Origin of the sequence: Leptospira sanjuanensis (assembly GCF_022267375.1) — a bacterium.
GTDB classification, from domain to species: domain Bacteria; phylum Spirochaetota; class Leptospiria; order Leptospirales; family Leptospiraceae; genus Leptospira; species Leptospira sanjuanensis.
Window position 1 is genome coordinate 3,703,700 of sequence record NZ_JAIZBH010000001.1, and the last position, 115,343, is coordinate 3,819,042.

Annotated in this window: 110 protein-coding genes and 3 pseudogenes (2 of these 113 running past the window's edge); 50 read left to right on the top strand and 63 right to left on the bottom strand. The window is 44.5% G+C overall.

What is annotated here, in order from left to right:
* The 6 genes and pseudogenes from LFX17_RS16725 to LFX17_RS16750 form a co-directional block, all read left to right on the top strand.
* A protein-coding gene (locus LFX17_RS16725) for an NAD(P) transhydrogenase subunit alpha (protein ID WP_000434762.1) crosses the window boundary here: on the top strand, positions 1–200 show its 3' portion. 85 nt of this gene lie to the left of the window's left edge; only the last 200 of its 285 coding nucleotides appear in the window; its start codon lies beyond the left edge, outside the window; its stop codon occupies positions 198–200.
* Between the two features lie 4 nt (positions 201–204).
* Positions 205–1,605 carry an NAD(P)(+) transhydrogenase (Re/Si-specific) subunit beta gene (locus tag LFX17_RS16730; protein WP_238731250.1) on the top strand — a complete coding sequence of 467 codons (1,401 nt, stop codon included), beginning with the start codon at positions 205–207 and terminating at the stop codon, positions 1,603–1,605.
* A 471-nt stretch (positions 1,606–2,076) separates the two neighbouring features.
* The gene (locus LFX17_RS16735) at positions 2,077–3,114 is read left to right on the top strand and encodes a dienelactone hydrolase family protein (RefSeq protein ID WP_238747407.1); all 1,038 of its coding nucleotides are present in this window, start codon (positions 2,077–2,079) and stop codon (positions 3,112–3,114) included.
* Between the two features lie 96 nt (positions 3,115–3,210).
* A pseudogene (locus LFX17_RS21070) lies at positions 3,211–3,408 on the top strand (WGR domain-containing protein); the annotation flags it as partial.
* Positions 3,409–4,140: 732 nt separating this feature from the next.
* A complete protein-coding gene (locus LFX17_RS16745) occupies positions 4,141–4,749 on the top strand; it encodes a hypothetical protein (RefSeq protein WP_238747409.1) in 609 nt (202 codons plus the stop codon).
* A 113-nt stretch (positions 4,750–4,862) separates the two neighbouring features.
* Positions 4,863–5,285, top strand: a complete 423-nt coding sequence (locus tag LFX17_RS16750) for a YbaN family protein (protein ID WP_238747411.1) — start codon at positions 4,863–4,865, stop codon at positions 5,283–5,285.
* Positions 5,286–5,465: 180 nt separating this feature from the next.
* On the opposite strand, the gene LFX17_RS16755 is transcribed toward LFX17_RS16750, so the two are convergent.
* From LFX17_RS16755 to LFX17_RS16765, 3 genes are all read right to left on the bottom strand, one after another.
* On the bottom strand, positions 5,466–6,527 hold the full coding sequence (locus tag LFX17_RS16755; RefSeq protein ID WP_238747413.1) for a tetratricopeptide repeat protein: 1,062 nt from the start codon (positions 6,525–6,527) through the stop codon (positions 5,466–5,468).
* Positions 6,528–6,556: 29 nt separating this feature from the next.
* Positions 6,557–6,904: an LIC10301 family lipoprotein gene (locus LFX17_RS16760; RefSeq protein ID WP_238731636.1), complete on the bottom strand. Its 348-nt coding sequence runs from the start codon at positions 6,902–6,904 to the stop codon at positions 6,557–6,559.
* Positions 6,905–6,980: 76 nt separating this feature from the next.
* Positions 6,981–7,271, bottom strand: coding sequence for an STAS domain-containing protein (locus LFX17_RS16765; protein WP_118954775.1), 291 nt, complete (start codon positions 7,269–7,271; stop codon positions 6,981–6,983).
* A gap of 123 nt (positions 7,272–7,394) precedes the next feature.
* Between LFX17_RS16765 and flgB the strand changes: the two genes are divergently transcribed.
* The 3 genes from flgB to fliE all read left to right on the top strand — a co-directional run bounded on the left by flgB (position 7,395) and on the right by fliE (position 8,741).
* Complete coding sequence (gene flgB, locus LFX17_RS16770) at positions 7,395–7,826, top strand: flagellar basal body rod protein FlgB (RefSeq protein ID WP_118954774.1); 432 nt, start codon at positions 7,395–7,397, stop codon at positions 7,824–7,826.
* Between the two features lie 67 nt (positions 7,827–7,893).
* Positions 7,894–8,355 (top strand): flagellar basal body rod protein FlgC, encoded by a 462-nt coding sequence (gene flgC, locus LFX17_RS16775; protein WP_003001718.1) that lies wholly within the window; start codon positions 7,894–7,896, stop codon positions 8,353–8,355.
* 2 nt (positions 8,356–8,357) lie between these two features.
* A complete protein-coding gene (fliE, locus tag LFX17_RS16780; protein ID WP_238731256.1) occupies positions 8,358–8,741 on the top strand; it encodes a flagellar hook-basal body complex protein FliE in 384 nt (127 codons plus the stop codon).
* 281 nt (positions 8,742–9,022) lie between these two features.
* On the opposite strand, the gene LFX17_RS16785 is transcribed toward fliE, so the two are convergent.
* Together LFX17_RS16785 and LFX17_RS16790 are read right to left on the bottom strand one after the other, a co-directional pair.
* A complete protein-coding gene (locus tag LFX17_RS16785; RefSeq protein WP_238747414.1) occupies positions 9,023–10,108 on the bottom strand; it encodes a serine hydrolase domain-containing protein in 1,086 nt (361 codons plus the stop codon).
* A gap of 538 nt (positions 10,109–10,646) precedes the next feature.
* On the bottom strand, positions 10,647–12,320 hold the full coding sequence (locus LFX17_RS16790) for a P83/100 family protein (RefSeq protein WP_238731258.1): 1,674 nt from the start codon (positions 12,318–12,320) through the stop codon (positions 10,647–10,649).
* 125 nt (positions 12,321–12,445) lie between these two features.
* Here LFX17_RS16790 and serC point away from each other — a divergent pair.
* The 4 genes and pseudogenes from serC to LFX17_RS16810 all read left to right on the top strand — a co-directional run bounded on the left by serC (position 12,446) and on the right by LFX17_RS16810 (position 16,738).
* Positions 12,446–13,572, top strand: a pseudogene (serC, locus tag LFX17_RS16795) (3-phosphoserine/phosphohydroxythreonine transaminase).
* A gap of 74 nt (positions 13,573–13,646) precedes the next feature.
* Entirely contained in the window at positions 13,647–14,252 is a 606-nt protein-coding gene (locus LFX17_RS16800; protein ID WP_238731259.1) for a hypothetical protein, read from the top strand.
* Between the two features lie 148 nt (positions 14,253–14,400).
* On the top strand, positions 14,401–14,838 hold the full coding sequence (gene rpiB / locus LFX17_RS16805) for a ribose 5-phosphate isomerase B (protein ID WP_118954770.1): 438 nt from the start codon (positions 14,401–14,403) through the stop codon (positions 14,836–14,838).
* A gap of 10 nt (positions 14,839–14,848) precedes the next feature.
* Positions 14,849–16,738, top strand: a complete 1,890-nt coding sequence (locus LFX17_RS16810) for a glucanase (protein ID WP_240009058.1) — start codon at positions 14,849–14,851, stop codon at positions 16,736–16,738.
* Here the strand turns inward: LFX17_RS16810 and LFX17_RS16815 are convergent.
* From LFX17_RS16815 to LFX17_RS16835, 5 genes are read right to left on the bottom strand one after another with little or no spacing between them, the layout of a single operon-like run.
* On the bottom strand, positions 16,700–17,116 hold the full coding sequence (locus LFX17_RS16815; protein WP_238747415.1) for a hypothetical protein: 417 nt from the start codon (positions 17,114–17,116) through the stop codon (positions 16,700–16,702). The two genes, LFX17_RS16810 and LFX17_RS16815, sit on opposite strands and share 39 nt — an antisense overlap.
* Positions 17,113–17,307, bottom strand: coding sequence for a CopG family transcriptional regulator (locus LFX17_RS16820; RefSeq protein ID WP_238731261.1), 195 nt, complete (start codon positions 17,305–17,307; stop codon positions 17,113–17,115). Before LFX17_RS16820 ends, LFX17_RS16815 begins: the two co-directional genes overlap by 4 nt.
* Entirely contained in the window at positions 17,307–17,912 is a 606-nt protein-coding gene (locus LFX17_RS16825; protein ID WP_238747416.1) for a hypothetical protein, read from the bottom strand. Before LFX17_RS16825 ends, LFX17_RS16820 begins: the two co-directional genes overlap by 1 nt.
* Positions 17,913–17,926: 14 nt before the next feature.
* The gene (locus LFX17_RS16830) at positions 17,927–20,059 is read right to left on the bottom strand and encodes a hypothetical protein (protein WP_238747417.1); all 2,133 of its coding nucleotides are present in this window, start codon (positions 20,057–20,059) and stop codon (positions 17,927–17,929) included.
* A complete protein-coding gene (locus LFX17_RS16835) occupies positions 20,056–20,988 on the bottom strand; it encodes a hypothetical protein (protein WP_238731264.1) in 933 nt (310 codons plus the stop codon). Before LFX17_RS16835 ends, LFX17_RS16830 begins: the two co-directional genes overlap by 4 nt.
* Positions 20,989–21,051: 63 nt before the next feature.
* On the opposite strand from LFX17_RS16835, the gene LFX17_RS16840 reads away from it, so the two are divergent.
* Positions 21,052–22,020 carry a metalloenzyme gene (locus tag LFX17_RS16840; protein ID WP_238747418.1) on the top strand — a complete coding sequence of 323 codons (969 nt, stop codon included), beginning with the start codon at positions 21,052–21,054 and terminating at the stop codon, positions 22,018–22,020.
* Positions 22,021–22,245: 225 nt separating this feature from the next.
* On the top strand, positions 22,246–22,485 hold the full coding sequence (locus LFX17_RS21075; protein ID WP_406600712.1) for a YceK/YidQ family lipoprotein: 240 nt from the start codon (positions 22,246–22,248) through the stop codon (positions 22,483–22,485).
* 138 nt (positions 22,486–22,623) lie between these two features.
* On the opposite strand, the gene LFX17_RS16845 is transcribed toward LFX17_RS21075, so the two are convergent.
* Positions 22,624–23,760 (bottom strand): tetratricopeptide repeat protein, encoded by a 1,137-nt coding sequence (locus tag LFX17_RS16845; RefSeq protein ID WP_238731266.1) that lies wholly within the window; start codon positions 23,758–23,760, stop codon positions 22,624–22,626.
* Complete coding sequence (locus LFX17_RS16850) at positions 23,757–25,313, bottom strand: hypothetical protein (RefSeq protein ID WP_238731267.1); 1,557 nt, start codon at positions 25,311–25,313, stop codon at positions 23,757–23,759. The genes LFX17_RS16845 and LFX17_RS16850 overlap by 4 nt, the downstream gene beginning before the upstream one ends.
* A 109-nt stretch (positions 25,314–25,422) precedes the next feature.
* On the opposite strand from LFX17_RS16850, the gene LFX17_RS16855 reads away from it, so the two are divergent.
* Complete coding sequence (locus LFX17_RS16855) at positions 25,423–26,085, top strand: class I SAM-dependent methyltransferase (RefSeq protein WP_238747419.1); 663 nt, start codon at positions 25,423–25,425, stop codon at positions 26,083–26,085.
* Here the strand turns inward: LFX17_RS16855 and LFX17_RS16860 are convergent.
* A complete protein-coding gene (locus LFX17_RS16860; protein ID WP_406600687.1) occupies positions 26,080–27,384 on the bottom strand; it encodes a sugar transferase in 1,305 nt (434 codons plus the stop codon). The two genes, LFX17_RS16855 and LFX17_RS16860, sit on opposite strands and share 6 nt — an antisense overlap.
* A gap of 114 nt (positions 27,385–27,498) precedes the next feature.
* Here LFX17_RS16860 and LFX17_RS16865 point away from each other — a divergent pair, with 114 nt between their 5' ends.
* Positions 27,499–28,248 carry a response regulator transcription factor gene (locus tag LFX17_RS16865; RefSeq protein ID WP_238731270.1) on the top strand — a complete coding sequence of 250 codons (750 nt, stop codon included), beginning with the start codon at positions 27,499–27,501 and terminating at the stop codon, positions 28,246–28,248.
* A complete protein-coding gene (locus LFX17_RS16870; protein ID WP_238747829.1) occupies positions 28,245–30,347 on the top strand; it encodes an ATP-binding protein in 2,103 nt (700 codons plus the stop codon). Before LFX17_RS16865 ends, LFX17_RS16870 begins: the two co-directional genes overlap by 4 nt.
* A 106-nt stretch (positions 30,348–30,453) precedes the next feature.
* Here LFX17_RS16870 and mtaB read toward each other — a convergent pair whose 3' ends face one another.
* The 7 genes from mtaB to LFX17_RS16905 form a co-directional block, all read right to left on the bottom strand.
* Positions 30,454–31,767, bottom strand: a complete 1,314-nt coding sequence (gene mtaB / locus LFX17_RS16875) for a tRNA (N(6)-L-threonylcarbamoyladenosine(37)-C(2))-methylthiotransferase MtaB (RefSeq protein WP_238747421.1) — start codon at positions 31,765–31,767, stop codon at positions 30,454–30,456.
* Positions 31,748–32,533 (bottom strand): tetratricopeptide repeat protein, encoded by a 786-nt coding sequence (locus tag LFX17_RS16880; RefSeq protein WP_319937427.1) that lies wholly within the window; start codon positions 32,531–32,533, stop codon positions 31,748–31,750. Before LFX17_RS16880 ends, mtaB begins: the two co-directional genes overlap by 20 nt.
* A 32-nt stretch (positions 32,534–32,565) precedes the next feature.
* On the bottom strand, positions 32,566–32,991 hold the full coding sequence (locus LFX17_RS16885) for a hypothetical protein (protein ID WP_118954756.1): 426 nt from the start codon (positions 32,989–32,991) through the stop codon (positions 32,566–32,568).
* Positions 32,992–32,993: 2 nt separating this feature from the next.
* Positions 32,994–35,540 (bottom strand): ATP-dependent Clp protease ATP-binding subunit, encoded by a 2,547-nt coding sequence (locus tag LFX17_RS16890; protein WP_135570876.1) that lies wholly within the window; start codon positions 35,538–35,540, stop codon positions 32,994–32,996.
* A gap of 136 nt (positions 35,541–35,676) precedes the next feature.
* On the bottom strand, positions 35,677–36,516 hold the full coding sequence (locus tag LFX17_RS16895; protein WP_238731273.1) for an ATP--guanido phosphotransferase: 840 nt from the start codon (positions 36,514–36,516) through the stop codon (positions 35,677–35,679).
* 128 nt (positions 36,517–36,644) lie between these two features.
* Entirely contained in the window at positions 36,645–37,322 is a 678-nt protein-coding gene (locus LFX17_RS16900) for an ABC transporter ATP-binding protein (RefSeq protein WP_118954754.1), read from the bottom strand.
* 1 nt (position 37,323) lies between these two features.
* Entirely contained in the window at positions 37,324–38,697 is a 1,374-nt protein-coding gene (locus tag LFX17_RS16905) for an ABC transporter permease (RefSeq protein ID WP_238747422.1), read from the bottom strand.
* A 124-nt stretch (positions 38,698–38,821) separates the two neighbouring features.
* Between LFX17_RS16905 and LFX17_RS16910 the strand changes: the two genes are divergently transcribed.
* Together LFX17_RS16910 and LFX17_RS16915 are read left to right on the top strand one after the other, a co-directional pair.
* Positions 38,822–39,841, top strand: coding sequence for a hypothetical protein (locus LFX17_RS16910; protein WP_238747423.1), 1,020 nt, complete (start codon positions 38,822–38,824; stop codon positions 39,839–39,841).
* A gap of 7 nt (positions 39,842–39,848) precedes the next feature.
* Complete coding sequence (locus tag LFX17_RS16915; RefSeq protein ID WP_238731276.1) at positions 39,849–40,853, top strand: LIC_10230 family protein; 1,005 nt, start codon at positions 39,849–39,851, stop codon at positions 40,851–40,853.
* Positions 40,854–41,039: 186 nt separating this feature from the next.
* Here LFX17_RS16915 and LFX17_RS16920 read toward each other — a convergent pair whose 3' ends face one another.
* The 4 genes from LFX17_RS16920 to LFX17_RS16935 all read right to left on the bottom strand — a co-directional run bounded on the left by LFX17_RS16920 (position 41,040) and on the right by LFX17_RS16935 (position 43,840).
* Positions 41,040–41,273, bottom strand: coding sequence for a hypothetical protein (locus tag LFX17_RS16920; protein ID WP_238731277.1), 234 nt, complete (start codon positions 41,271–41,273; stop codon positions 41,040–41,042).
* A 4-nt stretch (positions 41,274–41,277) separates the two neighbouring features.
* Positions 41,278–42,144, bottom strand: a complete 867-nt coding sequence (locus LFX17_RS16925) for a toxin-antitoxin system YwqK family antitoxin (protein WP_238731278.1) — start codon at positions 42,142–42,144, stop codon at positions 41,278–41,280.
* Between the two features lie 66 nt (positions 42,145–42,210).
* Positions 42,211–43,071 carry a hypothetical protein gene (locus tag LFX17_RS16930; protein ID WP_238747426.1) on the bottom strand — a complete coding sequence of 287 codons (861 nt, stop codon included), beginning with the start codon at positions 43,069–43,071 and terminating at the stop codon, positions 42,211–42,213.
* Positions 43,064–43,840, bottom strand: coding sequence for a ParA family protein (locus LFX17_RS16935; protein WP_238747428.1), 777 nt, complete (start codon positions 43,838–43,840; stop codon positions 43,064–43,066). The genes LFX17_RS16930 and LFX17_RS16935 overlap by 8 nt, the downstream gene beginning before the upstream one ends.
* 119 nt (positions 43,841–43,959) lie before the next feature.
* On the opposite strand from LFX17_RS16935, the gene gatB reads away from it, so the two are divergent.
* Positions 43,960–45,420, top strand: a complete 1,461-nt coding sequence (gatB, locus tag LFX17_RS16940; RefSeq protein ID WP_238731281.1) for an Asp-tRNA(Asn)/Glu-tRNA(Gln) amidotransferase subunit GatB — start codon at positions 43,960–43,962, stop codon at positions 45,418–45,420.
* A 257-nt stretch (positions 45,421–45,677) separates the two neighbouring features.
* The gene (gene dnaE, locus LFX17_RS16945; RefSeq protein ID WP_255717869.1) at positions 45,678–49,196 is read left to right on the top strand and encodes a DNA polymerase III subunit alpha; all 3,519 of its coding nucleotides are present in this window, start codon (positions 45,678–45,680) and stop codon (positions 49,194–49,196) included.
* Positions 49,197–49,408: 212 nt separating this feature from the next.
* Here dnaE and LFX17_RS16950 read toward each other — a convergent pair whose 3' ends face one another.
* Complete coding sequence (locus tag LFX17_RS16950; protein ID WP_238731282.1) at positions 49,409–50,308, bottom strand: M23 family metallopeptidase; 900 nt, start codon at positions 50,306–50,308, stop codon at positions 49,409–49,411.
* Positions 50,309–50,345: 37 nt separating this feature from the next.
* On the opposite strand from LFX17_RS16950, the gene LFX17_RS16955 reads away from it, so the two are divergent.
* The 4 genes from LFX17_RS16955 to LFX17_RS16970 all read left to right on the top strand — a co-directional run bounded on the left by LFX17_RS16955 (position 50,346) and on the right by LFX17_RS16970 (position 54,680).
* Positions 50,346–51,251, top strand: coding sequence for an RNA polymerase sigma factor (locus LFX17_RS16955; protein ID WP_238731283.1), 906 nt, complete (start codon positions 50,346–50,348; stop codon positions 51,249–51,251).
* A gap of 35 nt (positions 51,252–51,286) precedes the next feature.
* Positions 51,287–52,015 carry a hypothetical protein gene (locus tag LFX17_RS16960; RefSeq protein ID WP_238731284.1) on the top strand — a complete coding sequence of 243 codons (729 nt, stop codon included), beginning with the start codon at positions 51,287–51,289 and terminating at the stop codon, positions 52,013–52,015.
* Between the two features lie 142 nt (positions 52,016–52,157).
* Complete coding sequence (locus LFX17_RS16965) at positions 52,158–53,987, top strand: CHAT domain-containing protein (RefSeq protein ID WP_238731285.1); 1,830 nt, start codon at positions 52,158–52,160, stop codon at positions 53,985–53,987.
* A 6-nt stretch (positions 53,988–53,993) separates the two neighbouring features.
* Positions 53,994–54,680 carry a hypothetical protein gene (locus LFX17_RS16970; protein ID WP_238747430.1) on the top strand — a complete coding sequence of 229 codons (687 nt, stop codon included), beginning with the start codon at positions 53,994–53,996 and terminating at the stop codon, positions 54,678–54,680.
* Between the two features lie 209 nt (positions 54,681–54,889).
* Here the strand turns inward: LFX17_RS16970 and LFX17_RS16975 are convergent, their stop codons facing one another.
* The 5 genes from LFX17_RS16975 to LFX17_RS16995 form a co-directional block, all read right to left on the bottom strand.
* Positions 54,890–55,210 carry a phasin-related domain-containing protein gene (locus LFX17_RS16975; protein WP_118954740.1) on the bottom strand — a complete coding sequence of 107 codons (321 nt, stop codon included), beginning with the start codon at positions 55,208–55,210 and terminating at the stop codon, positions 54,890–54,892.
* 333 nt (positions 55,211–55,543) lie between these two features.
* On the bottom strand, positions 55,544–57,136 hold the full coding sequence (gene pckA, locus LFX17_RS16980; protein ID WP_238731287.1) for a phosphoenolpyruvate carboxykinase (ATP): 1,593 nt from the start codon (positions 57,134–57,136) through the stop codon (positions 55,544–55,546).
* Positions 57,137–57,197: 61 nt separating this feature from the next.
* Positions 57,198–58,232, bottom strand: a complete 1,035-nt coding sequence (locus LFX17_RS16985) for a PIN/TRAM domain-containing protein (RefSeq protein WP_238731288.1) — start codon at positions 58,230–58,232, stop codon at positions 57,198–57,200.
* A 39-nt stretch (positions 58,233–58,271) separates the two neighbouring features.
* Positions 58,272–58,820, bottom strand: a complete 549-nt coding sequence (locus LFX17_RS16990; protein WP_010573325.1) for a CarD family transcriptional regulator — start codon at positions 58,818–58,820, stop codon at positions 58,272–58,274.
* An 85-nt stretch (positions 58,821–58,905) separates the two neighbouring features.
* The gene (locus LFX17_RS16995; RefSeq protein ID WP_238747432.1) at positions 58,906–59,589 is read right to left on the bottom strand and encodes a hypothetical protein; all 684 of its coding nucleotides are present in this window, start codon (positions 59,587–59,589) and stop codon (positions 58,906–58,908) included.
* Here LFX17_RS16995 and LFX17_RS17000 point away from each other — a divergent pair.
* Entirely contained in the window at positions 59,554–59,742 is a 189-nt protein-coding gene (locus tag LFX17_RS17000) for a hypothetical protein (protein ID WP_238747435.1), read from the top strand. The genes LFX17_RS16995 and LFX17_RS17000 overlap by 36 nt on opposite strands.
* On the opposite strand, the gene LFX17_RS17005 is transcribed toward LFX17_RS17000, so the two are convergent.
* The 6 genes from LFX17_RS17005 to LFX17_RS17030 all read right to left on the bottom strand — a co-directional run bounded on the left by LFX17_RS17005 (position 59,677) and on the right by LFX17_RS17030 (position 64,585).
* On the bottom strand, positions 59,677–59,985 hold the full coding sequence (locus tag LFX17_RS17005) for a hypothetical protein (protein ID WP_238731290.1): 309 nt from the start codon (positions 59,983–59,985) through the stop codon (positions 59,677–59,679). The genes LFX17_RS17000 and LFX17_RS17005 overlap by 66 nt on opposite strands.
* Positions 59,986–60,299: 314 nt before the next feature.
* Entirely contained in the window at positions 60,300–60,950 is a 651-nt protein-coding gene (locus LFX17_RS17010; protein WP_238731291.1) for a cytochrome c oxidase subunit 3 family protein, read from the bottom strand.
* Entirely contained in the window at positions 60,937–62,541 is a 1,605-nt protein-coding gene (gene ctaD, locus LFX17_RS17015; RefSeq protein WP_238731292.1) for a cytochrome c oxidase subunit I, read from the bottom strand. The genes LFX17_RS17010 and ctaD overlap by 14 nt, the downstream gene beginning before the upstream one ends.
* Before the next feature lie 9 nt (positions 62,542–62,550).
* Positions 62,551–63,552 carry a cytochrome c oxidase subunit II gene (gene coxB / locus LFX17_RS17020; protein WP_238747438.1) on the bottom strand — a complete coding sequence of 334 codons (1,002 nt, stop codon included), beginning with the start codon at positions 63,550–63,552 and terminating at the stop codon, positions 62,551–62,553.
* 10 nt (positions 63,553–63,562) lie between these two features.
* Positions 63,563–64,402, bottom strand: a complete 840-nt coding sequence (locus LFX17_RS17025) for an SCO family protein (protein WP_238747441.1) — start codon at positions 64,400–64,402, stop codon at positions 63,563–63,565.
* A 33-nt stretch (positions 64,403–64,435) separates the two neighbouring features.
* On the bottom strand, positions 64,436–64,585 hold the full coding sequence (locus LFX17_RS17030) for a hypothetical protein (RefSeq protein ID WP_118954732.1): 150 nt from the start codon (positions 64,583–64,585) through the stop codon (positions 64,436–64,438).
* 177 nt (positions 64,586–64,762) lie between these two features.
* On the opposite strand from LFX17_RS17030, the gene LFX17_RS17035 reads away from it, so the two are divergent.
* Together LFX17_RS17035 and cyoE are read left to right on the top strand one after the other, a co-directional pair.
* Positions 64,763–65,716 carry a COX15/CtaA family protein gene (locus LFX17_RS17035; RefSeq protein ID WP_238747442.1) on the top strand — a complete coding sequence of 318 codons (954 nt, stop codon included), beginning with the start codon at positions 64,763–64,765 and terminating at the stop codon, positions 65,714–65,716.
* Between the two features lie 14 nt (positions 65,717–65,730).
* Complete coding sequence (gene cyoE / locus LFX17_RS17040; RefSeq protein ID WP_238747444.1) at positions 65,731–66,597, top strand: heme o synthase; 867 nt, start codon at positions 65,731–65,733, stop codon at positions 66,595–66,597.
* A 102-nt stretch (positions 66,598–66,699) separates the two neighbouring features.
* Here cyoE and LFX17_RS17045 read toward each other — a convergent pair whose 3' ends face one another.
* The 3 genes from LFX17_RS17045 to LFX17_RS17055 all read right to left on the bottom strand — a co-directional run bounded on the left by LFX17_RS17045 (position 66,700) and on the right by LFX17_RS17055 (position 68,920).
* Entirely contained in the window at positions 66,700–67,833 is a 1,134-nt protein-coding gene (locus LFX17_RS17045; protein ID WP_238731297.1) for a sensor histidine kinase, read from the bottom strand.
* 164 nt (positions 67,834–67,997) lie between these two features.
* Positions 67,998–68,387, bottom strand: coding sequence for a hypothetical protein (locus LFX17_RS17050; RefSeq protein ID WP_238731298.1), 390 nt, complete (start codon positions 68,385–68,387; stop codon positions 67,998–68,000).
* Positions 68,384–68,920 carry an ankyrin repeat domain-containing protein gene (locus LFX17_RS17055; RefSeq protein WP_238731299.1) on the bottom strand — a complete coding sequence of 179 codons (537 nt, stop codon included), beginning with the start codon at positions 68,918–68,920 and terminating at the stop codon, positions 68,384–68,386. Before LFX17_RS17055 ends, LFX17_RS17050 begins: the two co-directional genes overlap by 4 nt.
* Before the next feature lie 260 nt (positions 68,921–69,180).
* Here LFX17_RS17055 and LFX17_RS17060 point away from each other — a divergent pair, with 260 nt between their 5' ends.
* From LFX17_RS17060 to LFX17_RS17070, 3 genes and pseudogenes are all read left to right on the top strand, one after another.
* The gene (locus LFX17_RS17060; protein WP_238731300.1) at positions 69,181–69,714 is read left to right on the top strand and encodes a helix-turn-helix transcriptional regulator; all 534 of its coding nucleotides are present in this window, start codon (positions 69,181–69,183) and stop codon (positions 69,712–69,714) included.
* A 45-nt stretch (positions 69,715–69,759) separates the two neighbouring features.
* Positions 69,760–70,062, top strand: a pseudogene (locus LFX17_RS17065) (DUF4269 domain-containing protein); the annotation flags it as partial.
* 216 nt (positions 70,063–70,278) lie between these two features.
* On the top strand, positions 70,279–72,261 hold the full coding sequence (locus LFX17_RS17070; RefSeq protein WP_238747446.1) for a M48 family metallopeptidase: 1,983 nt from the start codon (positions 70,279–70,281) through the stop codon (positions 72,259–72,261).
* Positions 72,262–72,405: 144 nt separating this feature from the next.
* Here LFX17_RS17070 and LFX17_RS17075 read toward each other — a convergent pair whose 3' ends face one another.
* Positions 72,406–72,945, bottom strand: a complete 540-nt coding sequence (locus LFX17_RS17075) for a DUF1564 domain-containing protein (RefSeq protein ID WP_238747448.1) — start codon at positions 72,943–72,945, stop codon at positions 72,406–72,408.
* 275 nt (positions 72,946–73,220) lie between these two features.
* On the opposite strand from LFX17_RS17075, the gene LFX17_RS17080 reads away from it, so the two are divergent.
* From LFX17_RS17080 to LFX17_RS17090, 3 genes are read left to right on the top strand one after another with little or no spacing between them, the layout of a single operon-like run.
* Entirely contained in the window at positions 73,221–74,531 is a 1,311-nt protein-coding gene (locus tag LFX17_RS17080) for a 3-hydroxyacyl-CoA dehydrogenase family protein (RefSeq protein ID WP_238731303.1), read from the top strand.
* Positions 74,532–74,552: 21 nt separating this feature from the next.
* Entirely contained in the window at positions 74,553–75,818 is a 1,266-nt protein-coding gene (locus LFX17_RS17085) for an acetyl-CoA acetyltransferase (RefSeq protein ID WP_135590091.1), read from the top strand.
* Between the two features lie 2 nt (positions 75,819–75,820).
* Positions 75,821–76,258, top strand: a complete 438-nt coding sequence (locus tag LFX17_RS17090; protein ID WP_238731304.1) for a hypothetical protein — start codon at positions 75,821–75,823, stop codon at positions 76,256–76,258.
* Here the strand turns inward: LFX17_RS17090 and LFX17_RS17095 are convergent.
* The gene (locus tag LFX17_RS17095; RefSeq protein WP_238747450.1) at positions 76,255–76,869 is read right to left on the bottom strand and encodes an MORN repeat-containing protein; all 615 of its coding nucleotides are present in this window, start codon (positions 76,867–76,869) and stop codon (positions 76,255–76,257) included. The genes LFX17_RS17090 and LFX17_RS17095 overlap by 4 nt on opposite strands.
* A gap of 255 nt (positions 76,870–77,124) precedes the next feature.
* On the opposite strand from LFX17_RS17095, the gene LFX17_RS17100 reads away from it, so the two are divergent.
* Positions 77,125–79,164 (top strand): gamma-glutamyltransferase family protein, encoded by a 2,040-nt coding sequence (locus LFX17_RS17100; RefSeq protein WP_238747832.1) that lies wholly within the window; start codon positions 77,125–77,127, stop codon positions 79,162–79,164.
* A gap of 216 nt (positions 79,165–79,380) precedes the next feature.
* Here the strand turns inward: LFX17_RS17100 and LFX17_RS17105 are convergent, their stop codons facing one another.
* The 10 genes from LFX17_RS17105 to LFX17_RS17150 all read right to left on the bottom strand — a co-directional run bounded on the left by LFX17_RS17105 (position 79,381) and on the right by LFX17_RS17150 (position 91,068).
* Positions 79,381–79,803: an acyl-CoA thioesterase gene (locus tag LFX17_RS17105; protein WP_238747452.1), complete on the bottom strand. Its 423-nt coding sequence runs from the start codon at positions 79,801–79,803 to the stop codon at positions 79,381–79,383.
* A gap of 1 nt (position 79,804) precedes the next feature.
* Positions 79,805–80,830 carry a phenylalanine--tRNA ligase subunit alpha gene (gene pheS, locus LFX17_RS17110; RefSeq protein WP_238731307.1) on the bottom strand — a complete coding sequence of 342 codons (1,026 nt, stop codon included), beginning with the start codon at positions 80,828–80,830 and terminating at the stop codon, positions 79,805–79,807.
* Positions 80,827–82,224 (bottom strand): UDP-N-acetylmuramate--L-alanine ligase, encoded by a 1,398-nt coding sequence (locus tag LFX17_RS17115; RefSeq protein ID WP_238747454.1) that lies wholly within the window; start codon positions 82,222–82,224, stop codon positions 80,827–80,829. The genes pheS and LFX17_RS17115 overlap by 4 nt, the downstream gene beginning before the upstream one ends.
* Complete coding sequence (locus LFX17_RS17120) at positions 82,221–82,838, bottom strand: hypothetical protein (RefSeq protein ID WP_238731309.1); 618 nt, start codon at positions 82,836–82,838, stop codon at positions 82,221–82,223. Before LFX17_RS17120 ends, LFX17_RS17115 begins: the two co-directional genes overlap by 4 nt.
* Positions 82,835–83,932, bottom strand: coding sequence for a DUF4340 domain-containing protein (locus LFX17_RS17125; RefSeq protein WP_238747456.1), 1,098 nt, complete (start codon positions 83,930–83,932; stop codon positions 82,835–82,837). Before LFX17_RS17125 ends, LFX17_RS17120 begins: the two co-directional genes overlap by 4 nt.
* On the bottom strand, positions 83,929–85,971 hold the full coding sequence (locus tag LFX17_RS17130) for a motility-associated ABC transporter substrate-binding family protein (protein ID WP_238747458.1): 2,043 nt from the start codon (positions 85,969–85,971) through the stop codon (positions 83,929–83,931). The genes LFX17_RS17125 and LFX17_RS17130 overlap by 4 nt, the downstream gene beginning before the upstream one ends.
* A complete protein-coding gene (locus tag LFX17_RS17135; protein ID WP_238731312.1) occupies positions 85,968–86,696 on the bottom strand; it encodes an ABC transporter permease in 729 nt (242 codons plus the stop codon). Before LFX17_RS17135 ends, LFX17_RS17130 begins: the two co-directional genes overlap by 4 nt.
* A 6-nt stretch (positions 86,697–86,702) precedes the next feature.
* Positions 86,703–87,632: an ABC transporter ATP-binding protein gene (locus LFX17_RS17140; protein WP_238731313.1), complete on the bottom strand. Its 930-nt coding sequence runs from the start codon at positions 87,630–87,632 to the stop codon at positions 86,703–86,705.
* A 259-nt stretch (positions 87,633–87,891) separates the two neighbouring features.
* Positions 87,892–89,796, bottom strand: coding sequence for an AMP-dependent synthetase/ligase (locus tag LFX17_RS17145; RefSeq protein WP_238747460.1), 1,905 nt, complete (start codon positions 89,794–89,796; stop codon positions 87,892–87,894).
* Positions 89,797–89,838: 42 nt separating this feature from the next.
* Positions 89,839–91,068: an AraC family transcriptional regulator gene (locus LFX17_RS17150; RefSeq protein WP_238731315.1), complete on the bottom strand. Its 1,230-nt coding sequence runs from the start codon at positions 91,066–91,068 to the stop codon at positions 89,839–89,841.
* Positions 91,069–91,169: 101 nt separating this feature from the next.
* Between LFX17_RS17150 and LFX17_RS17155 the strand changes: the two genes are divergently transcribed.
* The 9 genes from LFX17_RS17155 to LFX17_RS17195 all read left to right on the top strand — a co-directional run bounded on the left by LFX17_RS17155 (position 91,170) and on the right by LFX17_RS17195 (position 100,207).
* Complete coding sequence (locus tag LFX17_RS17155; protein ID WP_238731316.1) at positions 91,170–92,327, top strand: ACP S-malonyltransferase; 1,158 nt, start codon at positions 91,170–91,172, stop codon at positions 92,325–92,327.
* 158 nt (positions 92,328–92,485) lie between these two features.
* On the top strand, positions 92,486–93,889 hold the full coding sequence (locus LFX17_RS17160; RefSeq protein WP_238747834.1) for a DUF2779 domain-containing protein: 1,404 nt from the start codon (positions 92,486–92,488) through the stop codon (positions 93,887–93,889).
* Positions 93,890–93,905: 16 nt separating this feature from the next.
* The gene (locus LFX17_RS17165) at positions 93,906–94,529 is read left to right on the top strand and encodes a hypothetical protein (RefSeq protein ID WP_238747462.1); all 624 of its coding nucleotides are present in this window, start codon (positions 93,906–93,908) and stop codon (positions 94,527–94,529) included.
* Between the two features lie 85 nt (positions 94,530–94,614).
* The gene (locus tag LFX17_RS17170; RefSeq protein WP_238731317.1) at positions 94,615–95,826 is read left to right on the top strand and encodes an argininosuccinate synthase; all 1,212 of its coding nucleotides are present in this window, start codon (positions 94,615–94,617) and stop codon (positions 95,824–95,826) included.
* The gene (coaD, locus tag LFX17_RS17175; protein WP_238731318.1) at positions 95,823–96,305 is read left to right on the top strand and encodes a pantetheine-phosphate adenylyltransferase; all 483 of its coding nucleotides are present in this window, start codon (positions 95,823–95,825) and stop codon (positions 96,303–96,305) included. The genes LFX17_RS17170 and coaD overlap by 4 nt, the downstream gene beginning before the upstream one ends.
* A 9-nt stretch (positions 96,306–96,314) precedes the next feature.
* Positions 96,315–96,728 carry a nucleoside-diphosphate kinase gene (locus tag LFX17_RS17180; protein WP_238731319.1) on the top strand — a complete coding sequence of 138 codons (414 nt, stop codon included), beginning with the start codon at positions 96,315–96,317 and terminating at the stop codon, positions 96,726–96,728.
* 214 nt (positions 96,729–96,942) lie between these two features.
* Positions 96,943–97,125 (top strand): hypothetical protein, encoded by a 183-nt coding sequence (locus LFX17_RS17185; RefSeq protein WP_003005890.1) that lies wholly within the window; start codon positions 96,943–96,945, stop codon positions 97,123–97,125.
* A gap of 620 nt (positions 97,126–97,745) precedes the next feature.
* Positions 97,746–99,212 carry an NADP-dependent isocitrate dehydrogenase gene (locus LFX17_RS17190; protein ID WP_238747464.1) on the top strand — a complete coding sequence of 489 codons (1,467 nt, stop codon included), beginning with the start codon at positions 97,746–97,748 and terminating at the stop codon, positions 99,210–99,212.
* The gene (locus LFX17_RS17195) at positions 99,209–100,207 is read left to right on the top strand and encodes an NAD-dependent epimerase/dehydratase family protein (protein WP_238747466.1); all 999 of its coding nucleotides are present in this window, start codon (positions 99,209–99,211) and stop codon (positions 100,205–100,207) included. The genes LFX17_RS17190 and LFX17_RS17195 overlap by 4 nt, the downstream gene beginning before the upstream one ends.
* Here LFX17_RS17195 and LFX17_RS17200 read toward each other — a convergent pair.
* From LFX17_RS17200 to LFX17_RS17210, 3 genes are all read right to left on the bottom strand, one after another.
* Entirely contained in the window at positions 100,189–100,578 is a 390-nt protein-coding gene (locus LFX17_RS17200) for a response regulator (protein ID WP_118955159.1), read from the bottom strand. The two genes, LFX17_RS17195 and LFX17_RS17200, sit on opposite strands and share 19 nt — an antisense overlap.
* Position 100,579: 1 nt before the next feature.
* Positions 100,580–102,118, bottom strand: a complete 1,539-nt coding sequence (locus tag LFX17_RS17205; protein WP_238731322.1) for a PAS domain-containing sensor histidine kinase — start codon at positions 102,116–102,118, stop codon at positions 100,580–100,582.
* Positions 102,119–102,426: 308 nt separating this feature from the next.
* Positions 102,427–102,660 (bottom strand): ferredoxin, encoded by a 234-nt coding sequence (locus tag LFX17_RS17210; RefSeq protein ID WP_238731323.1) that lies wholly within the window; start codon positions 102,658–102,660, stop codon positions 102,427–102,429.
* Between the two features lie 87 nt (positions 102,661–102,747).
* Between LFX17_RS17210 and LFX17_RS17215 the strand changes: the two genes are divergently transcribed.
* The 5 genes from LFX17_RS17215 (at position 102,748) to LFX17_RS17235 (ending at position 107,241) form a co-directional block, all read left to right on the top strand.
* Positions 102,748–103,317, top strand: coding sequence for a hypothetical protein (locus tag LFX17_RS17215; RefSeq protein WP_238747468.1), 570 nt, complete (start codon positions 102,748–102,750; stop codon positions 103,315–103,317).
* Positions 103,314–104,864 carry an FAD-dependent oxidoreductase gene (locus LFX17_RS17220; RefSeq protein WP_238747470.1) on the top strand — a complete coding sequence of 517 codons (1,551 nt, stop codon included), beginning with the start codon at positions 103,314–103,316 and terminating at the stop codon, positions 104,862–104,864. The genes LFX17_RS17215 and LFX17_RS17220 overlap by 4 nt, the downstream gene beginning before the upstream one ends.
* A 98-nt stretch (positions 104,865–104,962) precedes the next feature.
* Entirely contained in the window at positions 104,963–105,688 is a 726-nt protein-coding gene (locus LFX17_RS17225) for a hypothetical protein (RefSeq protein WP_238747472.1), read from the top strand.
* Between the two features lie 87 nt (positions 105,689–105,775).
* Positions 105,776–106,015 carry a DUF2905 domain-containing protein gene (locus LFX17_RS17230; protein WP_238731327.1) on the top strand — a complete coding sequence of 80 codons (240 nt, stop codon included), beginning with the start codon at positions 105,776–105,778 and terminating at the stop codon, positions 106,013–106,015.
* Positions 106,012–107,241, top strand: a complete 1,230-nt coding sequence (locus LFX17_RS17235; protein ID WP_238747474.1) for a pyridoxal phosphate-dependent aminotransferase — start codon at positions 106,012–106,014, stop codon at positions 107,239–107,241. The genes LFX17_RS17230 and LFX17_RS17235 overlap by 4 nt, the downstream gene beginning before the upstream one ends.
* A 123-nt stretch (positions 107,242–107,364) precedes the next feature.
* On the opposite strand, the gene LFX17_RS17240 is transcribed toward LFX17_RS17235, so the two are convergent.
* The 9 genes from LFX17_RS17240 to LFX17_RS17280 all read right to left on the bottom strand — a co-directional run.
* The gene (locus tag LFX17_RS17240; RefSeq protein ID WP_238731329.1) at positions 107,365–108,357 is read right to left on the bottom strand and encodes a M14 family zinc carboxypeptidase; all 993 of its coding nucleotides are present in this window, start codon (positions 108,355–108,357) and stop codon (positions 107,365–107,367) included.
* Between the two features lie 2 nt (positions 108,358–108,359).
* Positions 108,360–108,788 carry an LA_2478/LA_2722/LA_4182 family protein gene (locus LFX17_RS17245; RefSeq protein WP_238731330.1) on the bottom strand — a complete coding sequence of 143 codons (429 nt, stop codon included), beginning with the start codon at positions 108,786–108,788 and terminating at the stop codon, positions 108,360–108,362.
* 10 nt (positions 108,789–108,798) lie between these two features.
* Positions 108,799–109,527, bottom strand: coding sequence for a flagellar motor protein MotB (locus tag LFX17_RS17250; protein ID WP_238731331.1), 729 nt, complete (start codon positions 109,525–109,527; stop codon positions 108,799–108,801).
* Positions 109,524–110,174: an FFLEELY motif protein gene (locus LFX17_RS17255; RefSeq protein ID WP_238731332.1), complete on the bottom strand. Its 651-nt coding sequence runs from the start codon at positions 110,172–110,174 to the stop codon at positions 109,524–109,526. The genes LFX17_RS17250 and LFX17_RS17255 overlap by 4 nt, the downstream gene beginning before the upstream one ends.
* A complete protein-coding gene (locus LFX17_RS17260; protein ID WP_238731333.1) occupies positions 110,171–111,313 on the bottom strand; it encodes an LIC13341 family surface-exposed protein in 1,143 nt (380 codons plus the stop codon). The genes LFX17_RS17255 and LFX17_RS17260 overlap by 4 nt, the downstream gene beginning before the upstream one ends.
* Positions 111,314–111,425: 112 nt before the next feature.
* A complete protein-coding gene (locus LFX17_RS17265) occupies positions 111,426–112,268 on the bottom strand; it encodes a DUF455 family protein (RefSeq protein WP_238731643.1) in 843 nt (280 codons plus the stop codon).
* A gap of 2 nt (positions 112,269–112,270) precedes the next feature.
* Complete coding sequence (locus LFX17_RS17270; RefSeq protein WP_238747476.1) at positions 112,271–112,858, bottom strand: ATP-binding protein; 588 nt, start codon at positions 112,856–112,858, stop codon at positions 112,271–112,273.
* A gap of 72 nt (positions 112,859–112,930) precedes the next feature.
* Positions 112,931–114,493, bottom strand: coding sequence for a glutamate--tRNA ligase (gltX, locus tag LFX17_RS17275; protein ID WP_238747478.1), 1,563 nt, complete (start codon positions 114,491–114,493; stop codon positions 112,931–112,933).
* A protein-coding gene (locus LFX17_RS17280) for an LIC_13346 family putative lipoprotein (protein ID WP_167882817.1) crosses the window boundary here: on the bottom strand, positions 114,490–115,343 show its 3' portion. Its footprint extends 76 nt past the window's final position; the window shows 854 of its 930 coding nt (coding positions 77–930); its start codon lies beyond the right edge, outside the window; the stop codon is at positions 114,490–114,492. The genes gltX and LFX17_RS17280 overlap by 4 nt, the downstream gene beginning before the upstream one ends.

The window sequence follows — 115,343 nt, forward strand, 5'->3', positions numbered from 1 at the left end:
TACATACTCCTCTTATGTCAGGTTCCAATGCTATTTCCGGAATCACGATCATCGGAGCGATTCTCTCTCTTCATTCCGTGAACGGTCCGTTGATCAACATAATCGGATTTATCGCGATGGTCGCTGCAACGATCAACGTTGTCGGAGGGTTCTTAGTAACCCACAGAATGTTAGGAATGTTCAAGAAGAAAGAAAAGTAAGAATATGGAAAAATCGATCATCAATTTAGTTTATCTTCTCTCCTCCGTTCTTTTTATCGTAGGATTGAAACTTCTTTCTCACCCTAAGACTGCGGTGCGAGGAAACTTCGTGGGCGCAGTCGGTATGTTCTTAGCGGTGGCGGCGGCGCTCGTTGAAAAGGGCCTCGCATACGAATATATCTTAGCCGGATTTATCGTCGGAACCGCGATCGGAATTTATCTTTCCGTAAAAGTAGAAATGACAGGGATGCCTCAGCTCGTTGCGGCATTGAACGGTTTCGGTGGTCTTGCTTCCTTCCTCGTCGCCGGTGCGGCGGTGATGGAAGTTCTTCACCAAAAAACCAATCTTGAAGTATTAAAATCGTATCAGTTTACGATTTCAACCGCTGCATCCGGAATTATCGGAGCGGTTACTTTAACCGGAAGTTTTGTGGCTTACGGAAAGCTTCAGGGTTTGCTTTCCGAAAAAGCGGTTCGTTATCCGGGCGATCAAATCGTAAAAGTTCTTTTCTTTATCGGCTCGATCGTTCTCAGCTATTACGTGGTCATCGAACCTGAAAAGATCGAATGGTATTGGTATGTCGTTGTAGTAGGTTCCGTTTTAGGAATTCTTCTCGTAATGCCGATCGGCGGCGCGGACATGCCGGTGGTAATCGCACTTCTGAACTCTTATTCGGGAATCGCGGCATCCGCAACCGGATTCGTTCTCGGAAACAACGTTTTGATCATTGCAGGATCTCTCGTGGGAGCTTCGGGAATCATTCTTACACAGATCATGTGTAAGGCGATGAACCGTTCTCTTCCGAACGTTCTCTTCGGCGGACTCGGTGCTGCGGTTGACAACTCCAAAGGCGGAGAAGACATCTACGCCGGAAAAACGAAAAGCACTTCCGCAGAAGAAGTGGCAATGCTTCTCGATATGGCTCAAAGAGTCGTAATCGTTCCGGGTTACGGTATGGCGGTCGCACAGGCTCAGCACGCAGTAAGAGATCTTTATAATATTCTAACGGATAGAGGAATCGACGTCGAGTTTGCGATTCACCCGGTTGCGGGAAGAATGCCGGGTCATATGAACGTTCTTCTTGCGGAAGCGGATATCCCTTACGACAAGATGAAGGAAATGGATGAAATCAATCCTTCTTTCGAACAAGTCGACGTTGTGATCATCAACGGTGCGAACGACGTGGTTAACCCGCTCGCTAAGACCGATCCAGGCAGTCCGATCGCGGGAATGCCGATCTTGGACGTGGACAAAGCGAAGACCGTTATCGTAATCAAACGAAGCTTGAGTCCCGGATTTGCGGGTGTTCCCAACCCGTTGTTCATCCAAGATAACGCTCTCATGTATTTCCAAGACGGAAAGAAAGCGACTCAAGAAATCGTTACCGCGCTCAAAGAAACCTAAACATTCCGTTTTGTTTTAAGAGCGCGCCGAAAGCCGGACTGATTAAAGTCCGGCTTTTTTATTTCCCGAACGAACCCGCAAAACCTTAGGTTCCGATCACGAATCTTGGCCGATTTTGAACAATTAGGTTTCCAGTCTAATCGCAAGGAGGATGGCTCACTCCGTCCCGATCGAGGTAAAAAACATCTACAAACCGAATCCGACGTGCGAACTATTGTTTCAAACAAAATCAAAAAGGTGATTTCGTTCAAAGAGAAGGTTCCCGATAAATCGAAGCGCTCTCGATAAGAAAGCCGAATCCATTCTATAACGTGATGAGAACGAAGGTCATCATTCTGATACGATATACCAAGGTTTTAAAAAGAAGAAATCGTTTCGAAAAACGATAAGGACGGAAACGATCACTTTCTCATGTTTACAAAGATCACGACTCCGGATAAATCCTACATCGCCAATAACGCAGAATAAGCCATGAAATTCTTTTCCATCGAAACTTTCCGCATCTACTTCCTAATTTCCCTTCTTTCCTTGGGCGTTTTCACACAGTGCCAGCTCGGAGAAAAATTGGAAACTTTGGAATTCTGGAAGAAAAACAAAAAAGACGATTCTTCTCTCATAAACGACTTAGCGCTCGCGGCCGCAGCCGCTCAAGCGCTGGAAATCATTCAGTTAACTTCGGGGCCGGTCATAATCGATCAAAGCGCGGAGCTTACCGATTACAAATTTCGAATCTACAACCCGACGCAAAAATTTATCTTAGAAGCCTATTTTTCCAAGCCGCAAGGAATGGGACCCTTTCCTTTGATCGTGATGATGCACGGGTGCGCGGGTGCGTACTCCAATAGCGATCCGAGCCGAGGAGTTTCTTCGCTTTATACGGAATGGGCCGGGCGCGGGAAAAACTTAGGGTATGCGACTCTTCTCATAGATAGTTTCACCACAAGATTCGCTCCGCAAAATCAATGCAGCAACGGAGCCGGTGTCGGAACATCGGAAGTAACCGACCGTCCGACCGACGCATATGCGGCCCTCGCTTACGTGAAACGTTCTACGGTCATAAACGGCAATCGAATCGTTTTATTGGGATGGTCTCACGGAGGAAGTAGCGTTCTTTCCACGGTCGATACGAATTCAACGATTCAATTTCGAACCGAAGATTCCAGACCGTTTAAAGCGGTGATTTCGTTTTATCCGGGATGCGGTTTAAACAACGCGTTCGGAGGAATTTCAGGAAGCCAATATCTTCCCTACACACATTTGAAAATTCTCGCGGCGGGAGCCGATCCACTTTACACGGGCGGTTATTGCGACACGAGAATCGCGAGAGCGCAGACTCTTGGTGCAAGCGCTGCAACGAATAACTCGATTGCGATGACGGTTTATCCGAACACACATCATAGTTTTGACGAAGCCAAAGCCGTGTCTTCTAAATTCGACGCAAACGATGTCGCGGCAAAGCCCAACGCGGATCAAGAAGCGATCAACTTTTTTCAATTGTATAATCCTTAAAATATTCAGAATTCATAATATTTAAACGAAAACGAATCAAGCGGCATACATACGGAATTTTAAAATCAACCGAACAAAATCAACAGGAATCAGAGCGTGAAACACCAACTCATCTTTCAAGACGAATCTTCGGATAAATTCTGGAATATAGAATCTTCCGGGAATTCGTTCACGGTAACGTACGGTAAATCGGGAACCGCGGGTCAAACCCAAACGAAAACCTTCGACTCGGAGGAAACCTGCCTAAAAGAAGCGGAGAAACTTCTCAAAGAAAAATTAAAGAAAGGGTATCGGGAGAATTCTTCCGCAAATTATCTCGATGTATGGAAAGAAGTTTGTGAAAGTAAAAACATCAAGGAAGGATTTTATAAACATTTTTCCTTTTTAGTCTCTACAAACGAAGACAAGGAAATTCTCGCAAAACTTGCGGCCCAGGTTTCCAAGATTTATATCGACCCCGAAAAAACGGCGCTCGTAACCGAATTGCACTACAGCGATCCGGATTTTAAGGATTCCACACCTGCTACGATCCGCTCTTATCCGCCGTTTACGGATTCTCCCGCGAAAGGTTTACCGAAGAGTTACGTAAAAACCGCGCAGGTTCACAATGGTATTTATTTTGAAGATCTCGGCGGAGGATCGATCGGCTTTTTCGGCTTGAGTAAAAACGGAACGATCAACGAAGGAGGCTGGGAATCGGAGGCTCTCGAAGAAGGAGACAACGAAGAATATCTCGAATCTCTGGAAAGCAAAGAACTTTCCATCGGCGACGTTCCTTGCATCCTCGAGTTCGGCCAAAACTGGATTTTAAGCGATCCCCTACGAAAAACGGACCATAAAGAACCGGCCTATCTGTTCATCTCGCACGAAGATTGCGAAGTCGTTAAAATTAAAGCGGCGGATCGGCTTTTATTCGGACAAATTTTGATCCGGATTTTCGCACAGAGAATTTTGGGTATCGATTTCTTCGAAGAAGTCTATTCCTAAATAAAACATTATAATATTATAAAATACAGGATTAACCAAATGAGACCGAAATTTGCAATTCAGACGGTGGAGATGGACAAAGAAGTCGGGTTTACCGGAAATCTCGTTCTAATTCCCGTGGAAAACCTTACTTCTGCAGCGCTTGTAAGAGCCGTAGATGCTTGGACAGAAATTCTCAAAAATGCTGAAAACTTGGTACTTTCGAATCCGATCTTCGAGGAATCCGATCCTTGGTTCGGCTTCGGAGTTTCGGTTGGGGGACGAGTTCTGAGCGAACAGGATCTTTTCTCCGAAATCGAATCCTTGGACCCGGTTTTCGAAACGTCTTTAGTGCGTTATATGGAGGCTCTAATTCGATACAATCAGGAAAAAACAAACGGAGAAGGTCTTCCCACCCACGAAGAACTCGAGACCGGAACGTTTACGATTCTTCGGCTGCTTCAAAAAAACCTCGGCTATCTTCCTTTGTATATGCGGTATTTGAGTTCTTTGGATTTGGATCACACCGTGTCGCAGTTGGACGTTCTTTTCAGTCTGGCAAAGCAGTATTCTTCTTCCCAACTCGAACCCCTCAGAAAATTCTCGGAAACGAACTATTTTCAGCAATTCAACGACTGGTTCGAAAACGATCGGGCCTGGGAAAATTGAACGGCGCGGATTCTCCAGCGCATCCTTAACGAATTGTCGACTTCGAATTCTTAGATAAGAAAAAACGACGAAAAGAATTGAATTGTCCTCGGGCGATTTCAATTCTATGTTATATGGAGAAAAAAGATTATAGCGACGAGGTTCGTCTGCATCGATCCAAGATCATTCGTTTCCTTCTTTTTGTCGCCGGTTCCGTTTCCTTGGCCTTGGGAATCATAGGAATCTTTACGCCTATTCTTCCAACCACGCCTTTTCTGCTTTTATCCGCTGCTTGTTACGCGAGGGCATCGCATCGATTTTACAATTGGCTGATGAACAACCGCTATTTCGGTTCCTATATTCGCGACTGGAGAATCCACAAAATGATTCCGTTCCGCGCAAAGATCATCGCGATTTCGATGATCTTTATCACGATCGGGACGACCGTGTTCTTTTTTATTCCGATCTTAGCCGTTAAGATCCTCGTTTCGCTGATCGGTGTTCTGGTCGTGATTTATTTGATTCGGATTCCTACGAAACCGAAAAAGCTAATTTAAGGGAGAATTGTGGGAGTTCCCACAGAAAAGTCGGAGTCATTTTTCGTTGCAGAAAATACGATTCCGTGATAGAGAAAAATTTCCTGATTCTTTCCCGCCTCCTCACCACCACCGCCCGATTTCAGGGTGGGGCCAATTTTCTTTTACGACAAAATCTGTAGGAACTACTACAACAAAAACCTAATACGGCGATCGGGAAGGAAACATGTGGAAGGTTTTCGGTTCGTTTTCCTTCAGAAGTTCTGCGATATCCAAAGCCTCTTGCACCTTTCTGCGCTTGTCCGGTTCATCCTGAAGCCAAGCGGTTACGAAAGATTCCAACCTTCTGTAATCCTTGATAAACGAAAGAGAACGGATGTATTCGATCTTATCCTCCTCGTCCGCGATTCTAAACTGAATCACTTGTTGATACGTAGCGGCCGCCGCTCGATAATTCGCGGTGTTGTAATACGCATGGGCTAAGAATCTTTTTTCCTGAAACGGGAGTTCCCCGTATTGATTGTAGATCTTAATCGCCTTCCGATAATTCTGATGAATGTCCATTACAAGTCTTGCATGGATCAACATATATTCGCGCGATATAAAACCTTCTTTCACGAAATCAACACACTGCGCGTAAGCGTCCGCTTTGTTACCCAGAAGAAAATTGGATTTTAACAACAATAGTTTCGCGGCGCGGAAGTTCGGTTTTAATTCGATTGCGCGTTCGGCTTCCGCTTTAGCGCGCAGATAATTCCCCGTTTCAAAATAAGCGAGCGCGAGATTGATTCTATAGAACGGATTGTAATTGGAAAGTTCGACGGCTTTTTGAAAGTATTCCAACGATCTTGCCCATTTGTTTCTTTGAACGAAAATCATTCCCAACTGATAATAGGAAGGGTCATGACCCGGATGAATCTGAATCGCCTTTAAAAGGGAAGTCTTGGCTTGCGGATATCTGCCTTGCGCGTAAAGATAAGAACCTTTCAGATAATGATATTCTACCGTATTCTCATCCAACTTTTTGATCTTGTCGATATTGACGATCGCTCTCGCCAAATTATTGGCTCGGATCAAATTCACCGTTTCCGTATTTAAAGCCGTGATCTGAACTCTTTTCCGGGCGGCGTCCGCGGGATTTCCGGAATCAAAATTCGGAGCGGGAGAAGAATTCCCCCGAAGATTCTCATCCTCATCGTCCGCGAAAATTCCTCCCGCAATGAGAAGAATCAAAATCGATAATAAAGAAAGCAAACGGCTCATAGGGAATTCTTTATCTTAAAAAGACCGAATTACTTCTTTTCAAAATATTCAATGCGATCTTCTTTCTTGTTGAGGAGCTGTAATTCCCTTTCGTCCACTTTCAGAATTCTGTATTCCAAATCGAACGCGAGATCCGCAAGATTGAAATGAATGTCGTCGTCCTTCATCTTATAAGTAAGATGGAACGTATCGTATTTCGCAAGACCTTCGGGAAGAATCAAAAGATGACTTCCTTTGTCCTTATCGGGATTCGGACATTCTCCTTTTGCCGGACAATTTTTGACTTTGACCCAATCTCCCAAAATCAGCTCTTCCTTTTTTTTACAAGCCGAGAAAAGAAGAAGAATCAAAGTAGAAATAAGAACGATTTTTTTCATAGATTCAAACATAGAGATTCGGCTTCCGGTGTCCAATGAAAATCGCCGGAACAGCAACGCCGAAAAACGGAAGAATCTATTGAGCGTCCAAGTATTCTTTTAAGTTCAGCACTTCGAACGTATTGAGAAGATCGGGATGGATCGCGCTGATCGTACAGGATATCCCCTCGGAACGGGCATTCTTTAAAAACCAAACGAGAGAACTGATCGAGATCGAATTCATAACGGGAATATCCCCGAGGTTCAAAACGATATTTTTCGGTTTTTTGGCGATCGCATCCATCAACATCGTGCGAAACGCATAATAATCGTTAAAGAGGATCGTAAGGTCCGGGGTGATCTCGATTGTTTCGGGGTTTTCTGACATGCTCATTCGCTTAGAAGGTATTCCGTATACTCTTGTAAGTTTCGGATAAAAAAAACCTCTACCCTAAAAAAATCTCTCCTGGAAATCGCAAATTCAACCGATTTTTTGGAGGGGAGAAAAATAATGTTTGAGAAAACCCATTTTATGAAAACCCAGGACCTCCTGGAAAGAGGAATGAATAATTCCGTTTTTAAAAGAAAAGTGATCTCCGACAATATCGCAAACGCGGACGTTCCGCATTTTAAACGTTCCGAAGTGATTTTCGAATCGATGATCAAACGGGCGATCAACTCCGAAAAAATCGAAGCGATGAAAGAAGTCCCGACTCAAATTTCGGACGACCGTCACATTCAATTTTTCAAACCCCTGGATTACCGCGAAGTTCAGCCGAAAGCGAATATCGATTACTTAACGACTATGAGAGCCGACGGGAACAACGTGGACGTGGAAAAGGAAGTGGTCGAAGCCTCCAATTCCCAAATGCAATACATGATGATGTCCGAAAGAATCAACCAGAACTACCGTGACTTGAAACAAGTCATGAGAATGGCTTAAAAATTCGGAATTTATTTACTTGAATTCATTATAATGAGACATAATTTTACGCTTTAGGAAGTTAGCCATGGGACTTTTTTCATCGATCAACATCTCCGCAACCGGCTTATCCGCACAACGTCTGAGAATGGATGTGATCTCGAACAACATCGCAAACTCGACAACGACTCGAAATACGAACGGGGACGGTCCTTTCCGAAGGGATCGAGTCGTGATGACTCCGATCAATCTGAGAACCAGATGGAATAGCCCGGTGTATCCGTTCGGAGTTTCTCCCGGAGAAGGAAAAGGCGTGAAGGTGATGAAAATCGAAAAGGATATGACTCCTCTTCGACTGGTCTATGACCCGACTCATCCCGATTCGATTCAGATCGGTCCCAAGAAAGGATACGTCGAGATGCCGAACGTAAATATCGTAACCGAGATGACGGATATGATTTCGGCTTCACGATCCTACGAGGCTAACGTACAGATGATCAACGGTTCCAAAGCGATGTTCAACAAAGCGTTGGAAATAGGTAGGGCTTAATCATGGAAATCAATTCCAATTCTTCTCTTTGGTATACGTACAATTCCGGTTATACGGGAAACAAACCGCACCCTCTCAGTCCGAAAGGGGACAACGTAAAAGTCTCGACTACGGAAGACAGACATTACAAAGACGTAAAACAACCCGTTTCCCCGGACTACGTCGCCGAAAGTTTTTCGGAAGCGATGAAGAATGCTCTGACTTCGGTGAACGACCTTCAAGTGGAAGCGGACGAAATGACTCAGAAGATGGTCTTTGATCCGAATTCGGTCGACGCGCACGAAGTGATGATCGCTTCCGAAAAAGCGAGAGTCGCTCTGACGTTCACAAAGACGATCGCAGACGGAGTCGTTCGCGCTTACAGAGAATTGACTTCTCTGAGATAACAAACTTTCTTCTTCTAATTTTAGAAGTTAGAGTTTTAAACGGACCGTTCCGAAAGGAACGGAGAATTTTTTTTAGATCTATTCCCTACTTCCATTTTCTTTTTTAATCCGGCTGTTAATCTTAAAAAAAGCAATCCTCTCTCGGGTAAGGACTGCTTTTCAATTCTTTATAACTTCCGGTCCATTACTCGGAAAGACCGAAGTTCATTCGTCGTATAATGTCGGTCCGGACGAAACTTTCGAAAACAGCCGGGCCTCGGCGTTTCCAAGAAGAATGAATTTCATTTCAAGAACGTGCCGTCCAATCTATTAAGCAAAGATTCGACGTCGAAGGCGCCGTTATTTACGATCATCACGGTTGCGATTTTTTCTTTTGGATAAATTCGTAACTCGCCGTGAAATCCCGCGCCACCCCCTTCCTTGAAATAAAAGATCCTTTCGTCTTTGAAACCGATGTGAAAACCCAAGGTCATTTCTATCGGCTCGTTTTTCGAGTTCAGCTGACGCTCGAACAGGAGTTTTACTTCCTTCTTTCCTAAAAGTTTGGAATTCTCTTTTAACAAATCCTGAAGGATTTTCGAAACCGCCTGCGCCGATGCGATCAAACCTCCGAAAGCAGGACCGTTCATATAATGATCGTTAATCGACAACCAACCGTTTTCATAACCTCCGAAGAATTTTTTATCAACCAAAAAGGTTTTCAGCAAATTGAATACGGACCATCGGGGAAGATAACCTTTCGCATGATGAAAAGAATCCGGTATGATAAAATCAGCTTCTTTTTTATCTATGTCCAATCTTTCGAAAATATTGGCCCGAACGTATTGATCAAAAGACCTTCCCGAAACTTTTGCTACGATTCTTCCCAAAAGCCAATAGGAAATATTAGAATAATGATATTTAACCCCTGGCTGAAAATTAAGTTTGGGATATTCGGATAAGATAGAACGAAGATGCGACTCTTCGTCAAAATGGTCGTTTTCTTCCCGAAGATGAACCCATTTCAGTGGAATGGGATTCGGAATTCCGGACGTCTGAGATAATAGATGACGTATCTTTACAGCTTTTGGGTAAGGAATTTCAGGCAAATATTTCATGACCGGGTCGTCGAGAAAAATCTTTTCTTGTCCGATCAATTGAAGAATGGAAATCGCCGTGATCACTTTTGTCATCGAGTAAATCATCATCGTCATCCGATTTGTGATCTTAGAATTTTTCGCGATATCGGTAAGCCCTTCGCTGAAGTTGAACAATTCCGATTCGGGACCGACGACCACGTATTGAATCGCAGGAAATTGATCTCTTTCGATCTGTGCCCGTAAGAATTCTTTTATAGGCTCGTTTCCATCGAACGGCTGTTCTTTCATATATCTTCCGCAATGACAAAATAAGAATATGATTAATGGATAAAAGAAGAATCGCATCTATTTACTGTTTACTTGATTCTATCAATTCTAAAAAAACAGTAGGAAAGCTGAGTTGAAAATTTTTTAATCGCAAAAGTTTTGCAAATCGACACCAAAAAGGTCCGGCCCTTAATCCAGAATATCATAATTTTCTTAATTAGACTCCTCCGAACTTTTCCAATATTGTCTTGCCCGAAAGCCGTCCGAATCTTCTGAAAAAGTCGTAGGAACAACGACAACTTTTTTTGAAACAAAAGCCCCGCCCAAATTTTGGGTGGAGGGGCGGGTGGTGGAAAAGCCTGGGAGATTTTGCTCTATCAGAAAATCATAATTTTGCAAGTAAAAAGTTTCGCATGTGGGAACTCCCACAAAACCTCTACTGAGATTTTGTGGATTTGAAATAACCTTCCAACTTCACGCGTAAGTCAGTCGATCAGTCACTTTTCCTGTATCATACAATATGAATCGCATTGAATGCGACGGTTCCTTTACATACTAACTAAGGCTTAATCTTCTTAATCAGCTTCAAATCCGATTTGTTGAAAACCGTGATCTGAATGCTTCCGGAGGATTCTTCCTTACCGGTCACATAAATCTTTTCTCCGTAGAAAGTGACGTTCGAATTCGGGCTGATCTCTTCGGAAGACTTCGCTTGTTTCTTCAAATCTTTGCCGAAACGGGAAAGATAATACTTCTCCTGAACTTCCTCGAACGCGTAAATCTCGTCTCCCTTTACGATCATAGGAGATCTCCAGAAAATATTATCTTCCGCGGAAAGAGTCGGTTTCAAAGTTTCCTGATCGATCAGGATCAACTTGTGACTGGAAGAGTGGCCGTCTTCAAAGCCGATTACAAGAGCCTTTCCGTCCACGATCTCAAACGTTCTACCGCAGATCTTATTAAAATCGCCGCGGAAAATCGTATCGTCTTTGGTAGGATCGAGAACTTGAAGTTCGTTGTTATAATGTCCTTTGTCCAAATACTTTAAGGTTTTTAAGAAAAGAATCTTACCGCCCACGACGTTCTTATCGAATTCTTCCTTCTTCTTTTCCTCTTCCTTTTTGGTTTCTAATTCTTTCTTGGTTTCGGCTAGTTCCTTTTTCAACTCGGCTTCGGTCTTTTTATCGTCCGAAGAAGACTTGCCGTCGCTTCCGGATTTGTTTCCCGAATCGCTCTTGGAATCGGATTTAGAAGAACTGGAAGAGCTGGATGAACTCGAAGAACTGCTGTTGGACTTTCGATCCTCGTCCTTTTTAACGACTTCCTTTTCCTTCTCTTTTAATTTCTGTTCCTCTTTTTTAACGGCTTCTTTCTCTTTTTGAATCTGTTCTTTTTCTTTTTTCTTTTCTGCGATTTGAGTTTTATTTTTTACGGGGTCTTTATTGAGATCCTGAAGTTCCTTATCGGTCCTCGTTTCCTTATCGGAAATTTCCTTTTGTTTGTTTTGATTCTCTTCTTTTCTGCGTTTGAGTTCCTCTAGATCCTTTTTATTCTTCTCGTTTTGGAGATCGGAAAATTTATCCTTTTCGGATTGTCCTTCCTTCTTCTTGTCGAACTCCTTGTTCACCTCGTCTTCCAATTCGTCCGTGTGAACGTCTTTTCCGAGAATATCCTCAACGAGAGGAATCACGATCTGCGTTTTTCCGGGCCATTCCGTATAACGTTTCGAAATCCCGATGTTGTTCGCGTTCAAGGACTTCATTACGGAATTGGAATATTTCTTTCCGATGTAGGCCTTATCCTTTCTATGAATCGCGTTGTAGAACAGAATGTATGTGGCGAGAATTTCGGAATTCTTATCGTCGTATCCGAATGTGGATTTTACGAATCCGGTAAGAATCCGTTGAATCGAGTTAATGTGTCCGTAATCCGCGTCTTCGGAAATGTAAAGAATGTCCGCTCCGAATTTCTTTTCTTCGGGAGCGATTCTGCTCGCACTGATTCCGCCTTGTGTGTGGGATTTGTCCGGTTCCTTCTTCAGAATTTCCGCAAGTCCCGATCCGACTTTCTCGTTCGTACCTCGAACTTCTTCACCGGCGCGGGCGGAAGATCTGTTGATAAACTGAACTCTTTGAGAGGAGCGGACTTCTTTCTCTCCGAGTTTGGAATTATCCTGAGAAAATAAAGAGAAGGAAAAACCGAAGCATATAATCGCTATCAAAATCCTGAACATTCTAAATTACTCCTTTTGATCTCCCGAAGAGAAAGCGGCCTTTTGACCAGGAAATATCCTATCCTCAAGCATTCTATTGAGACAAGGATTTTTCCCGATCGGGAGTCTTCTTTATTGTAAGAAAGTTGATCCCCAGCCTCCCCTCTGCAACCCTAGCCGTATGTATCAGTTCCAGGAAAGAATCTACAATTTCGGCGCCGGCCCCGCGATGCTCCCCAACGAAGTGATGGAAAAAGCAGCGGCGGAGTTCTTGAACTATAAGGGTTCCGGAATGTCGATCATGGAAGTCAGCCACCGGGAACCTCTTTTCGAAGACGTTCTCAAAGAGGCGGAAGTCTTACTACGCAAATTGCTGGACATCGGCAGCGACTACTCGATCGCATTCTTTTCGGGAGGAGCGACGCTGCACTTCTCCGCACTTCCTCTCAATCTTCTCAAGGAAGGGGAAAGTTTCGACATCGCTCACACGGGAATCTGGACGAAAAAAGCTTGGGAAGAAGGTCTCAAGTTCAACGGTGTCAACGTTATCTATGATGCCGCCGAAAATCATTTCACGGACACTCCCGTTTTAACCGACGCGAGTCTTTCCGGAAAAGGGAAGTATCTTCATATCACTTCCAACAATACGATCTATGGGTCTCAATATCCGGAAATCCCTAAGATCAAAAGCATTCCTCTTGTCGCGGACATGACCAGCGAACTTTTGTCCCGCAAAATCGACGTTAAGGATTTCGGAGTGATCTTTGCGGGCGCTCAGAAAAACATCGGACCTTCGGGTCTGAGTTTAATCATCATTCGAAACGATCTTCTCGGAATTTCGGGAAGAAAGATCCCGATCCTTTTGGATTACGCGACGATGGTAAAGAATCAGTCCCTTTACAATACTCCTTCCACGTATTCCATTTATATCGCCAAACTCGTGTTCGAATGGCTATTGAACCGGGGCGGAGTGGAAGCGATCGAAAAAGTCAACGAGCAAAAGGCGAAATCGATCTACGACTTTATCGATTCCTCTTCTCTTTATACTTGTCCGGTTCAAAAGAGGTCCCGCTCCAAGATGAACGCCGTGTTCCTTCTTAAGGATAAGAATCTCGACGCGAAGTTTTTGGACGAGGCGGAAAAGAACGGTCTGCACGGACTCGGAGGACATAGGCTGGTCGGCGGTTTCCGCGCTTCCATTTACAACTCGATGCCTCTTGCGGGAGTGGAAAAACTCGTCTCCTTTATGAAGGAATTCGAATCCAAGGCTTGATGAAACCTTTTTCGTTTCAAAAAATTCTTTTTACGGCGTGTCGAAAAATTCGTTTTCGCTTTCGCAAAAAAAATATGCCGCAAGGTTCCGGCCGGGTTTTAGGTCAGGTTCTTATTTTGACCTGGATCGGAATTTGCGTCTCCATTTCCGCCGGAAACCTTTCCGCATCCGGATTGAATTTTCACACGCAGGTCGGAGTTCAGGAATGTTTTACGAACGAGGCTTCGTCTTCCGAACTTTCCAATCTGTTCAAGTCCGCAATTCCTTTGGATGAAAAGAAAAGGATCGCGGAGACGATCGCATACAAGGAAGGAAAATCCAGATTCCAATCCGTCTCTTGTATCCAAGGAAAGAAATTGACCGAAGAGGATCTTTCCAAACTTCTTTTGGATTGGAGCAATCATCTTACCCTTTACGGGGAATTGAATTCTTATTATGAGAATTACGTTCTTTCGGACGATAAAACGAGGTCCTTGAACTCGATCGAATGGGAACTTCTCACGACACATCTCAAACAAAAGAAAGAACTTTTAATCCGTTTGAACGACGCAACCGGCTTTGCGCTGAAAGGAGAAAAAATCTCGGAAGAAAACTTTTCGATGATCTATCTCTCGCTATTTCTGCTTCAGATCGAATTCTGGGACGCGATGCCGAAAACGTATCGCGATTCTGTACTTTAAAAGCTCTTTCCTGTCCGTTTTAGGAACAACGTTATACGACGACTTTCACGAAATTCGTTTTCTCTCCTTGTTTCGGAATGTTTTAAATGTCGGGAGAATTATTTGCTTGAAACCTGAAGAAAGTCGGGACATAACCAAAATATAGATCATGAAAAAAATCGGAATCGCCTCGGACCACGGAGGCTTTGAGCTCAAGGAATTTCTCCGCAATTCGCTCGCGGGAGAATTAGAAATCGTAGATTACGGAACCAAAGACGAAACGTCCGTAGATTATCCGATCGTCATTTCGGACGCTTGTAAAAAAGTTCTTTCCAAAGACGTGGAAGGATTGATCGCCCTCTGCGGAACCGGAATCGGAGCGTCCATCGCCGCAAACCGTTTGCCCGGAATCAGAGCCGCACTCTGCCACGATCAGTTCACCGCCGAAATGTCCAAACGCCACAACAACGCAAACGTCCTCGTTTTGGGCGGAAGAATCATCGGTAAAGAACTGGCGCTCAACATCGTTCGCACTTGGGTAAACACTCAATTCGAAGGCGGACGCCACGAAAGAAGAGTCAACCAACTCGAAACCTTAAATTCTTAACACCAACCGGATGGGATCGATTTCAAATTCTAAAATCGGAAGCGCGTTCCCTCCGGCTTTTTCATCCCGCGTTCTCCTTCCGTTCTTTCGTTCAATTCGTTTAACAATTCTCGTTCCGCCAATATTCGTTCTACGTTCCTCTGCTTTACGTTTATCCCTCTTCGTATTTTTCGTTTTGTGTTTCACGGTATCCGTCTTTGCGGAAACCAGGATTCTTTCTTTGGCGGAATTGCAAAAGAACGGATTGGAACTTTCCGGAAAAGACGATCAAAGAAGTCTTAAACTCCAAACGCGAAATCGAAGCGCCGGGTCCGATTTGTATCTGAGTTTCGAATCGGGAGATCCGTCCAGTCTCAAAGATCTATCAGGAAATTATAAAGTTCTAACGTCTTCGTATTTGCCGGATTCCGAAAACGTGTTTCATTCAAAACGAAGCGCCCGGTTTTCCGGAAAACGGACCGGAATCAAAATCGCGCATTCCAACTCGGGTCTTCTGACATCCAAGGATCTCACGGAGGATTTTTATATCGGCTTTAATTTTCTTCCGGGAACCGTTGAGAAAGATGCGACCCTCCTTTCGAGACTCTATGAAACTTCCGGAAGCACGTACGGCTGGGATTTAAAAATTTCGGACGATCGTCTCAAAGCGGGATTCTATTCCTTTTTTGAAACGGAAGAAAAACGTTTTCTATCCCTGCAGCTTACATCGAACGCGACTTTAAAAAAGAATCAATGGAATCGTGTTCTTCTTTATTTCAATCCGTCCGATCGAGAAATCGTATTGTATCTCAACGGAAAAGAAACGGCGCGGGGAAACATTCCCGCAAACAAGAATTTGACTCGGATCGGATTTCATCCGGACGATACGACCTCCTTTCGGATCGCCGGTTCGTATTACGGATGGATGGAGAATTTCTCCGTGTTCAAAGGAAAACCCAATCCGAGTTCGGAAGATTCCTCCTTTCCGGGTCAGGATTTCGATCCCGAAACGCATACGACCGAATCCAAATTCGGAACCGGCATTTCTCCCGTTTACAAAAGCAAATTTTCCAGCTCCTTCTTGGAAGAAGTTCAGTTCAAGGCTGTGGTTCCCTCCTCCACCGCGATGGAACTTTATTTTCGTGTGTCTCCGACTCCGTTCACTCCAACTTCCGAATCCCTCGCATGGATCGCACTCGACTTAAGAAAATTAGAAACTTATAAAATAGATTCGATCGAACCCGATCTCTATAAGATTTCCTTTAAGAACCCGATCCGTAAATTTTTGGGAATTTCCGAAAACAAAGAAGACCTTCTTCCGTTTCGATATTACCAATGGAGAGTCAAATTCAAGGCCGATCCGAGCGGAGCGCAAACGCCGGAACTCAAAAACCTGGCCTTGACCTTCCGCGAAACCAATCCTCCCGTACGGCCGATCGGCTTGAAAGTCGCGGAAAATTCCGTGGATGACGGAGGTCCGAGCGTCTGTCTGACTTGGAAATCCAATCCTGAAAGGGACGTGATCAACGGCGGGGGATATTTTATCCATTACGGAATTCATCCGGATCGAATGGTGGGAATCATACGCGGAACCTTTTCCGAATCGGCGGAAACTCCGAATAGGAAGACGCGCCCGAAACATCCGGCGAGCGATTATTTGGACCCGATCACCGGACTTCCTCCCGGAAAAACTTCGGCGAATATACAAGAATATTATAATAAACTGTCGGCTTGCGTGGACAACAGAACGGTGTCCTTAAACTCGGAAATTCTTTTGGAAAAGAACCAGCTTTTTTTAAAAAAAGGAACGACGTATTTTTTCAGAATCAGCGCTTACAACAAGTTCTACCACTTTCAAACCGGAAAGGATCAGGTTTCTCCTTTAAGCGATCCGGTCGAAGTCTATTTCCTGAGCGAGTAAAATCTGAATCATCTTCTGATCGGGAAGTTTTTTATCCACGGTGATAAAACCGTCCAAATCCTTTTCCACCGCGATCGCGATCTCGTTCCAAATCCATGCGGCGTTTCCGAACTCCTTGGAAAGTTTTTGAGCGAGGGAAAGATTCTCCTGTCTAAAATCCAAAACGCCCAAACAAAGACGTTTGGTTTGGCTCCAGAGAATCTCCCGTTTGATCGGATCGTTCTCCTGTTCCAGCAAAGGAAGAATCGAAACCGTTCCCGTATAAAAAAGATGCTGCTGCTTGATCAGTTTTTCGATCGATTCGACGACGATCGTTTTTAAATCGGAAGGACCGCCGATCAGGGTTTCCAACAAGGACTTGGAGAGATAATATTTCATTCTTCTTTTAAGCGGGAAAGGACGTTCAAAGCTTCGAGTCTTTCGTAAGAATCGGATCGATAGACTTCGTTTCGTAAGGACAAACGAAGCATTTCTCCGGCGGATAGATTTCTTTTTTCGGCTTCGTTTTTCAGAAGTTCGAGTTCTTCTTCCGTCATTAAAAGCTGAAACCGTTTATCGACTCTCGCCATCAGTTCTCTTCTCTCATTTCCTTATCGTTTTTAAGATACAATCGAAAATAAATATCCGCGTCTTTCATCTGACCCAAGGCTTGGTAGATGCTCGCGATATTGTAGTTCGCTTCGTTGAGTCTGAAATCGTATTTGAACGCCTTTTTAAAAATCTGAATCGCTCTGTCTTCTCTTCCGGCATACCATTCGCACATGGCCCAAAGAAAATGCCACTTGCCGAGATCTGGATCTCTAGGAGTCGCCTGAGCGAGATATTCCAGAACTTCCTCGAACGTCTTTGCGGCAAGAAGATAGTTTTCCTTGATCTTCTTGAGCTTTTCCATTCTGGAAAAAATATCCTCGGAGTGTCCAGGGATTTCCAGATCTTTGCGATAGAATAATGCCCTCGCATACCAAAGTTTTACGGTGAGATCGGCGGGATTTTTTTCTACGAACTTTTCAAGATACGGAATCGACTCGGTCTCTTCCTGAGCCGCGTTCATCTTAAGAATTCTTTCTTTGACCGCACGGTTCCATTCTTTACGGTTTTCCTCGTTCGCGATCGAAGGAGAAATAAAGATCGAAAGGAAACTCCAAACGATCACAAGTCGAGTGAAAGGGTTCATAAAAAACCGAAAGCTCAGAGATAAGTGAAGAGATTCTTACCGTTCTCGGGATAAACGTCCACGACAAAATCGTAATCGTTTCCGGTTTGATCCATCAAAGAACGAACCTGCTCTTCCAAATCTTTTCTCGTATATAAACCGAACGCGCCGACTCCCGTTCCAAAACACATGTCTTCCGGTCCGATGATTTCCGAAATCTGAGTCATCACTTTTCTACGCAGCGATTCGAGTTTCTTAAAATCCTTTCCGTGAAATTCCACTCGGAACGATTTCGTGATTCCTCGTTCACCGTCGGTGGCGATTCTCATAAGATGAATCCGAGAGGAAACTACGTCCCTCTTGTCGCGGAATAGTTCTCCCAATATCTTACGATCGTATTCTTCAAACGCGGGAACAACCGGTTCCAAAGAATGAAAGATCAAGTTTTCGATTTCCTGCGCGTTCTCTTCCGTCGGCGGGTCTTTAAAAAACAAAAAGAATCGGAACGGAATTCCGAAGTTTGACAACGGTATCGTAAGAATGGTGATGCAGGATTCCAAATCGATCGGATCGAACTTCTTTCGAAAAAAACGATCCGTCTTTCGTTCCTCGGTGATTCCGATCATGGAATACGTTCCCGATTCTTTTCCGATATATTGATCGTCGTAAAGAAAGATCATGTTCTCGGAGGTGCGGGTCTTGAGTCCGTAGGTTACGAAGGGGCTGTAACTTCCGTTGCGGCGGTCGTAGTAATGGATCGCAAAACCGGAAAGTTTCAAGGATGAAAACACGGACATATAGTATTTTAGAATAAATGAATATTCGGATTCCAATCCGTAGCCGAGTTCGTCCAATACTTCGAGAATTTTTCTTCGATCCCGGATCGGAAGCGAAGCAAGCCATTTCATATAGCCAGGTCCGAGTTCAAGATAATGAGTTCCACGCGCTTCTTCTTCCGATTTGTGCGCGGCTTGTCCGCCGTGAACAACGGTTTCGGCCGAGACGGAAGTTTTCGGTATTTCCTGAATCGGTTCGTTGACCTTGGAAATCAGACTTTGCAACTCCGAGTTGAAAATCTCCGAACGTTTCTTTTCGATTTCCGGCGGAATTACGGGATTGGCTTTGAATTTATCGGGATCGCGTAAAAAGGCGGGAGAAATATATCCTTCTCCCTTTAACTCGAACGGTAGCACGAAGATGGACGGTTCGTTTTCGCGTTTTACTTCCTTCAGATGGATCGGCTGACTTTTTAAATCGAAGTCGACTTCCTCCGAAGTCAAGGTTCGAATTTCTTCCACCTTGTCCTTTTCCGCAAGTTCCAAAGCTTTTTGTTTGGCGAGCTGAAGTCCGTTGACTCCTTTGGAAATCTGTCCTACGATTTCCTGAATCTCCTTCCCCTCGTGATCGGAAAATAGATCCTTCTTGATTCTTAAAATTCGAATCATCAAATCGATGAGAAAGAAAAGAGCGAGAAAGCCGGATAGGAATAAGAACGAAATCCCGTCGCTTCCCGGTTTTAAGATAAGAATTCCTTTGAGGAATCCGTACGAGTTTTCCGGTGTCGCATAATAATATCCGATAAACGGAACCGATCCGATTTGAATCCGATTCACCGCGCTTTTGGATCGGTTGATTCCTCCGATCAACAAGGAGGAAATCTGATCGCCGCTCAAACCTTGCACTTGTTTTCCCGGTTCGACGTATCCTCCGAATTTTAAATCGGGGATCAGAATCGATTCGGTTCCCGAAAAGGAAACGCGCAGTAAATCCTCTCTAAGCTGGGCGAGAATCAAACGTTTGTTTTCCACATCGGGAAGACAAAACACGAGCGAAGGTTTCAAAAAGAATAAACGGCTCGCGCCTTCCTTTAATGTTTCCGCAAGTAATTTCCCTTCCGCGTCCTTGCGTGCGGACAATTCGGATTCGGTGACGAATTTTAAACCCGAAACGATCGGAAATTCCAACTGAAGACTTTCCAAATCCGCGGGCGAATTCGCGTTACTGAGTCCCGATTCAAGTCTGTGAAATTCTTCGTTTAAATTCAGGAAGACGGAGTTGATTCTATCTTTGTAATATACTCCTTCCGGAAAATAAGGAACGAGCATGTAATAAAAAAAGCTGAGAATCGAAAGAATCAAAATCGAGATTCTGAGTTTGAGTCCGGTCATGGGGCCTCCCGTTTCAGAAGCAGTAAAATTCTTAGAAATACGTCCCTGACTCTGAGAATCTTTTCTTTCTGATCGAATTCCTTTTCGACGACGATGGAATGAACTAATGTGGAAGCGATGATTCCCAGTCCGCAAGTTCCCAACAAAAAGCATAGAAAGACGAGAATCTGAAACAACTGTTTCATGCGCGAACCCTTATCGTATGACAGAAAGACTACGTGGTTGGCGATCTTATTCTTTTCCCAAAGAGGGCGATCCTTCCATTCGGAAGGACGTTTATTAAATTCCGCTAATATTTCTTCCAAGTTGTCCGGATAATTCAAGGAACGGAGATCGTTCGAGCCGATCAAGGAATCGTTTCCGATTCTTCCGGATTCGAAAATCCAATAAACCTGTTTATCCCTTATATTAAACGGAAGTGAAAGTTGTCTGCCCAACGCAAAACCTTTCATCCAAAGAAACCATTCTCCGTCCTTGCTTCTGTAAATCGGAACTCCCGAGCTGTCGAAATTGATTTCGGACGGAAGAATTTTCAAATCTCCCAGTCTAAGATCTCCGTTGAAGATCTCCTTCGTTTCTTCGCTCGCGTAAACGATATGAAAGGAAGAATCGTAGATTTTGATCGATTTCAGTTCTAAATTTTTTTGAAGACTTTCCGCGAGTTCCTTCGCTTGCGCGGGAAGACGAAAATTTCTGATTCCGTATTCTATCTTGGAACCGGCTTCGAACAAAGGCGCTTTTTTCGCTTCGGTCCAAACTTTGAGAAACCTTTCCCGTTTTAGAAAACCCTCATTGCCCGCCGGATTTAGAGGAAACGCCATGGAGGCCTCTTTCCATTCTTCTATGAAAAAAGGGATGGAAAGGGGAATCAGCCCTAATAGAATCAGTGTTAGGGCTAAGACGATTTTTCTGTAAAGGTTGGACGTCACTGTTCTTAGTATCGGCCCTTTTGGTCTAACCTGAAAGAAGAAAACCGCGCGGAATTTTCTGATATGATCTTTTATATGTTCATCGACGGAATCGGGTTCGGACCCAATGATCCGGCAACCAACCCCTTTGCTCGATATGCAAAATCCTTCTTTTTACCCCTGGCGGATAAACCGATTCCGGAAGAATCCTCCGAAATTCTTAAGAATACCGTTTTTCTCAAGACGGACGCTTCCTTAGGAATCAAAGGCCTTCCTCAAAGCGCCACCGGTCAGACTTCCCTCTGGACCGGCATTAACGCGTGCAAAGTGCTACAAAGACATTTGAGCGGCTTTCCGACATTCACTCTTAAGAAGATCATCAGCAAATATTCCATCATACGCGTTTTAGACGAACACGGATTTAAGGCCGATCTTCTCAACTGTTATTCTCCCGCATTTGCGGAGCATATCAAAAAGAATCCTCGCCACGTTTCGGCTTCGACGTTGATTCAAATGGCGAGCGATCGCCCTTTAAAAACCATGGAAGACCTTAGAAACGGCAAAGGCCTTTACATGGACATAACTCACGAATACTTAAGGGAATTCTCGCAAGGTTTTTTGGAAGAATCCGACGACCTCTTTCGTGTTCGAAATCCTTTTGAAACCGGAAAATCGATCGTTCAAAATTGTAAAGAAGAAGATTATACCCTTTGTATCTATGAATTTTTTCTGACCGATAAGGTCGGACATAAGATGAACTGGGAAGCGGCTGAAAAATACATCGGAGAATTGGAATCTTTTTTAAAAGGTGTTACGGAAGCGTTGGATCCGAAATCGGACCAATTGATCGTAACTTCGGATCACGGAAACTTAGAGGATCTCACGGTGGACGTTCATACCGTCAACCAAGTCCCCACCATACTTTACGGGAAATACACTTCGACCTTAAAGGAAAAAATCAAAGCGATCGTGGATATTCCGATGGCGATCTACGATATTCTCGGAATCAAAATCGAACTCAAGGACGAAGAGTTTATCAAGACGGAATCATAATTTAAAATACAGCAGTTTATAACAAAATTTGAAAAAACTTCTACGTCCTTTATAATTTTGCGAATTATGAAAGTAAACGTGACAGCCATTATCTGGATTTTTTTAAGTTTCTTCTTTTTTCAAAGCTGTGCGACAACGTGGGGCTTATTCAACTCTTCGCGAACAACATACTATTGCCCTAAGTCTTATGATACAAGCATAGCGCCGAGTGAACGTTTTAGTCCAATGTATGTCGGTGTAAAGATTATTTTTGATTCGATTTGGAATAGGAAGTACAGCAAAATTCTATTAGTAGATCTTCCGTTAAGTTTTGCCTTAGATACGTTGTTATTGCCGATCACGTTGCCGATTACCGTATTTTTTTACTGGATGGATATCGACGGATCTATTGATAAACGTAGAGAACGACTTTGGAATGAATATAGACTTTCAACTACAAGTCAAGGTTGCCAGAAGCCGTTTTAGCTCCTATCCTACTGATATCAAACCAAAATATTTAGTAGAACTTACAACGTACAAAGAAGACAACAGTAAACTTTTGGTTTGAGGCTAATATTCTACTTCGTTCGCATCGAAGAAAAAGATTAGAATTTACGAATATTTTCAGTCGAATCGTTCCTGTTCCAAATCCTCTTTGCTCTTCGTCTTATCCGATTCCTTGTAGTGAAGATTGTCCTCGACTTGATCGAGAGATTCTTTTTTCCAAGCGCTCGCTTTTCTTCCAACGGGAGAATCCGGATATTTATCCGTTGCTTCCTGAAACAACGCCGCTGCTTTTTCATACTTTCCGTTTTTAAAATAGATCGTCCCTTTACGGAAGAGCGCGGTTTGATCCAAGGAACCGTCCTGGTTTCCGAGAACTCGATTCAAGAATTGAAGAGAAGAATCGGATTTACCGATGGCCTCGTAACTTTCGGCGATATAAAACAAAGCTTGTTCTTCCGCTTTCGGACTGACTCCCATTTCGAGAGCCTTTTTGAACGCATCGATCGCGCCGTAATATTGTTTGCGGACGTAAAGTTGTCTGGCCTTTTCCAAAATACCGCTTCTAAACTCGGAACTGACCTTTTCTTTTTCAGGATCAAAGTAGAATCCGGCCTGCGCATAATCGTCATATACGTCGTAGGCGGACCAATCCTTGCCCATTCTACGCAATGATTTTCCCCAACGAACACGGGCCTTTACGTTTTCAGGATCTTCCTGTAACGCGAGAACGTAATTTTTCCGGGAAAGATCGTAATTTCCCTTCTTCATATAATAGTCGGCGATGGCGGATAACGCATTGGAACGAAGTTTAGCGTCCGCCGATATTCGGAGCACCTCTTCGAGATGTCCCTTTCCTTCCTCGTCTCTGTTGAGCTGCAATAAAAGATTTCCCATCGAATAAGCGACTTTTGAACGCTCGTCTCTTCCCAATCCTTCTTTCTGATTGAGTTCGCGATAAATTCCGAGTGCGAGAAGGCTGTCTTGGTTTCTTTCCAAGGCCCTTCCCATATCGTATTTCACGCGAAAGGAATGTTCTTCCGGAATTTCTCTCGCGGAAAGTTCGGAGAAAATATCCACCGCTTTTTCGGCCGCCTTCGCGTTCGTTTGTTTGAGATATTCCTCGCCTTCTTTGATTCTTTCGAGAACGTTCTTCCGTTTGGAGTCCTCGTCCTGAACCGTTGTTTGATAGACGCCCGTTAAAAGACCGGCGCAGATGAATAAGAATCCAGTAATTAATATGATGGAGCGGTTCATGGATTTCCTCCGGAGATCCGAGACAGACAACGTTTCGACCAGAATTCCGAACGTTCTGCATTGTAAAATTTACTATCTTTATTGATGAAATACTTCAGAGCTTCTTTATATTTCCCTTGTTTGTAATGGGAGAGTCCAGTGAAAAACTTCGCCTTTCCTCGTACGTCGGCGGAATTGCCGTTGCCCGTATACGGTTTCAATTCGTAAATCGCTTCCGAATATTCCTTTTTCCAGTAGGTTTTTCTTAAGATCTTATCCAGATCGTCGTCCGTACCGGAAAAGTCGTCCTCATCGTTTCGCTGATCACGCTGATGATCCTTGTTTTCATCCTGAACTTTTTGATCCTTATTGTTTTCGGAAGAATTATCGACGACCTCGTTCTTGTCTCCGTTGACCGCAACGAAGGATTCGTTTTCTACGAGATTGAATCCTTCCTTGTCCTGATGTTTAACGGTAACTCCGAAATAAATCTTGGAATCCAGTGATTTCATCTTAATCTGTGCGGCCGTGTCCGGGTGATTGACCTCGCCTAATTTCCGCACGTTACCGCCGAGAAAGGTCGCGGTTCCACCGCTCAAAGGTTTCAGCGCCTGATAAATCGTATAAACCGTGTTTTCATCCGCCTTTTCCGGGGCTTTCCATTCGAGTTTCACGTTGAGATCGTCCAAAGTCGCGGTCAGATCCGTGACGTGCATTTGATCTTCGGAATATTCAGGATTTGCAATATTCTCTCCGCTTCCGTTGTCCTTATTCGGACCGCCGATGTAAAAAAATCTCGTAAACGATTGTCCGTTCACTAAGGGAAGAATTTCCTTTGCGCCGGAGCGAACACTGACCCCATAGTAAATCGTCTTTGACTTGCTCAAGTCCTGATCCAGAAACGTGGATTCGGGATGACTCAACTCGGTCAGCTTCTCCGCTTTTCTCATCAAAGATAAGGAGGACATCGGTTCCGCGGAACGATAAACCGTATAAACAGTCGCGTTTGGAATCGCCTTCTCATACGGAGACCAATTCAAACGGAGATGTTTTCCCTCTTTTTTTACGGTAAGATCCGTGATTCTCGCGTCGTCCGGTAATTCGGGAGTTTTATTTTCCGTGCTCGGAGTTCCGGGAGTCAACGCGTGTTCGATGACGACGGGAATCGTAGTAAAGTTTCTTCCCGGAATCAGTTTGATCGTATTCTTTTTAACGTGATGCGCGAGAATCACCGCATAATAATACGTTCCCGGTTTGAGATTGTAATCGTAAATTTGCGTCACTCCGCCCGCGATCCCGCTCGGATATTTTCCGAGAGAATCGGCGACCATACATTTCTCCGCGGTATCGATCATGCTCGAAGAACGGGCCACGATGATTTCGCCGGTTTCGCGGGGAGCTTCCCAGGAAATGCGGATGGAATTCTCATCCTTCTTTAAAATCTCGGCGTTGATCAGATTTGCGACGCTGTAATTTTCCACCTGATTCTGATTCAGTACGTTGTCTTGAGCCCCTACAAAGGACGTCAACGCGATGAACGATAAAATGAATAGAATCCGGGTACGACTTTTCATAAAAGGAATGTCTTGGTTATACTATCGACAGTCGAAACCTCGTTATTTAACACCAATTCGGATTTGACATCTGTAAAACGATCGATTAGACATAATCCAAGTAGGAATTATGGGCGATCTGGATTATTACGAAAACTCCGAGTATCAGCACTTTCTGATCTCCAGCAAACGCCGCGAGTTAACTCCTCCCGAAACGGTCTTCAAACATTTTAGCTTCAAAGATGTGAATCACTTAGTAGATTTTGGGATGGGACTCGGTTATTTTACCTTGGAACTGAAAAAACAACTTCCCAAAGACGCTTGGATTTGGGGGGGAGAATGCCAACAGGATCTGATCGACGAAGTTCTACATTGGAAGAATCGAGAGGAGATTACGAATTTTACTCCGTTCTTTATCGAAAAATCCGATCATCCTTTGCTTCCGGAATGGATTCCTACTCCCGATGCGGTTTTCGCGTCCTTGGTTTTATCGACGTTCCCCGATCCGGGCCTTGCGATGGACGGATTGATCCGATCGATGCGCCGAGGCGGTAAACTGATCGTCTTGGATTGGGTGAAGAACGAATATTCGATCGGTCCGAAAATCAACGATAAGATCTCTTTGGACAAGATGAAATTTTTGGCGGAGTTGTATCATCTCGACATCGTTAAGAACGTAAGAATTTCCGAATATGTTTACGGACTCGAAGTCGTTGCGGGCAAGGACTTCGAATACGGCTTTTACGATCTTAGAGAAGAAGAAGATACTCCGGAAGAATTCATCCGTTCATAAAGAAACGACCTTAAATCGAAAACCGTGATTTAACTTCAAACTCAGACCTTCAAGAATACAATCCTCGGTGCTTCTTGCGATCTCTTGAAACCTCAGAAACGTTTTCCAATTCGAAATTCCCAATACACGAAACGTTTTTCTGTGATCCAAAATCACCGTGATACAAGCGGCAAACGAAATCGTTCTCCACAGCCATCGGAACACGAATTTCGTAAAAAAGTTTCTGACTCTGATTCGGAAAAAATCGCTGTGAAATTTAAGATGTTTCTCTTCGTCCTTCACGATGCCGAGTAAAGCGGATTTGACGAAACCGTTCGGAATCTTATCCGCAAGCTTGTGATAAAAACAGATTCCCACCACTTCCGCAGCGAGAAGAACCATCAGCTTCAAACGGACACCGAGAAGTCTTCTTCCGAAATAAAATAGTCTTTCCGTCCAATTGGATTCTATCAATTCCCCTTTTAATGCGCGGATACATTCGCCTAGGATTCTTGCGTGTCTGCCTTCTTCCTTTACGAAAAGTTTCAGAGCTTCTCTGTAAAAATCGTCGATTCCGAAAAGAATGGTTTTATCGATTTCCTTCGCGATTCTCCCTTCGCCCGCTTCGCCTAACTGAAATATGGCGAGCGAGTATGCGATCGACCTCATTTCATTCGGACGAAGGTCCAACGTTTCCGAGTCGATTTTCGGAAGAGGACGGACTTCGTTTCCTTTAAAATGTTCCCTCCATTGTTTCCAGCGAACTCCTATCTTTCTGTCTTTTAAAGAGATTTTGAGTTTATTACGGATTCTTTGTTTACCGAACACGTTCATCGCGAACGTTACGAAAACGATTTTCACGTCGAGACCCGGAGTATTCGAATTCAGATAAGAACGATCAAAACGAAAGGAGACGCGCGCGCCCATTCCGGAATACAATTGGGAAAGCCCCGTGATACCGGGACGCATCGACCATCGAATGTCATAAAACGGACGATTCCATCCGAGACGATTCACGTCGAACTTTGTCAAAGGTCTCGGACCAACCACGCTCATATCCCCGATCAAAACGTTCCAAATCTGCGGAAGTTCGTCGATACCGGTTCTTCTCAGCCAATAACCGAGGCTCGTAACTTCTCCGTCTTTCATCGTTCTGAATTTTAGAATTCGAAACGGTCTTTTCAAAAGGCCGAGTCTTTCCTGACAAAAGAAAATCGGACGACCGTCTGCGAGGAGGATCAACAAAGCGACTCCGACTATAACGGGAGAAAAGATCGCCAATGCGATCGCGGATAAAACTATTTCGATGATTCGTTTCATGGGAAAGAATCTAACAGAATTCCGTGCGTCATTCATCCTCTCGAGTGCGGATTCTTACGCACTCAAGTGCTTGACAGTGACGGTTGTAAGAACTTAAAATCGGGTCGTTCGTGTATGAAAGACAAACCTTTGAATCTGCTGATCGTGGAAGACAACGAAAAACTGAGAAAGTCCCTCGTAACGGGCCTGAACGAATCCGGTAAGTTCGCCGTTCTCCACGATTGCGGAACCGGAGAAGAAGCCATCGAATTTTCCCTAAAAAAAGAATACGATGTCTGTCTCATGGATGTCCGATTAGCGGGAACATTAAACGGAATCGAAACGATCGTTGCGATCCGCAAAGAATTTCCGAGAAAACCCGTCGTCATCTATTCCATACAGGACAGCGACGAATATTTCCGTACCTTCCGCAAGGCCGGAATTCTCAGTCATTATGCATATGTCAGAAAATCGAATTATCTTTTGCCCCAGATGATCGTTCCTTTACTCGAACTTGCATACGACGGTAAAAGTTTTATCGATCCCGAAATCGAATCCAGAATCGTAGAAGTAAAAAATCAGGATGAGAATTCTCCGATGGCGATCCTTGAACCGAACGAAAGAATCGTAGCAAAGATGTTAGCCGAAGGTCAAAGCAACGAACAGATCGCCGCTCGGCTTGGGTTTAAAGACAAAAGAACGATCAGCCGAATCAACGGACAAATTTACGCAGCTTGGGATTTAAACGAATCGAACGCGGACGAAAAAGTCGCTCGAACCAGAGCGGCGCTGATCGTACGAGAAAATCGATTTCTTCAATGGGAAGAAGACGGAAGCGCCTATTACAAAAACGGAACCGAATGGGTTCGTTGGGAACTCGCTTGAATCCGAATCAGGAAATTTTTATCTGTTCCGTTTTTCTTTTTTTGTCCTCGATTCTTTTTTGGCTCGCTTCGACGACGTTCGTCAACTTGGAACGAAGAGACAGATCGGCAACGTTTACCATCGTCATTCTATTATCCGTATCGGCCTTGTTCGGATTTTTTTCCTGGATCGGAGAATCGGGTCTGATCCGAGTTTCCAATTACTCCGCGGTTTATTTTTTTCCTGGAATCTTCGGTTTGATTCTGATTCCGTTCGGATGGTTTTTTATAGTCGTTTGGTTTCTCGGTTTTTTGCGGGAAAAACGGATCTACAGAATTTTCTTTTGGCTTTTGTTAAGCGCACAGGCGTTTGCCGTCGTTTTCTTTTATTCTTGGAGCCGCAAATTTTCCGCGAACGTATCTCTATTCCATTTTTGGAATGTAGTTCCGTTTGCGTTTCGACTTTCCTATCTCGTTTATATTCTGTTCTGCATCGTAGTCCCGATCTTCGCCTTATTTTCGTTTCGAATTACAAAACGGATTCTTCCCGAATTCGCCAGAAACAAAGCCGTTCCGTATCTCAAAGCAGTATCCCTTTTGCTCTTCGGAGTTTCAGTTCTCGTATTTTTCCTTTTTTTAGGGGGCGGGATCGGAATCATTCGAGATCCCGTTTCTCGATCCGATAACGACCCGAGATCGTTTTACGGTTTTTTAATCGGAATTCAACTTCTTGTAACGATCGCAATTTTGATTTTAGGACAGGCTTTGATCTCGTACGAAATTTTTACCGGGAGAATTCTTCCCAAGATCAGTCTACGCCAAGAATGGAGAAACGCAAATTTCGGTTTTTTCATCTTGGCTCTTTTTTACTTCGTAGCTGCTACATTCCATTTCACTAAAATAGAACTGTTCCTAACCGGTTCCTACGTTTATTGCGCGGCAAGAACGTTTCTTCTGAAAAAAACCAAGGACTTGCGATTGGAAAATAGTTCCGTCTTGAGTTCCATTATAAAAACGGAGGAAATCAAGGACGACGACCTTCTTGAAAACTCGAAAAATCTAAAGGAAAAATTCCAAAAATCCTTCAACCTTCTTTGTTCGGAAATTCTCGAAACCTCCTCCGCTTTGTTTATCAACGAAAGCAGAATTCCGTTTATAGCGGATATGATTCTCCGTTATCCAAGCGCGGGCGCAGCCGAAGGATACGAAAACCCGAAAGGCGCGGATGTAGACGTAAATACATTCAAAAATTTGAATTTGATTTTTGAAAAGGACGGCCTCGCCTATCTGGAACGGGAAAATCATTCGGACTTTGCGCTTTGTATCAAGGTGGAAAACGATCATTCGGGAGACGGTCTTTTATTTTTGGGTCAAAAAAGAGACGGGGGTTTATACGCGGAAGAGGAAATCGAAACCGCAAAAGCCGCCGTGGCTTGGATTTTATCCTCGCTTTTTACCGAAAGCAACTCGCTTGTTTTAAGTTCCTTGCAGCGAAAACACATGGAAGAACAGAGAATCTCGGATTACAAAACGAGACAAATTCTTCACGACGAAATTCTTCCCGAAATTCATTCTTCGATTCTTATTCTTTCACACATGAAAAACGAAAGCGAGGTCTCCGAACAAATCCGATTGTTGACCGATCTGCACAAACGAGTTTCCAGTTTTTTAAGAGAACTTCCCGATACGAGTTTGGAAATCGAAAGACTCGGCTTGATCGAAGCATTGATCCGAAGAATCGGTTCCGAATTCGAAGCCGCTTGGTTTGATTGGAAATATGCGCCCGAACTCAAAGATCGATTTCCGATTTCCAAACCGGAAGCCTTGGAAATTCTTTTTTACGCTTGTAGAGAATCGATTCGAAACGCAGTGAAATATTCGGGCGAATCTACGGATAAAAAAATTTCCGTCGCATTCTTAAAGAACGCAGAAAGTAAAAATGGAATTCTAATCCGAATCAAAAATAGGATCGACACAAGCGGAACGCAATTTTTGGAATCGGCGGGACAAGGACTTAGAATTCATAGCGCCTTGCTGAAAATTTTCGGCGGCTATCTTACATTAGAATTTTTAAATGGAGACGAAGCTTTTGTGGAAATTTTTCTTCCAGAAGAGAAATGAAGGAGTTCCTACATCGATCCCGATCGTATTCGTTCACGACGCAATTTTACCAAAAGGATAAATTTTAGAAATATTTTCCGAGGAAAAAAAGAAAAGAATTGAATGTTTATTTAGAAACCTTACCGGCGAATGTTCCTTCTTTGTCCGCCTCTGGTTCGTATTGCAGAAGTTCCACGTTCAAGAATTGGCCGACTTGGAGAGGTTTCAGTTCCGTTTCGCTCAGTTTCACTTTGAGATAATTGTCCGTAACCGCGACGCCGCCTTGTTCCAGAATCGCTTCTCTGATTTTTCCGACTTCGGCGATCGCGTATTTTTGATGAAGTTCTCTCGAAAGCGAGTTTAACGCGTGAACCCTTTCTTTCTTCGTTTCTTTGCTTACGGAATCGTGAAACGTTTCGGCCAACGTATTTCTTCTTACGGAAAAAGGAAACGCATGAATTTTAGCAAATCCGAGATCACGAACCATCCTAACGCTTTCTTGAAACATTTCTTCGGTTTCTCCGGGAAAACCGACGATCACATCGGTTCCCAAAAACAAACCCGGAACCTTTTCCTTCGCGGTTTCCACGCGTTTGCGGAACGTTTCCGCAGTATAAGTGCGTTTCATTCGTTTGAGAATTTCGGCGCTTCCGCTTTGAAGAGGAATATGCAAAAACGGAGTAAAACGCGGATGACTCATCAGTTCCGCGAGTTCGTTTCCTACGTCCGGAGGTTCGATCGAAGAAATTCGAATTCTTGAATATTCTAAAATGTTTAAGATGTCTCCGAGGATTTTATTGAAGGCCTTTTTGTTTTCTCCGTCGCGAAACCAGCCTAAATTGACCCCGGTTAGAACGATTTCTCCGACTCCGTTGTCCTGTAAAAAACGGACTTGATCCAAAACGTCCTGATACTTTCTGCTAACCCCAAGACCGCGCGCCTGAGGAATTTTACAATAGGAACATTTACGATTGCATCCGTCTTGGATTTTCAAGTAAGCGCGCGTATGTCCGTTCGGTAAAACGTCCGAATAGGAAAATCGATCGTAAGAAACTCGAATCAATTCTTCCGAATCGATCAAACCTTTCCTCTCTAAAATCATCGCCGGAAGTTTGGATTTTTCCGTGTTGCCGACTACACCCGCAACTCCGGGAATCGCTTCGATGGAATCCCGATCGGTTTCGGCATAACAACCCGTGACCCAGATTTGAGAACCCGGAAACTTTTTGATCGCGTTGCGAATCGTATTTCGATTTCTAGAATCGGCCTTATTCGTTACGGTGCAAGTATTGATGATGACGACTTCCGGATGTTCTTCCGCTTCGGCGGAACGATATCCGTGTTTGGTCAAAGACGCGAACAAACCGTCCGACTCGAAAAAATTAAGACGACAGCCGAGAGTGTTGAATAGAACCGTTTGTTCAGCTATTGGAGAGAGCATTGAGTTTGACTTCGATTCTTTTTAAATTATCTTTGAAGTGAGAATTTTCAGGTTCTAATTTGAGCGCCGATTCGATCTGTTCCTTTGCGGAGTTCAGATAATTCTTCGCATTGGAATATTTGCCCTTTTTATTTTCCTGATTGGAAGCCTTCTCATAAACAAGCGCGAGATTGTTCAATACGTTCGCGTTGTTTGGAACGAGTGAGTTCGCCCACTTCAAACTCACTTCCGCTTTTTCGATGCTTCCGAGATAATAATAGATCTGCCCTTCCAACACGAGAGGACGATAGTCGTTCGAATCTTCCGCCTTCAACTTTTCTGTAATGCTGAGAGCGTCTCTCGCCTTTCCGTTGTAAAGAAGCGCGGTTCCAAAAAGAAGGCGGATGTCCTTGTTGCGCGGATTAAGCTCGTAAGCGCGTGCGATGATTTGCAAACCGTCGTCTTCTCTTCCGTTGTTTAAAAGATATCTCGCGTAGTCCAGACTGACGGCCGCGTCTCCGGGTTTGATCGAAAGAGCTTCGGACCAGTGAGATGCGGCCGATTTGCTTCTTCCCAATGCAAAATGACAATGACCCGCCAAATAATGCGATTCGTAGGTACGTCCGCCTTTTTCATGCAGAACTCGAATGATTTCCAAAGACTTTTCGTAGTTCCGGCCTTCGAATTCTTTCAAAGCCTGGGAATACTCTTCTCCGGTTTGCGCGAATATCTGGGAGAAGTTCGCCGAAATCGCGAAACACAATACGAGAATTAAGGATCGAAACATACGCATCTGCATTACTGATACTCTCTAAAAATTTATGCGGTCATACTCATGGACTTTGCGTTGATGCAGTCGATAAGCGAATGAAACGGTTCCACCGGATCGATATAAACGATGATGCTCGGATACTTCTGCATAAGAAAGTGTTCGATCTGTTCTTCGGAAAGAACCGACTGATCTTCCATTTCAAGGACCGGAAGTCCGTCGCCGTTTCGGTAGATGGAATATTCTTCCTGGCCGAGAAAATCGGTCAAAAGCATGTATCCGGAGCCGTAATAAACCCCGCCCTGAAAGTAATACTTGTAGAAGACCCGTACCTCGGGAAGAAATAAATCGGGATGGAAAACGCAGAGGGAAATTTTCTCGATCCCTGCAATGGTTCTGATTTTCCTAAGGTGAAACCAAATCTTCCGAATGAGAAGATAGGAAATCAGAATCAATACAGGGATGAGTATAGGCATCCTTACACTAAGGCAATCTCTTCCGACCTTTCAGGATTGCCGGAAGAATTGTCGTCTCCTCCGGCTTTAGCTGCCGGTTTGTAGTCCGTCCAAGCAGATTCAACGAAATCAAGTTTACCTTCTTTGAAATCGATTTCGATTTTAGTCGGTTCCTTGTAAGCCCCTTTGAGTGTTTGAACCGCCATGTGATCTTCGAGTTCTCTTTGGAAAACCCTACGCAACGGTCTCGCACCAAACTTCTCGTCGTAACCGATATCCATGATATGGTCTTTCGCGGACTGAGTAATGGAAACCTCGATCGCTTTTTCACGGAAACGTTTGTTCGTGTCGATCACCATGATATCGATGATCGCCATGATGTTTTCTTTCGTGAGAGATCCGAAGTAGATCACTTCATCCACACGGTTCAAGAATTCAGGATTGAAGTATTTCTTCAACTGATCGCGAGTCTGATCGGACTTGTATTTCAGCGCTTCGTCCTTACGATCTTCGAATCCCAGTCTTCCTCCGGCTTGAATTTCCTTCGCGCCGATGTTGGAAGTCATAATGATGATCGTATCTCTGAAGTTTACTTTCCGACCTTTCGTATCTGTCAAGTTTCCTTCTTCCATGATCTGAAGGAGAATATTGAAAATGTCGTGGTGCGCTTTTTCAATCTCATCCAAAAGAATGATGGAGTACGGTCTTTTTCTGACGAACTCGGTCAATTGACCTCCGTCATCGTAACCTACGTAACCCGGAGGCGCTCCGATCAAACGGCTGACCGCATGCGGTTCCATATATTCGGACATATCCACACGAAGCATCGCATCGTCGTTTCCGAAGAGGAAGTTTGCAAGAGCTTTTGCGAGCTCGGTCTTACCGACTCCCGTTGGTCCCAAGAAGATGAAAGATCCGGTAGGGCGTCTTTCGCTCTTGAATCCCGTTCTCGCACGACGAACCGCTTTCGCGATTTTTTCGATCGCTTCTCCCTGACCGACGACGCGTTTTTTCAGTTCATCTTCCAAGCGGAGAAGTTTGTCGGATTCGGATTCTTCCATTTTTTCCAAAGGAATTCCGGTCCATAATGAGATCACGGAAAGAATATCGTCTTCCTCGATGTTGACCGCGAAGTCTTCCATCTTCTCTTGCCAAGAACGGATCTTTTCTTCCATAGCCTGTTTTTTCCGGTTCACTTCATCGCGAACTCCGGCGGCCTTTTCGTATTCTTGGGCGCGGACTAATTCTTCTTTTTTAGTCGCAAGAGATTTGATTTCCTCTTCTAGATCCTTGATTGTTTGAGGACGCGCGCAGTTCGCCAAACGCGCCTTCGCACCGGCCTCGTCGATGATATCGATCGCCTTATCAGGTAGATAACGATCGTTGATATATCTGTGAGAAAGTTTTACGGATTGTTCCAAAGCCTTATCGGAGTATCTCACTTTGTGGTGAGCTTCGTACGCTTTTTTCAAACCTTGGAGAATCTGAATCGCATCGTCCACGGAAGGTTCCGCGACTTTCACGACTTGGAATCTTCTTTCCAATGCGGAATCTTTTTCGATATACTTGCGGTATTCCGCGCTTGTGGTCGCGCCGATGCACTGAAGTTCTCCCCTTGCTAATGCAGGCTTGAGAATGTTCGCAGCATCCACCGCGCCTTCCGCGGCTCCGGCTCCGATCAAAGTGTGAAGTTCGTCGATAAAGATGATGATGTTCGTGGAGGAAGTGATTTCCTTCATGATCTTTTTCAGACGCTCTTCGAATTCTCCTCTGTATTTGGTTCCCGCGATCAAAGACGCAAGATCCAAAGAAAGAACTCTCTTTTCGAACAGCAGATCGGGAACGCTCTTCTCTACGATCGCAAGAGCGAGTCCTTCCACGATCGCGGTTTTACCGACTCCGGATTCTCCGACGAGAACCGGATTGTTCTTCGTTTTTCTGGAAAGAATTTGAATGACTCTTTGAATCTCGGTCGCTCTTCCCACAACCGGATCCAATTTCTTATCTCTCGCAAGCTGCGTAAGATCGCGTGCGAACTCGTCCAAGATCGGAGTTTTGGTTTTCTCCTGACGAGGCTGAGTTCCCTGCGGTCCCGATTGAGCCGCGGAGCTTACGCCTACGGAGCTCGTAGGAGGAGCGCCGAGCAAACGTAAGATTTCGCTCTTTATAACATTATAATTTACGCTAAAAGAATACAACGCGCCGCCCGCGATATTGTTGTTGTCTCTTAACAACGCGAGAAGGATATGTTCCGTCCCGACGTAATTGTGTTTGAGTCGTTTTGCTTCTTCTTTGGAAAGCTCGATAATTTTTTGATATCGATCCTGACCGCCGGCGACGTCCATGAGCAAGGCTCCGGAAGCTTCGCGCGTTCTTCGTTCCACCTCTTTACGAAGTTCGTTGAGGTTAATGTTCAGATTGTTCAGGATTTTGATAGCGACCGAATCTTCTTCTTTCAGAAGACCGAGCAGAATGTGTTCCGGCCCGATATAGTCGCTACCAAGACGCTTGGCCTCATCCTGAGCGATCTCGTTGATGACTCTTTTGGCTCTTTTAGTAAATTCCAGCATAACAGCGCCTTAGTTTTATTTGTAATGATTAGACTGAATTCGCTTCGAAATTCCCACCCGAGAGTGGAACTCTGCTTTTAATTTCAGTATCGGAACGTTTTCGAAAAAGGATCGGAAGTTCGAGTAAATTCCGGGCTTACAACGCCGGTTCCACCTGTAAGGCTAAATAATAAACTAATTTTAAAAAGGAATTTTTTTGAGAAAAAGTAAAATTTTTCAGATAAAAAACTGCGAATTCGGAAGAATTCTCAAGGTAAAACTCTAAAAAGCCGGGAACTTTGAACGAGGAAGAATTTCGATTTTTCCAAGACCGCATAGACAATTTCAAACTAATTTTCGTCCCTGATCCCGCGTTTGTCGGGCAGGAAGTGACATAACCGAAATCCGGATCGTAATCAAAAACTTTTTGATCTTCTAATTTTTTTAGGGGAGAAGTTTCGATTTGTCGGAATAATTCCGAAACCGTCGGGGCAAACGTTTCCCAACGAAGATGTTCTTCATCCCCGAAAAATAAAGTCCCTTCCCCCCAAGAAAGGCGGGTCGGTAATTCTTTCCCGTTGAGCAGAGCGGGATCGACTTCTAAGGTGTTCGAGAGGAACTCCCTTAGGATTTGGGTCGGAACTCCGGCGTTTTTGATTTTCGATAGACCTGGATCGGCGGCGGTCGGGTAGATTCTCCCCTGGAGATTGCGGCCGATTCTCAGTCGGTAGGTAAAGGGCGGAGCCATCCGGTCCAACTGAAGAATTTTTTGGGATTCCGAGAGGGATTCGAACCGAAGAAAATTCTCGAGTTCCGTTCCCTGTAAAAATCGCGAAGAAAGTTCAAAGTCCCGTTCTCTCAGATGCGCTTGGTATTCTTTTCGAAAGAGTTTGAGGCAATGGACACAACCGATCTTTCCACGTTCGTTCCAAATCGTTGAGTTAGTTCCGCAGTATAAACAGGTTTCGGAAGAAGACATAAGAATTGTCGGTTCCATTTTGAAAAAGGTCGGAACTACGGTGCAAGCCGATTCTATCTTAAACGATGTAAGAGTTCCCACAAAAACGGGATTTCACACTGACGCTTTGTCGGACCAAATAATAAAACGACAATTCAACCTTTACTTTAAGAAATCGGCTGCAGTTTCCCGCCCGCCATTTGGTTCCTTCTGTGAGCCAGCGACGCAAGTTCCATATCGTGTGTTACGATCACCATGGAAAAACGAAGCTCTTTCTGAAGTTCCAAAATCAAAGCCATCAAGTTCCGTGAATTTTCACGATCCAAGTTTCCCGTCGGTTCGTCCGCAAGCACGAGCTTCTTTCCTGCAACGAGCGCCCTCGCTACTCCGACCCTAGCACTTTCACCGCCCGAAAGCTGTGAAGGAAAGTTGTCGTGACGATCCTTGAGTCCAACGCGATCCAACATATCGATGGACAGTTGTCGCGCCTTTCCCGGTTGAACTCCGTTGATCAACAGAGGAATGCTGACATTCTCCAGAGCCGTAAAATCCGGAAGCAGAAGATGATGTTGAAAGATAAACGAAACTTTCTCCGCGCGAAACTTTTCCTTTCCGGTTTCGGAAATTTGATCGAGCGCGACTCCACAAACGTTCACTTCTCCGCTATCGGAGGAATCCATCGAACCTAAGATGTTCAACAGAGTCGACTTCCCGATTCCGGACTTTCCTTCCACGGAAACGATCTCTCCTTCTTCGACGTCGAGATCGAGATGATCGAGAATCTTAAATTCCTTATCGAGAATATGATAATTCTTTACTAGACTTCTTACTTTGATCAGACTCACGTTAGTCGTTCCTTATCGTATCAACAGGATTCAAACCGGCGGCCCAGCGCGCTGGGAAATAACCTGCGATTCCCGAAAGAATCGTGGCCGCCGTCGTCACCATAAAGATAAATGAAATATCGATATCGACCGGGATATGATCGAAGTAATACACGTCCTTCGGAACCAACTCCACGTTCGTCCATTCGGAATGATAAAAATAAAATCCCACCATGTTGATGAGTTCCGAAAGCCCGTTTACGATCGTTTCCAAATTGCCCGCGATAAAAATGCCGGAAACTCCTCCGACAAGAGAAGCAAGAACTCCCACGACCATCGCATTCAAAGTGAAGATCAAAAGGATTCCGGAGGAAGGCAACCCGAGAGCCTTCAAGACTCCGATCGACTTCCGTTTTGCCCGCACTAAACTGTAAACGCTCGCAACCATTCCCAACGCCGCGAGAATGATGAATAAGAAAACGATAATGGAGATGATCGTTTTTTCGAGTTTCAACGCGGTGAAGAAATTCTCCTGCTCTTCCGCGATCGTTCTTACGCTGAAAGATGCGGAATAACCGATCTCGTTTTCGAATTCCGGATCTCTGAACTCTTTTAAGATTTCGCGTTTGCAGTTTTGCAGATCGTCGAGCGACTTCACTTTGATCGCGATCTGATTCACAGAGTTCTTCAAGTTGAAGAATTTTTGCGCCACTGGAAGCGAAAGAAAAACGTAATGCGTATCGTAGTTATAATATCCGGTTTTAAAGAATCCAACGGTTCGAAACGTTTTGATCGAAACATCCACGCCTTTTCCGAGAGAAAATCTTCCGCCCGGTACAGCCATAGTGAGATTGGCGCCTAAGTCGAAATTATATAGACCGGCCATTTCTTTTCCGATCAGAACCTGATTGTCCGTGTTGTATCGTGCGATCTCTTCCCGATTGTGATGAACGATGCGCGGAAAGTTCGGAAGACGATTTCCGATTAACTCTTGAATGTTCTCAACGGGAAGAGCGCGCACCATAATCGGAATGAAAGAGTTACTATTCTGAATCAAACCGTGACTCGTGATGCTTCCACCGATGGAAACGATTCTGTCTTTGAGATAAGGATTCTTACTAAGCCATGCTACGATCTTTTCGTAGTTTTGAATATCACCGGAATCGAAATTGTTTTCAATCGTGATGTGAGGTCCGCCTTGCCATAGCGATTCTTTCACCTGTCTTTGAAAGCCGTTGAAGATCGATAAGACGACGATCAAAAGAGAAACACCGACCGTCATCACGATGAACGATAGTCTAGATTTTAAGGAGAGGAGACCTGCGACCCGGGACCCCCGAATATAACGGGAGGTTACCAGAAATATCAACGAACCCCGGAACAAATTTGACTTCATCAAAAAACTCTTAAAATTAGAAGGTGAAATCCTTCCTTAGTTTGACAATTCTCTGAATCCGAACCAGAATGTCAAAAATAAAGAAGAAAGTTTCCCAAACGGAGCCTTCTTAAGTTAAAAATACATGAGCTCCAATCAGGTTTACTCGTTTCAATTCATCTCTAGAGATCCTTCCTCATCCATTCATATTTTATTTACCAGCGTGATCGATATCCAACAAGCGAAGATGGATAAGATCGAAGTAGTGGCGGTCGGCCAATCCGAGAACATCGGCTCCGTTCAACTCTCCGTTTCCACTCACAAAGACGTCGTAAACGTTTGCCAAAAACTGAAATACGAAGGCAAGCAACTTAAGAATCTAACGAACAAGTTGCTGGAACTGTTTCAAGCGAACGGAAAGTCGGACGACTTTATGGAACAGTTGATGCATTACTTTAAGAGCAAGGATAACGATAAGATTTCCTATATCCTGAATCAAGTCATCAATCAAGCGGCCGGCAATTCCAAGCCGGACATTCAGATTTTTTACGTCATCGTCGACCGTTCCAAACTCGAAGAAGAAAATCAAAGCACCGGATTCGAAGATTCTTCCATCGAAGAAACGGACGAAGATCTTCCTTCCTTAGAAACTTCTTCTCCTGCGGAAATCAGCAGACCCGTCGAAACACCCGAACAGTTCATTCCGCCCGGTTCCCGTGTGATCCCGATGAAGTATGTTCTTTCCCCCGTTTCCGGAATTCAGATCAATACGTTGAAGCCCGGCGACAAAATCATGATCCAACTTTTAAAATCGGATACTTCTTCTCAAAGCATCATCGAAGCGATGAAACTCGAAACTCCCGAAGGACAAATTCGTCCTGTTCCGGGAACGGTCGTTTCCTCCAAGAACAACGGAGTTGAAAACGAAACCGTGGTTCAGATCGGTTCGGATATATTCGGAAAAATTTATGAAGAAGAGAATTCGATCAAGGTTCGTCCTTACACCGGTGAAAAACCGATCGCTGCGACTTCGGGTAAATCATCCTCCAGCAAAGGCTCTTCGCAAAGTTCTTCCTCGGAAGATTCGGGACTGTTGATTACGATCCTGATCGCTCTCGGAGTTTTGGGAATCGCAATGACCGCAATCTTCGTATTTCTTTTTTAACAAAACCATGAAAACAAAACTCGCTCAAATCATACCGTTTCTCATTTTATTTTTCTGCCTCGTGAATATCTCTTTCGAACCTGTCTTTTACGATCCGAGAGATATGGATTCCATGGAAGCCCTACTCGAAGGATCGGGAAGAGAACTCGAACCGCAATGGGGAATCGAACGAGGTTTGATCTCCAAGATCCGGCTCACTTCCAAGGTTTTGGAGGAATTGAACGAGAAAACGATTCCTACCGACGCTCAACTCGAAGCCACGGTGGATCGGATGAATCGGATTCTTCTCGGGCAGAAGATCATGCTCTTTATTTACGGATTTCTAATATTCTTATCAGTAACTTCCTTTTTGAGTCTCCACTATAAGGCTTGGTTTTACGTTTTTTTAAACCGAAGTCTGTATTTGATCTCCATTCTTCCGGTTTTGATGTCCATGCAGCATCCGATGAGAAGCATACCGCAGACCCCCGTGATCGGAGCGGTCTCTTCCTTGTTCTTGTTTTCTCTTTTCGTGCTTTTGATTTATATGATCTTTGCGATTTCCAAAGTCTACGGAGAAAAAGCGGATCGTTTCGGCGTTTTGAAAACGGCTCAAAACGGAGAAGAAGGAGAAATCCAATCGACTTCTTCCTCTAAAATTTCGTGGATTCCGATGTTCTTTCATTTTGCGGCGATCATGGCCGCGGGAATTCTTTTGGGAAATCTGATCTACATTCCGATTTTCCTTCTTCAAAAACATTATTCGTTCGAGTTCGGAATTCTTCTGATCGTGCTTCTCGTTTTTATGATGCTGTTTTACATCCGCAATTATTTCAGAATGGGAAAGAGCGACGAACTTACCCCGACCGGTAACGTTACTTTATCCGTAAGTTATCTTCAATTCCGCGTGATTCGAAACACGATCTTTATCACGTTCGCGATTTTGGGCGTAATTTTGTTTGTGGTTCTTTTGTTTTCGATCTTATCGATGAACACTTGGGTTCTCGATTTCGCTTCGAGCAGAGGATTGTGAGATTTTCCCGAACTTCAAACGAGCTTTCAAAACGTAAATGTTTCGAAGGCTCGTATCGCCACGGCAATTTTAAGAAACCTTAACATTTCCGTTTCGATAATTTTCTAAAAGTCGCCGATCCTTTTTCCGGAAGCGTCGTTTTTTCAAACTTATAACATTCGGTTCGGAATTGCTAATGAGATTTTTTTAACCGGCTGCCGGTTGCCTAAAATACAAATTCAAACACAATACGGCGATTAAGTGAACAACCGATAAAACGAGATAAAACCTCGAATTGAGCCGTTCTCGAAAGGTCTGAAACAAGCCGATATGAACTACAGCGAACGTGGAAAGTAAAATCCAGAGGTTAAAAACGGTCAGCGAAAAATAAACGCTGAGATAAACGATTAAAAGAAAGAAGATTCCGAAGATCGTCTTCACGATTTTATTTTTTTACGGAAGTCAACGACTGACAAACTGTATTCGAACCTTTTTTGATTTCGCAGTTGATCGTTCCGTCGGGAAGATAAGTCGTTCTTGAAAGAAAACCGCCGGTATCGTCGAAAACTTCGATCGCTTCTGTTTTATGGGTCGGATAATAATAAAACCAGGTTCTTATTTTTCTGCCGTTTTTATAATAGCCCGTGTATTCGAGTTCGCCGTCCGGAAAGTATTTCTGCCAAAGATTATTTCGATAACCTTCCGAATAACTTCCTTTGAGTTCGACTTGTCCGTTCTCGTAGAATCTTTCGTAGAGACCGTCCTCGTTTCCTTCGTCCCCGCTCATCATCACTTCGGGTTTACGCGGACCCTTTCCGTAGTTCTGACGGATATACAAGTTGCCGCTGTCGAAGTTCCAAATCCATTCTCCTCTGCGAACCCCGTTTTCAAAATTCCCTTTCGCTAATATACGATCTTCGTATTTGGAATAGAAGCGGCAGAGTCCGTTTTCCAATCCGAGTTCGTTTACGGAGCAATCTTGATAAATCTTTCCGTTATCGTAGTAAATGCGTCTTCTTCCCGGCTCGGTAAGAACGTATGCGTTGAATTCTTTTTGAAACTTAGCGCCCGCGGGAATGTTTGCGGGAAGCGGTTCCTTTACGCACGCGCCGAACGATAAGACGATCGCGGTTAAAAGGAACAGATTTTTCCGAAACGAAAGACCGAAAAATTTTCGGGAAGAAACGGATTTAACGTTCAAGGCCGAAGCGAGTTTTACCGCAGAATCGAATTCTTGATTCGAAACGACAGCGAACTTCGTCTCGGGCTTGCGTTTTTGAATCGAAACGTTTTTCGAGATGGGGAAAATCATTTTTTCGCGGGAAAATTCGGATTCTAAATACATTCTATTTTTATAATATATAGATCGACTCAAAATTTAGTCGATGGTAAACTTCTTATTTACGAGCAATTCTCCGTCTTCGTCCCGGATTTCAACTTCGTAAGATCCCTGCTGATCGAAAAACGTATCGTCGTAGTAGGTCTGAAATTTTTCAAAACTCTTACGGAAGTCCTTTTCTTGAACGGAGAATTCTTCCTTTCCGCCGTCGGTGCGATAAATTGTTAAACGAACTCGTTTCGGAGTGGACCAGCCTTTTTTATAATAGATGAAGAAGTCTTGTCCATGAGAGAAATGATATTCTTTTTGAGAACTCATTCCGGAAACTTTTTCGGGAGTCATCTTATCGATGTCCATATAGATTTCGTGTTTCGCGGGCCAGAAAAACCAAACGGCGAGCGCCAGAAGAATCACCCCGGCAATCTTTAAAAATCGCGAGGAACCTTCTCTTTCGGAGGATTCCGGTCTTGTATAGTCTTCCAATCTCATGACACTGCTTATCCTGTGGAGGTGGTTCTTTTTGGGCAAATGTTTTTCCTCTCTTGCCTCGGAAGAGGATAAATTCCGAACGGGAGAATTCTCCCGTGGATCGGCCGCTGCGAAAGATTCGTCCGTTTTCGTTTCGGAGGAATCGGATTCTTTGTTATAAGATCGGTTTTGAGTTTGCTCGACGTGAGAAGTTTCGCTTCCGGAATAAACGAATTCTTTTTCGGAAGCCGCTTCTTCCGGAACGGATCGCGGACTTTCCGTTTGCGGCATTTGCGATTCGGCAACGGGAGAATTCTTCAGCGTCGATTCGGAAGAAGTCGAAGGATTCGGGGATTCGCTTGCAGATTCTCCGCCTAAGGTTTTGCGAACGTGCGCGCCCGCTGCTTGTTTTAATAAATCCTTTTTAGCCAAGGGCCAAAACCTCTTCCACAAAACCTTGATAGGATTTGGTCGCCTTTCCCTTCGGTTGATATTCGAAAAGAGTCTGCTTTAACATATGCGCCTCTTCCACGCTGACCGAAGGAGGAATTCTAGAGGAAAATAATTTCAAGTAAGGTTCGATCATCGGTTCGAGAGTTTGGGAAAGTGTCGTTCTCGGATTGAACATCGTCAACAACGCACCCAACACTTTTAAGGAAGGATTGAATCGTTTTACGGTATTCTTATGCGCTTCCAAGATCGCTTCGATTCCGTCCAAGGAAAACTTCGAAACCTGTAACGGAACAAGTAAGCCGGTGGAAGCGACAAACGCGTTGAGTGTTATCATGGAAAGACTAGGAGGACAATCGATGATCGCGTAATCGAATTCATCTTTGATCGTTTCCAACGAATCCCTAAGGTGAAAAAATCCGTCGATCTTTCCGGAAAGCATCACGTCCACTTCGGCAAGAGAAGAATGAGAAGGACCGATCTTGAGTCCGTCGATCCGAGTCGGCATCAAAACGTCGTTCGGATTTCCGCCGTCTCTAAAAATTCGATACAGACTTTTTTCTCTTCCATCGTCTGCATTGGAAGCGAGGGAATCCCCTTCGATAAAAACGGAAGTGGCGTTTCCCTGTGCATCCAGATCCAAAAGAACGACTCGTTCTCCCTTGAGCGCGAGGCCGAAAGCGAGATGAACCGCGGTCGTCGTTTTGCCGACTCCGCCTTTCTGGTTTGCTATACAGAGGATCTGTTTCATAAAAAATCCGTTGCCCGTAGATTCCGCTTTCCCGAGACTACATTTAGAGATCGTTCTCCAAGGATTAGGGATAGAATCCTCAATCGGTTTTGGATGACAATCCGGAAAAGGAGATACAGTTGGCAGAATTTGAAACGATCATCGGGCTGGAAGTTCACGCACAGCTCAACACGGAATCGAAAATATTCTCTACAAGCGCGACCAAGTTCGGCGCTCCTCCGAACTCTCAGACCAATCCCGTTTGTTTAGGCTTACCGGGCGCGCTTCCCGTGTTGAACGAATCGGCGCTGGAAAAAGCGATCATGGCCGGACTCGCGTTCGGATGCGACATCACACTCTTTACGAAATTCGATCGTAAGAATTATTTTTATCCCGATCTTCCGAAAGGGTATCAAATCTCCCAGTTCGACAAACCGATCTGCACGGGAGGCGGGGTCACGTTTACGATCAAAGGGGAAGAATCTCCCCGCTTCGTTCGTCTGACTCGGATTCATATGGAAGAAGACGCGGGAAAGCTGATTCACTCAGCCGATCCGAACGTTCCCCAATCCTATGTCGATTTAAACAGAGCAGGAACTCCGTTGATCGAAATCGTTTCGGAACCGGACATGCGTTCTTCGGACGAAGCGTATTATTACCTCAATTCTCTAAAAGCCGTTCTGAAATACATCCGCGTTTCCGATTGCAATATGGAGGAAGGTTCTCTTCGTTGCGACGCGAACGTTTCAATCCGTCCCAAAGGTTCGGATAAATACGGAACGAGAGTGGAGATCAAAAACCTCAATTCTTTCAAAGCGGTAAAAGCGGCGATCGATTACGAAGTGGAATGGCAAACCGAAATGACGCTGGAAGGTAAAACCTTTCAACAGCAGACAAAACTCTGGGACTCAGTCGCGAACAAAACTGTGACGATGAGAACGAAAGAGATGAGTCACGACTATCGCTACTTTCCCGATCCGGATCTGCCGGTAATCATTCTTCAAAAGGAAACCGTGGAAGCGGTTCGCGAAAGATTGCCAGAACTTCCGAACGAAAGAAAGAATCGTTTTGTGGAAAAGCTCGGGCTTCCGAAATACGACGCCGAAGTTTTAACCGCGGAACGGGAAATCGCGGACTACTTCGAGGACGCCTTGAAAGTTTCCGGCGATGCAAAAAAAACATCCAACTGGGTCAAAGACGAAGTTCTCGGAATCGTAAACAAAGAAAGCATTACAATATCAGAATTTTCTGTTTCTGCGGAACGCATCGGCGGACTCGTTAAATTGATCGCTGACGGAAAAATTTCCGGTAAAATCGCGAAAACAGTTTTCGAAGAACTTCTTACCTCGAACAAAGACGCGGAAACGATCGTCACCGAAAAAAATCTGATCGTAGTTCGGGACGATAAGGAAATAGAAAGAATCGTAGACGAAGCGATCGCAAACAATCAGGACGCGGTCACAAAATACAAAAGCGGAAAAGATCGTGCGTTAGGCGCCATCGTCGGCTACGTGATGAAGGTTTCCAAAGGCAAGGCCGATCCCGAATTGGTCAACCAAATGCTTCTTGATAAACTCGGACCTCTTCCTCCGAAAGGTTAAACCGACATCAAAAAGATTCCGTTTCTTTTCCGAGGAGTTTATCCTTAGAAATTAAAATCAAAAGCCGTGCCAAAGCACGGCTTTTGATTTACTGCTTCCGACCGGAGTTATTTTTCCTAAAATACGCGCTTCTATTTTCCGAGACGTTTTCAAAAATTCTATCCTCTGAAACGTTTCGGATTTTGGTCTAACTTATAGATTTTGATCGATTAGACTCTTGACTGGAGACGAGTCGAAATTCTATTATGTCCCTTACAATGCAGGATTTCGCCCACCTACATCTGCACACAAACTACTCCATGCTCGACGGCGCGATTCGAATCAAAGAATTGATGCAGCACGTCAAGGAATGCGGCATGTCTTCGGTCGCAATGACCGACCACGGAAACATGTTCGGAGCGGTCGAGTTTTACAACGAGGCGATGAAACAGGGAATCAAGCCGATTATCGGCAGCGAATTCTACGTTTCTCCGAACCGCAAACAGGAAACGGAGATGGTAAAGATCGCGGACGGAAACGCGTATCATCTCATCCTTCTCGCAAAAAACGAAGAAGGTTACAAAAATCTAATACGTCTTTCCAGCAAATCCTACACCGAAGGTTTTTATAAAAAGGCGAGAATCGACTACGATCTGCTCGACAGACACAGCGACGGCCTTGTCTGTTTAACGGCTTGTCTTGCGGGAGAAGTGAACCGGAAAATTCTCGAAGGAAAAATCGACGAATCGTTCCAACTCGCGGGAAAACTGAACGAAATTTTCCGCAAAGAGGATTTCTACATGGAAATCCAAAACCACGGAATTCCCGAGCAGATGACCGTGGCAAAACAAATCTACGACTTCGGAAAAAGAACCGGAATTCCGCTCGTCGTTACGAACGACTCGCACTTTTTAAAAAAGAACGACCAAGAAGCGCAGGACATTCTGCTCCGAATCGGAATGCAGAAACGCATCACCGACCCGATGGAATTCGGCTTCAACGGAGAATTCTACGTCAAGAATAGGGACGAGATGGCGAGGCTATTCCCCGAAATCCCGGAAGCGCTCAATAACACATTAGAAATCAGTAATAAAGTAAATTTAAAACTTCAGTTCGGAAATTATCTTCTCCCCGAATTCGAAGTTCCGGACGGATACGACGCGGACTCGTATTTGGAAAAATTGATCTGGGAAGGAATCGAACGCAAGTATCCGAGTCTTACTCCGGAGATAAAAGATCGGGTCGTTTTCGAACTCAACACGATCAAAAACATGAAGTTCGCCGGTTACTTTTTAATCGTTCAGGATTATATCAACTACGCAAAGAGAAACGGAATTCCGGTCGGACCGGGAAGAGGTTCCGCCGCGGGCTCGATCGTAGCCTACGCGCTCGGAATCACGAACGTGGAACCGCTCCAACACAATCTTCTCTTTGAAAGATTCTTAAACCCCGATCGTAAGGACATGCCCGATATCGATACCGATTTCTGCGTGGAAAGACGGGAAGAAGTCATCAATTACATCCGTAGAAGATACGGCGAAGAAAGGGTCGGACAGATCATCACGTTCAATTCTCTGGCCGCAAAGGCCGCGCTGAAAGACGTCGCTCGCGTGCTGAACCTTCCGTTCGGAGAAGCGAACGAAATGACAAAGGCGTTTCCGAACAAACTCGGAATGTCCATCGCCGAAGCCTTAAACACCTCTTCGGAGCTGAAAAACTTTTCCGAAAAAGACGATATCAATCATAAGATTTTTGCGATCGCGCAAAGACTCGAAGGAAACTATCGTCAGCCGGGAAGACACGCCGCAGGCGTTGTGATTTCTCCGTATCCGCTGGAAGAAGTCGTTCCTCTTTCCACAGTCGCGGAAAAAGAAAGGCCCGGTTTCCGTTCTATCGTAACTCAATACGATAAGAACAACTTAGAAAGCATCGGCTTGATCAAGATGGATATCTTGGGTCTGAAAAACTTAACGACCTTGGATTACGCAATCAAACTCATCGAACAAAGAAGAGGAATTCGGATCAACCTCGACGAGATTTCGTACGAAGACGCGAACACGTACGCATTATTAAGAAAAGCGAATACACTCGGTATCTTCCAGTTAGAATCCACAGGAATCACGGATCTGGTCGCTAAAAGTCAGGTAAGCAATTTTGACGAGATCGTGGCCTTGATCGCGTTGTATCGTCCCGGTCCGATGGGTGAAGGAATGTTGGACGAATATTTGGATCGTAAGTCCGGCAAAAAACAAGTCACCTATCCTCTTCCTTCCTGCGAACCGATTCTGAAAGAAACGTTCGGAGTCCCCGTCTATCAGGAACAGGTGATGAGTATCTCGCGCGTGGTCGGAGGATTCTCGGTAGGTGATTCGGACATGTTGCGAAAAGCGATGGCGAAGAAGAAAGCCGACCTGATGGAAAAGCTCAAAATCCAGTTCGTGGAAGGCGCGGTTAAATTAGGGAATCAGGAAAAAGTCGCCAAGGATCTCTTCGAACAATTGGAACGTTTCGGTGGTTACGGATTCAATAAGTCCCACTCCGTCGCGTATGCAATCATCACGTATCAAACCGCATATCTCAAAGCGAATTATACGATCGAATATTTGACCGCACTTCTCGCATCGGATCACGGCAAGACGACCGATATCGTAAAATACATCAACAACGCTCGGGAGATGGGAATTCGAATCCTCAACCCGGATGTTTCCGAGTCGCAAGCTTCTTTCAGTGTGATTGACGATACAACGATTCGTTTCGGTTTATCCGCGATGAAGGGCGTGGGAGAAACCGCCGCCAACAGCATCATTCACGCAAGAACGAAGATCGGAAATTTTAAGACCTTGCAGGACTTCGCATTAAACATCGATACGAGATTGATCAATAAAAAAGTTTTCGAAGCGTTGATTCAAGCGGGCGCCTTGGATTCTTTCGGTTATACTCGGAAATGTCTTTTTGAATCGGTGGACTCGATTCTTACTTTTGCGCAAAAAGAGCAGGAAAGAGCCAACGAAGGCCAGTTCTCTTTGTTCGGCGGCGCGGAAAGTTCTTTCACGCTCAATCTACCGAAGGACGCGCTCGAATGGGAAATCGACGAAAAGCTCAAACGGGAAAAAACCGTGGCAGGACTTTACTTATCCGGTCACCCTCTCGATAAATACGAGAAACAACTCAAGAGCCTCAAAACCATTCCGATCGAAAAGTTCGACGATCTCAAGTCGGGAACCAAAGTGGAAGTCGCGGGAGTGATCGCATCCAAAAACATCAAGCTGAGCAAACGCAACGAAGAATTCGCCAATTTCAAATTAGAAGATCGGACCGGCGAGATCGAATGTGTCGCCTTCGCAAAAACCTATCAGAAATATAAGGAATTCATAAAGGAAGATCAAGCGATCTTCATCAAAGGGGATTTGGATAAGATCGAAGTCGGAGATGCAGAACTCCGCGGGCAGATCAAGGTGAACAGCATCGAGATCTTGGACGACTCGACGATCGAAGACAAACTCGAAAAATCGCTTCACCTTCGTTTGGAAGAAAGACATACGGAAGATCCGGAACTCATTCCTAAACTATACGCTCTCCTCGCTTGTTATAAAGGAGAATCCTCCGTTTACTTTCACATCGTGGAAAACCAGGAGGAAAAGAGCGTAATTCGAGCGCACGACGCATATTCGATTCAACCGATCAGCGAACTCTTTCTCCGATTGGCGGATCTATTGGGCGATAGTACGGTTTTTTATTCGGTCGGAGAACAGATCAAGCCGATCAACCGAAACCAAGTCGCAGGCAACGTCGGTTAATCCGATTCATTACGAAAACGTAATTCTTCGTCCCCGTTTTTAGAGTTAGTTTCCGTAATTTTCCGAAACCGATCGAATCAGTAAAAAATTTTAGAATCGGGCTTGTCTGCGACCTTCTTCGATAAAACAATCTTATCGTTTCAAAAATCGCTTCGTTAAATCCGCCATGCGGTCCAGCGGACCTTGCCGCGGCTTAAATCAAAAACTCTTTCTCAAAGACGACTAACGTAGAAGGTGAAACTTCTTTCGTTCATATTTCCTCGAAAATCCCAAGCCACAACCTTGATCGTATTTTCACCGGATTTCAGATTCAGATTTCCGATCAAATATTGGTCTTTGTGATATAAACTCGTAAACGAATATCCGTTCGGATTCTTCCATTCGGAGGAAGAATACTGCAAAGCGCCGAAGTCCGCGGAGCGGAGCGCTTCTCCGTTTAAAAAATATTGAACCTTGGTAATTCCCCTTCTTTGGGATTTTTTCTCGCCCGCGTCTACGATCGAAACCGTAAACGGGAATTCTTTGGAAAGATTGATATTGTCCCCGTCGTTGATGTTCGTAAACTTTCCGTTTACGTGCACGAGAAGGCTGGAAATCTCCGGAACGGAGCTATCGGGAATCGGAGAAAGAAATTTAAGAGGGTCCAGAATTTCCAAACCGTATTTACGAAGTACAACAAAGTGGAGGTGCGCTCCGCTTGAGTGACCGGAGTTTCCCGTAACACCGATTTTCTCGCCCGCCTTGATCAGATCCGGTTTTAACAGCTTCGAAATTCGGCCGTCTTTCAAATGGTAATAGGCCGTAAAATTCCCGGAACCGTGGTCCAGCCAAACCGAGTTTCCGGTTCCGAGTTCGTCTTCAAAAGGATGGTCTTCCGCATAACGACTGTATAAAACTTTTCCGTCGGCCATCGCAAGGACGGATTCGTTCATGGAAGAAATATCCATTCCGTTATGAAAGTGATCCCCTCTGGATTCCCCGAAAGTCGAGGTGATTTTGTTTTCCAGCTGATCGGTTTTGACGGGGACAAGATAATTTATTACTTTATTATTTTCCGCTTCCATGCTCAGATGGAACGCGGTCCAGACGGCGATTAAGAGAAATCTTTTCATTCAGGACCCAAACCCTAGTGCAAGTAACTCATACAAAATGAATTTGTCAAAAGATAAAACCCTGGATCTGGTTTCTCGCTGTGGAGACGGAGAAGAAGAAGCTCTTAAACAATTCTTCGAAATCTATTCGGAAGACATCTACAATTTCCCGATGAAGATCTTTCATCTGAGCGAAGACGACGCGGGTGATTTTTTTATCTATGCGTTCGAAAGGCTGAAAACCGGTTCCCGTTTCGGCAGCTTTAAGGGAAAATCCAGTTTCCGAACGTGGTTTTATTCGGTCCTCAGAAACATGCTGATCGATTGGCAAAGAACCAAACGCGAACTCAAGGTCACCAATTTAGGAAAGATCAGCAAAGAAGGGAAAGAATACGCCACCATCGAGGACGAGCCCGACAACCGACCTGAAATGCAGGAAGAAGCGACCGAACTTTCCGATCGATTCAACCAAGCCTTGCAGGAAATCGGAGTCGATAAACGGGTTATTTTCAAACTCTCTTATATTTATTATCTCAACTTAAACGAAGACGAAGTTCAATATCTTTTGGAAAAAACGGGATTATCCACGGATGCGCTGAAAGAAAAAATTCTTCAGTTGCGGTCGGAACTTTCCAATCGGGAAGAAGAGAATATAAGAATGGAAGACAAAATTACGTCTCTTTATTTGAACATTCTCGACTTAAAAGAAAAACAACAGAACACCGCGAAAATCGCACCGATTCTCCCGATGGAAGTGGATAAAACGTCTCATGCTTTAAAGAAAAAATACGAACAACGCAAGAAGCTCTTGGAAAAGAAGAAGAAAGGTCATTTTCTCGCACGAACCCCTTACCGCGAAGTCGCAGACCTGATCGGGATTTCGGAAGGAAACGTAAGTGTGACGCTTCTACGTTTAATTGAAAAAATTCAGAAAAAGCTAGATTTTAGTGATTTGGATTTTTAAAAAATTCCGTCTTTTTATGCTATTGGAGAACCAAAATGGATTCGGGATCTGAATTGAACCAAAAAAACGAGCTTCTGCTCTCATTATTGAATGGAGAAGAAGCGAATGCAGATAAAGATACAAATCTGCAGAACCAGCTCATCCAACTGGAAGAGTCGATCCAAGCCGGTATTAGCGCGGCGACCTTGTCGTATTTAAAAGAAGCTTCTCAAAACGGAAAATTTTCCGAACTTCAAGAAGCCATCGATCTGCAAAAGGCCGATCTATCAGGCTATCTTTCGAAAGAAGTGCCCGAGTATTTAAAACGTTATGTCACTCTTGAACTTGCGAGAAAGGCTCCTACCAAGGAATCCATTGTCGTAAAACTGGGGAAGTCCGGCGCCCGTATCTTTGAAAGTCTTGTTGAATCTCTTCAAATTAACACAAGAGTCGACTACGCGCCTTCCATGCGTTCGGCTTTGACAAAAGATCCGTCCGAGTTTGTCGTTTTTGAGGAAAAGGTTCTCGATAACTCTAAATTTACGTATCAACTCGTTCAGGAAACTCCCGAAACCGCATTCTTAAGCGTTAAGATCGAATCTCCGGACGCGGATTCTTTTCAGAGAGTCAATCTGTACAAGGATACGAGATTCATTCTTTCCAACCAGTTTAACAACGAAGGAATCGCGAATTTCTCCGGGTTGAGAGAGGGAAAATACACAGTCGAGTTTCAAGGAAAAGAGAACTCCAAGTCTTTGGATCTTTTCATTCTTTTAGAAGCCTAAACCGGAAAAATCCTAGGAAATAAATTTCGATTGCTGCGTGAATTCCAAAACGCAGTAAGGGATTTTCGTTTTTATTTTTCCTTATAAAAAGAATTCTGGAAAAAACAATCCAGTGTTATAATCTGATCCTGGATTTTGAACCATGCTGAACCTGATTATCGATAGAGTCGGAACCGTAAACGTATTCAATATCCTAGATACGTCCGGAAGCGGATCGGAATCCCATCTACAGTCGACAATCGACGAAGACCTCATTCTAGAGTATATTAAAGAAATCGAAAATTTGGTTCGTGTTTCCAATGCGGTCAATTCCAAAGGAATGAGCCACAAAACCCTTGAGACAGAAATTCTTCACGAGCTGAAAATCCTCGGTGAAACGTTTTACGATCAATTTTTTCCCGCTCCGATTCAGGAGAAACTCAGACTTACCACGGAGAAATATCTCCATTTAAACATGGATCCGAAACTCGGAGTGATTCCGTGGGAACTACTACACGACGGAACGTGCTTTTTGTCGGATAAATTTTTTATCGGAAAAACCGTCCGTGGAGAATCCAGTCAAAGCACCTTTAAAGAAAAAGAAAAATTGAGAATGCTCATCATCGCCGATCCGACCGAGGATTTGGAATGGGCCCAAAAAGAAGGGGAACAGCTTTTCAAAGTATTGAGCGAGAAAGTTTCTCCATCCCGCTTGGAAATCGAGTTCATCGGAGGAAAGCAAGTAACAAAGCTGAAACTTCTTTCCTTGATTAAGGGAAAGAATATCATTCACTACTCCGGACATCTTTACTTTTCCGACGATCCTCTGGAAAACGGATGGCTGATTTCAGAAGGCAAAATTCTCAAAGCGAGAGAAATCAAAAACTCAGGCTTTAACACCGATTTGGTGTTTTCCAATTCATGTCAGTCCAACTCGAACGCGTCCAGAACTCTTAACTCGGATTTGATGAACAATTTCGCCGGAGCGTTCTTGATGTCCGGGATCAAAAGTTTCATCGGAACCAACTGGGAAATCATCGATAATCAGAACACGATCGATTTCACGATTCAGTTTTATACGTATCTATTCAGCGATCGAAGCATCGGGGAATCTCTCTTCTTGGCAAAAGAATACGCCAGAAGAATTTTCGATACGAACGACTTGACTTGGACAAATTATTCCCTGCACGGAATTCCAAATCAACAAGTGATGATGGACCCGACCAAAGGAAAACCGATTCAAAAGATCATCAACCCGTCTCTGATCAACAAATTCTATCCTTCGAACATCGCCTCTTCCTATTCGAACTTTATCCAAAAACAAAAGGAAGAAAGGGAAACATCGTTCGAACTGATTCAGTCCCTGATTTTTTCATTCGAAGAATTTTCCAAGATCGTGGGCGGAATCATTTTCAGCGATCACCAACATCATTCTTTGGGAAAATACATTCCGAACAATCCGGACGACGCGGTGGAAGTCAAAAAGTGGTGGGAGCTTATCTACCAGTGTCTCGCCGACTTTCGAAAATTGGAGATCAGCCCGTTGATCAGCAATATTCAGGAAGTGTTGCAGGTGAACAAGGATACGATTCAAAAAATGATTCAATGGATCGACCTTTACAGAAGAGGACAGATTCTCCGCGATTCGGCTGACGGTTATCTGATCTCCTTTCAGTATTATTACGAAAATCTTTTGATGGAATTGGAAGAATTGGAAAAAACGAGTATCTTTCTCGTTTCCACCAATTCGAATAATCATCTCTTTTTTCGGGGCATCAAACCGGAAACTTCTCTCGTTGTAGCGCCCGTCGTCAAACAGGATTACATCGGAGAACAGATCGAAAAATTCCGCGGAAAAGTGATCGTGTTCAACGAAAACCGAATGACGATTGTACCGATGCTCTGCAGCGTAATCGAAAATCCCGAAACGAAGGATTTGGAACTTAGTTTTCCGGGCTTTAAATCGGAAAAAAACTCCATTCAAAATCTTTAATATTTTGTGAGTCTTTGCCAACCCGATCGGGGTAATTTTTCATGCGGTTCCTGTTGCGGAATTTTCAACCTGGATTTAAGTCCGGACGAAATCCGAACGTTGATTCTCGAAAGAACCGAAGAATTCAAAGCCGCGGTCGACTTCAAAAAACCGTGGACCATGGCCGATTACAGAAAGGTCCGGGAAAAAAAAGAAGAATCGATCCGAAGAAAGGACGAACTCACGTATAACTGCCCGTTCCTCGGTGCATTCGGAAAAAAAATCGGATGTATGATTCATCCGGTTTTCAGCGGAGATCCTCTGAGTCAAAATTATTCCTTTTACGGCTCTTCCATCTGTCAAGGTTACGAGTGCCGAAACATGGAACGCAAAAGTTCCAAACTCTGGGAATCCTTTTTAAGCGAAATGGAGTTGGATTCGTTCACTTACTCGGCGATCGCATCCGATTACAAAACCTTGGATCTAATCGAAGAAACCTTTTTTCAAAAAGGAATTTCAACGGAAGAATTATTTCAAACCAAACGCGATCTATTAAAACGATTGATCGAAAGAAAAATAGAATGCAATGTCGCGATGATGAATACTTCTTTCGAAATTCCGATGGAAGAGGAAAAAGAGTCCGCTATTTACAGACTGATCCAAAGACTCGATCTGAATTCGACCCCTGACCTGTTAAAAGCGATCGAAAGTTGATCGCAGATTTCGAAGAATTCCGACCCAAAGATTCGAAAATTTTCGATTTCAAATCTATCATTCTAACGATTTAAATTTCGCGCTAAGAAGGCAGATTTTAAAATCTTTCAAAATTGAATTTTCTTTATCAAAAGTGTTGTTTGACGTTACGCGGAGAAAAGAGGAGGAACAAAATCCTTCCTGCATTGAAAACACAGGAAGGAAAACGATTATTGTTTAGTGGTAGAGTCTGCTTTAGCTTTTGAAGATCCGTTCAAAGTCGCTTTTGCAGATGAAACGCCTTGGCCAACTTTAGATTTTACTTCCTCTACCTTCGAGTTGACTTGACCTGCAACACCTTCCACCGAGTGAAGAGCGTCTTCGATATACTTTCTAAGGTTGTTGGCAACCTCGGATTGATCTTGAGCTCCTTTGGATGCAAGTTCCTTAAATTCTTTTTCAACTTTCAGGAGAATGCTGTCAGCTTGCTCGCGGAGAGATTTCGCAGCTCCAATCGCAAAGTTAAGCGCTTCCTTGATTTCTTTTTCCATAATTTTTTCCTCTGTCTTCTACACTGAGAATAAACCAATTTTATGCGGCGCACAATAAATTGTCAAGTGAGAATTGGCGAGGGGAGAATTCTCAAATTTGTATGCTCCGAATTACGCTGATTAGGTTTGAGTTTACGAATTTCCGAAACAGAAACTGAAATTCTTTTTAGGGAAATTCGATTTCGAGAATATTGAGACATAATTCGATAATGAATACAAACGATCGCAAGACATCGGCGCTTGGAAAAAACTTTTTAACTAAACTCTCGAAGGACAAAAAAAGGAGATCCAATGGATCTCCTTTTTTCAAAGTTCGATTGTAAAAATCGAGTCTTAAACTTTAGGACCGAAAGCGGTAAAGTCGAAGTCTTTAGAACCTTCCGCATATTGCTTAAAGTTCTTAATGAACATCTCCCCTAACTTCTTAGCGGTTTCGTCGTAAGCTGCTTTATCAGCCCAAGCTTCTCTTGGATCCAGGATAGCGCTATCGACACCGTCAATCGTCTTCGGATAAGAAACTTGGAAGATCGGGTGAGTTACGAACTCGGACTTCTCGATGTTTCCGTTCAAAATCTCGTCGATGATTTTACGAGTAGAAGGAAGGTTCATACGTTTTCCAACTCCGTAAGATCCACCGACAAGACCGGTGTTCATCAGATACGCTCTTACGTTGTGCTTCTTCATTTTTTCACCGAGCAACTTTGCATACTTAGTCGGGTGAAGAGTCATGAACGCCGCTCCGAAACACGCAGAGAAAGTAGCGGTCGGTTCTTTAATTCCTCTTTCCGTTCCCGCAACTTTCGCGGTATAACCGGAAAGGAAGTGATACATCGCTTGTTCGATGCTCAGTTTGGAAACCGGTGGAAGAACTCCGAACGCATCATACGTTAAGAAGATAATGGTTTTCGGATGTCCACCCTTGGAAGGAACCTGAATGTTATTGATGTGGAAAATCGGATACGATACGCGAGTGTTCTCGGTTTTGGCAGCGGAAGAATAATCCACAACTTTCGTTTGAGGATCGTAGACCACGTTCTCGAGAAGAGCGTCTTTACGAATCGCTTCGTAAATGTCCGGCTCGGTTTTCGGATCTAAGTTGATCACCTTAGCGTAACAGCCGCCTTCAATATTGAAGATTCCGTTGTCGTCCCAACCGTGCTCGTCGTCTCCGATCAGTTTACGGTTCGGGTCGGTGGAAAGCGTCGTTTTACCGGTTCCGGAAAGACCGAAGAAAAGAGCGGTGTCCCCGTCTTTACCTACGTTCGCGGAACAGTGCATACTGAGAATTCCCTGTAACGGAAGTTTGTAGTTCATAACGGAGAAAATACCTTTTTTCATTTCTCCGCCGTATTCGGTTCCACCGATGATACAAATTTTCTTAGCGAGGTGGAAGATCACGAACACTTCGGAATTCATTCCGTGTTGTTTGAAGTTCTCGTTTTTGATTCCGCAAGCATTGATGATCGTGAATTCAGGATCGAGACCCGCCAATTCTTCCTTAGTAGGACGAAGGAACATGTTCGTGCAAAAGTGGTGTTGCCAAGCTTTTTCGGAAACCACGCGCAGGCTTACTCTTGTCTCAGGGTTTGCTCCCGCATAACCGTCGAAAACGTAGAGTTTTTTGTGACTCAGATAGTTCACACATTTCTTATAAAGCTCGTCAAAGATCGCTTCGGAGACTTTGAAATTGATGTGGCTCCACCAAATGTTTCCGTTTGAGGAAGGTTCATCTACGAAATACTTGTCTTTCGGCGATCTACCGGTGAAAATTCCGGTGTCTACCATCATCGTTCCGTTGCTGGAAAGTACGGTTTCTCCGTTTTTTTTCTCGTGCTCATAAATTTCGTCATAGGAAAGGTTATGGAAAATTTCAGAAGGTTCGATTCCGAGTTCCTTCAAGCCTTTTACCTGAGTCTGGGCCTGCATTTGATTGCTCCTTGGGAATTCTATTTCAATTATTTTACGCTAAAGCTGAAAGTCAACTGATTCAAGGGGAATGCGGCTGGCGATTTCCCTTCTCTCCCGCCCCGTTCGGATTGGCTTTCGTGAAAATCATCTTTCCGGCTGCCGTCTGGATGATCGAAGTTACTGTCACCTTGACTTCTTTTCCGACGAGATGACCGCCGTTTTCGATCACCACCATCGTTCCGTCTTCGAGATAACCGATTCCTTGATTCTCGTCCTTTCCTTCTTTGATCACCTGAATTCCAAGTTCTTCGCCGGGAAGAACCACGGGTTTCAGTGCGTTTGCAAGAGTGTTCAGGTTTAGAACCTTAACTCCCTGAAGTTCGGCAACTTTATTCAAGTTGAAATCGTTGGTTACGATTTTACCGCCGGTATCCCTCGCTAACTTGATCAACTTCGCATCGACTTCGCGGGTGTCGGAATAATCCTTATACGTGATTTTAACTTCGATCGATCCTTTACGTTGAAGTTTGTTCAACATCTCCAGACCTCTTCTTCCTCTCGCTCTTTTGATTGGATCGGAAGAATCACTAATGAGCTGGATCTCTCTCAATACGAAGTTAGGGAGAATCAGCGGGCCGTCCAAGAAGTGCGTATCTGCGATGTCCAAAATTCTTCCGTCGATCACGACCGAAGTATCCAGAATTTTGTCTCTTACTTCTTCCTTTTCAATGCCGACTCCGAAGCCGTTGCCCTGACCTCCACCGCCTCCGAAAATTCCGAGACCGGGTTCTTTTGCAAAGGAAATACCCGCAAGAACTCCGAACAGCGCGAATAAAAAGTAAAGCGCCACATTCAATTCGGTAAAGTGAACGACTTCTCCCACAAACCAAGCGATTGCAAGTCCGAGTAGAGCGCCGAGTCCGGCACAAAAAAGAACGTCTGCTTTGAGTTTTGGGAAAAGACTGGATTCTCCATAAAGAAGAATTAGGGAAACTACGAGAACGACTCCGGCAATAGAACCGGCTAAATAAAGGTCTCCGGCTTGCTTGTGGGTTACGGCAAATGTAATTCCGGATAGGAATAGAGACGTGAGTACTTTATAGAAATGAATCATAACTCAAATCCTTAATTGTATTTGAGTTTTTGCGGAATTTTACTCTTCTTCTTCGGCCTTTCTTTCACTAGGAGAGAGAGTGCTCGCTAAAACGTCGGACACGAGGTTCCCCGCTTCTTCTTGCGTAACACCTTTGCTCAATGCAACTTCCATTTTCACAAGATTATAAGCGCTTTCGTAAAGCTTTCTTTCCATTATGGAAAGTTCCTTTCCATTCGCTCTACGAAATAGGTTTCTGCAGACTTCTCCGACCTCATAAATCGATCCGGACTTGATCTTGTTGAGGTTATTTTGGTAGCGGATCTTCCAGTCTTCTTCGGTATCGACTTCGTCCTTTTTCAGGAGTGCGATGACTTTCTTGATCTCTTTTTTATCGATGATAGGGCGGATTCGAACCTGTTCTGCTTTATCAACAGGTATCATAACCTTCATCTTACTACCCTGGATTTCGAGAACGTAGCAATCCTTCTTTTTACCAAGGATGTTCTTTTTGGAGATTTCGAGAATTTCCCCAACTCCATGGATGGGATAGACTACGTAGTCGCCTACCTTGTGTTCGATTTCGGAATTTTTCTTTTTGGCAGCCAAGTAAGTATGATAACTTCCGTTAAAACTCTGCCTAAGAAAATAGCATAAATTTGGCGAAAGTCAACAAAATTATCCCAAAAGGCTACTAAAGTTTGAGAGAACGAACTTTTGCGGAATGAAATGCAGGATCATTCAGAGGTTGAACCTTTTCCAAAGCCTCTTTCGCTTCTTCCTCGGAATAAAAATAACCGAGATACAGTTCGCCTTTGGAGGAGCGGAAGATTCTTCCTTTGAATTCGTTGCGGGCCATCAATAGTCTTTTACCGAGCTCGACGGCTTGCAAAGAATCCGAGGTCGGAACTACAACCAGATAATTCGTTTCTCCGGTTTGCGGAGGATACAGAAGTTTTGAATCGTTCCCGTTCCCGGAAGAATTCTCTTTTGAATTGAGTTTGGAAAGAGATTCCGGATTTTTCAGCGATTCAACGGATTCCGATTCGTTCGAGGAAGAAAACAAAGAGCGAAGACCTCCGTTCGAATTCTTTTTTTCCTGAGAAGATACGTTTCGAAACGTCTGAAGTTCGTTTTGTGCGAAGGTTTCTTCCTTTTGATCGAGCTTAAGTCCTACGACAAGCCCCGCGGTAAAAAGTGAAATCGAACCTAATAATAGAACAAATGCCGAACGAGTGGAGGAGAAAATTTGAATCGGCGATCCCGACTTTTTACTGTGTTGAACCGTTTGAATGGTTCTGTCGAAATCGGAAGTTTCTCGGACTGGAGTTCGGATCGAAGATTGTTTGAGTCTTCTAGAATAATCGATATTCTGCATTCAGGAATCCTGGATTCTATTTTTAAAATCGGATTAAATGCCCAATTTCCGTCGAAAAAATTTAATATTCGAAGAGAAGTTTCGATTTTAACCTTCGGGTTTTTTGGCGATGGCAAAAATCCAGAAGACCCAAAGAAATCCGCCCCCGATTAGGAGATAAAATCCGACGACACCGTTTCGACCAAAGAGGTCGTAGAGAAGTTTCAATTTGCCGAGATACAGACTTTCATCCTTCCCCGTCTCCCAATCGATAATCCATCGATTCCAATATTGCGCGTACGTAAATAGAACGGCCGTCGGTATTAAATATAAGAACGGATATTTCGCAGTGAATTGAACCCATTTCGGCGAACCCGGAACCGGTTTTACTTCATCATTGATCCATCGAATTTTCATAGGAGCTATTTGGATAACAGACGGAGTTCCGACCCTTGTTTGGTTTTTTAGGGGAAGTTTGTAGGCGATCGATAGGGAAATTACTTTTATATTAGAGACTTATTTCATTCGTTATTTTAAGATATAAAAAATTAACCTTGGGAAACATTCAGCTTATCGAAATTGGAACTCTCAGGGCCTCCTTGATGAAGGGATTATGTCTCTCTTCAATTACGCTCTCCTAAAATAAAAAACCCCGGGTTTTAAAGCCCAGGGTTTCGCTGAAAATCGAATCGTCTACGACGATTGTTCGTTGAGTCGGAACGATATACTCGTTAACCCACCAAATAAAGAAGCGGGAAGAGATAGATCCAGATCAAGTCGACTACGTGCCAGAAAAGACCAACGCCTTCTACCGGTGTGTAGTAGGAAGAATTCACTTCTCCTTTGATCACCTTAATCATCACCCAAACGATCAATCCGGCTCCGATCAAAACGTGGGATCCATGAATCCCGGTCATTACGAAGTAAAAACCGAAAAACATCGCCAAGTTTTTGACGTCCGGCATTTCCGTATTCGTGAAATATTTTCCAGGAAGAAGTCCGTGATGGATCTTCGCGGAATATTCGAAATACTTCACAACCATAAACGTCAGAGCGCAAAGAACGGTTATCGCAAGTGCGATGATCGCTTCTTTCTTTTTATCCACTTGAACGTAATGAATCCCGAGCGCCATCGTAAACGAGCTGAAAAGAAGAACCACAGTGTTGAATGCTCCCATCGGAACGGACAAGTGATGGCTTCCTGCGTGGAACACTTCCGGATACAAGGAATGATAAATGGTGTAACCCACGAAAAGGGCGCCGAACATTAGAATTTCCGTAACAAGGAATAACCAGATTCCTTGTTTAGAAGCGTCGTACTGATGCTCAGCACTATCAAAGTGATGAGCATGATGGAATTCCGCGTGCTTAGCGGTACTCATAAGGTCCCCCCGTTACTGTTGGAGTTTTTTCAAAGTTTTCGTGAGTTGGTGGAGAAGGAATCGTCCACTCGAGGGTTTTTCCACCCCAAGGATTCGGTCCCGCTTCTTTTCCTGCGATCAATCCGTGAATCACGGCCGCAAGTCCCACCAAGAATCCCGCTCCGATCAGCCAAGATCCCACTGTGGAAATTTGGTTGAGGCTCGTAAATTCGGGTAAGTAGTCGTAGTATCTTCTCGGCATTCCCATGGAACCAAGAATGAACTGCGGAAAGAAGGTTACGTTAAATCCGGTGAAGATAAAGACCCAGGAAATTCTTCCTAAAAGATCGGAAGTCATTTTACCGGTAACTTTTGGAAACCAATAGAGCAAGCCGCCCATCACCGCCATCAAAGTTCCACCCACCATCACATAATGAAAGTGCGCAACCACGAAGTACGTATCATGAAAGTGAACGTCCATCCCTGTGGAAGCGAGGAACACACCGGTCAAACCGCCGATGGTAAAGAGAAACATAAATCCGATCGCGAACAACATAGGAGCGTCCAAACGAACGGATCCTTTATACATCGTCGAAATCCAGTTGAAGAGTTTAATCGCCGTAGGAACTCCCACGAGCATCGTGATAAAGGAGAATAAAACCCCTGCAAACTCGGACTGACCGGAAACGAACATGTGGTGTCCCCAAACCAAGAAAGAAACCGCGGCAATCGCAAGAGAAGAATACGCAATCGCAGTGTAACCGAAGATAATCTTTCTGGAGAAAGTGGTCACGAGTTCCGAAATCACACCCATCGCAGGAAGAATCATGATGTAAACCGCTGGGTGAGAATAGAACCAGAAGAAGTGCTGAAAGAGAACCGGATCCCCGCCGAGAGTAGGATCGAAAATCCCCACACCCAAAGTTCTTTCCGCAACAAGCAGAAGAAGAGTGATCGCAAGAACCGGAGTTGCAAGAACCTGAATGATGGAAGTCGCGTAAAGCGCCCAAACCATCAAAGGAATACGGTTCATTGTCATTCCGGGAGCTCTTAGTTTATGAGTGGTTACGATGAAGTTCAGCCCCGTAAGAATCGAGGAGAATCCCATAATGAACGCCCCCATCACCAGCATAATCACACCGTTAGAAACGGAATTTGAAATAGAATAGGGAGTGTAGAACGTCCAACCGGTATCCACTTTTTGGGTAAAAAGGGAGAACGCAGCGGTTCCCGCTCCCAACATAAAGATATACCAGCTTGCGAGGTTCAGTCTTGGGAAGGCGACGTCCTTTGCTCCGAGTTGGATCGGAAGGATGAAGTTTCCAAAGATTGCAGGAATTCCGGGAACGATTACCATGAACACCATGATGGCGCCGTGGTAAGTCATCATTCTATTGTAAATGTCCGGAGTTACGAAACCGAGAGTTTGTCCCGGAGTAAAAAGTTCAAGACGAACCAGAAGAGCGAAAATCCCTCCCAATAGGAAGAATGACATAATCGCAAAGAAATACATGATCCCGATCCGCTTGTGATCGATCGTAGTGAGCCAGGACCAGATTCCCTTTTCGTGGTTGAGGTAGTTGTCAGTATGACTTGCAGTTGCTGTAGACATATTCCTCTCCTATTTAAGGGTTTTAATATACTCGATCAGAGCGTTGATTTCGTCGTCGGAAAGCTGTCCCTGATAAGAAGGCATCGCAGGCGGATAACCTTTTACGACTTGAGCTGTCGGCTGAAGAATCGATTTACGAATGTAATTCTCATCTGCGTTCGCACCTGGACCGGCTTCAAATTCTCTCGCGCTTCCAAAAAGACCTTTGTAAGAAGGCCCAACCAGACGGGAACCGTCGATCGAGTGACAGCCCGCACAAGCTTTTTCTGCGTAGAGTTTTTTACCGAGTTCCGCAGGAGGAACTTTGGAAAGATCCACGTTTCCAGCCGCGGCGTACCATTTGTCGAACGTTTCCGAATCCACGACACGAATCGCGGAAAGCATGTTGGAGTGAGAAGTTCCGCAAAATTCAGTACAATAAACTACGAAATCTCCCTTTTCAGTCGGAGTGAACGTCAAAGTTGTATAACGTCCCGGGATCGCATCCATCTTATTCCGGAAAGCGGGAACATAGAAAGAGTGAAGAACATCCTGAGAAGTCATAACAAGACGAACCGTTTTTCCGACGGGAACGTAAATCCCATTCGGTTGAAAAAGGGTATTCAACTTTTCGGTCGCGTTAGGAGAAACGACGGTAACTCCGTTCGGATATTTAAAAGTCCATTGCCATTGTCTAGCGGTTATGTGGATTTCGATATCGCCTTTATCGTGAACTCTTCTGAGATCGGCGAAAATCACCCAACCCCACCAGAAGATCACGATCATGATTACTAAGGGAATAAAGGACCAAAGGAATTCTGCCAAAGTATTGTGGGTAATATAGGCAGTCTTATCAGTGTCGGTCTTTCTCCTGTATTTGAAAATAAACCAAGTCATTCCCCCGATGAGAATGACAAAGGAGATCAGACTGGATACGAGTAGAAAGAGATAGAGATTATCTACATTCTTTGCTACTTCGGAAGCCTGAACCGGCATGAAACTTGTTGCCGTAATGAGGTTCAACCAGGTCATTTTTTTGAAGTTACTCCTTCCTAATGAGTTCGGAATTTCTGTTATGCCTGATCCAGAATGGGATCAAGAACGCCGCCAGAATAAGAAGAGTGAAGAAACCACCCAACTTCATCATATTATAAGCGTACAAAGTATAAGTATTTTTTCCTGGATCAAATTGAAAGCAAAAAAGGGCGAACTGGTCCGTGAAATCCCCTATTTTACCGTCGGACGCTTCCAGAAGAGAAAGTCGCAACGTTCTTTCATCGAACGTGATCCCGTGGAGATAACGGGAAATCTTTCCCGAAGGAGTGATGACATAAGCAACGGAAGAATGAATCCACTGTTCGTTCTCCGGATTCCATTTATAGGAAAATCCGACCGACTCGGCAAGAGCCGTGATCTCTTTTTGATCTCCCGTAAGAAAATGCCAACCTCTTCCATCGCCGCGAGAATATTCTTTTATGTAAGCGTTCTTCTTCGCTTGTGCCAGTTCCGCGGTTTCTTTCGGATCAAAGGAAACGGCGACATATTCGAATTCGTTTCCCACCTGCCAGTTCAGCTTTTTTAACGTATCGGTAATTCCGTTGAGATGGAAGTTGCAAAGAGTGGGGCACTTGTAATAAACGAGAGAAAGAAGAACAGGTTTGTCCTTTTTGAAAAAAGAACCGAATGGAACCTGCTTTCCCGTTTCGTCTCGAAAGAGAAGTGAAAGATCGAGTTGATTTCCCAACCTTTCCTTCACTCCAACCCCTTCCAATTCTTTCGGCTTTTCGTTTTTATCAAACCGAGCGGCAGGATCGTAAGCGAACAGAGAAGTTGAGAATGAACAAAATACGATCCCTGCGATTAGGGAAATTCTAAAGATCAAGTTCGTAAACTCCGGAGAGATCGTTCTCCGATATTATTTAGCCTGAGTGTTCGCAGGAAGATTCAAAGAATGTTCTTTTACTCCCGGATGAAAGAAAGAAAGATAAGTAAAGAATACTAAGTTTCCTACGAGAACTACTACGAAAGTCCAGAATCCAGGTTTATTATAATCGTGTTGTGCCATGAAAAAGGCTCCTGTAATTGATTCTCATTCTCTTAAAGATGAAAATCGAAAGATTCTAGGACAAGTTCGAATGAATCTCTTTTTTTGGAAGTAATATTTAATTTTTACTTTCATTGCCCTTAAGGACCGATTTTCGAGTATGGTATTTTAGAAGCCTGAGAGGGTTTTCAGGAAAGAATGAGCGCTAACTCGAACCTTTCATCTAAATTTCATTTATTTTACAAAATCTCTCTGTTCTTGAGCATTCTTATTTTTTTGAATTTGCTCTACGGACCTTTGGTGAGAGCGACCGGCTCCGGGCTTGCTTGTCCGGATTGGCCGTTTTGTTTCGGGAAAATTTTCCCGACCTTCGACTTTCAGATTTTTATGGAAGTTTCCCATCGTTATTATTCCGGTTTCTTGGGTTTGATTCTTTTAGGACTTACAATCTGGACTTTTGTCGATGCGACTCTCCGTAAAGAATTCGGAATCTATTTGGGTTTAGCGGTTCTTCTTTTAATTTCGCAGATCAATCTGGGAAGATTGACCGTTACGTTAAAACTCGACCCTACTTCCGTTAACCTGCATCTTTTAAACGCGATCGCATTCTTTTTAGTCATTCTCACGGTCGCGATCGATTCGAGAGGAAAGGCTCTACATCAAAGGAAAACGTTCGTCAAGGCCGATTCTATATTCAGAAAAGATAATATCTTATTCTTTCTTCTTTTGATCGGAATCACGGTTCAAATCGTTTTGGGAGGACGCGTTAGTTCTCATTACGCCGGACTCGCATGTCCCGATTTTCCGACTTGCTGGGGACAATGGCTTCCCGACAATCCGTTGGAAATCGTAAAAATTCAGGTGATCCATCGATTCGGCGCCTACACGGTGGCTTTATTTCTCGCAATCGCGCTCGGCTTCGCGATTTGGAAAAGATTCCCGACAACTTCCAAACGATTTCTTCAGATTTCCATGTATCTTTTGGTCGCTCAAATCATTTTAGGAATTTTGAATGTGTTTTTCGGACTTCCGAAACTTGTGACGGCGCTGCATACCGGTTTTGCGGTTTTACTATTGACTTCTTCTTATCTTTCTCTGATTTCTCGAGCCGTTTTTCTGACGTCGGAAAACGAACGGAGGCCTGAAAGATAATTTCAGGATACGATATGACAAATACGTTCTTATCCGATTGGAATCAAATGATCAAGCCGAGAGTTACGACTCTCGTTTTGGCGACGATCATTCCGGGTTTATATCTCGCAGGCGAAAAATCTCCTTCCGGGTTTTTGATTGTCGTAACTCTTTTCGGAACGTTTTTGATGTCTTCGGCTTCCTTTATCTTCAATCAGGTGATCGAAAAGGATCGGGATGCGAAGATGAAACGCACGTCCAATCGTCCGATTCCCGCAGGGAGAATCGGCGTCGTTCAAGCTACGTTCGTCGGCCTTGCGATGACCGGAATTTCTTTTTATCTCCTTACGGTTTACGTAAATCTTCTCACGGCGTTCTGTGCGTTTGCGGCGCTGATTTCCTACGTTTTCTTATACACGATTCTTTTAAAACCGAGAACCACGCAAAACATCGTAATCGGCGGCGTTGCGGGTTGCGTCGGTCCTTTGATCGGTTATGCGGCGATCGGAAATTCTCTTCCGATTCAAGCGTGGATTTTATTCACGATGATTTTTCTATGGACCCCGGCGCATTTCTGGGCCTTAGCGATTTTTCTCAAAGACGATTATTCGGACGCAGATTTTCCGATGCTGCCCGTTGTCAAAGGAATCGAGAAAACGGCGAAGTCGATTTTCTTTTATACGATTTTGTATTCCGCTTCGTGTATCAGTTTTTATTTTCTCGAACCTTCGATGGGATACTTATACTTGTTCACGGCGATTGCGGTTTGCATTTGGATGGGAATTCTTTCGTATCAATTGATTCAAAAACCGGAACGCCAATCCGCGAGAAAGTTCTTTTTCTTTTCCATTCTTCATTTGTTCATCGTAAACATCATGATCGTAGTAGATCATCTTATTTAAAGAACTCGTATCAGTAAAACGGATCGATCTAAAACGTTACGCAATATCGCAACGAGGGCATCGACCTTTTTCAATCGAACAAGATTTGCCGCCTTACCGAAATTAGGCGTTGAATTCAAGGATCGCGGTGGAACCGGAGCCCGAAAAAATTTCAAAACTTCCCTTAATCTGTTTCGTTAAAATCTGGATCAAAGTAAAACCCGAAGTTTTCGGTTTTTGCCAAACCTTAGAATCGGAAATTCCCGAACCGTCGTCCGCAATCCGAAGACGATACTTGTTTCCTTCCTTTTGAAAGCGAACGTTCACGGTCCCTTTTTCCGCGGGAAACGCATGTTTTAAGGAATTGGAAAGTAGTTCGCTGAAGATCATCGCGCACGGAAGAGCGCTCTCGATTCTTAAGTAAACTCGCTCGGTCGAATTTTCGATATTTACCGTTCGTTTGCCGAGTTTATCGGAGAGGTTTTTGATGATCCCGTCGATCACCTCCGCGAAATCGATGTCGAAATAATTTTCGGACTTATACAGATAATTGTGCACTTCCGAAATCGCAAGAATACGATCCTGAAAATCCGAAAGGATACTCTGAAGATTGCCCTTGTCCGAACCGCTGTGCATTTCCACCAAACCGGAAAGTACCTGAAGATTATTCCGCACACGATGGTGAATTTCCTGAATCAACTCGTTTTTCTCCTTCACCGAACCGTGAAGCGTTCTTACCGCGATGATCGCAATGATGGAATACATGATAAACAACGCGATACGATCGGCGATGTGAATCATGTTATTATTCTGTTCCAAATAAAATTCTTCCGCAAAAATCAAAAACAAACAATATAGAGCGATGAGAATAGTTTGTTTTACGTTCGTAAAATATAAGAAAATCATAATAAATATCGAAAGTACGATATTCCGATTCGCCTCGTCCAGGGCTATGGCTTCTTTCGAAATTCCGAAAAACCACCCGACGCTGACGGATACGACGCTTGCAATCAATACGATTTTCAACGCGATCTCGAACTTTTTCCGAAGCAAAAAGACCAGGGAAAGAAGAGAGGCGATCATCATGATCGAAAAACCGGGCCGCAGAAAATATCCTTTCGTCAACCAAATGTACGAGTTTACGAATAGGCCCAGCAGGACCGATGCTACGTTGAAGATAAAAAGATGAAACGCCTTATTGCGAGTCAGATAATCCTTCTCTTTATAAATATGATCGGTAAATCTCAAAAGGCCCATCCTACTCAACTCCGGCAAACGACAAGGATTTCAAAAAAGTTTCCTCGAATATCATAAGACGAATTTATCAAACCGATCCGATCAGAATTCAAACGAGGTAAAATGATAAATCGGAATTCGATACGATTGATTGTAAACAACCCGATCGAATATGAAATAACTTTTTACAGCGTGAGAATTCCTCCACCCCCATGTCCGCCACCGCCGTGACCTCCACCACCCCCGCTGCTGCCGCCGCCTCCGCCGCTATGACCTCCTCCTCCACTGCTTTTTCCACCTCCGGTTCGACCGCCCGTACCCGTGCTGGGGCCGCGGGTTCTAGAACTACCGTTGGAAGAACTTCGAGTTCCGCATTTATCTTTGCACATATCACAAAGCTCGTAACAGAGTAAGGAGATCGGTAACGTTTGATTGTTTTGACCTCCTTGAAACGCGACTAAAAGACAAGTGGAAAGTTGACGATCACAACCTTCTTCGCATCGAGTCGTATCGAGCGTACAACTTTCAAAAAATAAAATAAAAATGCCGGGAAGAAAAAGTCGAATCGGTTTCATTGTTTTTTACCGGCTCCCGCTTGCAGAAGAATCTCCTGAACTCTTTTAGAATCTTCTAATGTAGCTTCACTCCAAGCGGTGTGCCCCTGCACGGTCGTAGCGTGAATATCCGCTCCGGAACGAATCAAAAGTTTTACGATTTCAGGATATCGATTGAATGCTGCCATCATGAGGGCGGTATGACCGTCACGCGTTCTCGCATTCACGTCCGCGCCGTTTCGAACGAGATATTCCGCGATCAGATATTCCCCTTCTCTCGCTGCTACCATCAAAGGAGTGTAATTACGGAAAAATTGATCCCGTTGATTGATTCCCTTACCGGCTCGCAGAGAATTTTCTAAACCCTGCAAATCGCCTTTGTAAACGTAATCCGTGGGACTCAGATTCGAATCGGGAATGAATCGTTCCTGCGGGAGAATACAACCGGACCAAACGAAAAAACCTGCCGCCAAGAACGAGACCCTCGCCCGAAGGAAGTCCGTTTTAAAAAAGATATTTCCAAACTCGTTGAGAATGAAATTCAAAAGTTTCATGAAATTTTTCCTCGAATACCGGAACATTCTAACGTTTCTTGAAATGTGAACAATAGGTGGAAACGGCAATTGCGGGAACTACTCAGAACCGATTTTTCGTTTAGTGGTTTTCACCTATGAGTTCCGAAACTGCTTTATTCCGATTGACTCGGAAAACGAAAGGAATCGAATTTAATCCGAACGAACACAGAAACCGGGAATTCGCAAAAAGAAAACTTGAGTTTTAAAACGGTCGATGGAAATTTTTCCGAAAGGTTAGCATGAAACTCTGGTTTCCCCAAGAAAAGCGGTTCTACTTTTTTTCACTTTATGTTTTTCTAATTTTACTTTGGATCTTGGAAGAGATCCTAACGTATTTATTCGATATAAACTGGATCGAAAGATCCCAGGCTTATTTCACATCGATCGAAGCCGCCTTCGGACTTTTATCGATCGTTGGAATTTTCTTTTTATTCCAGGAAATCCGACATACGCAAGCGGACATCGAATCCGCGAAAGTCGCGATCGAAGGTTTAAAAAATAAGAATCAGCTCTTGGTTCACACCAATCGGTCCTTTTGGGAATCCCTGCAAAGGCAATTGGAAGAATGGAACCTCACCGATAAGGAAAAGGAAATCGCGCTTCTTCTGCTCCGTGGAATGTCCAATCATCAAATCGCGGCAATTCGGGGAAAAAGTCTTAAAACCATCGAAAATCAAACCTTCTCCATTTATCAAAAGTCGGGAACGACGGGAAAACTTGAATTCATCGCTTACTTCATTTCTCCGCTTCTTCCCGAAGAGGAAGAGGATTGATCTTATACGCAAACGAAAGAATGAGGTTTTTATAAATCTTTCTCCGAAGTCCGCACTTCTTCCTTTTCCATTTTTTCGGATTTTAAACTGGAACGAAAAAAATTTCAAAACCCGGATTCGATCGCTGTCCGTTTTTATACAAAAGAATTCGCATATGAAATTTTCGGACAAACGATTCCGGTAATCGATCAGATGGGATTCGTACATCTTCAAGTGGAACACAAAATTCTTTCCATTGCGGGAACGCGCTTTCGGGAATATATGTGCGCTTGGAAAAGGGAAGAAATAAAAACTGAACACGCGTTTTGCGATCCGTTTAGACTCAAAGGAAATCCCTATCAGACATGATTCGATCTGCGTCTTTTTTCGGATGAAGACTTAAGAAATTTCATTCTCGCGTCCGAGTTTTTTTCATTTTCGGATACATGAAATGTAGAAGCGGCGGCAATATACGCGCTTTTTTCGCATTAAAAAAAGAGATTCGAATCCAGCTTGACAAGTGAAATTTTTTGACGATCTTAGTGATCCCGTATAAAAAAATTTTTTCTTATAGGTCTCTAGAACATGAAAAAATCTTTCAAATCCTTGCTCCTTACCGCCGGAACTTTATCGATCTGTTTAACGCTCGGTGCTCAAAAAAACAACACGATCAATTTCGATGCGGAACTCTACGCGCAGATCGTCCGCCAGAGCGCCTATCAGTATGGAGCGATTCTCAAATCCCGCAAAGTTCTCAAAGACCACAACAATTGGAAGAAGCCGATCGATACGGCGTTTCGCAAACTTGCGGATTCTTCCGGCAATCCTACGTTTCCGATCGTTTACAATCTGATCCAAGACAATTCGTTTAACGCGTTCGCTATGGCGGGCGGTCAGTTCTGCATCAACTCCGGGACGTTGGATATTTTGGATCAGGTGATTACGAACTCCGAACCGGACGCAAAGGACAAGATGAGCTTTTACCGCGAACGATACATCGCGGGAGTTTTATCGCACGAGCTTTCGCACTATTACAACAAACACACGTTCAATGCGGTTAAGAAATTCTATCAGCTCAAAGAGAATCCGACGGGCGAAGCGGTGTTGAACAACGTGAAATTCTCCCAAGAACAGGAAGTTGACGCGGATCAAACGGGGTTTCAACTTCTTAACAAAGCCGGTTACGGCGGAGAATATATGATCCGCACTTTGGAATTGATGAGCGACATCGACAATCAATACAAAGAATACATCGTAAGCAAAAAACTGGATAAGGTAAGTCCGGAATCGATGACCTCTTTGTATTTTACGAGTCATCCGTCTCCGAACGATCGTCTTTCGAGATTCAGCGGAGATAAACAGGAACTCTATTCACTTCTTGCAACTTTGGAAAAAACGTACGACGATATTCAGTTCGGAAAGAATCTGGAGCAAGCCAAATCCAATCTGGAAAAGGCCCTTTCTAAATTTCCGGGAAACACGCATTTGGAAAAATCTTACGCGGTTTGCCTTCATAAGATTTGGATGGCGACCGCGAGCAACGACGATCTGAAAATTAAACCTGTGATCGATATGCCTTCCTTCCGCGACTCGATGATCTTCCCCGGAGGACTTCGCAAAAGAGCAGTTATGCGAGCTATCCCCGGAAATCAAGCCGCTTACAATAAAGCGAAAGAAGCCTATCAAAAGGTGATCGTTAAAACCGAAGATCCGTATTTTATTTCGAACTACGCCGTTCTTCTTTCCTATTCCACCGAAGAAAACGATATGAACGTGGCAAAATCGCTCGCCGGTAATACGGTTCGAGCGGAGAATTCCATTCCTCTTGCGAATAACTTCGGCGTGGTTTTGTACTGGACGGACGATCAGGATAAAGCGTTGGAAGTGTTCAAATCCGTCGCTACGATGGTGGACAAACGCGTTCAATCCTTCGGAGAAAAGGCAAAATCAAATCCGGACATTCAAGCATATCTACAAGGAATCGGAAATTCGATCCGTCAAAAAACCCAACTCGATCCGGATTACGTTTATGAAAACTTCACTCCGATTTTAAATTATGTTCTTCTTGAATCCTACAAGGAAAAGACTCCGAAAACGAAACAACTCGCGATGTATTATCTGGAGAATTACGATTCTTCTTCCGGTTGGGCGAAATACACCGCGGATCTTCACGGAATTACCCTTCCCGATCCTTCGCAAACTCCGAAACAAAACGTCTTTAAAGTCGGAGGAGTAGGTCCGGGAGATAAACTCGAAGACTTATTAAAACTCTGGGGAAAACCGGATAAGATCCAAGTCGATAAATCTTCCGGCAGCGAATTTTATATCTATAGCAAGAAAGAGACTTCTTTTCTTTTGAGCATCGGATCGGTTCTTCAAGTGAACGCGTACGGAGACAATAGTCCCGGACTGGATAAGGGAGTCGCGATCGGAACGGATCGAGGCTCGGCGGAAAGAGTTTTTGGAAAACAATTTCAAAAGAGCGGCCAATATCTCGGTTACACGCAAAACGGAAACGCATTCGTGAAATATAGAAAGAATAAGGTCGATCAGATTATTCTTCAGTGAAATAAAAACGATCTTTAGGGGATGGGGGCGTGAAATTTATTTCCCTCTTTCATCCTAAAGTTTTTTCCGCGGGCTTTGTTCGTTTTCCGCCTGCTTTTTTTAGATCGTTTTCCTTTTGATTCGAAAGGAAAGAAGGGTTTGTTATCAAGAATCGAACCATTCTTGATAATTTAAGACGTAAAAACTGTCGATTGGGTCGCATTTTAGTGACCTGGTTATCCGGTTACCCAATAGATCGAGGTGGAGGATATAACTGTAATTCGAATGAAATGTGGGACCTCCCTCATTCATCGTACTCACGATAGATTCTCCAACTCCGACCCGATCCAAATTCACAAGAAAATTAAAAAGATAACAACGGGAAACACCGTGAACCTGCGCGAACAAACCTAACAAAGCCCAGCTTCCTGTACTGACTCGAACATTCATTCTCACCATTTGATTTTTTCCAAAACTCGGTTGATACAACGTCTTCCGTGCATTCGAACTCAAACGTTTTGTAGACGAAAGATACTTTGCATATCTCTTCAAAAGAAACGGAATTCGTTTCGGCAGAAATTTCTTTTGTTTTTCATCAAGTCCGAGCAAAGTTCGTTTCGGAACAAGCAAAGTAACAACTTCCGAATGATTTTCACGGAGAATGGATCGAATCGTGTGATTCGAATTTAAAAGTAATACGCCCATACTCGGGACGGTTCCAAATTCTGTTTCCCAAGTGCGATTTTGAAAAAAAAAAGAACCTTTGAGAAACCGCCAAGAAAACTTTGAGTTTTTTAAAGAACCGTTCTTTCCGATCATTCTGAGCAACTTTATAAGACTTTTAAGCCGATTTAAACAGAACATTCGTTCTGTTTTAGAACAATTCTATGTCCGATTCGCGTGAAAAAAACCTTTCCTCCCCGCCTAGCTGTTTTAAACAGGTTCTATTCCATTGAAAATCCAAGAATTGGTATAGTTTCATGAGAGAGATAAAAACAGTTACAGTATTAGGCGCGAATGGTACTATGGGCGCCGGTTCAGCGGCAATCGTTGCCTCATTCGGAAAGGCAAAAGTCCATATGCTTGCTCGGGACATAAGCAAAGCGAAAGAAGGGATTGAAAAAGCGATCGGCTCGGTCAAGACGGATACGATTCGTCCAAGACTGATTCCCGGTTCTTACGACGCGGATTTGGAAAAAGCCGTTGCGGAATCGGATTGGGTCTTTGAACTCGTTGCGGAAAGTTACGAAGTTAAAGAACCGATCAACAAAAGAATCGCGAGCTCCAGAAGACCCGGAACCATCGTTTCCACGGTATCTTCCGGACTTTCCATCGAAAGACTTTCCAAAGCCTTCGACGAAGACGGACAAAAGCATTATTTCGGAACTCACTTCTTCAACCCTCCTTACAAAATGATTCTTTGCGAACTCGTTTCCCACAAAGGATCGGATAAGAAAGTTCTCAAACAACTCGGCGAATATCTGGATAAGGTTCTTGGCCGCGCGGTCGTTTATACGAACGATACTCCCGCGTTTGCCGGAAACAGAATCGGATTTCAGCTTATCAACGAAGTCGCTCAAATTGCGGAAAAATATTCCGATAAGGGCGGTATCGCTCTGATGGACGCGATCATGAGCGGTTACACAGGAAGAGCAATGGCTCCTCTGGACACTGCGGACTTCGTAGGACTCGACGTTCACAAAGCGATCGTGGATAACCTCTACGAGATGACCAAGGACGCGGCTCATTCTACTTTTAAAATGCCGGGTTACTTCCAAAAGCTCATCGATAAAGGCGACCTCGGAAGAAAAGCGGGCGGCGGTCTTTATAAGATGTCCAAAACTCCGGACGGCAAGAAAGAAAAGTTAGTCTATAATATAGGCGCCGATCTTTACGAGCCCGTTCCTAAATTCGACATTGATTTTATTCGTCAGGCGAACCGAAGAATTTCCGAAGCGGACTACATAGGCGCAATGAACATCGTAAAAGAAGCGAAAGGTTTTGAAGCGGACCTCGCGAGATACTTCATCGCAAGATACGTTAGTTACTCTCTCTCGATCGTCGGCGAAGTCGTAGACACCAAAGAAATGGCGGACCTCGCGATGGGAACGGGATTCAACTGGGCTCCCGCTTCCGCATTCGTCGATTTCTTAGGCGGACCTAAGGATGCGATTCAACTGATCGAAAAAGCAAAACTTCCGGTTCCTGAAGTATTAGCAAAAGCGAAACCAGGAAAGCCGTTCTACGAGCTGAAGGAAAAGCTTGACGCTCGTTCACTTTTCAAAGGATAATTTAGGGGAGAAGGTATCACCATGAGCGATAAAATTTACGTCCTCGGCGGGGAACAAACCGATTTTCAAAGAAACTGGACCAAAGAAGGAAAGACCTTCATGTCCTTAATGCGCGAAGCCGTTCAAGACGGACTTGCGGCTGTCGGAATCACACCCGATGAAATCAAAAAACTGAATAAACAAAATCGAATCGGAATTTTCGTAGGAAACTTCGACGCGGAACAATATGCGACGCAAGGTCACTTGGGCGCATTCTTAACCGAAGTCGATCCTGCGTTCTACGGAATTCCGGGCGGACGTTTTGAAGCCGCTTGTGCTTCCGGGTCGATCGCACTTGACGCGGCCGCTACAAAAATCCGCGCAAAAGACTACGACGTTGCCATCGTTCTCGGAATTGAGATCATGAAAACGGTAAGTTCTTCCGTAGGCGGTGACTTTTTAGGAACAGCCGCTTATTACGAAAAAGAAGCGAAAGGAGTTCAATTTCCTTTCCCGAAACTTTTCGGAAAACTCGCGGACGTAATTCTCGAGAGATACAAACTTCCGGAACAAAGATTCATGGGCGCGTTAGCCGAAATCTCAAGAATCAACTACGACAACGCGAAGAGAAACCCCAAGGCGCAAACACGTTCTTGGTTCATGAACAAAGAACACGCGAACGCTCGCGGCGGAGAATACAATATGGCCGTGGGTGGAAGACTTTGCATCACCGATTGTTCTCAAGTAACCGACGGTGCGGCGATGGTGGTTCTCGCGAATAAATCTTACACCGAAGAATACGCTAAAAAAAGAGGAAAGAAGATCACTTCTATCCCAAGACTGAAAGGTTGGGGACACAGAGTGGCTCCGATCACTTTCGACGCGAAGGTTGCCGAATCTAAAGGAGACAAATACATTCTCCCTTGGACCAGACAAACCGTAAAAGACGCGTATGACAGAGCGGAACTCGGAGTGAAAGACATCGACGTTTTTGAAACTCACGACTGTTTCACTTCTTCCGAATATGCAGCGATTTCCGCTTTCGGGATCACACAACCCGGTAAGGAACACGAAGCGATCGAAGACGGCGTAATCGACATCAACGGTAAAAAACCGATCAACCCGTCCGGCGGACTGATCGGAGTCGGTCACCCAGTGGGAGCTTCCGGAGTTAGAATGATGCTCGACCTCTACAAACAAGTTACCGGCACTGCAGGCAACTACCAAGTAGAAGGCGCTAAGAACGGATTGATGCTGAATATCGGCGGGTCCGCAACGACGAACGTGGTTTTCATCGTAGGAAAATAAGAATGAGTTTAAGAACTGCGAAAGATTGGAATCAATTTCTTTTAAGGCTGTTTATCGCCTTCGGTTTTTGGGAAGTAATTTCCGTTCCGCTTCGCAGTTTGCTCTTTTCGCGTTTTTACTACGACCCTGCCTATAAAGGTTTTTTCCAATCCGTTGGAATGATCTTATGGGTAGGGCCGATCGTCGCCGACCTGATCCAAGTTTTCTTTTTAGGAATTATCATTCGTCTCGCGAAAGATTCTCTTCCGACCGGAATCGTCGGCGGGTTGATCGTTGCGATTTGTTTTTCCCTCGCGGCCTATGTCGGACCAGCGATCTCCATTTTAAATTTCATCAACGCACTTCCAAGTCTAATCGTTTGGCTTTGGGTGTTTTCTCAGTTTTTGTTAACGCTGATCTCTTCTTTGATCTTGGCTTATACGACCGACGAAGAAATCTAATTTGAAAGCGGGTGACCGTTTTTAAATTCTCCCTCAAAAACGGTTCCGTCGGAATATTTTAATTTTCCGTATCCGTTCGCTAAATCGTTACTGTAGATTCCTTCAAAACTTTCTCCGTTGATACACGTATACGCGCCCTTTCCTGTTTTTCGGTTTCGTCGAAAGTTTCCTCGAAAGATACATTCCACTTCTGAATCCCGGATAAACTTTGCCCAGGTTTTACATCCATTTTCGTTGCAGTCCCCGTCTTCCACCCAGGTTCCGTACAAGACGTTTCCGGTTTCAGGATCGGTCCATCGGCCCTTGCCTCTTTGGGAAGAATTTTTATAAACTCCCGAAACCGTTCCGCGGTTTTTGAATTTAACTTCTGCGTATCCTTCTAAATTTCCGTTTATAAAAGTTCCTTTATATTCGTTTCCAAACGAATCGATCAAAACTCCTCTTCCATTCTTACAATTTCCGGATAAACAAGTCGCGGATGATTGGGGAAAAATGGAGAAGAAACCAAAACAAAATACGAAGAATAGATTTATTCTAAACGTAGAAGCATAACGATCTCTCGAATCTCCGAAAAGTAAAAACTTCAAACTTTGAATCAATAAACGCAACATAGTATTTACAAAGTACAACCTAAAACGACCGAAAAGTTTCCCAATGATCGAACACAACTCGAAACAACACTTTTTCCAATCAACCAAAGTCGGTCCTTTCACGCATTAGGCGTTCTTTCGTCTTTCTTTTCCACTCCGTTTTTTCACTGGATTCATTTATCGGAAGAATTATACTTTGACCGAAAAATACCTGCATAAATCGGAAAACGATTCTTGCAAACAACCTCAGAACGGGAAATTCAAAGGGAGAATCGGATGAATCGAATTCTAAAATACTTCACCCTGATCGTCGGCATCGGAGCCGCATTACTCTACGCTTTCTATTTCACCTTTTCCAGACCGAAAGAAATATTAGAATTTTATGATCCGTATCACGAAAACAGACTTCTCGCGGAAGGTTCGAAGCTGATGGTTGCGTCCGGACATCCGCTGGCGACCAAAACGGCCCTTCAAATTTTAGAAAAAGGCGGCAACGCCGCGGATGCCGGAATTGCCGCCTTACTCGTGTTAAACGTTACGCAAGGAGAAGAAGCTTCTTTTCCGGGCGTAGCCCCCCTCCTTTACTACGACTCAAAATCAAAGCAGGTGGAAAGTTATATCGGCGCGGGAAAGGCTCCGAGCAGAGCGACCATCGAATACTTTCAATCCCGAGGACATACGTATATTCCGACTTTGAAATATTCTTCCCAACTCGTTCCCGCCTCGCCCGACGTCATCGTCGCTCTTTTGAAAAAATACGGAACGATGAGTTTTGAACAAGTTAGCGCTCCTGCAATCGAAATAGCGGAACAAGGTTTTCCGGTTCACAAAATATTGATGCGAAATCTGAACATGAATATCTTCAAAAGACTCGGATTTACGTTTCTTCTTCCGTATAACTCCGAAATCTATCTGGAAAATCGATGGTGGAAACCGCTGTATCATAAGGAAATTTTCAAACGACCCGTTCTTGGAAAAACCTTACGTGAACTCGCTGAACAAGAAACTCAGGCGAGACGTTTCGGCGCGGATCGAAACCGCGCCTTAGAAGCTGTGCGAACGTATTTTTACGAAGGACCGATCGCGCAAAAAATCATAAAGGCGCACGAAGAAAACGACGGCACTATAACCCCAAAAGATCTCTCGACTTATTCGGGAGGTTGGGAAAAGCCGTTGCAGGGATCTTACGGTCCTTATACGATCTTTTCCAATCAAACTTGGAATCAGGGCGCGGTCATTCCGATCGTTCTTCAAATTTTAGAAGGAATCGATTTGAAATCGATGGAACACAATTCTCCGCAATACGTTCATACCGTGGTCCAAGCGATCGAACTTGCTATGGCGGATCGGGAAAAATTTTTCGGAGATCCGACATTCGTAAATGTTCCAAACGAGGGTCTTCTCAGCAAAGAATATGCAAGAGAACGAAGAAAACTTTTCCAACCTACTGCCTTCGGTAAAACTCCTTTACACGGAAATCCGTTCGCTTATCAAAAAAAGAGTGTTTTAAACTCGCTCGAATTTCAAAAACAGCGGAAAGATTCTCTCCCGAGTCAAAATCATTCTCCTGTCGATCAAAATCGATTTTCAACCGGGACCTCCTCCGATTCTAATCCCAACACTTCGCTATTAGGTCGGGTGATCGCAAAATTGATTTTTTTTCAATCGTCTCTTACATTCCATTCTTCCTTAAATGACCAACAACTTTCCCTTTGGGAAAAAACGGGAAAAGTGGGACGTGACACCACCTATCTCAGCATCATCGACGCTCAGGGAAATTCCCTCTCTTTGACTCCGAGCGATTTTCCACAATCTCCGATGATCGATGGTGACATTACGCTCGGAATTCGCATGACCCAATTCCGTCTTGATCCGAATCATCCGTCCGCTCTACTTCCCGGTAAACGACCTACGATTACGCCTAACGCGTCTATGGTTTTTAAAAACGGAAAATTCCTGATGAGTCTCGGAACGCCGGGAGGCGATATGCAAACCCAAGCTACCATACAAGTTTTTTTGAATATGATCGTATTCGGAATGAACGCACAAGAAGCGGTAAACGCGCCGCGATTCCGTTCTCTCAACTGGCCGGATTCCTTCTCGCCGCATAACTATTATCCGGGCCGGATCGAGCTCGAGAAGGATATCTATGATCGAAGCGGTAAGGCGCTGAAAGACTTAGGTTACGACGTGGTAGGCCGGGATGTTTGGGAATACGATTTCGGGGCTCCTTGTATTTCCCTAAAGGATCCGGTTACGGGAAAACTTTATGGTGGAGCGGATCCGAGAAAAGAATCGTGGGCGGAAGGACGTTGAGCGATTTTAGAAGAAACGGGATTTTTTTGGAGATTCTTTTGTAAAAGTGGGAGTTCCTGCAAATTACGTCTCTTAAACAATGTGATCCGTTCTAACGATTGGACCCATTTTGTAGGAGCTCCTACAGATTACGTCTCACGGACTCGCGTCGCTTTTATCGGAACCCTTTTTGTAGTACTTCCTACATTCCTTCGTTTTACGAAAGAACACCCGCGATCAACCCTCTATGTTTTGTCTTTGGAAAATCTTAAGATCCTCTTCCAAAACGGCGCGAACCTTAGGCGGAATTGGAACACTCGTCTTGGTGACGTGATCAAACGTAACCTGAACCGTTCTGGCAACGGCAAAAATTTCTTTCGTATTAGATTCCACGATCTTGGATTGAAAATCCCAAGAGCTGTTTCCGATCCGAGTCACGCTCGTCTGCACTTCCACCTTGTGATGCATCTCGATCGATTTTTTTAGATCGATTTCGATTCTCGCGAGAATAAAAGGAACGTCGAAGACGCCTTTCACGTTAAAACGGCGTTTGCAATAATCCACTCTTCCGATTTCAAGATACGAAACGAAAACCGAATTGCTCACATGCGCGAACGGATCCATATCCATCCATCGAGTCTGAATCGGAGTGGAAATCATATTAGAATTGTTTTAAGAATCTCAAATTGCCGGATTGGAAATAACGGATATCGTGAATTCCGTAACGCATCATTACGAGGCGGTCCAAACCGAGACCGAACGCAAAACCGGTCCATTCTTTCGGATCGAGTCCGGCGTGGGAAAGAACGTTCGGATGAATCAAACCGCAAGGTAATAGCTCCAACCAACCGGAATGTTTACAAACGGGACAACCCTTTCCGTCGCAAACGAGGCAGTTTATATCCAACTCGAAACCGGGTTCCACAAACGGAAAATAACCTGGTCTCAGTCTGGTTTTGATTTCTTTTTCGAAAATTCTCGATAACAAAACCTGCATCGTATCGATCAGATTCGCCGCGGAAATATCCTTTCCGACGACCATTCCTTCGATCTGATAAAACGTATGTTCGTGAGAAGCGTCGACTTCTTCGTAACGAAAAACTCTTCCGGGTGCGATGATTCGAAACGGTGGTTTCAATTTTCTTAATGTTCTTACTTGAATCGCGGAAGTATGAGTTCTAAGAAGATTTCCGTTTTCCAGATAAAACGTATCCTGCATTTCTCTCGCTGGATGATCGTCCGTAAAATTCAACGCACCGAAGTTGTTCGTGTCCGTTTCGATCTCGGGACCGTCCATCACGCTGAATCCCATCGATGCGAAAATGTCTTCGATCTCGTATTGAATCTGAGTGATCGGATGAAGGCTTCCGGTGGAAGCTTTCGGAAGAGGGCGAAGCGAATCGAAAAACTCGGACGCGGCCTGCGTTTCAAAAAGTTTTTTCTTAAGGGAAGACTTTGTCTCGGCGACGAACGCTTCGAGTTTTTTGGAAAGTTCGTTGGCCTTTTGACCGACGGTCTTTTTTTCCTCGATGGAAAGGGAAGCGACGTTCTTTAGAACCGCGGTCAGCTTTCCCTTTTTACCGATAAAATCGTTCTTATTCTTATCCAGATCCTCTTCGGAAACGGAGGAACCGATTTTCTGGACCGCTTCCTGATAAATTGAATCGAGTTCTTGAGATAAGTTCATACGTGCTTCCGCGCTAGTTCGACCAGTCCGGGATAAATTCCTCCGAACGAGCCGTTGGACATAGCTAAGATCAGAATTTTCTCTCCCGTAAATTGGGGAATCATTTTCTCAAGTTTTGCAAGCAGCTCTTGAGGATCTTTTGCGTAAACGGGAACGGTTTTGGAATTCTTCAAAAGTTTTTGAACGAGCTTCTTTACATCCAAACGAATGTCCTTTGAAACCTTCTTCAAATTGTGGATCTCGGTAAGAATGGTCAAATCTGCGCCTAAGAAAGAATACGAATATTCCTTTTGAAATACGTTTCTATGCGAGGTCGCGCTTCTCGGTTCGAACAAGGCGACGATCTTATAACCGGGAAATCTTTTTTTGACCGCGTGGATCGTTTCGTGAACGGCCACCGGATGATGCGCGAAATCTTCCATAACAAGCGCCTTCGGCGATTGAAAGAGAATGTCCTGTCTGCGTTTGACGCCCGGAAACGAATCGATCGCCTTCGCGATCCCCGCTTTATAACCGTTCGGGTTGTGAGACTTTAAAATTTCGGAACAAACGCGGATGGCAACTTCGATGTTTCTATAATTGTGATCCCCGAACAGAGCCGGGTCCAGTTTCGTTCCATCCCAGAAGAGCTCGTGTTTTTTCCAAGTAAGGGAAGAATCCTTCCGATTCCATTCGAATCCTTCCGTCTTCGTAAACTGAACGTGTTGAACCAGTTTCTTGAGCGAACCCGAACCGCTCCAATAAAAGATCTTTCCGTTTCCGGGCACGAGATTGATGAGTCGTTTGAACATGGTTTCGATCGCGGTTATATCGGGAAAAATATCCGCGTGGTCGAAATCCAGAGCGTTTAACACCGCATAGGTGGGACGGTAATGCAGAAACTTGGAGGACTTGTCGAAAAAAGCCGTATCGTATTCGTCGCCTTCGATAACGAAGTACGGCCCGTTTCCGAGCTCGAATCCAGGAAAACCGTCCTTCCGAATTCCTCCGACAAAAAGCCCCGGTTCAACCCCGTTTTCTTTTAGAATATGATGAATCAGAAACGTAGTCGTCGTTTTCCCGTGGGTCCCCGCTACTACGATGACTTTCTTGCCTTTGAGAAAGAATTCGCTGATCGCCGCGGGCATCGAAAGATAATTCATGCCCGAGTTCAACATCTCCTCGACTTCCGGATTTCCTCGGGAAATCGCGTTTCCGACGATGATCAGATCCTGACCTTGGATATTTTCCGCTTTAAAACCTTCAAAGTATGGAATATTCCATTCTTTTAATTTATCGGACATAGGCGGATAAACGCCCGCGTCCGAACCGGATACGTCGTGCCCGCTTTTTTTGAGCATATAAGCGAGATTGCCCATAGCGATCCCACCGATTCCGATCAGAAAAATCTTCAATTGAGAACGGTCCTAATTAAGTTGTAGACGACGGTAAGAAACAAAAGTCCGGTCAACAAATACGCCGAGCCGGATAAAAAGAATATTAGGATTTCCTTATCATTCCATCCGAGAATCTTTTTTAAACTTCGAACGGATAAAACACAGGAAAGAAAAAACGAAATCGCGAGAAAGACCGCCTGCATAGGAGATGGCAAAATCCAAAACACGGACGAAGCGCTGAACGGTAAAAACGAAACGAGAAGAATGTTCGCGGGAGGTAGAGTTTCCCCTTTGGTTCGATCGGCCTTCTTCATAAATATGCGGAACACGTCGAACTGCGCGACCAAGAACAAAACGGCGGGATAGATCGCGAAAGAAAATACGACCCCGGAAAACAGACTCCATTCTCCCTCGTCGTAACGGACAAAAGATAAGAGTGAGAATACGATGTTGGAAATCAGCTTTGCCGCGGGAGCCAAAATCCAAAGCAGAAAGTGCGTCCTTAAAATTTCTGAATAACCGAAGCCGTCCGTCTTTTGATAGAGTTCGTAAGCGCTTTCGGGCGATTGAAAAACTTTTTGAAGAAGGCCGGTGCGAACTTCGGAGAAGTCTTGTTCTTTATCTACGATCATTTGTGGGAATGCGGAGCGTTCGGATTCTTAGGAATCGTATTGAGATTCAACGGTTCCTTTCTCTGCTCCGCTTTGTCCAAGTTCGCCGCAATTTCTTTTAACCGCAAGAAACTATCTTCGCGGATATAAAAAGGAGGTTCGGAAAATTTCCCGTTTATGATACGAACCGTCGGCCGATAATCGACGGAATTGATATTCGTCTTCGGATAATAACGCAGCGTGATCCAGTCTCCGTTGGAAAGTTTGATCTTTAAGGAAGCGTCCGCAGGAACGCTAGTCAGACTTTTGGCGACCGCATATCCCGCTCCGTTCGAATCGTCCGGATATAATTCCGCGAGCTGACCTACGACTTGGTTGTTCCAGGCGTCGCCCAGATGTTGCTCCAAAGCGATCAGCTTTCCGGAAAGTCTTCTCCAGAAATTCTTTTTGATCGTCTGCTCCTTGAACGGGTGATTGTCAAGACGAAGCGTTTTTCCTTCCTCTTCCCAGATCGTTTCGCTCACGGATTCGTCGCGGAGATTGACGAGTTGCTTTTGTCTGAACTCCGCGATTCCTCTCGTAAATCGATCGGCGGTGTTTCCTTGAATCACGAGAATCTCGTTTCCTTCCTGAACGATTCTCGTCGAATCTCCGGTTTTCTTTTTACCGATGCGGATCGTTTTACGGATTTTACCGGAGGATTTCAAAACGATCTGGGGAGAGTTTTCGTTTAACACCAGTGAGGCGGGAATCTTTCCCTCGGCGATCGGTTCTACTCCTTTGGATATTAAAACGGAAAGCTCTCTGAAAATATTTTCAGTATTGTATCCGCCTTCGAATAGGATCGTTTCTCCCGTTTCGATATCCTTGGATTGAACGGAAAAAAATTCGCGTCCTTCGCTGATTCCCTTTTGTCTCTTGAGAATCACGGGCGACGGATAAAATAACGAGGCGTCTTCCGCCCCCCAAGAACCTTTCGGAGGTTGGTACTCGATTTCGTCGACGTCCATGTCCCAAACGGAAATTTCCGTTTGGTCCTCTTTTCTTTCATCCAAAAAGAAAAAACTAACGAAAAGAACGACTAACGCAAGAAGGAGAAGAATCCAGCGGTTCAAGATTCCGCTCCTTCTCTTCTACGTTTTTGAATCAGAACCGCGGACGAAATGAGAGCGATCAAACCGGGAAAGATAAACATTCCCAAAATCCAAACCGTACGTTTTTGAATATCCGTCAGCGATACCGTGTTCACTTCTTCTTTTTTCGGCTGAATCGAAGAAAGGGAAAGATCCTGATACATCCAAGTGATCGCCGAGGTCGCAAGTTCGTAATTGGTTCCGTAAGAAATAAATTGATCGGTGATCCAGGAAGTTCCCGAAAAGATCACGACCCTTCCTTCCTCTTTCGAATTCGCGTTCGCCGCCGAGGGACCCGTATTTTGCGAAGCGGAGCCATTCTCCGTTTTTAATCCAGGAAGCGGGGAAACATTCGGATCACTGACTGCGTCTTTTTTCGGCTCCGAACCTGTAAGTTCCGGAATACCGGTCGCAGGATTCTGTTTCGTTTCGGTCGATTCGTTTTGAAACTTCGGAATCGTTTTCAGAATCATCCCGAGGATTACGTTTCTTTTTTCCTCTCCGGAATCCTGTTTTCCATTATTATTTTTATCTAATATGGAATCGCCGCCGGATTCCATCAAAGGAAACGATTCGAGCGTTCTCCCGCCCGGTCCAAGCGTTGCCTGCGGAACGAAAAATCCGGCAAAGGGAAACATCGCTCCCATTTCCTTTCTCGTGAGAGTTTCCTCGATCGGATGTTTACGGAAGGATTTCGCAAGAACCATTCCCGCTTGTCCTTGGATTTGGGAAAGCGGTCCTTTTTCGAATTCGTAACCCGACCGCTCCAAAAGCCAACGGAAATTTTCCGTTCCTTTCGGATCGATGGTGATAAAGACCTTGCCCTTTTTCTTTTCGATAAAATCGAGAACCGCGGTTTGCGCTTCTTTGGAAAAAGCGACGGTCGGTCCTGTAATCATTAGAACGTCCGCGTTTTCCGGAATTCTTCCGGGCCAACCTTCGGCGATTCCGAGCCCTTTGACTTTGAAGTTTAAAAAGCTCAAGGAGTTGGAAAGAATTCCCACTTTTTCGTTCGGAAGATTTTGAAAGATCGGCGAGAATCGTTCCCCGTTGGATTGAGTGAAATAAATATTTTTCTCTTCGGTCGTGATGTTTACGACGGCTTGCACGATTTTGCGTTCGAGATCCTCCAAATCGGTTTTTTCACGAACCGCAAGTCTTTGTTCCGCATATTGTTTTCCGTCTTCGGACAAAGGTTTTTTCGTTCTGACGAGAATCAATCCGTTGGAAACCTGACCAAACTCCGCAAGATCGTCCAACTCCACGTCGGCGTTGATAAAGCGGACTTTAAATTGTGGACTCAGGGATTTGAGCTGATCCAAATAAATTTCGAGATCGGGGCGGATTCTTCGCAGGGAGAAGGAATTCGCTTTGTCGCTTGAGGAAGAATTCTCCAGAGGGCGCGGGTAAAACGCGATCACTTCTACTTCTTTCGAAACGCTTTTGAGAATTTTGACCGCAGTCGGACCGAAGGAATATTGTCCTTTGGAACTCAGGTCGAAGTTGTGATTTCGCATTACGGAAATATAATTTACCACCACCAAAGCCACGAAAACGATCGCGAGGTTCATGATAAAATATCGAACGAGCGCTTGTTTGGAGGTTTTCAAAACGCTCTGCGCTCCGGCGGAATCCTTCCCTAATTCTTTGAGCAAAGTAAGAATCAAAAATCCGAACACGGATAAGATCAAAAGCACCAGAAGAATCTCGCGAATCCTTTCGTTGCCCGATCCGGTCGTGTTCGATTTAAGCGCGAGTTCCTCCAAAAAGACGCGCAGATGATAGATTCCGAACGAGAGCAAACCCAAACCGGCGGCTATATAAGAATTCCATTCTTCTTGAATATTCTTTTTTTGAATCCATCGATACGCCGGCTCTAGGATCAGAATCGCCAGCACAAAACCGAGCCAGAGCCAACGGTTTGCGGGCAATTGAATGCTGTCGCGAACGGGAAAATACAAAAACAGGGAAGCAAGCGAAACCCAGGGAAAAATTCTGAGCAAAACGGATTCCTTTTTCATCCTCTCCATCTCCTCGATTCCAAAACTTTTACGGTGAGATACAGAAAGAACAACGCGCCGCTTACGAAGAATACGATTCCGTTCAAAGGCAGAACTCCCTTACAAAATGCGATAAAGTGCGAAAAGATGTGCAGGTGATACAGAACCTTTCTCGTAACCGAATCGAACAGATACGAAAAATATCCCGAAACCCAGAGGGTTAAAATAATGACGATCGAGATCAAAAGGGAAATCATCTGATTCTTTCCGAGACTGCTTCCGAAAAGCCCGACCGAAAACGAAAAGATTCCCAAAAGAAAAACTCCGATCGTTCCCGAAACTACGATGTATAGAGGAGCCTTCCAAAAAGAATACAGAAAGATCGGAAACAACCCGTTTACGAAAACCGAAATCAAAAAGCAGATAAACGCACCGAACACGAACTTACCCGCCACGATTTCCAAATCGGTGATCGGAGCAGTAAAAAGAAATTCGAGAGTTCCCCTGTTCTTTTCTTCCGTGATGCTCCCCATCGCAAGGATCAGCATCGCGATGATGATCGTGGACATAAACGAAAGAAACGTGATCACCGTCGTGTCCACATAATTCGTGCCGGAGTTAAAATTCAGGATCAGCACGAACAAGGAATTCAAAAAGGCGGTTCCGCCGAAAACCAAAGGAGCCATAAAGGTTCCGAAGAACACCTTTACTTCCTTGAAAAAAATCCATTTAATATTCTGAAACATCGTTTCTTAAACCTGATTCATAAAGATCTGTTCTAAGGTGACTTCCTGTTTGCGGATGTATTCCAAACGCGGAACGGAAGAAGCGGAAGCGAAAAGTTTTTCCTTAAATTCGCGCTCGAGAGAAGTGGAAACGAGAAACGTGTTTCCTCTCGAATCTTCTCCGATCGATTGAAGTTTTTCCGCGTTCACGCCGGGTAAAGAGGAAAGATATTTTTTTCCCGAATCCGCGTCGGCGCCGGAAAGAGTGACTTCCAACCCGGAAAGTTTTTCCATCTCATCTTCGAGTTGTTTTCGATCGCGTTGATATACCATTCTTCCCTTATGCAAAAATAAAAAGCGCGTACAGGTTTTATAAACCTCGGGAAGAATATGACTCGAAAGAAGAATCGTATGTCCTTCTCTCAAAGAGTGAATGAGATTTCTGATTTCCACGATCTGCTTAGGATCGAGTCCCGAAACGGGTTCGTCGAGAATGATGATTCTCGGATTTCCCAAAAGCGCCTGCGCGATCCCGACCCGCTTTCTGAATCCCAACGAAAGAGTTTCGATGTTGCTTCCGCGGACGTCGGTTAGAAACGTTCTTTCGCAAACTCTTGCGACTTCGGAATCGATCGTTTCGGAAGACACTTGTTTGATCCTCGCCGCGAACTTGAGATAATCTTCGACGGAAAGTTCCGGATACAACGGAGGAGTTTCGGGAAGATAACCGATCTTCTTTTTTACTTCGAGAGGATTTTCGAACGTGTTCGTTCCGTCTATCTCGCAGATCCCGTCGGACGCGATCAAGTAGCCGGTAAGAATTCGGATCGTCGTGGTTTTTCCGGCTCCGTTCAAACCGAGAAGTCCGACGATTTCCCCTTCTCCCAACTCAAAATTCAGACGGTCTATAGCGAGTTTCTTGCCATAGAATTTGGATAGGTTTTTGACTTTGATCATCTTTGTTTAAACTGCTATCGGGAGCATTCGTAGTTTTCATACGCAGGAAGTCCGATACTATGGAATTTTGGATTCAGGAAAAATAGAAAAATTTTCCCGGATAGGGTCAACCCCTTTTCTCGACCGCGCGGTTATCCTGGATTCTCAAAAACGGAACAATCTGCGTAGGTTTGTTTCGACCGGACCTAACGTAGAATTGTTCCAAGGGTGGATGTTAAATGAGTGACGGGCCGACGGAACGGCCTTTGTTTATCTGCCTTTACTTTCCACTTTCGTAAATCTGCTCGATCTGTTTGGAATATTTTTCCGCGATCATAAATCGTTTGAGAGAAAGTTTTGCGGTCAATTCCTCCCCTTTTTCCCAGGGACGGTCGAGCAGGCTAAAGCCGCCGATCCGTTCGAAGGATTTAAAACCGTTTTGGTCGCTTATCATTTTGGAAATTTCGGAACGAATCAGGGCTTTGACTTCCGCGTTCGACGAGATCGTTTTCAGATCCGATCCGTATTCCTTTAGGTTTTCCAAACTCGGAACGACGAGTAATCCCGGAAATTTTTTATCCTGACCGACGACCATGCAGGATTCGATCAAAGGAGATTCCTGGAGTTTCGCTTCGATCGGAACCGGTTCCAAGTTTTCACCGTTGGAAAGCACGATCGTCTCCTTGATTCTTCCCACGATCTTTAAGTAAGAATTGGCCGTGAGCAGCGCAAGATCCCCTGTTTTAAACCAACCGTCTTGAAGAACCTTTTCCGTTGCCTCGGAATTTTTATAATACCCTTTCATCACTTGCGGTCCTTTTACGATCAATTCCCCCTTTTTACCGAACGGATCGGAACCCGGATAAATATTCTTGCCGGTTGTAATATCCACGATCCGAATTTGAGTTTCCGGAAAAATCTTTCCGACGGTTCCAACAATCAGTTCGTCCGGGGTTCTCATGGAAAGAATCGGACTGGTTTCGGTAAGTCCGTATCCTTCGAGTACGGGAATTCCGATCGCGTTGAAGAGTTCGTCCACGTGAAGAGGAAGGGCCCCACCGCCGGAAACGCTGGCCTTGAGATTTCCGCCCGTCGCCATTCTCACTTTTTTCAAAACGACGATGTCGAGAAGTTTTGCGGGAATCGCGATCCAAGCTAAAATGATAAGCGAAATCAATTTTTTGAATATGGATACGCCAAAGAATTCAGGATTCAACTTCAGTTGTCTGTTTTTTAGGACGGCCAAATTTCTGTATCGAATCCGATTCGTTTTCAACGCGGCCGCAAAAAGAATTTTGGAAATTCCCTTCATCCCTTGAAGTTTCGTTTGAATTCCCTGAAAGATGCTTTCCCAAAGTCTTGGAGCCGATGCCATAAAACTCGGTTTAACGATTTGCAAATCCTCTTTGAGGGAACGGATGTTCGTATAATAGGTTTTGCATCCGAAAGTAATCGAAACGATTTCGAAAATTCTTTCGAAGATATGCCAAACGGGTAGAATGGAAAGAATCTTATCCTCTTTCTCCAAGCCGAGCGGTATGTTCCGGATTTGCGAAAGAATGTTCGCGTGCGTCAGCATTACCCCTTTCGGATTCCCGGTCGTTCCCGATGTATAAATCAGAGTCAAAAGATCGTCCGGTTCTATTCGATCGATGCGTGCGGAGATTTTTTCCTTGGAAAGACTTCTTCCTTCCTCCAAAACCTTTCGAAAAGAAAGAACCTTTCCTTCCTTGAAAAGTTCCGGAGTTCCGTCCATCAGAATCACCGTTTCCAAACGAGGAAGCTTGTCGCGAATTACATTCAGTTTTTTGAATACGTTCGCATTTTCTATAAATACGATTCTACAATCGGAATGGGAAAGAATATATTCCATATCCTGAATCGTCGCATCGCTTCCGCGGGGAACGTCCGCGGCCCCTGAAAACAAAACGGCGAGATCCGTCTGAATCCATTCCAGACGGTTGTCCGCGATGATCGCGACATTCTCCTGCGGTTTTAAACCGCAGTTTTCGATCAGATAGGAACCGAGAGAAAGCGCGTCGTCATAAAGTTCCCCGTAAGTTGGGCCGTCGAAAATTCCTTTCGTATTTTTAGTCAGGAAGGATTTTTCGTTTTGATACTTCTGAACGGAATCTCGAAATACCTGCGCGAGATTTTTATACTTCTTAAAGTTTGCATGGTTCATGCAAAAGAAAATACATCGAAACGGCCCTAGGGTCGACGGGATTCATGATTCCATACCCTTTTTTCGAAGATATTCCGTGGGAGTCGTTCCGGTTTCCCTGCGAAAGGATTCGTTAAACGAACTCTTGCTGTTAAACCCGCAACGCATCGCGACGTGAATGATCTTCGCTGCCGGATCTTTTTCCAAAATCCGAATCGCCTCCCGAACCCGATGATAGTTCAAAAACCGATTGAAGTTCATTCCGTAAGAATCGTTGACGACCTGCGAAAGTTGATCCGGCCGAAGAGAAAGCTGATTTCCGAGCGACTTGAGGGAAAGCTCGTCGTTCAGATAAATTTTTTCCTCTTCAAAAAGAACTTTGATCTTTTCCAAAGCGGAATTCTTCAGATCGGAATTGATCCTGCTTTGTTTCCTTCTAATTTCGCGAATCCCTCTGCGGAGAATTTCCAAAAAGTCCGGATAACGCGACAGAAGGATAAAGATCAAAAAAACGCCCGTCGAAAAGCCAAAGGCGCCTAACGTTTTTAAAAAGGAGAATTCTCCCTGGATGAATCCGCCGAACGTGATAAGCTTTGAAACCCCGAACCAGCCTAAGATCAGATAAAAAACGGACAACGATCGTTCCTGACCCGCGTTAAAAAGAATTCTCGCGTTAAACAAAAATCGAAACGAGAACGCGATATAAACGCCCGGAACGAGATAACTCATATTTAAGAAAAATAGAATATAGTTTTTGAAGAGCGGGGAAACGACCGATTCATTTTTACGGAAAATTTCGAGTTTTTCCTGAGTCGATAAAAGTCCGACCGGGAGAAATAACGCGGTCAGGAGCGACACGAGCAAAACGTGAAACCACTGAATGCGATCCCATAAGAACCGGTCCCAAAACCGGAACGGGTTCTTGCGCATTGATCTTTCCGACAAAGTAAACAGGGGGGTTGGGTCCCGCTGTAAGTATTCCATTTTGAAGATGGATTGAATGAAGAGATAAAAAAGCGGACCCGTTGCGATCGCAAAGGGAATGTGCCAGAAAATCAACGCCGGAAACTCGAATAACTTACCCGAAGTAAACAGATAAAGTTGTACGAGCCAAATCGAAATCGACAGAAACAAAAACGCTCCGATCTTAAACGTGGGGGACTTCTTACGATTCAGTCCCAGCATGATTCCGATCAACGCGGAACAAAACGCGCTCGCATATCCGTACAATTCAATCCACATCGGGCTACCGATTCGCAAAACTAGACTTACGTTTAATTCTGCCAATATCATTTTTTTTATGTCAATTCGAAGACTACGACCTGCAAAAAAGAATTGCGGAACCGACTATGAAACGCGATCCATCCTTAAACACCTAAGGAAAACAAAAGTTCATGGCAATCGCAAATTTTCTGAACCAAGTCAAGACATCCGGAGGAAAACTTTTCCTTCAATTCGGAGGACAAGGATCTCCTTTCTTGAAAGAACTCTCCAAACTTTATGAATCCGAACCTTCTCTTAAAGAATTCTTCGATATTTCTTTCAAAGCCATCGCGGAGGAAGTTCCTAAGCTCGACAAAAAGATCCTCTACGGCGGTTACGATTTCGAAAGCTGGGTAAAAAGCCCGGATACGGCGCCGGATGAAAATTATCTCTGCAGCGCACCCGTTTCCATCGTGGGAATTTTCCTCACTCAAATCGCAAACTACATCGCGTTCACAAACAAAGGCTTTCCCGTTCCCGAACTGATCGCAAACTCCATCGGAGTTACCGGACATAGCCAAGGCGTCATCTCCTCCGCGTTAATCGCTCTTGGAAAAGAAGGCGCCGATTTTAACGCGGCCTATGTGAAATTCTTAAAGTTCGTATTGTATATCGGATACAGAGCGCAGGAGCTCGTCGGACCTTACAATCCTTCCGAAGCGTTGCTCAAAGCGAACGAAGAAGTCGGCGACAAACAACCCGCTCCGATGGTTGCCGTGATCGGTTACACTCAAAAAGAACTCGAAGACAGAGTGAAACAAACCAACGACGCTCTCGGTTTGAGCGGAAACAAAGCGATCTACGTAAGTCTTTTCAACACTCCCGATTCCAACATCGTATCCGGAAGTCCCGAATCGCTTCTAGAACTCCGTAAGAAGTTCAAAGCGGAAATGGACGAGAAAAAAGTGAAGTTCGTATATCTGAGAACCACTGCTCCTTTCCATTCTCCCCACATGGAAGAGACGAATAAAACCGTTCCTCTCGATATGGAAAGAATCGGCTTCGATTTCAAAGGTTCCGATCTGAAGGTTCCGGTTTATTCCATTTTCGACGGAAGAAACATGCAGTCCGATGCGGGAATCGGCCTTCCGCTCTTCCGAGAAATGTTGATCAAAACACTTTATTGGGACAAGGCTGTAAAGGCTTTTGCAAGCACGTCTAACGTTACAGGTATCGACTTTGGGCCGAGCGTTGTGAGTCAAAAACTGACTCAAGCGAACATGGGAACTTCCGAAAACAAAATTTACGCGGTTTCCAGCCCTAAGGATATCAAGGTTCTTTTGGCCTGAAAAACCGAAGAACATCGATTCTGAAAAAGATCCCATTTCGGAAACTCATTCCGAAATGGGTCTCCGTCCTCTTATCTCTTAAACGCCCCGAAAAGGAAATTCCGAAACTCACGAAGGCCGATTTTACCACCGGACTTTTTTGCGAGTATCATCTCTGGCTGAACACGTATCAGCGACGCGCTGATTTCGATCCTTTCGAACACCAATACATTTCGCCGAAACAAAAATCGCTTTTGCGCGATCTTTCCCATTCCTTTTATCCTAAGTCGAAAAACGTCCGTTATTCGGAAGCGGAAACCAGAAGAACCTTAAAATCGGGGATTGGAGTCCGATCCGCGTGTTTGGAAACGGAAAAATTTTCCATGAAAGCGGAATACATTCTTCCTAACGAGGAAATCCCCGGTTCTTTTGAAATCGCCGTCCTCAAGGCTTCGAGCTCGTTCAAAAAACAACATATTACGGAAATCGCATATCAAAAATTCGTAGCGGAAGAATCGGGTTTCCCGATTTCCAAATGCACTTTGATCTTCGTAAATTCCAAATTTCTTTATCAGGGAGAAATTCGGATCGATTCTTTCTTCGTGCGTAAGGACGTTACAGCCGAAGTCGCGCTCAAAGCAAAAGAAACGAAAGAAACGGCCTATACTTTGCACGAACTTCTTTCCAATAAGAATCTGCCGTCCCGTTCGATGAGCAATCTTTGTTCCCACCCGAGAAACTGTTCGTATCCTGAGGTTTGTCTCGCACCGAAAGTTCCCGGAGATATTTTTACGCTTCGGGAAGGAAAAGAAGAATCCGGTAAACTTTACGATCAGGGAATTCTCCATTTAAAAGACATTCAAGAAACGGAACATTTGACCTCCCGTCAAAAAACGCAGATTCAAACGATGCAAAGCGGAATTCCGTATTTGAATCAAAAAGTTTTTTCCGAGTTTTTCGGAAAGATCCGTTACCCGATTTATTTTCTGGATTTCGAAACGATCAATCCTCCGATTCCAGTGTATCAAAACTCGTATCCGTTCCAGCACGTTCCGTTTTTATTCTCCCTTCACGTAATCAAAGACGATCTTTCAAAGGAACCGGAAAGTTATCATTACATCGAGGACGGAATCGTCGATCCTCGAAAAGGAATATTAGAAAAACTGAAAGAATGGATTTCACCGGGAGGAACGATCGTCTGCTTTAACGATAAGTTCGAAAAGAGATGTTTGGAAGAATCCGCCGCAGCTTTTCCGGAATACAAACCCTGGGTGAAATCCATCCTGGACGACTTCACGGATCTCGCAAAACCGTTCTGGGAATACGACTATTACCATCCCGATCAAAGGGGTAGCACTTCCTTGAAGACCATTCTTCCCGTGATCACAGGCCAGTCTTATAAGAATCTCGGGATTCAATCGGGGCAGACGGCAAATTCGGAATTCCTCCGCGTCAAAACCGAACCGATGCCCGCTTCCGAAAAATCGGAGATCGAAAGAAATCTTATCGAATACTGCAAACTCGACACGTATGCGATGGTTTTGATTCTTCGTAAGATCAAAGAATGGATCGAAACTCCGTAGGAGCGAAAAAAAGAACTTGGAAATTCTTACCCTCGACTGTTCCGCCTCCCAAAACGAATTCAGTTCTTCAAATATTCAAGAAATAGAATTTACCGTTCGTTTGACGAACATAAGCGGACTGAATCTGGAAATCTATCCGAAGATCGCACCGTTTATCGGCGTCGGCGGATGGGGAGGGCCGAGTTTCGGATTGAATTTCTTAGAAACGTCCTTTCAAGAATTGAGGAGCTATTACGGGCCTCCCGGACAACCTCCGAATCGAAATTTTTATGAAACGAATTCTACACTTCTTTTGCCGGGTGAATCTCATTTTAAAACCTGGAAGACTTGCTGGATTCCGCGCGATGCGATTCCGTCAAACTCCGTCTCCAAGGAAAACTTGGATCCGGAAGGAATGGACGCGGTCGATGAAAACCGATTCCAACAATCGTCCTTTCTCGTTTTAGGAAAAGGGAAAGATGAAATTCTGAAAGAAATGAATTTGCGAGCGGACTTTCTCCGTCCAAATCTACTCATTGTTTTTCCCGGTCCGGGAAACTACGAATTTCACGTTTCCTATCACCAATCCGAATGGACGGACTTCCGACCAAAACGGTTCCTGCATTGCCGATCCGAAACGGCAATCGTAACCGTGAAATAAAAATCATTCGGTCGCCGAGCGCAGATCGGAAAAGACGGAAAATCCGGTTGTCCACAGACCCCGATGGATTTTCAGTGTTCTCAGAATGGCGCAAAGCAAACCTGTTAAGAAAATCGTCCTCGCGTATTCCGGTGGATTGGATACGTCCGTAATTCTCACCTGGCTGAAAGAAACATACGGTTGCGAAGTGATCGCTTTTACCGCAGACGTAGGCCAAAAAGAAGAACTTTCCGGTCTGGAAGAAAAAGGAATCAAAACCGGAGCTTCCAAAGTTTATATCCAAGATCTCCGTTTGGAATTTGCGCGCGACTTTATCTTCCCCGCGATTCAAGGAAACGCACTTTATGAAATGCGTTATCTTCTCGGGACGTCCTTAGCAAGACCTCTGATCGCAAAAGCGATGGTGGAAGTCGCCGAAAAAGAAGGCGCGGACGCCTTCGCACACGGAGCGACCGGAAAAGGAAACGATCAGGTTCGTTTCGAACTCGGAGTTAAGTCTCTCGCTCCCGAAAAAACGATCATCGCTCCCTGGAGAATCTGGAATTTCGGCGGTCGATCCGATCTGATCGAATACGCGAAGTCGAAGGGCATTCCTGTTCCGGTCACCGCGGAAAAACCGTATTCCATGGACCGCAATCTTATGCACATCTCTTATGAAGGCGGAATATTAGAAGATCCTTATAGAGAGCCGAACGAGAACATGTTTCTCCTAACGACTTCTCCCGAAAAAGCGCCGGACGCTCCCGAATATCTGGAACTCGATTTTCAGGAAGGAAACTGCGTCGCGGTCAACGGGCAAAAGATGAATCCTCTCGAAGTGATGGATACGCTCAACACGCTCGCGGGCAAACACGGAGTGGGAAGAGTGGACATCGTGGAAAATCGCCTCGTCGGAATCAAGTCGAGGGGAGTTTACGAAACTCCGGGCGGAACCGTGTTATTTGTAGCACACAGAGATTTGGAATCGATTACGATCGATCGGGACACGCAGCATCATAAGGATAAATTGTCCATCGAGTTCGCGGAACTGATCTACAACGGTCATTGGTTCTCCTCTAGAATGAAGGCGGTCCGCGCGTTCATCGCCGAAACCCAGAGATACGTAACCGGAACCGTAAAAGTAAAACTCTACAAAGGAACCTGTTCCGTTGTGGGAAGAAAATCCTCCGTTTCCCTTTACAACCCGGAAATGGCGACCTTTGAAAAAGAGGAATTGTACAATCAGAAAGACGCGGAAGGATTCATCAACATCTACGGATTACCCGCTCAAGAAACGGCTAGGCTACGCAAAAAATGAAACACTTAGCGATTTATCCGGGTTCCTTTGATCCGTTGACAAACGGACATTTGGATATTCTTCAGAGATCCTTGGGACTTTTCGACAAAGTGATCATTGCGATCGCCGTAAATTCGAATAAGTCCACGCTGTTCTCCGTCGAGGAAAGGCTCGGATTTATCCGCGAAGTCACCAAAGGCATCAAGGATCTTGAAATAGATACGTTTCAAGGTCTCACGGTCGATTACTGCACCAAAGTAGGGGCAAAGAGCATCATCCGCGGATTGAGAGCGGTAACCGACTTCGACTACGAATATGCAATTTCTTTAATGAACAAAAAATTAGCCCCGGATGTGGAAACCGTGTTTCTCATGTCCTCAAGCGAATATTCCTTCATTTCTTCCACGATCGTAAAGGAAGTGGCGAGACACGGAAGGGACGTGAGTAACCAAGTTCCCGAGATCGTCAGCAAAGCATTACTTAAAAAACTCTCTCAATAAGGAAAAAAAATGTCCAGAACGTTCATCATGATCAAACCCGACGGAGTAAAAAACAAACACGTCGGAAACATTCTCGCGAGAATCGAAAAAGAAGGATTCAAGATCCTCGGTTTAAAATACCTGAAACTTTCTCTCGAAGACGCGAAACAATTCTATAAAGTGCATGCGGCCCGTCCGTTTTACAACGACCTTTGCAACTATATGTCTTCCGGACCGATCGTAGCGGCGGCTCTTGAAAGAGACAACGCGGTTCTTCATTGGAGAGAAGTGATCGGAGCGACCGATCCGAAAGAAGCGGCTGCGGGAACGATTCGCGCTCTTTATGCGGAAAGCAAAGAAGCGAACGCGGTCCACGGTTCCGATTCGGACGATAACGCGGCTTTGGAAATTTCTTTCTTCTTCAAAGGGAACGAATTGTTCTAAACTTTGAACCTTCCCGGAGCCTCGCGAGCGATTCAGTCTGACGTCCGTTAGGCTCCGATTTCCTTTCTAATTTCAGGATTTTCGATTCATTTTTTCGACTTCGGATTAAAACGAATCAAAAATAAGCGATTTTTTGGTTGTACTTTTTGGAAAGAAATTATTAATTCTTACCGAAATCTGTTATTAAAAGGTTCTTTAAACCGACAATTCTAATATGAACGCAAGCACTCGGGAACAGCTCCAAAAACACAGCGAAATCATGAAACAGTACAGAGCCAACGATCCGTTCGGCGATCCGAACCATGGAACTCCGGATTGGATGGACGACGTAATGGAGTTGATCTACTCCAGAGAAGAATTCTTAGTGGATTCGGAATCGGATTTCGAAATCGAGTGATCGTTCGATATTTTGACTTGCAAACGCTCTCTGATTTTTGTCCTTTAAATTTCCAACCTTAGAATTCGATGTTTCCTTTTTCGTTTTTTTGAACGAATTCTCGTTTTAAGAAAGCGGCTACTATCCTTTTTTAAAAGTTTATCCCGAAATCGAAGACTGTGGGAACTCCTGCGTTTTTCAATCAGCAGAAAGGTTTTCGAAAATCTAAAGAGCTGATTATAAGCCTATTGTAGAAACTACTAAGATTTATTTCCCGGTTTCAGGACAAGCTCTCAGCGCAAAATCTGCTTTGAAGGAGTTCCCACACCTTCCTAAGAAAAGTTTCCCGGTTTGTCGAAATGATTGCGCAGTGATTTTGATGGAGTTCCTACATTTTATCGGGACATTCTTAAGACATGCGACGATCGGTGGTAGTTCCTACATTTCTAAAATGAGAGACACGACTTGAAGGAGTTCCCACACTTCAACCGAAGCTGCAAATCAATGTCCCGACAAACTATCCAACTTCGATTTCACTTGTCAAAACCTCGGCGTTTTCTGCAGGTTCCATTCTTCCCGTTACGGAAGGGAATTGACCGTTGATTCCATTCTCGATCTATTTGAAGTATTAGGAGACGAGAATGTCCGAAAAAACCAAAATCGCAATCGCACACGGAGACGGAATCGGTCCTGAAATCATGGACGCCACTCTCAAAATTCTCAACGCGGCCGGAGCCAAAATCGATCCGATCGAAATCGAGATCGGTGAAAAAGTATATAAGGAAGGACATTCTTCCGGAATCAAACCGCCAGCTTGGGACGTTCTCAGACAAACGAAAGTATTCTTAAAAGCGCCGATCACCACTCCTCAAGGAGGCGGTTACAAAAGTTTAAACGTGACAGTTCGAACCACATTGGGTTTGTTCGCCAACGTTAGACCCTGCTTCTCCCTATATCCGTACGTCGAAACGAAACATCCCTCTCTCGACATCGTAATCATACGTGAAAACGAAGAAGATCTTTATACGGGAATCGAACACAGACAAACGAACGATACGGTTCAATGTCTTAAACTCATTTCGCGTCCAGGTTCCGAAAAAATCATCCGTTACGCGTTCGAATACGCACGCGCCTACGGCCGCAAAAAAGTGACCGCGATGGTAAAAGACAATATCATGAAACAGACGGACGGTTTGTTCCACGATATCTTTAAAGAAGTCGCGAAAGAATATCCGGAACTCGAAGCGAATTCTCAGATCATCGACATCGGCGCGGCCAATCTTGCGGACAGACCGCAGAACTTCGACGTGGTAGTAACGTTAAACCTCTACGGAGATATCATCTCCGACATTGTAGCGCAAATCGCCGGCTCCGTCGGAATGGCCGGATCCTCCAATATCGGAGAGATCGTTTCGATGTTCGAAGCGATCCACGGTTCCGCGCCCGACATCGCAGGAAAAAATCTCGCAAATCCGTCCGGGCTTTTGAATGCGGCAGTGATGATGCTCGTCCATATCGGACAACCGGACATCGCAGCCAAAATCAACAACGCATGGCTTTTGACGATCGAAGAGGGAATTCATACGGGCGATATTTTCAAACCCGGAGTCAGCCGAATCAAAGTCGGAACCAAAGAATTCGCGGAAGCGGTAATCGGAAATCTCGGATATCTTCCCGAAAAATTCAAACCGGTTTCCTTCGGAAAAGCGAAGAAAATTACGATTCCTGAATATAAGAGAACGATTCAAAAGAAGGATCTCGTCGGAGTCGATATCTTCCTGGATTGGATCGGAAACGATCCGGAGGAACTCGGCAAAAAACTCAAGGCTCAATCCGACGATCTGACGTTGAAAATCATCACCAATCGCGGAGTGAAGGTTTATCCGGACGGTCAGCCGGAAACGTTTTTGATCGATCACTGGAGATGCAGATTCGTAAGCAAGGAAGCGTTGATCAAACAGGAAGATCCTTCCTATCATCCGATCTCTCACAAACAAGTCGCCGAACTTCTTTTGAAACTCGACGCGGCGGGTTTCGATACCGTAAAAACCGAAAACCTCTATTACTTCGACGGTAAACGAGCCTTCTCCTTAGGCCAAGGAGAATGAAAAACCTCCGGGGAAAAACCGTCTGTATCACAGGGATCGGCGGTTTTATCGGGAAACGTCTCGCCGAAATCGCGCACGAAAGAGGAATCCTAGTCAGAGGCATCGAACTCGATCCGGTCCGCGCGGACGAACTCCGTAAACAAGGTTTCACGGTAATCGTAGGAAGCACTTCCGATTCGAATGCGCTTGCCGCAGCGGTAAAAGGATCGGACTATGTTCTTCATACCGCGGCCATCGTACGCGAAGGCGGTTCTCTGGAAGAATTCAGAAAAGTGAATGTATATTCTTCCGTCGAACTTGCAAAAATCGCGAGAAAGGCCGGTGCCAAGGGAATGGTCCATTATTCTTCCGTAATGGTTTACGGATTCACCTACCCGCCCTTTGTAACCGAACAAGGTCCGTTTCGAGGAGAAGGAAATCCGTATTGTATCACCAAGATCGAAGGAGAATCCGCTTTACTGAAACTCAACGATCCTCCCAAGTTCGGGATTCTTTTTATTCGCCCCGGAGACGTTTACGGCCCCGGTTCCGGTCCTTGGGTCGTACGTCCGATCCAACTGATGAAGAAAAAACTCTTCTCTCTTCCGAACGGAGGCAAAGGAAGAATCAATCTGACTTACGTTGACAATCTTGTGGAAGGAACTCTTCTCGCCTTGGAAAAACAAGCTTGGGGAGAAGCCTTCAACATCACCGATGGAACTACGATGACCTGGCGCGAATACTTTGATCGACTTGCTGAATCCGCCGGTCTCTCCAAACCCTTGTCCGCGCCCGCTTGGTTTTTGAAAGGTTTGATCCTGTTGATGGGTGCCGCTTGCAAGTTAATCGGCAAAGAACCGCCCGCAACCAAAGAAGGAGTGAATTTTATTTTAAGAGAGAATCCGGTCTCGATCGAAAAAGCAAAATCCTTGTTAGGGTATCGACCTAAGATTGAAACAGAAACTGCATTGAAAAAAACGTCGGATTGGGTGAGGCTTTACGCCAAATCGCTGTAGAGTTTTTGAATATGATCCTGAGTGAGGGGTTTGGAAAGATAACCTTTTACTTCCGGAAAAGAATTCGCCTTTACGATATCCCTTTCATCCACGGAGGAACTGACCATAAAGATCGTGATTTTTTTCGCGAGGTCGCCTTGAATTTTTTTGAATTCGTCTAAAAACTGCCAACCGTCCATAAACGGCATGTTGATATCCAACAGAATCGCGTCGGGCAGTTCTTCCCGATCGGAACTCAACGTTTGAAGTTCTTGAAGGGCGACTTCCCCGTCTTGAAAATCACGCAGCTTGGAGGCTCTGCCGTCTTTTTCCAGGAATCGCTTTGCAATCATGATATAGATGGAATCATCATCGATCAACCAGAAGTTCATATTACCGTTGTTCAAAATCATTATACTTATTGAAATTGATGATGAAAGTAGTACCTTTACCCGGAGAACTTTCAACCGTTATTTCGCCCCCGAGGGACTCAATTTGATTCTTAGTCATAAATAACCCGATGCCTTGACCCTCTTTTTCGCGATGAAAGGTTTTATTCATCTTAAAGATTTGATGACCATACTTTTTAAGATCGATTCCCAATCCGTTATCTCTAGCGACTAAAAAGACTTTTTTCTCCTCCACAAATGAGACGAACGAAATTTCCGATTTTCGACTCGGATCCGAATATTTCAAAGAATTACTCAGTAAATTCAAGAGAATACTTTCCAAATACACTCGCGGATAAAGAATTTCGGGAGCGGTCGAAAAATCTGCGCTGATCGTGGCGTCCATTTCTTTGATCTGTGCGGATAAAAGACTCTGCACCTTACCGAAAGCGTCTTTGAACGCAACCAGTTGTTTATCGATGTTCCGATTTTTCCGGATTTTGATCACTTCTACGATATCGTTCAATGTCACCATCAGATCTTTGGCGCTTGTTTCCAAGGATTCAAGAAGCTCGTCCTTGTCCGTTCCGTCTTTTTCGCGGAGCATTGTGGATAACGTGAATATGTTTCCGATCGGAGCCCTGAGATTGTGCGACACGATTTGATTGAATTCCTCCAACTGAGAATTTCTCTCCGTTAGGTGATTGCTCAAAGCCTGTAGCGTTTCGTTTTTTTCAATCAATGCCGAAAGCATGTTTTTACGATCCGTGATATCTTGAATCTGAGAGATAAAAAACATCGGTTTTTTTTGAACATCCCGTACGAGCGAAACGATCAATAAAACCCAGATCGTACTTCCATTCTTATGAAAGTAACGCTTTTCCATTCGATAAGTATCCCGTTTTCCGTCCAACGTTTCCTGAAGCAGACTTAGATCGGCCATAAGATCATCGGGATGTGTGATGTCTTGAAACGTGAGTTTTAAAATCTCTTCGCGAGAATAACCGATGATCTCCAAAAGACTCGGATTTACTTCGAGCCATTTTCCTTCCAGGGAAACGAGAGCCATGCCGACGCCCGAATAATAAAACGCATTGAAGAATTTTTCCTCAGAAAGACGGATGTCGTCGAGAGCCTGTTTTTTTTCCGTCTCATCCGGAATCGTATTCAATCCTTGATATTCTCTGGAAGTCGTAAGAAGAGCGGTCACTTCTCCTTGATCGTCGTAAATCGGTTTTGCAATCGTCTGCAGCCAAACGTATTTTCCGTCTTTTTTCAGGAATTGATATTCGACCATTCCGATCGAATCGCCTTGACGCACCGGTTCATGAGAATTCTTTAAGATTCTCTCCCGATCTAAAGGATTAAAATAATCGTACGGATTTTTTCCGATGAGTTCCGCGGGTTGATAACCTAACATCGATGTTACGGAAGGACTTACGTATCGATAGACCCCGTCTGGTTCGTGGATACAAATCAACTCGGGACTTTTCTCGACGATAAATTTATACATATCGGCCGATTGAATATCAAAGTCGTTCAATGTAACTACCGTAGGTTTTCCTTAAAATAAGTTCCATTTCATAAAAGACAATCCATAACGAATCGGGAAGGGAGAATTTTACCTTTTTTATCGGCAATGGAACGCTCGATTTCAAAGGAAGAAATCGTTATGCGAAGTTTATTGCGGAATAACGGAACGCCGGCCTGCCATTGGTAAGCAGTTCTTTCGAAAGAATTAAACCTTAGAATGAAGGGAAAGGGCTATTTGCGGAAATCTGGAATAAGGATCGAGGAAAAAGAAAGAAAGCGGATGTACTTGTCGGACATAAATCCGACAAGTTTTTGATTTTATTCCCCGTCGTTTCCTAGCGCTTCCACGGGACAGATTTCCATCGCCTTCTTTGCAGCGATTTCTTCTTCCGGATTCGCGGGTTGTCTGTGAAAATAAACCTTGGATTCGTCGTCGGTATATTTGAGAAGCATCGGCGCTTCTTCCAAACAGTCGTTACAAGGAACGCAGCTATTATCGATATAATATTTACCGGGTGCGTTCTGTTTGACTTTATCGTTTTTATCGGCCATGCTTAACAAAGTTTATCGAACGATTGTTTCGTCAACCCCCTTTTCAGAATTGACACCCGTTTCATCACGAGGATACTCACCGAAGTTATGAGTGCATGGACGGAAAAAATATCGAGACGTAAGCTATTCGGTTTCGGGTTGGGCGGATTGTTGAGCATCGGAATCGGAAGTATCTTTCTGAGCCGTTCCAAAAACGACTCCCTTCCTAAGACGTTATTCTTCTCTTCATCGGAAGCCGAATTCATTCTCGCTTACGCACAAACTCTATTACCCGCGGAACCAGGGTTTCCCGATTTGGAAAAGACCGAAGTGATCCGCAGACTCGACGAAGAATTCTTTTTCGTCGATCCGACGATCTCCGACGACTTCAAGTCCCTCATTCTAATTTTGGAATATCTTCCGCTGTTCAGCGGATACTGGAGCCGTTTTTCAAGAATGAATGAAGAAGACAGAAAGGACTTTCTTCGTTCGCAGGAAACGACCGATTCGGATATTGTTCGAGCTGCATTAGTAAATCTTAAACTTCCGATCTTCTTGGTATATTACGGACACGAATCCTCCTTCAAAGCGATTTCGTATGACGGACCGTTCGGTAATCCTCCCGAAAAATTAAGCGAATCCAGAATCTATTATAAAAAAATCCTGGGGGAATTATGAGCGGCCGAGTTTACGAATGGAAAAACCTCGGAGATTCGAGAACCGTAAAGGCGGACGTTGTCATCGTCGGAACGGGGTGCGGAGGAGCTACGCTCGCATACGAACTTTCCAAAAACGGAAAGAAGGTCGTCCTCATCGAAGAAGGCGGTTACTATCACACCGGCACATTCGATAATCATGAACTCAATATGGCCGGAAAAGTTTCCGCCGAAAGAAACATGGCAACGGATGCGACTGGAACCATCAACCTCGTCTATGGAAAAAACGTAGGCGGCGCCTCCATTCATTATTGGGCCGATAGTTATAGAACGCCCGATGATCGACTCAATCTTTGGAAAGAACAATACGGAGTTCACGCTCATTCTCCGGAGGATCTGAATCCGTATTGGAAAGAATTGGATGAAACCTTAAACGTTCACCCCGCCAAAGAAGAATATCATAATAAGATGAATCAGCTTGTGAGAAAGGCCTGCAAGTCCCTCGGTTGGGAAGGGAATCCGGTTCCTCAAGCAAGAAAGAACTGTCAAAAGTCCGGGCATTGTATGCAAGGATGTATGTACGGAGCGAAACAAAGTCAATTGGTGACGCATATTCCGAAAGCGATGGCTTTGGGAGCGGATGTCTATGCGGATTGTAAAGCGACACGATTGGAACTCAAAGGGAACACGGTGGAATATCTGGAAGCGGTGATGATCGATCGCCCATCAGGAAAAGAATCGGGAATCACTTTAAAATTCGAGGCGCCGATCTTCGCGATCGCCGCCGGAGGATTCGGAAGTTCCACATTCTTACTTAGAAACGGATGGAAGAAAAAACTTCCCGCACTCGGTGAACATCTTGCGATTAACCCTTCTCCCTTTGTTCATGCGTTTTATGACGAACCCATCGTTCAATGGAGAAACATTCCTTCCGCGTTCGGAGTGGAAGAATTTCGTTTAGCCCGGTTTCGAAAAGACGGGAGTTATATCGAAGGCGGATTTTTGATTATGGCAAATCAGCTTCAACCCGGAAGCCTTGCCGCTTTGATTCCCGGATTCGGAACGGAACACAGAGAAATTATGAAACGACTTCCGCAACTGGGAGGAACGATCGGTTGGATCGACGACGTTCCTTCGGAACTTGGAAACATATCCGTAAGTTCTTCCGGAAAACGTACGGTCACGTATAACTTCGGAAAACTTACGAAAGAATTCCTTAAGGATTGCATTCGAAAACAAGTTCAGTTGAATTTTCGAGCGGGAGCGAAGTGGATTCTATTACCGGATCTTAAACGAACAAAACTTCTTTCCGAAAAAGAAATCGATAAAGTAGATCAACTCGAATTAAGTCCCGCTTCCATGATGATGGCCGCTCCTCATCCGGCCGGCGGATGCAGAATGGGTCAGGATCCGTCGCGTTCCGTCGTAGACTGGAAACATAAGGTTCACGGATTGAAGAATCTTTACGTTTCCGACTCAAGCGTGTTTCCGACGGGAGTTTCGGTGGACCCAAGTTACACGATAATGGCTTTCAGCAAACAAGCTGCGAAATTCATTCTCGAAAATTAAACGCGATCGATTTTAAGAAAGAAAGCGGCTTAGTAAAATAATTTCTTGCATTCGAATACGGAAGGCTTAAGATCTTGCTCCGTTATCCGAAAAGAGTTATGAAATTTTTACGCCGCTTTCAACGGACAAAAGTCGCAGTTTTGTTTTTTACCATTTTACTGACTTGGTTCGGAACTCCGAGCCTCTTTGCCAAAGAAGACCTACAACCGATCCTCGCAAAAATCAGGGAGAATTCGAGAAAGTCGATCTCTTCGTTTAAAGGAATCGATTACAAAAGAAATCTTACGATCACCGAGACCGATCCTTCGACCGGAAAAGAAATCTCCGTTTCCAAAGTTTTAACGAGAAAAGTGGAATATTACTACGACCGACCCGTAGTGGTCGTATTAAACTACGTCAAGAACGGAGTGACCTTACCGCCGAAAGATTACGAACCGGAAAAATCCTCTCCGACCTATCCGATCTTTGACGATCAATCCGACGAACATTATCTTTTCAGCATAAGCGGACCCGTTTCTTTTCAAAATCGTCAGAGTTACGTCGTGGAGATCAGTCCGCTTCAACTTTCCACTCGGCATTTTAAGGGAAGAATTTATTACGAAAAGAATTCCCTGCATCCGTTTTACGTGGAAGGAACCACTTCGAAACTGAAATTCGGAGTCAAGGAAATGTATTTTAAGATCTTTATGGAGATGTCCAAAGAAAAAGTCGCAATCGTCCGCTCCGGGGAAGTGTTCGTAAAAACGTATATTCCGTTTCTGCTTCCCGAAAAAGACATTCGAATTCAAATCGAAACGATCGACGCGGTCCCGATTCGTAAATAGAAATCACATCATAAAAGATGCATGCGTTTTGTAACGAACGAATGCTCCTTGACTTCCCGAACTTTAAAATTAGAATCGATAACGTATATGGAAAGTTTCGCGAAACCGTTCCTCGTTTTAGGCGCTTTGTTCTTATTTCTGGGTTTACTATTTCTGTACGGAAGTAAGATTTCTATTTTTGAGTTTTTGGGAAAATTACCGGGAGATATCCGAATCGAACGGGAAAATTTTAAGTTCTACTTTCCTTTCACTACGTCCATCTTGATCAGTGTTCTGATTTCCTTGATCCTATTTCTGATTCAAAAGTTCAAAAGCGGTTCCCCATGAAAGAGCCGCTCTCTTTCAGTTCGCGGTTTTCATTTCAGGAAGGAGAAAACGAATTTGCGGAAGTTCTTTCCCATTATCAGAAAAATCGAATTTCCTATTTCGATCTAACCGCGTCGAATCCTACGCAAGCCGGTTTCCAATATCCTACCGAAGCGATTCGACATAGCTTTTATACGGCGGATTTGATCGCCTATCACCCTGATCCGAAGGGAAATCTCGAAACGAGAAAAAAAATCGTCGACTACTACCGGTCGAAAGGGCTGGAAATCGATCCGGAAGATCTATTTCTAACCTCCTCCTCTTCCGAGGCATATTCTTATTTGTTTAAGTTGTTCTGTGATCCCGGAGATTCGATTCTGATTCCCGCTCCCGGATATCCCCTCTTCGAATTTCTTTCCGTGATGGAAGGTCTTGAAACGATTTCCTATTTTACGAAAAAGGAAAACGCCTGGAAACTTAAGGAAGCCGATCTAAAAGCGAAAGACCTGGCAAAGGCGAAACTTTTACTCGTAGTCAGTCCGAACAATCCCACGGGAGCAATTTTCGGAGAATCCGATTTTGCTTCGATGAAAAACACATTCAAAAATTATAATTTACCGATCGTAATAGACGAAGTTTTTTCGGATTACGTTTACGGCCAAGAATCTCATAAAACGATTTTAGATTCGGAAATTCCCGCGATCAGCGTAAACGGTTTATCCAAAATTCTCGGTTTGCCCGGAATGAAACTTTCCTGGATTCTACTGAGCGGTCCCCCGATTTGGAAACAAAAAGCGAAAGAATATTTGGAATTGATATCGGATACGTATTTGTCCGTAAATACCCCGGTTCAAAACGTCCTTTCCGATTTGCTTCAATGGAAGAATTTGATTCAATCGCAGATCCTAAAACGAATTCAAAGAAATCTCGCGTTTTTAAAACAAACCTTGAGCGATCCTGAACGTTCTTCCAAGATTCGATGCGATTTTCCGAGTTCAGGTTGGTATTGCGTTTTAGAAAGCGAAACATTCTTCCCCGAAGAAAAAGTCTCACTTCGTTTATTAAAAGAAGGAAAAGTTTATGTTCATCCGGGAGAAATGTTCGGTTTTCCGGAAGAAAAGAATAGCGGAAGAATCGTCCTCAGTCTTTTGACCGAAACGGAAACGTTCGAATCCGGAATTCAAAAGATCGTTTCGTTTTGTTCCGCCGGATTCTTCTTGTACGATCCCCGCGCTAAGGATGTGTAGGGTGCAAAGCAGTTGTCTCGCGAGAGACAACCGAAGGCGTTAGCCGAAGCCCGAAACAAGCCTGGTCTGCGCGTCGATCGTAGCACTTTTGTTATACGAAATGTTGGCGCAGAAGCGCCCGAATCAACTTTCCCAATCCTTCGGTCTGGTCAAAGCAAGCCGGACAAAGTCCCGCAAAAATCCTCTATACCTTCCGACCGTCTCGATTTTGTTAAACGAAGCGGGATTGAAAATGCCGCGTTTGCGGAAAAGCTTTGACGGGTCTTCCTTTATGTCCGACCAAGTTCCCACTTCCAAAGTCAAAGGAAGAAGTTTCGATTTCCAGTTGGCTGAATTCTCAGCATGAAAATTTCTATAGTGATCGTAAAACTTATCCCACAAATCTCCGTGAGTCGTATACGTCTCGCTCTGGGGTCCGTATTGAAAATGGATATGACCGCAATGATTTTTGAGATGATCTCCGATCTTTCGATACAAAGCCGTATCGGGACAAGGTTCTTTCGTATAAGCGTACGGCCACCAAACGTTGTCGATGGTTCCGAAACCGGAATGCAAATCTAAAACGGGGATGACCGCGTTCTCGACCCCGAAGAACGATTCTTGAATAAGGCGAAACAACGCTCTCGATTCCGGCTCCAATCCGTTTCCCCGAAAGTAAGGAAGACGTTTGGAAATTTTTTGACCTCCGAAAAAGGGCAACGGTTTTACCGCGTCGATTCCGGAGTTACGCATCAGATCCACTCCCGCCGGATTGGATCTTTGTTTTAAAGCGACGCCGCCGGGATTGACGATCGGAAGAATTACGATTCCTAACTTTCCTTTTTTCAGTTCCGAAAGATAACCCGTGGAATCGGGATGAAGAATGTATTCCAAAAAATCCAGAAGGATCAAGATTCCGATCGTCTCCAAACCGTGAACTCCTGCAACGATCCCGACCGGATGTTCTTTCAGGCCTTTCTCCGTTCCGATTCGCAAGGCTTGTATCGGAAAACGAAAACCCTCCGAGGTTTTTCTGGAAAATCCGATTTGGCTTAAGGACGCGAGTTTGCCTCCCAATTTAAGAATTTTCAGAATCTTCTTATCGTAACGATTGAGCCGTTTAAGACCGCGCAGCATTTTTATTCACGTTTGGATTGTATAATCTGCAATCGATTGCAATTTTCGGAAAGTTTCAAAACGCCTTTTCGAATTCTTTCACAAGATTCGGATGCCGCGGCCTGAAAACAACCGCGGACCGCTTGTTTGATCGTTTCCGGATTTTCGTTCGCGAGCAGATACGCGTTCGACTTGCGGAATTTTTCCGCGCAGTTCGCCGGATTCAATCTTTCCTGAACCAACGATTTTGCAGAATCTTTGAGCTCGGAAGAAGTTTCTTCTGCGCAGGTCGCGATTTTTTGACAATATGCGGAAACAAGTTCGGAAGATTCCTCTCTCCACTTTTCATCCACGATTCCCTCGGGACTGCTTGTTTTTTTGCAAAATGATAAATTCAAAAAAAATAATATTCCAAAAAGTAAGAATGTTATGTTTGTTTTTTTCAGTTTCATATTGGTCCGCTCAATGTTCCGTTTTTTTGCGAATGTAGATTTCGACTCTTTCTCCGGAGGCTTTTCCTTCCGGCGTCGCCGCGGAAGATTCCACCGGTTTAAAACCGCTGGAGGCTTCGATGGAAATTTTTTCCTTAGGGATTTTATAATTCTTAGATAAGGAATCCGCAATCAATTCTGCGCGGAAGGCGTTGTATTCCCATGCGTTTCGGAACCCTTTCTGCGCCGCTTCGTCTCCGTAAGGAATCTGAACCTTCAGAGTGATATCAACATCCATTGCGGCCGACAACTCCGAAATTTTCTGGAAGGCGAAGATCATTTCCTCGTCCGGCTGAAACCGACCTTCCCCCAAAGAAGAACCGAACAGAATGATTTTAATCTCTTCCGTTTCCTGGATTCCGATATTGAGCTTGGCTTTTTCTTTCAGCCGCTTCAAAGCGTAGCTGATTCTTTCCCAAAACCGATACAAAGAAGTTCTGGGTTGAAGAAGAGGATCTTCCTCGATCGTTACATTGCTTCCTTGAAAGAAGGATTCTCCCAAACCGAAGCCGCCTCGAATCACGTCCGCGACCTGCTTCAATTTGAGTTGGTCCACTTGAGAAATGGAATACATGATGATGAATAATCCGAGCAGCAGAGTGATCATGTCGGCGTACGTCAAAAGCCAACGCTCTCGGTTTTCGTGAGATTCTTCCTTGCGGCGACCTCTTTCCAGAAGCTGTCTGCGAAGTCGGCTCATGCTTCCTTACGATTTTCTCCGAGCAAACTATGAATGTACTCCGTTTCCCGTTTTTCCACTTCTTCGTAAAACGAATTGAAGATGTTCGCGGAAACCGGAAGAGTCGCGTTATACGCTTCTTCCACGCTTTGAAACAAAGCGGAAACTCCGAGCAAAGAGGCCATAAAACGGGCCGGCTTGATCAGATAAGCGCTGATGGGCTTGTGCGCGAGCTCGTAAAATACTTTCAAATTTCTTAATACGATTTCGAGCTGTCTCATTCTTTCATGATAATGACCCATTTGACTGTAGTAAAGATCGTATTCTTCCCTGCTGAGTTTTTTTCCGTCCCAACCTCCGTCTACGAGATGTTTTGCGAGAATCGTGTCCATCTCTTCGGTAAGATTGTTGAGTTCGATCAAATATTCGATATTCTCGCGGGAAGTTTCCTTCATCATTCCTTTTACTTTTTGGTACGTATCCATCGCGAGCTGAAGCCAAACTTCCCTTCCTTCGAGATTGTAGATCTTCTCGAAAAAATATTCCACCATAGGAATGGTTTCTTCCAAATGAAAGTAACTCGCGTAAAAAACGCGGAATCGTTCCACTTGCGCTCGGACGACTTCGGCTCGGGCCGCTTTTAGTTTTTTACCCGCGAGATCGCTCATTCTTTTTTCGAAACCAGTTCCAATTTGTAGGAAACGAATCCTTGTTGATCGGTTTGTTTTTGAATCGATCCGAATTGATTCGGAAGATTGACGACATCTCTTCCCATTCGAGTCGAGGATCGAAACAGGACGCTCGGAGTTCCGTCCTTATCCGGCGTTAAAGTAAATCGAATTCCGTATTTATGATTCCTTCCCCAACCTTCTTTCGTGATTTCAACGAGAGGAACGGAGGAATTGATATATTTTCCGGTCGAAGAAAAAACGCTCGAACCCGGAGAATAAATTCTTTGTCCTTCCTTAGTCGTATCGATGCCAACCTTTCCTCCGTCCGGAAACGAAAGGGAAAGATACGTGACTCCCGCGTAAGAGCCCCGATTTTTAAACCAAAGAACCGCTTCTCCCGGAACTCCCTTTTTCCATTCGTTCGGAGCTTCCAAAGAAAGAAGAGAAGGAACCGCGACTCTCGGAATATCGGGAACCATTTCCCAGCCGTTGAAGATGAAGTTCTGCGCATAACTTCGGTTTGACGGAAAAATGGTGATATTCTTTTCGCCCTTGTTATAATCGAAATCGATCCGTTTGGATTTAATTAGAAATTCATGATCTTTTAATGAAACCAAGCCGTCCAAAATCTTTTGTCCCTTTCGGATCGTATACGGAACGGAAAATAGTCCGAGAGGAGGTTCTTCGCTCAACACCTCCAAAAAGAGGGAATTGAATCCGTCGCCGGGAAGTTCGTCCATTAGAATTCTCTTAACTACGTAACCCGCCTCTCTCGTCTGAGTGTCGCCTTCTCCGGGGAGCCAAGCCGATTTGGAAGCGTCGTAGTGAAGCGGTCCGATATTCAAAAGCGCAAAGGAGAATTTACCGAGCAAGGACCATTCCCCTCCTTTCCTTTTAAAAACTCCGAGAACCTCTTCGGTTCCGTTGCGGACCAAGGCAAAGGATTCCAATTCGGGATCTTCGTCCAAGTTCCCTACTTTTTTTAAAACGACATCCGGATTCTTTCGATCACCGGCAGGCAATAACAGATCTAGGATTTGAGAATCGGAAGGGGTCTTTGCAGAACAGCCCACGGCTAACACGAGCGCGATTAGACCGAAAAGAATTTTCCGAAAACGAGATGAGATTGGATTCATGTTCGATTACAGAATCCGGGAGGGAAAACGGCCTGTCTATGATTTTCCGAGGAGCCTAACTTAGGTTCAAGACCTGCCGAGCGATCCTTAGAGAGCGAAGGCGCTGAGTTTTTTAAGGATAGGTTCTATCCAAGACTTCCTTTAAGATCCGTGAATTGACTCGTCCGGTATATTCGTCTTCGTAAAGTTCCAATTTCGTTACAAATTCTTGGGAAAAACCGGCCTCAATCCTGGTCTCGGGAAAGTAATGATACCCCTTTGCCCTTCTTGGAGTAAACGGAAACTCGATCAACGAAAGGTAGTGGTCCCATTCGTTTTCGGAATCAGACATTCTTTTTTTGATATAACGAACCCCGCGCCGAACGTGTTTGATTTCGTCTTCGTAGACTTTCCTCATAATGTCCGCCTTTTCGAAATCTCCGAATCGTTCAAAGGCCATCGTATAAATTTTTGAAAAATCAAGATTGGCTCCTTCAAAGGAAATCGCCATGATCGCGTAAAACTTTTCGAGCGTCTGCATTCTTGGAATCTGTTTCCAAAAGATATAATTCAGCGGTCGGTCTCCGAGTTCCATTCCTCCTTTTTTCATTTCGGAAAGATAGAGCCTCAGATGGGTTTGTTCTTCCAAAAGGGTTCGATACAATCCGAAACGCACGCCGGACGACGCGTCTTGAAATTTTAGAAGGGCGTATGCGAAGAGTTCGATCGCCATGAGCTCGTGATTGGCAAAATGATGGAGGGTAACGATTCGATTCTCTTCGTTAAACAACTGCTCGAGTCTCGGAATCTTGCTTTTATGATCGGAGATCGCGATCTTTTGTCCGCGGACCGGCAATGACGGTAAATCAGTATATTCTAAAGAACGAATATCGATCGGAGGAACGGAAGGTGAAAAAAGTTTATCTTCGAGGCTCGGGCCGAGAAGCACCTGTCTGGCGAACTCGTTTAAGGTCATGGTCAAGCGGGATGTTTGGAAGCGTCGAACCCGAGTTCAATGATCGAACCTTGAATGTTCTTCTCGTCGGGATTCGAAGAAATTTTACCTTCTCCGCAGTGATACATGATTTTAAAAGTGTCCATCAACGACTGGATGATCTGAAGTCCTCTTCCGATATTTCTGTGAGGGATTTGAGATCCTTTCCAAGGGAGAATCTCGCACTTCTTTTCTTGATGTTGTTTGATACAGTTGAGATAGTCTTTGAGATTGGAAATTCGTGAATCGTTCATGAAGGATTCTAACTTTTCGGATTTGAGACCGGAACCGTAGTCCATGATCCACATCGTAAACTTACTATCTTTGATTACCCAACGACAAATGATCGTTTCATCCGAACTGACTTTGACGTTAGCGGAAATGGAGTTGGTGAGAGCCTCGTCGGCGGCCAATTCTATATTGGTAATGTCTTTGGTTGAGAAACGGTTTTCCGACAGGGAGTTTCTCAAAGCGAACCTAAGTTCTTTGATGCTGGTTAAATCGGTGGGAAGAAACATAACGTACGACCCGCCATTGTGTTTTACCAGTAATGATTCGTCAGAATCTCTCATCTCCGTTCCAGCGCCCACTTTCAAAAATAACAGCCTAAAGCAGGCGATTTGAGCAAAATATACCGGTTTTTTTCAGGACGACAACGAAATTCCTGCTTCTCCGGCTGTTTTTTCAATTCTCTGTAGGAGCTTTTCTTTCCCTAAAAGGGGGAATAATATCGGTAACTCCAGTCCAGCTGACTTTCCGGTGGTTGTAGCCCGGATCGGCATAAAGAGAGTTTTTCCTTTCTGTCCGGTTGTTTCTCCGACCTTGGACATTAGGTTCTTATAGTCCTCATCGGTCTTCGGATTTCCATTCTTCAGCATTCCGTAGAATTCTCGGACCACTTTCGGCCCGTCCCCGTCCTTCATAAATCCGGCCGCTTCCGGCGACTGAATCCTTAGATCCGTTACGAAGAATTCCGCGATGTAATCCGGAGCCTGGGTCAGGTTGTCCAGATATACTCTTACAGATTCGACGATCGAAGTAAGCACGGGGTTACCTACATTTTTCACTTCTTCCGGAATATCCTTTCTGTCTTTTAGAAAAGGGAGAAGGTTTTCTACGACTTTCGGTAAGTCTAATTCTCTAATCGTTCGATTGGATAACCAATTGAGTTTGGATTTCGGGTTCATCGCTTCGGCGATTTGCGCGAGGTCGGAAAAGTTCGTTACAACCTCGTCTTCCGCTTTCGGTTTTTTGAATACGTCGAACGTGGAAGGAGATTTGGAACAACGATGCACATCGAAAATTTTTTCGAGTTCCTCGCCGGGAAGAAATTCTCTTCCGTCCGCGGAAGTCCATCCGAGAAGCGCCATATAATTTCGGAACGTTTCCGGAAGATAACCCAAGTCCCGGAACGCAAGAATGGAAGTCGCGCCCGCACGCTTGGAAAGTTTTTTTCCGTCCATCCCGACGATCTCGGAGGCATGCGCAAACTCGGGAACCTCATAGCCGAGCGCTTCGTATAACAGAATTTGTCTCGGTGTATTGGAAAGATGTCCTACGCCTCGAATGACGTGCGTGATCTTCATCAACGCGTCGTCTACAACGACCGCGTAGTTGTAGGAGGGAAATCCATCCGACTTTACGATGATAAAATCGCCGATCAGTTTCGTTTCGAACTTCACTTTTCCCTGAATGATGTCGTTGACGATCAGAGTTTTGGCGGGAGTTTTAAAACGGACCGAATAAGGAATTCCCTGTTTGAGTTTTTCCTCCACTTCTTCGTCGGACATGTTCGCGTGAAGTCCGTCGTAGACGTACGGAACTCCCATCGCCTCGGCTTGTTTTTTCTTGGCCTCTAATTCTTCCTGAGTACAAAAACAACGGTAGGCTTTTTTTTCCTTCAGAAGTTTTTCGGTGTATTCTTTATAGATGTTTAAACGTTGGCTTTGGATGTAAGGTCCGTATTCTCCCCCGGCCTCCGGACCCTCGTCCCAATGAACGCCCAACCATTTCAAAGATTCTAATATGATTTTGAAAGAATCCTCCGTGGATCGGTTCTGATCCGTGTCTTCGATTCTTAAGATGAACTTGCCGCCTTGGGCTTTTGCATACAGATAATTGAAAAGAGCGGTTCTCGCTCCGCCTACGTGTAAAAATCCGCTGGGAGACGGAGCAAATCGTGTGCGAACTTCTCTATTTTGATTCATGGGGATTGATTCTTCTCGTTCGAAATTCTTATGATAGGATAATTTTTGAAATTAGCCGTTGTGGTAAATGGTTTATTTGCGATCAGATCGTAAAATGAAACGGATTTTTTGACTTCATTCTTTCTAAGCGAGGTTAAGTCGATCTCGGAAGGAAGATCCAAACAATAGTATTCGACATAAGAATCCGTTTTTCGAAGAGGAAGAATCGGAATCGATCCGCTGAGTCCGATCGCGGGAGGATATTCCAAGGATTCGTAATCGTAGTCTCTGGATAAGGAAACAACTCCGCTTGCGGAAACGAATTCGGTCTGCATCACCTTCGTTAAAATTCCGCGGAGACTGTGTCTCCATTTTAGAATTCCGATTCCCGGAACTCTGCGGATTTCTTCGACTTCGCGCAAGCCGCCCTCGTCGTTGATCAGAAATTCTTTTTTGAAATCTTCAAAGACTTCGCTTTTCGGTTGAGGAAGAATTTCGGGCAACGCTTTTGTGTTCGATATTTCGGATCGTTTGCTTATCGACTTCGCAACGAATTCGATTCTCCGATTGTCGTTCGGATTTCTAAGAATCGGGCCTCTCCACTCCGAAACTTCGAGAAGAATTCTCTCAGAACGTTCCGCCTTTTCGCCGAGCTCCAAGTATTTTAGAATTCCCTGAATCATTTCATCCTTTCCCGATCGGTTGCGGAGAATCACGTACCGAACTTGAAGGCTGGACGGTTCGTAATACGGAGAGTGGAGCGCGGAAGAAGCGAAGAAGATTTGTGATGCGTAGTTTTCGGAAATCGGTTTGGAACCGAAATGCAAAACCTCTTGAATACTTCCGCATTGAAATAAAAAGAAAAAAGAGC

Excerpts from the sequence above, each read along its gene's own strand:
- LFX17_RS16865 (WP_238731270.1), top strand. The coding sequence starts at position 27,499 with ATGAAAGACAAACCTTTGAATCTGCTGATCGTGGAAGACAACGAAAAA.
- pckA (WP_238731287.1), bottom strand. The coding sequence starts at position 57,136 with ATGCAGGCCCAGACTCAGGTAAAAGGCTTGAAGGAACTCGGAATCGAA.
- flgB (WP_118954774.1), top strand. The coding sequence starts at position 7,395 with ATGTTTGAGAAAACCCATTTTATGAAAACCCAGGACCTCCTGGAAAGA.
- fliE (WP_238731256.1), top strand. The coding sequence starts at position 8,358 with ATGGAAATCAATTCCAATTCTTCTCTTTGGTATACGTACAATTCCGGT.
- LFX17_RS17060 (WP_238731300.1), top strand. The coding sequence starts at position 69,181 with ATGAAACTCTGGTTTCCCCAAGAAAAGCGGTTCTACTTTTTTTCACTT.
- LFX17_RS17240 (WP_238731329.1), bottom strand. The coding sequence starts at position 108,357 with ATGCTGCGCGGTCTTAAACGGCTCAATCGTTACGATAAGAAGATTCTG.
- LFX17_RS16925 (WP_238731278.1), bottom strand. The coding sequence starts at position 42,144 with ATGATTTTCCCCATCTCGAAAAACGTTTCGATTCAAAAACGCAAGCCC.
- flgC (WP_003001718.1), top strand. The coding sequence starts at position 7,894 with ATGGGACTTTTTTCATCGATCAACATCTCCGCAACCGGCTTATCCGCA.
- LFX17_RS17145 (WP_238747460.1), bottom strand. The coding sequence starts at position 89,796 with ATGAACCATGCAAACTTTAAGAAGTATAAAAATCTCGCGCAGGTATTT.
- LFX17_RS16965 (WP_238731285.1), top strand. The coding sequence starts at position 52,158 with ATGCTGAACCTGATTATCGATAGAGTCGGAACCGTAAACGTATTCAAT.
- LFX17_RS17045 (WP_238731297.1), bottom strand. The coding sequence starts at position 67,833 with ATGGGCCTTTTGAGATTTACCGATCATATTTATAAAGAGAAGGATTAT.
- LFX17_RS17150 (WP_238731315.1), bottom strand. The coding sequence starts at position 91,068 with ATGATATTGGCAGAATTAAACGTAAGTCTAGTTTTGCGAATCGGTAGC.
- LFX17_RS16785 (WP_238747414.1), bottom strand. The coding sequence starts at position 10,108 with ATGAAAGAACAGCCGTTCGATGGAAACGAGCCTATAAAAGAATTCTTA.
- LFX17_RS17130 (WP_238747458.1), bottom strand. The coding sequence starts at position 85,971 with ATGAAAAAGGAATCCGTTTTGCTCAGAATTTTTCCCTGGGTTTCGCTT.
- LFX17_RS17055 (WP_238731299.1), bottom strand. The coding sequence starts at position 68,920 with ATGAAACTTTTGAATTTCATTCTCAACGAGTTTGGAAATATCTTTTTT.
- LFX17_RS16755 (WP_238747413.1), bottom strand. The coding sequence starts at position 6,527 with ATGAGCCGTTTGCTTTCTTTATTATCGATTTTGATTCTTCTCATTGCG.
- LFX17_RS16800 (WP_238731259.1), top strand. The coding sequence starts at position 13,647 with ATGCCGCAAGGTTCCGGCCGGGTTTTAGGTCAGGTTCTTATTTTGACC.
- LFX17_RS17190 (WP_238747464.1), top strand. The coding sequence starts at position 97,746 with ATGTCCGAAAAAACCAAAATCGCAATCGCACACGGAGACGGAATCGGT.
- coaD (WP_238731318.1), top strand. The coding sequence starts at position 95,823 with ATGAAACACTTAGCGATTTATCCGGGTTCCTTTGATCCGTTGACAAAC.
- LFX17_RS16985 (WP_238731288.1), bottom strand. The coding sequence starts at position 58,232 with ATGATTCATTTCTATAAAGTACTCACGTCTCTATTCCTATCCGGAATT.
- LFX17_RS17070 (WP_238747446.1), top strand. The coding sequence starts at position 70,279 with ATGAAAAAATCTTTCAAATCCTTGCTCCTTACCGCCGGAACTTTATCG.
- LFX17_RS16850 (WP_238731267.1), bottom strand. The coding sequence starts at position 25,313 with ATGAAAAGTCGTACCCGGATTCTATTCATTTTATCGTTCATCGCGTTG.
- LFX17_RS16815 (WP_238747415.1), bottom strand. The coding sequence starts at position 17,116 with ATGAAATATTATCTCTCCAAGTCCTTGTTGGAAACCCTGATCGGCGGT.
- LFX17_RS17155 (WP_238731316.1), top strand. The coding sequence starts at position 91,170 with ATGGCAATCGCAAATTTTCTGAACCAAGTCAAGACATCCGGAGGAAAA.
- LFX17_RS16820 (WP_238731261.1), bottom strand. The coding sequence starts at position 17,307 with ATGGCGAGAGTCGATAAACGGTTTCAGCTTTTAATGACGGAAGAAGAA.
- LFX17_RS16840 (WP_238747418.1), top strand. The coding sequence starts at position 21,052 with ATGATCTTTTATATGTTCATCGACGGAATCGGGTTCGGACCCAATGAT.
- LFX17_RS17245 (WP_238731330.1), bottom strand. The coding sequence starts at position 108,788 with ATGAAACTGAAAAAAACAAACATAACATTCTTACTTTTTGGAATATTA.
- LFX17_RS16765 (WP_118954775.1), bottom strand. The coding sequence starts at position 7,271 with ATGTCAGAAAACCCCGAAACAATCGAGATCACCCCGGACCTTACGATC.
- LFX17_RS16915 (WP_238731276.1), top strand. The coding sequence starts at position 39,849 with ATGAAAACAAAACTCGCTCAAATCATACCGTTTCTCATTTTATTTTTC.
- LFX17_RS16895 (WP_238731273.1), bottom strand. The coding sequence starts at position 36,516 with ATGGAACCGACAATTCTTATGTCTTCTTCCGAAACCTGTTTATACTGC.
- LFX17_RS17085 (WP_135590091.1), top strand. The coding sequence starts at position 74,553 with ATGAGCGATAAAATTTACGTCCTCGGCGGGGAACAAACCGATTTTCAA.
- LFX17_RS17195 (WP_238747466.1), top strand. The coding sequence starts at position 99,209 with ATGAAAAACCTCCGGGGAAAAACCGTCTGTATCACAGGGATCGGCGGT.
- LFX17_RS16790 (WP_238731258.1), bottom strand. The coding sequence starts at position 12,320 with ATGTTCAGGATTTTGATAGCGATTATATGCTTCGGTTTTTCCTTCTCT.
- LFX17_RS17050 (WP_238731298.1), bottom strand. The coding sequence starts at position 68,387 with ATGAAACCGATTCGACTTTTTCTTCCCGGCATTTTTATTTTATTTTTT.
- pheS (WP_238731307.1), bottom strand. The coding sequence starts at position 80,830 with ATGAACTTATCTCAAGAACTCGATTCAATTTATCAGGAAGCGGTCCAG.
- LFX17_RS16860 (WP_406600687.1), bottom strand. The coding sequence starts at position 27,384 with ATGAAACGAATCATCGAAATAGTTTTATCCGCGATCGCATTGGCGATC.
- LFX17_RS17255 (WP_238731332.1), bottom strand. The coding sequence starts at position 110,174 with ATGAGCGATCTCGCGGGTAAAAAACTAAAAGCGGCCCGAGCCGAAGTC.
- LFX17_RS16995 (WP_238747432.1), bottom strand. The coding sequence starts at position 59,589 with ATGCAGAATATCGATTATTCTAGAAGACTCAAACAATCTTCGATCCGA.
- LFX17_RS16905 (WP_238747422.1), bottom strand. The coding sequence starts at position 38,697 with ATGAAGTCAAATTTGTTCCGGGGTTCGTTGATATTTCTGGTAACCTCC.
- LFX17_RS17215 (WP_238747468.1), top strand. The coding sequence starts at position 102,748 with ATGAGTGCATGGACGGAAAAAATATCGAGACGTAAGCTATTCGGTTTC.
- LFX17_RS16975 (WP_118954740.1), bottom strand. The coding sequence starts at position 55,210 with ATGGAAAAAGAAATCAAGGAAGCGCTTAACTTTGCGATTGGAGCTGCG.
- coxB (WP_238747438.1), bottom strand. The coding sequence starts at position 63,552 with ATGACCTGGTTGAACCTCATTACGGCAACAAGTTTCATGCCGGTTCAG.
- LFX17_RS17005 (WP_238731290.1), bottom strand. The coding sequence starts at position 59,985 with ATGAAAATTCGATGGATCAATGATGAAGTAAAACCGGTTCCGGGTTCG.
- LFX17_RS17140 (WP_238731313.1), bottom strand. The coding sequence starts at position 87,632 with ATGATCAAAGTCAAAAACCTATCCAAATTCTATGGCAAGAAACTCGCT.
- LFX17_RS17170 (WP_238731317.1), top strand. The coding sequence starts at position 94,615 with ATGGCGCAAAGCAAACCTGTTAAGAAAATCGTCCTCGCGTATTCCGGT.
- LFX17_RS17090 (WP_238731304.1), top strand. The coding sequence starts at position 75,821 with ATGAGTTTAAGAACTGCGAAAGATTGGAATCAATTTCTTTTAAGGCTG.
- LFX17_RS17200 (WP_118955159.1), bottom strand. The coding sequence starts at position 100,578 with ATGAACTTCTGGTTGATCGATGATGATTCCATCTATATCATGATTGCA.
- LFX17_RS17010 (WP_238731291.1), bottom strand. The coding sequence starts at position 60,950 with ATGAGTACCGCTAAGCACGCGGAATTCCATCATGCTCATCACTTTGAT.
- LFX17_RS17235 (WP_238747474.1), top strand. The coding sequence starts at position 106,012 with ATGAAAGAGCCGCTCTCTTTCAGTTCGCGGTTTTCATTTCAGGAAGGA.
- LFX17_RS16880 (WP_319937427.1), bottom strand. The coding sequence starts at position 32,533 with ATGTTTCGATCCTTAATTCTCGTATTGTGTTTCGCGATTTCGGCGAAC.
- LFX17_RS17135 (WP_238731312.1), bottom strand. The coding sequence starts at position 86,696 with ATGTTTCAGAATATTAAATGGATTTTTTTCAAGGAAGTAAAGGTGTTC.
- LFX17_RS17270 (WP_238747476.1), bottom strand. The coding sequence starts at position 112,858 with ATGAGAGATTCTGACGAATCATTACTGGTAAAACACAATGGCGGGTCG.
- rpiB (WP_118954770.1), top strand. The coding sequence starts at position 14,401 with ATGAAAAAAATCGGAATCGCCTCGGACCACGGAGGCTTTGAGCTCAAG.
- LFX17_RS16950 (WP_238731282.1), bottom strand. The coding sequence starts at position 50,308 with ATGAAAAGATTTCTCTTAATCGCCGTCTGGACCGCGTTCCATCTGAGC.
- LFX17_RS17230 (WP_238731327.1), top strand. The coding sequence starts at position 105,776 with ATGGAAAGTTTCGCGAAACCGTTCCTCGTTTTAGGCGCTTTGTTCTTA.
- LFX17_RS16760 (WP_238731636.1), bottom strand. The coding sequence starts at position 6,904 with ATGAAAAAAATCGTTCTTATTTCTACTTTGATTCTTCTTCTTTTCTCG.
- ctaD (WP_238731292.1), bottom strand. The coding sequence starts at position 62,541 with ATGTCTACAGCAACTGCAAGTCATACTGACAACTACCTCAACCACGAA.
- LFX17_RS16855 (WP_238747419.1), top strand. The coding sequence starts at position 25,423 with ATGGGCGATCTGGATTATTACGAAAACTCCGAGTATCAGCACTTTCTG.
- LFX17_RS16890 (WP_135570876.1), bottom strand. The coding sequence starts at position 35,540 with ATGCTGGAATTTACTAAAAGAGCCAAAAGAGTCATCAACGAGATCGCT.
- LFX17_RS16810 (WP_240009058.1), top strand. The coding sequence starts at position 14,849 with ATGGGATCGATTTCAAATTCTAAAATCGGAAGCGCGTTCCCTCCGGCT.
- LFX17_RS21075 (WP_406600712.1), top strand. The coding sequence starts at position 22,246 with ATGTATGTCGGTGTAAAGATTATTTTTGATTCGATTTGGAATAGGAAG.
- LFX17_RS17185 (WP_003005890.1), top strand. The coding sequence starts at position 96,943 with ATGAACGCAAGCACTCGGGAACAGCTCCAAAAACACAGCGAAATCATG.
- LFX17_RS17075 (WP_238747448.1), bottom strand. The coding sequence starts at position 72,945 with ATGGGCGTATTACTTTTAAATTCGAATCACACGATTCGATCCATTCTC.
- LFX17_RS17220 (WP_238747470.1), top strand. The coding sequence starts at position 103,314 with ATGAGCGGCCGAGTTTACGAATGGAAAAACCTCGGAGATTCGAGAACC.
- LFX17_RS17210 (WP_238731323.1), bottom strand. The coding sequence starts at position 102,660 with ATGGCCGATAAAAACGATAAAGTCAAACAGAACGCACCCGGTAAATAT.
- LFX17_RS17105 (WP_238747452.1), bottom strand. The coding sequence starts at position 79,803 with ATGATTTCCACTCCGATTCAGACTCGATGGATGGATATGGATCCGTTC.
- LFX17_RS17100 (WP_238747832.1), top strand. The coding sequence starts at position 77,125 with ATGAATCGAATTCTAAAATACTTCACCCTGATCGTCGGCATCGGAGCC.
- LFX17_RS16830 (WP_238747417.1), bottom strand. The coding sequence starts at position 20,059 with ATGACCGGACTCAAACTCAGAATCTCGATTTTGATTCTTTCGATTCTC.
- dnaE (WP_255717869.1), top strand. The coding sequence starts at position 45,678 with ATGCAGGATTTCGCCCACCTACATCTGCACACAAACTACTCCATGCTC.
- LFX17_RS17080 (WP_238731303.1), top strand. The coding sequence starts at position 73,221 with ATGAGAGAGATAAAAACAGTTACAGTATTAGGCGCGAATGGTACTATG.
- LFX17_RS16910 (WP_238747423.1), top strand. The coding sequence starts at position 38,822 with ATGAGCTCCAATCAGGTTTACTCGTTTCAATTCATCTCTAGAGATCCT.
- LFX17_RS17035 (WP_238747442.1), top strand. The coding sequence starts at position 64,763 with ATGAGCGCTAACTCGAACCTTTCATCTAAATTTCATTTATTTTACAAA.
- LFX17_RS16845 (WP_238731266.1), bottom strand. The coding sequence starts at position 23,760 with ATGAACCGCTCCATCATATTAATTACTGGATTCTTATTCATCTGCGCC.
- gltX (WP_238747478.1), bottom strand. The coding sequence starts at position 114,493 with ATGAATCAAAATAGAGAAGTTCGCACACGATTTGCTCCGTCTCCCAGC.
- LFX17_RS16750 (WP_238747411.1), top strand. The coding sequence starts at position 4,863 with ATGGAGAAAAAAGATTATAGCGACGAGGTTCGTCTGCATCGATCCAAG.
- LFX17_RS17225 (WP_238747472.1), top strand. The coding sequence starts at position 104,963 with ATGAAATTTTTACGCCGCTTTCAACGGACAAAAGTCGCAGTTTTGTTT.
- LFX17_RS17265 (WP_238731643.1), bottom strand. The coding sequence starts at position 112,268 with ATGACCTTAAACGAGTTCGCCAGACAGGTGCTTCTCGGCCCGAGCCTC.
- LFX17_RS16730 (WP_238731250.1), top strand. The coding sequence starts at position 205 with ATGGAAAAATCGATCATCAATTTAGTTTATCTTCTCTCCTCCGTTCTT.
- LFX17_RS17120 (WP_238731309.1), bottom strand. The coding sequence starts at position 82,838 with ATGATCGTAGATAAAGAACAAGACTTCTCCGAAGTTCGCACCGGCCTT.
- mtaB (WP_238747421.1), bottom strand. The coding sequence starts at position 31,767 with ATGCTCTCTCCAATAGCTGAACAAACGGTTCTATTCAACACTCTCGGC.
- LFX17_RS17260 (WP_238731333.1), bottom strand. The coding sequence starts at position 111,313 with ATGAATCCAATCTCATCTCGTTTTCGGAAAATTCTTTTCGGTCTAATC.
- LFX17_RS17250 (WP_238731331.1), bottom strand. The coding sequence starts at position 109,527 with ATGAGCCGACTTCGCAGACAGCTTCTGGAAAGAGGTCGCCGCAAGGAA.
- cyoE (WP_238747444.1), top strand. The coding sequence starts at position 65,731 with ATGACAAATACGTTCTTATCCGATTGGAATCAAATGATCAAGCCGAGA.
- LFX17_RS17095 (WP_238747450.1), bottom strand. The coding sequence starts at position 76,869 with ATGTTGCGTTTATTGATTCAAAGTTTGAAGTTTTTACTTTTCGGAGAT.
- LFX17_RS17030 (WP_118954732.1), bottom strand. The coding sequence starts at position 64,585 with ATGGCACAACACGATTATAATAAACCTGGATTCTGGACTTTCGTAGTA.
- LFX17_RS16885 (WP_118954756.1), bottom strand. The coding sequence starts at position 32,991 with ATGCCTATACTCATCCCTGTATTGATTCTGATTTCCTATCTTCTCATT.
- LFX17_RS16735 (WP_238747407.1), top strand. The coding sequence starts at position 2,077 with ATGAAATTCTTTTCCATCGAAACTTTCCGCATCTACTTCCTAATTTCC.
- LFX17_RS17180 (WP_238731319.1), top strand. The coding sequence starts at position 96,315 with ATGTCCAGAACGTTCATCATGATCAAACCCGACGGAGTAAAAAACAAA.
- LFX17_RS16955 (WP_238731283.1), top strand. The coding sequence starts at position 50,346 with ATGAATTTGTCAAAAGATAAAACCCTGGATCTGGTTTCTCGCTGTGGA.
- LFX17_RS16825 (WP_238747416.1), bottom strand. The coding sequence starts at position 17,912 with ATGAACCCTTTCACTCGACTTGTGATCGTTTGGAGTTTCCTTTCGATC.
- LFX17_RS16745 (WP_238747409.1), top strand. The coding sequence starts at position 4,141 with ATGAGACCGAAATTTGCAATTCAGACGGTGGAGATGGACAAAGAAGTC.
- LFX17_RS16960 (WP_238731284.1), top strand. The coding sequence starts at position 51,287 with ATGGATTCGGGATCTGAATTGAACCAAAAAAACGAGCTTCTGCTCTCA.
- LFX17_RS16935 (WP_238747428.1), bottom strand. The coding sequence starts at position 43,840 with ATGAAACAGATCCTCTGTATAGCAAACCAGAAAGGCGGAGTCGGCAAA.